General features: G+C 65.9%; 94 protein-coding genes, 1 tRNA gene and 2 pseudogenes (2 of these 97 running past the window's edge). 60 read left to right on the forward strand and 37 right to left on the reverse strand.

Annotation, left to right across the window (positions count from 1 at the left end; translation table 11 throughout):
* A protein-coding gene (locus P5W99_RS16750) for an ABC transporter ATP-binding protein (RefSeq protein WP_421026319.1) crosses the window boundary here: on the forward strand, positions 1-1,265 show its 3' portion. 70 nt of this gene lie to the left of the window's left edge; only the last 1,265 of its 1,335 coding nucleotides appear in the window; its start codon lies beyond the left edge, outside the window; its stop codon occupies positions 1,263-1,265.
* Between the two features lie 37 nt (positions 1,266-1,302).
* Here P5W99_RS16750 and P5W99_RS16755 read toward each other — a convergent pair whose 3' ends face one another.
* The 3 genes from P5W99_RS16755 to P5W99_RS16765 form a co-directional block, all read right to left on the reverse strand.
* Positions 1,303-1,716 carry a hypothetical protein gene (locus P5W99_RS16755; protein ID WP_421026320.1) on the reverse strand — a complete coding sequence of 138 codons (414 nt, stop codon included), beginning with the start codon at positions 1,714-1,716 and terminating at the stop codon, positions 1,303-1,305.
* Between the two features lie 8 nt (positions 1,717-1,724).
* Positions 1,725-2,123: a VOC family protein gene (locus tag P5W99_RS16760; protein WP_421026321.1), complete on the reverse strand. Its 399-nt coding sequence runs from the start codon at positions 2,121-2,123 to the stop codon at positions 1,725-1,727.
* 523 nt (positions 2,124-2,646) lie between these two features.
* Positions 2,647-5,382, reverse strand: coding sequence for a mechanosensitive ion channel family protein (locus tag P5W99_RS16765; protein WP_434663921.1), 2,736 nt, complete (start codon positions 5,380-5,382; stop codon positions 2,647-2,649).
* Between the two features lie 446 nt (positions 5,383-5,828).
* Between P5W99_RS16765 and P5W99_RS16770 the strand changes: the two genes are divergently transcribed.
* The gene (locus P5W99_RS16770; protein WP_421026323.1) at positions 5,829-7,121 is read left to right on the forward strand and encodes an MFS transporter; all 1,293 of its coding nucleotides are present in this window, start codon (positions 5,829-5,831) and stop codon (positions 7,119-7,121) included.
* Positions 7,122-7,131: 10 nt separating this feature from the next.
* Here the strand turns inward: P5W99_RS16770 and P5W99_RS16775 are convergent, their stop codons facing one another.
* The 8 genes from P5W99_RS16775 to P5W99_RS16810 are packed head-to-tail and all read right to left on the reverse strand — an operon-like array spanning position 7,132 to position 14,124.
* Positions 7,132-8,148: a 2-dehydropantoate 2-reductase gene (locus P5W99_RS16775; protein ID WP_421026324.1), complete on the reverse strand. Its 1,017-nt coding sequence runs from the start codon at positions 8,146-8,148 to the stop codon at positions 7,132-7,134.
* A gap of 3 nt (positions 8,149-8,151) precedes the next feature.
* On the reverse strand, positions 8,152-8,925 hold the full coding sequence (locus tag P5W99_RS16780; protein WP_421026325.1) for a class II aldolase/adducin family protein: 774 nt from the start codon (positions 8,923-8,925) through the stop codon (positions 8,152-8,154).
* A 39-nt stretch (positions 8,926-8,964) separates the two neighbouring features.
* Positions 8,965-9,768, reverse strand: a complete 804-nt coding sequence (hpaH, locus tag P5W99_RS16785; protein WP_421026326.1) for a 2-oxo-hept-4-ene-1,7-dioate hydratase — start codon at positions 9,766-9,768, stop codon at positions 8,965-8,967.
* Positions 9,769-9,798: 30 nt separating this feature from the next.
* Complete coding sequence (locus P5W99_RS16790; RefSeq protein ID WP_421026327.1) at positions 9,799-10,200, reverse strand: 5-carboxymethyl-2-hydroxymuconate Delta-isomerase; 402 nt, start codon at positions 10,198-10,200, stop codon at positions 9,799-9,801.
* A gap of 18 nt (positions 10,201-10,218) precedes the next feature.
* Positions 10,219-11,082: a 3,4-dihydroxyphenylacetate 2,3-dioxygenase gene (hpaD, locus tag P5W99_RS16795; protein ID WP_421026328.1), complete on the reverse strand. Its 864-nt coding sequence runs from the start codon at positions 11,080-11,082 to the stop codon at positions 10,219-10,221.
* 14 nt (positions 11,083-11,096) lie between these two features.
* Positions 11,097-12,554 carry a 5-carboxymethyl-2-hydroxymuconate semialdehyde dehydrogenase gene (gene hpaE, locus P5W99_RS16800; RefSeq protein WP_421026329.1) on the reverse strand — a complete coding sequence of 486 codons (1,458 nt, stop codon included), beginning with the start codon at positions 12,552-12,554 and terminating at the stop codon, positions 11,097-11,099.
* Positions 12,555-12,565: 11 nt separating this feature from the next.
* A complete protein-coding gene (locus P5W99_RS16805) occupies positions 12,566-13,345 on the reverse strand; it encodes a fumarylacetoacetate hydrolase family protein (RefSeq protein ID WP_421026330.1) in 780 nt (259 codons plus the stop codon).
* Positions 13,342-14,124, reverse strand: a complete 783-nt coding sequence (locus tag P5W99_RS16810; RefSeq protein WP_434663926.1) for a fumarylacetoacetate hydrolase family protein — start codon at positions 14,122-14,124, stop codon at positions 13,342-13,344. Before P5W99_RS16810 ends, P5W99_RS16805 begins: the two co-directional genes overlap by 4 nt.
* A 172-nt stretch (positions 14,125-14,296) precedes the next feature.
* On the opposite strand from P5W99_RS16810, the gene hpaR reads away from it, so the two are divergent.
* Positions 14,297-14,692, forward strand: a complete 396-nt coding sequence (hpaR, locus tag P5W99_RS16815) for a homoprotocatechuate degradation operon regulator HpaR (RefSeq protein WP_421027049.1) — start codon at positions 14,297-14,299, stop codon at positions 14,690-14,692.
* A gap of 54 nt (positions 14,693-14,746) precedes the next feature.
* Here hpaR and P5W99_RS16820 read toward each other — a convergent pair whose 3' ends face one another.
* Both P5W99_RS16820 and P5W99_RS16825 read right to left on the reverse strand, forming a co-directional pair.
* Positions 14,747-15,058 carry a thioredoxin family protein gene (locus P5W99_RS16820; protein ID WP_421026332.1) on the reverse strand — a complete coding sequence of 104 codons (312 nt, stop codon included), beginning with the start codon at positions 15,056-15,058 and terminating at the stop codon, positions 14,747-14,749.
* Between the two features lie 82 nt (positions 15,059-15,140).
* Positions 15,141-15,941 carry a class I SAM-dependent methyltransferase gene (locus P5W99_RS16825; RefSeq protein ID WP_421026333.1) on the reverse strand — a complete coding sequence of 267 codons (801 nt, stop codon included), beginning with the start codon at positions 15,939-15,941 and terminating at the stop codon, positions 15,141-15,143.
* A 610-nt stretch (positions 15,942-16,551) separates the two neighbouring features.
* On the opposite strand from P5W99_RS16825, the gene P5W99_RS16830 reads away from it, so the two are divergent.
* Complete coding sequence (locus tag P5W99_RS16830; protein ID WP_421026334.1) at positions 16,552-16,827, forward strand: hypothetical protein; 276 nt, start codon at positions 16,552-16,554, stop codon at positions 16,825-16,827.
* A gap of 82 nt (positions 16,828-16,909) precedes the next feature.
* Here the strand turns inward: P5W99_RS16830 and P5W99_RS16835 are convergent, their stop codons facing one another.
* The 4 genes from P5W99_RS16835 to P5W99_RS16850 all read right to left on the reverse strand — a co-directional run bounded on the left by P5W99_RS16835 (position 16,910) and on the right by P5W99_RS16850 (position 21,569).
* Positions 16,910-18,184 carry a winged helix-turn-helix domain-containing protein gene (locus P5W99_RS16835; RefSeq protein WP_421026335.1) on the reverse strand — a complete coding sequence of 425 codons (1,275 nt, stop codon included), beginning with the start codon at positions 18,182-18,184 and terminating at the stop codon, positions 16,910-16,912.
* Positions 18,177-19,928 carry an FAD-dependent oxidoreductase gene (locus P5W99_RS16840; protein WP_434664492.1) on the reverse strand — a complete coding sequence of 584 codons (1,752 nt, stop codon included), beginning with the start codon at positions 19,926-19,928 and terminating at the stop codon, positions 18,177-18,179. The genes P5W99_RS16835 and P5W99_RS16840 overlap by 8 nt, the downstream gene beginning before the upstream one ends.
* An 87-nt stretch (positions 19,929-20,015) precedes the next feature.
* Positions 20,016-21,005, reverse strand: coding sequence for a DedA family protein/thiosulfate sulfurtransferase GlpE (locus tag P5W99_RS16845; protein ID WP_421026336.1), 990 nt, complete (start codon positions 21,003-21,005; stop codon positions 20,016-20,018).
* Positions 21,006-21,323: 318 nt separating this feature from the next.
* Positions 21,324-21,569, reverse strand: coding sequence for a hypothetical protein (locus tag P5W99_RS16850; RefSeq protein ID WP_421026337.1), 246 nt, complete (start codon positions 21,567-21,569; stop codon positions 21,324-21,326).
* 604 nt (positions 21,570-22,173) lie between these two features.
* On the opposite strand from P5W99_RS16850, the gene P5W99_RS16855 reads away from it, so the two are divergent.
* Positions 22,174-23,715 carry a transglycosylase SLT domain-containing protein gene (locus tag P5W99_RS16855; protein WP_434664494.1) on the forward strand — a complete coding sequence of 514 codons (1,542 nt, stop codon included), beginning with the start codon at positions 22,174-22,176 and terminating at the stop codon, positions 23,713-23,715.
* Positions 23,716-23,730: 15 nt separating this feature from the next.
* Here the strand turns inward: P5W99_RS16855 and P5W99_RS16860 are convergent, their stop codons facing one another.
* The 3 genes from P5W99_RS16860 to P5W99_RS16870 form a co-directional block, all read right to left on the reverse strand.
* On the reverse strand, positions 23,731-25,296 hold the full coding sequence (locus tag P5W99_RS16860; protein WP_421026339.1) for a methyl-accepting chemotaxis protein: 1,566 nt from the start codon (positions 25,294-25,296) through the stop codon (positions 23,731-23,733).
* A 297-nt stretch (positions 25,297-25,593) separates the two neighbouring features.
* Complete coding sequence (locus tag P5W99_RS16865; protein ID WP_421026340.1) at positions 25,594-27,384, reverse strand: hypothetical protein; 1,791 nt, start codon at positions 27,382-27,384, stop codon at positions 25,594-25,596.
* Positions 27,381-27,662: a hypothetical protein gene (locus P5W99_RS16870; protein WP_421026341.1), complete on the reverse strand. Its 282-nt coding sequence runs from the start codon at positions 27,660-27,662 to the stop codon at positions 27,381-27,383. The genes P5W99_RS16865 and P5W99_RS16870 overlap by 4 nt, the downstream gene beginning before the upstream one ends.
* A 428-nt stretch (positions 27,663-28,090) precedes the next feature.
* Between P5W99_RS16870 and P5W99_RS16875 the strand changes: the two genes are divergently transcribed.
* Complete coding sequence (locus P5W99_RS16875) at positions 28,091-28,678, forward strand: LysE family translocator (RefSeq protein WP_421026342.1); 588 nt, start codon at positions 28,091-28,093, stop codon at positions 28,676-28,678.
* A gap of 12 nt (positions 28,679-28,690) precedes the next feature.
* On the opposite strand, the gene P5W99_RS16880 is transcribed toward P5W99_RS16875, so the two are convergent.
* Positions 28,691-29,518, reverse strand: a complete 828-nt coding sequence (locus P5W99_RS16880; protein WP_434663930.1) for a helix-turn-helix domain-containing protein — start codon at positions 29,516-29,518, stop codon at positions 28,691-28,693.
* A gap of 204 nt (positions 29,519-29,722) precedes the next feature.
* On the opposite strand from P5W99_RS16880, the gene P5W99_RS16885 reads away from it, so the two are divergent.
* From P5W99_RS16885 to P5W99_RS16900, 4 genes are read left to right on the forward strand one after another with little or no spacing between them, the layout of a single operon-like run.
* Positions 29,723-32,083, forward strand: a complete 2,361-nt coding sequence (locus tag P5W99_RS16885; protein ID WP_421042713.1) for a HAMP domain-containing protein — start codon at positions 29,723-29,725, stop codon at positions 32,081-32,083.
* Between the two features lie 11 nt (positions 32,084-32,094).
* A complete protein-coding gene (locus P5W99_RS16890; RefSeq protein WP_421026345.1) occupies positions 32,095-32,841 on the forward strand; it encodes a methyl-accepting chemotaxis protein in 747 nt (248 codons plus the stop codon).
* Positions 32,838-33,374 (forward strand): hypothetical protein, encoded by a 537-nt coding sequence (locus tag P5W99_RS16895; RefSeq protein ID WP_421026346.1) that lies wholly within the window; start codon positions 32,838-32,840, stop codon positions 33,372-33,374. The genes P5W99_RS16890 and P5W99_RS16895 overlap by 4 nt, the downstream gene beginning before the upstream one ends.
* Positions 33,375-33,427: 53 nt before the next feature.
* Positions 33,428-33,793 (forward strand): response regulator, encoded by a 366-nt coding sequence (locus P5W99_RS16900; RefSeq protein ID WP_035530102.1) that lies wholly within the window; start codon positions 33,428-33,430, stop codon positions 33,791-33,793.
* Between the two features lie 22 nt (positions 33,794-33,815).
* Here P5W99_RS16900 and P5W99_RS16905 read toward each other — a convergent pair whose 3' ends face one another.
* On the reverse strand, positions 33,816-36,131 hold the full coding sequence (locus tag P5W99_RS16905; RefSeq protein ID WP_434663934.1) for an FdhF/YdeP family oxidoreductase: 2,316 nt from the start codon (positions 36,129-36,131) through the stop codon (positions 33,816-33,818).
* 173 nt (positions 36,132-36,304) lie between these two features.
* Here P5W99_RS16905 and P5W99_RS16910 point away from each other — a divergent pair, with 173 nt between their 5' ends.
* The 9 genes and pseudogenes from P5W99_RS16910 to P5W99_RS16950 all read left to right on the forward strand — a co-directional run bounded on the left by P5W99_RS16910 (position 36,305) and on the right by P5W99_RS16950 (position 46,410).
* The gene (locus P5W99_RS16910; RefSeq protein ID WP_421026348.1) at positions 36,305-37,858 is read left to right on the forward strand and encodes a PLP-dependent aminotransferase family protein; all 1,554 of its coding nucleotides are present in this window, start codon (positions 36,305-36,307) and stop codon (positions 37,856-37,858) included.
* Between the two features lie 9 nt (positions 37,859-37,867).
* Entirely contained in the window at positions 37,868-38,176 is a 309-nt protein-coding gene (locus tag P5W99_RS16915) for a helix-turn-helix domain-containing protein (RefSeq protein ID WP_421026349.1), read from the forward strand.
* Between the two features lie 66 nt (positions 38,177-38,242).
* The gene (locus P5W99_RS16920; RefSeq protein WP_421026350.1) at positions 38,243-39,145 is read left to right on the forward strand and encodes a LysR family transcriptional regulator; all 903 of its coding nucleotides are present in this window, start codon (positions 38,243-38,245) and stop codon (positions 39,143-39,145) included.
* Positions 39,146-39,320: 175 nt separating this feature from the next.
* Positions 39,321-40,679, forward strand: a complete 1,359-nt coding sequence (locus tag P5W99_RS16925) for a TAXI family TRAP transporter solute-binding subunit (RefSeq protein WP_421026351.1) — start codon at positions 39,321-39,323, stop codon at positions 40,677-40,679.
* A 307-nt stretch (positions 40,680-40,986) separates the two neighbouring features.
* Entirely contained in the window at positions 40,987-42,372 is a 1,386-nt protein-coding gene (locus P5W99_RS16930; RefSeq protein WP_421027051.1) for a DUF3300 domain-containing protein, read from the forward strand.
* A 20-nt stretch (positions 42,373-42,392) separates the two neighbouring features.
* Positions 42,393-43,364, forward strand: a complete 972-nt coding sequence (locus tag P5W99_RS16935; RefSeq protein WP_421026352.1) for a DUF2950 domain-containing protein — start codon at positions 42,393-42,395, stop codon at positions 43,362-43,364.
* A 130-nt stretch (positions 43,365-43,494) separates the two neighbouring features.
* Positions 43,495-44,076, forward strand: a complete 582-nt coding sequence (locus tag P5W99_RS16940; protein WP_421026353.1) for a BPSL1445 family SYLF domain-containing lipoprotein — start codon at positions 43,495-43,497, stop codon at positions 44,074-44,076.
* 87 nt (positions 44,077-44,163) lie between these two features.
* Positions 44,164-45,423: pseudogene (locus P5W99_RS16945) on the forward strand (D-amino acid dehydrogenase); the annotation flags it as partial.
* An 87-nt stretch (positions 45,424-45,510) separates the two neighbouring features.
* The gene (locus P5W99_RS16950; protein WP_434663937.1) at positions 45,511-46,410 is read left to right on the forward strand and encodes a glutamate/aspartate ABC transporter substrate-binding protein; all 900 of its coding nucleotides are present in this window, start codon (positions 45,511-45,513) and stop codon (positions 46,408-46,410) included.
* A 119-nt stretch (positions 46,411-46,529) separates the two neighbouring features.
* On the opposite strand, the gene P5W99_RS16955 is transcribed toward P5W99_RS16950, so the two are convergent.
* Positions 46,530-46,606 (reverse strand) — tRNA-Val (locus P5W99_RS16955).
* A 232-nt stretch (positions 46,607-46,838) separates the two neighbouring features.
* On the opposite strand from P5W99_RS16955, the gene P5W99_RS16960 reads away from it, so the two are divergent.
* Complete coding sequence (locus P5W99_RS16960) at positions 46,839-48,554, forward strand: dihydroxyacetone kinase family protein (protein ID WP_421026355.1); 1,716 nt, start codon at positions 46,839-46,841, stop codon at positions 48,552-48,554.
* A 198-nt stretch (positions 48,555-48,752) separates the two neighbouring features.
* A complete protein-coding gene (locus P5W99_RS16965) occupies positions 48,753-50,309 on the forward strand; it encodes an amino acid permease (RefSeq protein WP_434663940.1) in 1,557 nt (518 codons plus the stop codon).
* Between the two features lie 123 nt (positions 50,310-50,432).
* Here the strand turns inward: P5W99_RS16965 and P5W99_RS16970 are convergent, their stop codons facing one another.
* Positions 50,433-51,674, reverse strand: a complete 1,242-nt coding sequence (locus tag P5W99_RS16970; RefSeq protein ID WP_421026357.1) for a cystathionine gamma-synthase family protein — start codon at positions 51,672-51,674, stop codon at positions 50,433-50,435.
* Between the two features lie 207 nt (positions 51,675-51,881).
* Between P5W99_RS16970 and P5W99_RS16975 the strand changes: the two genes are divergently transcribed.
* Positions 51,882-52,037, forward strand: a complete 156-nt coding sequence (locus tag P5W99_RS16975) for a hypothetical protein (protein WP_421026358.1) — start codon at positions 51,882-51,884, stop codon at positions 52,035-52,037.
* Between the two features lie 63 nt (positions 52,038-52,100).
* On the opposite strand, the gene P5W99_RS16980 is transcribed toward P5W99_RS16975, so the two are convergent.
* Positions 52,101-52,313 carry a hypothetical protein gene (locus P5W99_RS16980; protein WP_421027052.1) on the reverse strand — a complete coding sequence of 71 codons (213 nt, stop codon included), beginning with the start codon at positions 52,311-52,313 and terminating at the stop codon, positions 52,101-52,103.
* Positions 52,314-52,578: 265 nt separating this feature from the next.
* Here P5W99_RS16980 and P5W99_RS16985 point away from each other — a divergent pair, with 265 nt between their 5' ends.
* Both P5W99_RS16985 and P5W99_RS16990 read left to right on the forward strand, forming a co-directional pair.
* Complete coding sequence (locus tag P5W99_RS16985) at positions 52,579-53,448, forward strand: spermidine synthase (RefSeq protein ID WP_434663944.1); 870 nt, start codon at positions 52,579-52,581, stop codon at positions 53,446-53,448.
* A gap of 45 nt (positions 53,449-53,493) precedes the next feature.
* Positions 53,494-54,261 carry a YoaK family protein gene (locus tag P5W99_RS16990; RefSeq protein ID WP_421026360.1) on the forward strand — a complete coding sequence of 256 codons (768 nt, stop codon included), beginning with the start codon at positions 53,494-53,496 and terminating at the stop codon, positions 54,259-54,261.
* A 13-nt stretch (positions 54,262-54,274) separates the two neighbouring features.
* On the opposite strand, the gene P5W99_RS16995 is transcribed toward P5W99_RS16990, so the two are convergent.
* Positions 54,275-55,675 carry a GntP family permease gene (locus tag P5W99_RS16995; RefSeq protein WP_421026361.1) on the reverse strand — a complete coding sequence of 467 codons (1,401 nt, stop codon included), beginning with the start codon at positions 55,673-55,675 and terminating at the stop codon, positions 54,275-54,277.
* Between the two features lie 190 nt (positions 55,676-55,865).
* Here P5W99_RS16995 and P5W99_RS17000 point away from each other — a divergent pair, with 190 nt between their 5' ends.
* Both P5W99_RS17000 and P5W99_RS17005 read left to right on the forward strand, forming a co-directional pair.
* The gene (locus tag P5W99_RS17000; RefSeq protein WP_421026362.1) at positions 55,866-56,474 is read left to right on the forward strand and encodes a BON domain-containing protein; all 609 of its coding nucleotides are present in this window, start codon (positions 55,866-55,868) and stop codon (positions 56,472-56,474) included.
* A 97-nt stretch (positions 56,475-56,571) separates the two neighbouring features.
* Positions 56,572-56,850, forward strand: a complete 279-nt coding sequence (locus P5W99_RS17005; protein ID WP_421026363.1) for a hypothetical protein — start codon at positions 56,572-56,574, stop codon at positions 56,848-56,850.
* Between the two features lie 60 nt (positions 56,851-56,910).
* Here P5W99_RS17005 and P5W99_RS17010 read toward each other — a convergent pair whose 3' ends face one another.
* Complete coding sequence (locus P5W99_RS17010; RefSeq protein ID WP_434663947.1) at positions 56,911-58,098, reverse strand: helix-turn-helix transcriptional regulator; 1,188 nt, start codon at positions 58,096-58,098, stop codon at positions 56,911-56,913.
* Between the two features lie 439 nt (positions 58,099-58,537).
* Here P5W99_RS17010 and P5W99_RS17015 point away from each other — a divergent pair, with 439 nt between their 5' ends.
* The 3 genes from P5W99_RS17015 (at position 58,538) to P5W99_RS17025 (ending at position 61,169) form a co-directional block, all read left to right on the forward strand.
* Complete coding sequence (locus tag P5W99_RS17015) at positions 58,538-58,765, forward strand: hypothetical protein (protein ID WP_421026365.1); 228 nt, start codon at positions 58,538-58,540, stop codon at positions 58,763-58,765.
* A gap of 144 nt (positions 58,766-58,909) precedes the next feature.
* Entirely contained in the window at positions 58,910-59,206 is a 297-nt protein-coding gene (locus tag P5W99_RS17020; protein WP_421026366.1) for an H-NS family nucleoid-associated regulatory protein, read from the forward strand.
* Positions 59,207-59,567: 361 nt separating this feature from the next.
* Complete coding sequence (locus P5W99_RS17025) at positions 59,568-61,169, forward strand: peptide chain release factor 3 (RefSeq protein WP_421026367.1); 1,602 nt, start codon at positions 59,568-59,570, stop codon at positions 61,167-61,169.
* Between the two features lie 81 nt (positions 61,170-61,250).
* Here P5W99_RS17025 and P5W99_RS17030 read toward each other — a convergent pair whose 3' ends face one another.
* A complete protein-coding gene (locus P5W99_RS17030) occupies positions 61,251-62,474 on the reverse strand; it encodes a GGDEF domain-containing protein (protein ID WP_421026368.1) in 1,224 nt (407 codons plus the stop codon).
* A gap of 199 nt (positions 62,475-62,673) precedes the next feature.
* Here P5W99_RS17030 and P5W99_RS17035 point away from each other — a divergent pair, with 199 nt between their 5' ends.
* A complete protein-coding gene (locus P5W99_RS17035) occupies positions 62,674-65,052 on the forward strand; it encodes a GNAT family N-acetyltransferase (RefSeq protein WP_421026369.1) in 2,379 nt (792 codons plus the stop codon).
* A 95-nt stretch (positions 65,053-65,147) separates the two neighbouring features.
* On the opposite strand, the gene P5W99_RS17040 is transcribed toward P5W99_RS17035, so the two are convergent.
* Positions 65,148-65,693 carry a hypothetical protein gene (locus tag P5W99_RS17040; protein ID WP_421026370.1) on the reverse strand — a complete coding sequence of 182 codons (546 nt, stop codon included), beginning with the start codon at positions 65,691-65,693 and terminating at the stop codon, positions 65,148-65,150.
* A 161-nt stretch (positions 65,694-65,854) separates the two neighbouring features.
* Here P5W99_RS17040 and P5W99_RS17045 point away from each other — a divergent pair, with 161 nt between their 5' ends.
* On the forward strand, positions 65,855-67,912 hold the full coding sequence (locus tag P5W99_RS17045; RefSeq protein ID WP_434663952.1) for a tetratricopeptide repeat protein: 2,058 nt from the start codon (positions 65,855-65,857) through the stop codon (positions 67,910-67,912).
* A 6-nt stretch (positions 67,913-67,918) separates the two neighbouring features.
* On the opposite strand, the gene P5W99_RS17050 is transcribed toward P5W99_RS17045, so the two are convergent.
* Positions 67,919-68,755, reverse strand: coding sequence for an IclR family transcriptional regulator (locus tag P5W99_RS17050; RefSeq protein ID WP_421026372.1), 837 nt, complete (start codon positions 68,753-68,755; stop codon positions 67,919-67,921).
* Positions 68,756-68,943: 188 nt separating this feature from the next.
* Here P5W99_RS17050 and P5W99_RS17055 point away from each other — a divergent pair, with 188 nt between their 5' ends.
* From P5W99_RS17055 to P5W99_RS17095, 9 genes are all read left to right on the forward strand, one after another.
* A complete protein-coding gene (locus tag P5W99_RS17055; RefSeq protein ID WP_421026373.1) occupies positions 68,944-70,020 on the forward strand; it encodes a sugar ABC transporter substrate-binding protein in 1,077 nt (358 codons plus the stop codon).
* A gap of 95 nt (positions 70,021-70,115) precedes the next feature.
* The gene (locus P5W99_RS17060; protein WP_421027053.1) at positions 70,116-71,642 is read left to right on the forward strand and encodes a sugar ABC transporter ATP-binding protein; all 1,527 of its coding nucleotides are present in this window, start codon (positions 70,116-70,118) and stop codon (positions 71,640-71,642) included.
* Complete coding sequence (locus P5W99_RS17065; protein ID WP_421026374.1) at positions 71,632-72,720, forward strand: ABC transporter permease; 1,089 nt, start codon at positions 71,632-71,634, stop codon at positions 72,718-72,720. The genes P5W99_RS17060 and P5W99_RS17065 overlap by 11 nt, the downstream gene beginning before the upstream one ends.
* Positions 72,721-72,736: 16 nt before the next feature.
* Entirely contained in the window at positions 72,737-73,075 is a 339-nt protein-coding gene (locus tag P5W99_RS17070; protein WP_421026375.1) for a UxaA family hydrolase, read from the forward strand.
* A 77-nt stretch (positions 73,076-73,152) separates the two neighbouring features.
* Positions 73,153-74,430: a UxaA family hydrolase gene (locus P5W99_RS17075; protein WP_434663955.1), complete on the forward strand. Its 1,278-nt coding sequence runs from the start codon at positions 73,153-73,155 to the stop codon at positions 74,428-74,430.
* A 47-nt stretch (positions 74,431-74,477) separates the two neighbouring features.
* The gene (locus P5W99_RS17080) at positions 74,478-75,554 is read left to right on the forward strand and encodes an aldo/keto reductase (protein ID WP_434663958.1); all 1,077 of its coding nucleotides are present in this window, start codon (positions 74,478-74,480) and stop codon (positions 75,552-75,554) included.
* Between the two features lie 13 nt (positions 75,555-75,567).
* Entirely contained in the window at positions 75,568-76,428 is an 861-nt protein-coding gene (locus tag P5W99_RS17085; RefSeq protein ID WP_421026378.1) for an amidohydrolase family protein, read from the forward strand.
* Positions 76,429-76,496: 68 nt separating this feature from the next.
* Entirely contained in the window at positions 76,497-77,240 is a 744-nt protein-coding gene (locus P5W99_RS17090; RefSeq protein ID WP_421027054.1) for an SDR family oxidoreductase, read from the forward strand.
* Between the two features lie 107 nt (positions 77,241-77,347).
* Positions 77,348-78,196 (forward strand): ureidoglycolate lyase, encoded by an 849-nt coding sequence (locus P5W99_RS17095; RefSeq protein WP_421026379.1) that lies wholly within the window; start codon positions 77,348-77,350, stop codon positions 78,194-78,196.
* Positions 78,197-78,271: 75 nt separating this feature from the next.
* Here the strand turns inward: P5W99_RS17095 and P5W99_RS17100 are convergent, their stop codons facing one another.
* Positions 78,272-78,709 carry a PaaI family thioesterase gene (locus P5W99_RS17100; protein ID WP_421026380.1) on the reverse strand — a complete coding sequence of 146 codons (438 nt, stop codon included), beginning with the start codon at positions 78,707-78,709 and terminating at the stop codon, positions 78,272-78,274.
* A gap of 159 nt (positions 78,710-78,868) precedes the next feature.
* Positions 78,869-79,963 carry an AGE family epimerase/isomerase gene (locus P5W99_RS17105; RefSeq protein ID WP_421026381.1) on the reverse strand — a complete coding sequence of 365 codons (1,095 nt, stop codon included), beginning with the start codon at positions 79,961-79,963 and terminating at the stop codon, positions 78,869-78,871.
* A 221-nt stretch (positions 79,964-80,184) separates the two neighbouring features.
* Between P5W99_RS17105 and P5W99_RS17110 the strand changes: the two genes are divergently transcribed.
* From P5W99_RS17110 to P5W99_RS17150, 9 genes and pseudogenes are all read left to right on the forward strand, one after another.
* Complete coding sequence (locus P5W99_RS17110; RefSeq protein WP_421026382.1) at positions 80,185-80,871, forward strand: MgtC/SapB family protein; 687 nt, start codon at positions 80,185-80,187, stop codon at positions 80,869-80,871.
* Between the two features lie 190 nt (positions 80,872-81,061).
* Positions 81,062-82,225, forward strand: coding sequence for a hypothetical protein (locus P5W99_RS17115; RefSeq protein WP_421026383.1), 1,164 nt, complete (start codon positions 81,062-81,064; stop codon positions 82,223-82,225).
* A gap of 206 nt (positions 82,226-82,431) precedes the next feature.
* Positions 82,432-82,587, forward strand: a complete 156-nt coding sequence (locus P5W99_RS17120) for a hypothetical protein (RefSeq protein WP_167556505.1) — start codon at positions 82,432-82,434, stop codon at positions 82,585-82,587.
* Between the two features lie 553 nt (positions 82,588-83,140).
* Positions 83,141-84,866 (forward strand): annotated as a pseudogene (locus P5W99_RS17125) (type I secretion system permease/ATPase); the annotation flags it as partial.
* Complete coding sequence (locus P5W99_RS17130) at positions 84,811-85,212, forward strand: TolC family protein (RefSeq protein WP_421026392.1); 402 nt, start codon at positions 84,811-84,813, stop codon at positions 85,210-85,212. The pseudogene P5W99_RS17125 and the gene P5W99_RS17130, both read left to right, overlap by 56 nt.
* A gap of 147 nt (positions 85,213-85,359) precedes the next feature.
* Positions 85,360-86,367 (forward strand): hypothetical protein, encoded by a 1,008-nt coding sequence (locus P5W99_RS17135; RefSeq protein WP_421026393.1) that lies wholly within the window; start codon positions 85,360-85,362, stop codon positions 86,365-86,367.
* A gap of 130 nt (positions 86,368-86,497) precedes the next feature.
* A complete protein-coding gene (locus P5W99_RS17140; protein WP_421026394.1) occupies positions 86,498-87,754 on the forward strand; it encodes a hypothetical protein in 1,257 nt (418 codons plus the stop codon).
* Positions 87,755-87,898: 144 nt separating this feature from the next.
* Positions 87,899-88,513 (forward strand): flavin reductase family protein, encoded by a 615-nt coding sequence (locus P5W99_RS17145; RefSeq protein ID WP_421026395.1) that lies wholly within the window; start codon positions 87,899-87,901, stop codon positions 88,511-88,513.
* A gap of 147 nt (positions 88,514-88,660) precedes the next feature.
* Entirely contained in the window at positions 88,661-88,960 is a 300-nt protein-coding gene (locus P5W99_RS17150; protein ID WP_421026396.1) for a hypothetical protein, read from the forward strand.
* A 12-nt stretch (positions 88,961-88,972) separates the two neighbouring features.
* Here the strand turns inward: P5W99_RS17150 and P5W99_RS17155 are convergent, their stop codons facing one another.
* Positions 88,973-90,133, reverse strand: coding sequence for a porin (locus P5W99_RS17155; protein WP_421027056.1), 1,161 nt, complete (start codon positions 90,131-90,133; stop codon positions 88,973-88,975).
* A gap of 316 nt (positions 90,134-90,449) precedes the next feature.
* On the opposite strand from P5W99_RS17155, the gene P5W99_RS17160 reads away from it, so the two are divergent.
* Positions 90,450-93,071 (forward strand): penicillin-binding protein 1A, encoded by a 2,622-nt coding sequence (locus P5W99_RS17160; protein WP_421026397.1) that lies wholly within the window; start codon positions 90,450-90,452, stop codon positions 93,069-93,071.
* 15 nt (positions 93,072-93,086) lie between these two features.
* On the opposite strand, the gene P5W99_RS17165 is transcribed toward P5W99_RS17160, so the two are convergent.
* Positions 93,087-93,488, reverse strand: a complete 402-nt coding sequence (locus P5W99_RS17165) for a HypC/HybG/HupF family hydrogenase formation chaperone (RefSeq protein ID WP_421026398.1) — start codon at positions 93,486-93,488, stop codon at positions 93,087-93,089.
* 414 nt (positions 93,489-93,902) lie between these two features.
* Between P5W99_RS17165 and P5W99_RS17170 the strand changes: the two genes are divergently transcribed.
* The 5 genes from P5W99_RS17170 to P5W99_RS17190 all read left to right on the forward strand — a co-directional run bounded on the left by P5W99_RS17170 (position 93,903) and on the right by P5W99_RS17190 (position 99,611).
* Positions 93,903-94,874 (forward strand): peptidylprolyl isomerase, encoded by a 972-nt coding sequence (locus P5W99_RS17170; protein WP_434663965.1) that lies wholly within the window; start codon positions 93,903-93,905, stop codon positions 94,872-94,874.
* 217 nt (positions 94,875-95,091) lie between these two features.
* Complete coding sequence (locus P5W99_RS17175) at positions 95,092-95,772, forward strand: hypothetical protein (protein WP_421073343.1); 681 nt, start codon at positions 95,092-95,094, stop codon at positions 95,770-95,772.
* A gap of 59 nt (positions 95,773-95,831) precedes the next feature.
* Entirely contained in the window at positions 95,832-97,496 is a 1,665-nt protein-coding gene (locus tag P5W99_RS17180; RefSeq protein ID WP_434663968.1) for a Na+/H+ antiporter, read from the forward strand.
* A gap of 96 nt (positions 97,497-97,592) precedes the next feature.
* Positions 97,593-98,915, forward strand: coding sequence for a DUF2254 domain-containing protein (locus tag P5W99_RS17185; protein ID WP_421026402.1), 1,323 nt, complete (start codon positions 97,593-97,595; stop codon positions 98,913-98,915).
* A gap of 18 nt (positions 98,916-98,933) precedes the next feature.
* On the forward strand, positions 98,934-99,611 hold the full coding sequence (locus P5W99_RS17190) for a carbonic anhydrase (RefSeq protein WP_421045526.1): 678 nt from the start codon (positions 98,934-98,936) through the stop codon (positions 99,609-99,611).
* A gap of 47 nt (positions 99,612-99,658) precedes the next feature.
* Here P5W99_RS17190 and P5W99_RS17195 read toward each other — a convergent pair whose 3' ends face one another.
* Positions 99,659-100,570, reverse strand: a complete 912-nt coding sequence (locus P5W99_RS17195) for a LysR family transcriptional regulator (RefSeq protein WP_421026403.1) — start codon at positions 100,568-100,570, stop codon at positions 99,659-99,661.
* A gap of 138 nt (positions 100,571-100,708) precedes the next feature.
* Between P5W99_RS17195 and metE the strand changes: the two genes are divergently transcribed.
* Positions 100,709-103,003, forward strand: coding sequence for a 5-methyltetrahydropteroyltriglutamate--homocysteine S-methyltransferase (gene metE, locus P5W99_RS17200; protein WP_421026404.1), 2,295 nt, complete (start codon positions 100,709-100,711; stop codon positions 103,001-103,003).
* Between the two features lie 27 nt (positions 103,004-103,030).
* Here metE and P5W99_RS17205 read toward each other — a convergent pair whose 3' ends face one another.
* Positions 103,031-105,715: a heavy metal translocating P-type ATPase gene (locus P5W99_RS17205; RefSeq protein WP_421026405.1), complete on the reverse strand. Its 2,685-nt coding sequence runs from the start codon at positions 105,713-105,715 to the stop codon at positions 103,031-103,033.
* A gap of 263 nt (positions 105,716-105,978) precedes the next feature.
* Between P5W99_RS17205 and P5W99_RS17210 the strand changes: the two genes are divergently transcribed.
* Together P5W99_RS17210 and P5W99_RS17215 are read left to right on the forward strand one after the other, a co-directional pair.
* Entirely contained in the window at positions 105,979-107,412 is a 1,434-nt protein-coding gene (locus P5W99_RS17210) for a DUF1254 domain-containing protein (protein ID WP_421026406.1), read from the forward strand.
* A 253-nt stretch (positions 107,413-107,665) separates the two neighbouring features.
* Complete coding sequence (locus tag P5W99_RS17215) at positions 107,666-111,526, forward strand: DUF748 domain-containing protein (RefSeq protein WP_421026407.1); 3,861 nt, start codon at positions 107,666-107,668, stop codon at positions 111,524-111,526.
* 44 nt (positions 111,527-111,570) lie between these two features.
* Here P5W99_RS17215 and P5W99_RS17220 read toward each other — a convergent pair whose 3' ends face one another.
* Positions 111,571-113,100, reverse strand: coding sequence for a PLP-dependent aminotransferase family protein (locus P5W99_RS17220; RefSeq protein WP_421026408.1), 1,530 nt, complete (start codon positions 113,098-113,100; stop codon positions 111,571-111,573).
* A 168-nt stretch (positions 113,101-113,268) separates the two neighbouring features.
* Between P5W99_RS17220 and P5W99_RS17225 the strand changes: the two genes are divergently transcribed.
* Together P5W99_RS17225 and P5W99_RS17230 are read left to right on the forward strand one after the other, a co-directional pair.
* On the forward strand, positions 113,269-114,360 hold the full coding sequence (locus P5W99_RS17225; protein ID WP_421026409.1) for an ABC transporter ATP-binding protein: 1,092 nt from the start codon (positions 113,269-113,271) through the stop codon (positions 114,358-114,360).
* Between the two features lie 73 nt (positions 114,361-114,433).
* Positions 114,434-115,343, forward strand: the 5' portion of a protein-coding gene (locus tag P5W99_RS17230) for an ABC transporter substrate-binding protein (protein ID WP_421026410.1). Its footprint extends 134 nt past the window's final position; the window shows 910 of its 1,044 coding nt (coding positions 1-910); the start codon lies at positions 114,434-114,436; its stop codon lies beyond the right edge, outside the window.

Genomic DNA, 115,343 nt, shown 5'->3' on the forward strand with positions numbered 1-115,343 from the left:
CCGTGAAGCACGTATCGCGCGGCTTCGCGAAGAAGGACGACGAGCGCCTCGTGCTCGACGACGTCAATCTCACGCTGCGCGAAGGCGAAATCGTCGGGCTGCTCGGCCGCTCGGGCTCGGGCAAGTCCACGCTTTTGCGCATCATTTCCGGCCTGATCGAGGCCACATCGGGCGAAGTGAACTGGCTCGGCAAGCCGCTCGAAGGGCCGGCCGAAGGCGTCTCGATGGTGTTCCAGACCTTCGCGCTGTTTCCGTGGCTCACGGTGCTGCAGAACGTGGAAGCGGGCCTCGAAGCGCAGGGCGTGGGCGCGCGCGAGCGCCGCGAGCGGGCGCTGGCCGCCATCGACCTGATTGGTCTGGACGGCTTCGAAAATGCCTACCCGCGCGAGCTTTCGGGCGGCATGCGCCAGCGCGTGGGCTTCGCGCGCGCGCTCGTGGTGGACCCGATGCTCATGCTGATGGACGAGCCGTTCTCGGCGCTCGACGTGCTGACCGCCGAAACGCTGCGCACCGATTTGCTCGACCTGTGGACGCAAGGCCGCATGCCGATCAAGTCGATGCTGATCGTCACGCACAACATCGAGGAAGCGGTGTTCATGTGCGACCGCATTCTGGTGTTGTCGTCGAATCCGGGGCGCGTGGTGGCCGAGATCAAGGTGCCGTTCAAGCACCCGCGCAACCGCCTGGACCCGGCGTTCCGCAAGCTCGTCGACGAGATCTACGCGAAGATGACCGCGCGCGAAGCCGCCGAGGCCTCGCAGCGGCGCCTCGAAGTGGGCAGCCGTTTGCCGGACGTTTCCACGAACCTGATGGCGGGCTTGATCGAGACGCTGGCGGCGGCGCCTTATCACGGCCGCGCCGACATGCCGGAAATCGCGCGCTCGCTGCATCTCGAAGTGGACGACCTGTTCCCGATCGCGGAGGTGCTGCAACAGCTGGGTTTCGCCGACGTGCGCGACGGCGATCTGCTGCTCACGCCGCCCGCGCGCGTGTTCGCGGAGATGGGCACGCAGGCGCGCAAGCTGATGTTCGCCGACCATCTGCTGCGCAATGTGCCGCTCGCGGCGCGTATCAAGAAGGTGCTCAACGAGCGTCCGGGGCATCGTGCCCCGCGCGTGCGCTTCGAGCAGGAGCTCGAAGACTTTCTCTCCGACGTGGCGGCGGAAGAGACGCTCGATACGGTGATCGACTGGGGTCGTTACGGCGAGATCTTTTCGTATAACGATCAGTCGGAGATTTTCAGTCTCGAGGATGTCGAGGCTTGATCATCGCTGGTCATGCCGGCTGAGCGAACCGCGCCGCTCAGCCGGTCGAAGCGCCAAAGCAGCGGCCGCACGAGCGCGCCTGACCCAGGCGCAGGCGCCCGGCGCTCACTCTCACTTCACCCCCGCATTCGCACCGGCAAAGCCACAGGCCGTCGCCGAGATAGCGATCCGTCGTCAACTGGCCGAATACCTCACCGCCCCGCAGCGCCCGCGAGCCCGGCCGGGATCGCCACACGCGGCGCTGCTCGCGGCAGCCGCAATCCCGCGTCTGGCCGCGCTCCACCGCATCCAGCGCAGCGCTCACGTAGTCGCCGCAACGGCACTTCCAGAGCCATGCACCGGCGCCGAGATATCGAAGCGCGACCAGATCGCCGAAGGTCCGGCCAGTGACATCGCGACTCGGCGGGAAGGGCCATTCGGGCGGCAAAGGGGGAGGGATGCGCGGGTTCACAAAAAAATCTACTGGGCTACGGGATCGTGGCAACACACGCAGATCTTGTTGCCTTCCGGATCCCGAAAGTATGCACCGTAATAATTGGGGTGGTAGTGAACCCGCAAGCCGGGAGCGCCTTCGCTGGCACCCCCGTGAGTCATCGCGCTGGCGTATGCGTTGTCGACCGAGCGGCGATCCGGTGCAAGCAACGCGACCATCTGGCCGTTGCCGCATTCGGCGGGGTTGCCGTCGTAGGGGCTGCCGATAAGAAAGAGGGGGCGCGGCGTGCCCTCGGCCATCCAGCCTGCCCACGGTTTATCGGCCTCGCAAAACTTCAGCTTGTGTCCCAGCTCGCGCATGACGAGTGAGTAGAACTGGAAGGCGCGTTCAAAGTCGTTAACGCCTACGTAGACATGCGAAATCATATTGTCGATTCCTGTTCGGGAGTCCTGCCGCGATCCAGTCTTTGCATGTGCGGTTACAGCGTTTATTGGCGCAACGCTGATTCGGCTCGTCGCGATGAGGTGTGCTGCGGTAACAGCACGCAAGCCTCGCCGGCACCTATGGTTTCAAGCAGGATGGGAAAGCGGTTTCTATTCTCACGGTCGACGAAAATTGCGGCAAGTGCAGCTTCTACCACTACGACGGCCATAGTTGGGCTCACGTTCCGAAGGGACGGACGGGGCCGCCGATTCATGTTCGGTGCGAACGAGCCGCGAAGCTCTCCCGACCGTGTTCATGTAAAGGTGAGCTTCTTCGGGAGCGGTGACGAAGCGACTGCCTGGCCGCTTCACGCCACACGTAGGTCATTGATTGGACTGAAAACTCCGCCGCGAGCGGGACGCGCGGCAACGGCCCGGCGCCGCTAGAGGTGAGCATTTTCGGGAACGCCTGCGAAGCACTACGAAGGTGAGACCGGCTCACGCGAGCCGCGCACCGACCCCGGCTTCAATTCGGCTTGCCACGCGCTTCATTGCGCGGGCGGCACGCCGTGCCGCCATCGTCATCTTCATCCCCCGATGCACGCCGGTCATCGCCGTACATGCGCCCTTCCACATCGCTTCCACTCGCGCGCCCAATCAAAAAACTGCGCTGCGGATTCGCCAGCTCGATGCCACGCTCCGTGAAGCGCGCCAGCACGCGCCGGTTGAACTCGCGCTGCACGCCCCATCTCGCCGAGTCCTTGCACTGCATCTGCCCCACCAGCGTCACGCTCGCGCCATCCACCTGATCCACGCCCCAATACGCGAAGTCGCCGAGGATGCCCTTCTTGTACGCCTCGTCGTTGCGGATCTCCGCGCCGATTTCCTTGAGCGTATCGATGGCGCGCTGCAGGTCCGCGCCATGCGCGATCAACACCTTCACCGCCGCATTGCCGATGCCGCGGTTCGTGTTGTTCACCGTCGTCACCGAGCTGAACGGCACGGTGTAGAGCGAGCCGTCGCCGCCGCGCAGGCGCACCGTGCGGATCGAGAGAAATTCGACGGTGCCCGAAACGCCCGCGACCGTGACCCAGTCGCCCACCTGCATGGCGTTCTCGGTGAGCAGGAAGATGCCCGTGATGAAGTCCTGCACGAGCTTTTGCGAGCCGAAGCCGAGCGCCACGCCGAAGATGCTTGCGCCCGCAATCAATGGCGCGGTGTTCACGCCGAGCTGCGAGAGCGCCGTGAGTCCGACCACCACGAGGATCGCGACGAACAGCGTGGTGCGGAACATCGGCAGCAGCGTGCGCAGGCGCGCGGCGCGCACGAAGTCGCCGGCATCGGTCCACGCGTTCAGGCGCCGCTCGGCTGCGCCGTTCGCGGCTTCCCAGATCACGATGGCCACGGCGACGGCGATGGCGATCGTCAGCAACGCGGAGCCGATCAGGTGCCCGATGGACGCGTTCGCGATGAGGCGGCCCGGATGCAGGCCCCATACGCGCATCAGGATGTCGAGCGTGACGATCCATAGCACGGTGACCACGATGCGCCGCAGCGCCGGGTAGTAGCGATACGCGCGGCGCTGCGCGATCGTCATGTTCTTGCCGTTGCCGCTCGGGTCGAACATGCGGCCGAGCGCGCCGAGCGTGACGATGGCCACCATGCGCGCGGCGAGCAGCACGGCGAGCGAGATGCCGCCGGCGCGCACGAGCTCGCGGTAGCCGCCGCGCAGGTCGAGCGCCCAGACGAACCACAGCGCCATGACGACGAAGACGGCCGCAGCGGCCCAGATGTCGGCGAACCAGTGCACCAGATACGCGAACGAGCTGCGTTCGGCGGCCGACTTGCGGATGGCCGCGGCCACCGGCTGGCGGCATTGCAGAATGGCCACGGCGAGCGCGACGTGCGCGAACAGGATGATGAGCTTGAGCAGGGCGAGATGCGTGTCCTCGGTCATGCCGAGCGGCACCGCGCCCCCGAGCGCGCCGCCCACGCCGCCGATCACGACGATGCGCTCGACCCAGCGCTGCGCGAATGCGGCCCAGGTGCCGGAGAGCGGCATGAGCCGCAGGGCGTCGGCGTCGGGCGCAAAGAGCATGTTGCCGATGGCGACGATGATACGGCAGACCACCCACGTGTCGACGACCTGGCCGACGGCGGCGGCGGGCGCGGCGTCCGCGGGGCTCAGCAGCGAGAGCACGCCGGCGGCGCACAGCCCGAATGCGATTACGGGCACGAGTTCGAGCAGGGCAACGAGCAGCGTCCAGGGCAGGCGCTTGAGCAGGCGCCAGTGCTGCGCGCCGCGGATGCGGTGACGCGCTTCGCGCGCGAGCGAGGCGATGCGCTGCCCGGAGGCGTTGTCGGCCTCGGCGGTGAGGGCGCTGGCTCTTGCGCTGGCGTGCTCGTCGAGGCTGGTGTCAGTGTGAGGGGGCGTGGCGGCGGGCGCCATGCCGGCAGCGGCACGCAGGGTGGCCTGATCGGTTTTTGCCGGCCCCACGCCGGCTGCTTCAGACGCTGAAGATGAGGAATCCTTTGTATCGGGCGCATCTGCGGCATTCGACTCCACCGCTGGGCTGCCGTCCGTGCCTCGAGCCTCGTCCGCATCCTGCGTGACCGCCGCATGCTCGACGATTGCACGGCGCGGCTTGCCAATCACGCGGCGCAGGAACGCCTCGATCGCGAGCGCCGGCACGAGCGTGAGCAGCAGCACGCGCAACAGCGAGAGCAGCATCGCGTGGCCTTGCGGCGTGCCGATGCGGGCGCTCCACCAATCGCGTGCGGACGCAACGTCGAAGAGCGCCGCGCGCGTGCGCAGCAGTCGCTGGCCGACGGCCTGCACGCCGCGCGCGGCACCGTCGGCGATTTGCAGCACGAGGCCATTCGAGCGCAACGCGTTCGCGAGCGGCGCGGACGCCGCGGTGCTGCTGGCCGCCGATGCCGCTGCGGCGGCGTTGGCGCTCGCTGTAGCCGCCGTGGCGGCCGAGGCTGGCGTGGCGAGCGCGCCCGCGGCGGCGATCGCGCGCAGCGTGTCCGTCACGTGCGCACGCTGGACCGGATCGTCGAGCACTCGCAAGGCCGCGTTCGCCTGCGCGGGCGTCAGCACGACGGGCGCGGCGGGGTTCGCTGGCGAGGCGGTGGCGGGCGCCGCCTCGCTGCACGGCGCGGCGCCGGGCAGGACAAGCAGCAACATGCAGGCGAAGGCGGCAATCAGCGTGTTGCGGCATTGCGCGGCACGCGACTGTAAGCGGGAAGAAAGAGACATCCTGGGCATGGGAGGAAAGCGATATCGAATCGTAATCGCCGTGCGTGCGCAAGTCTTGTGCCCCGATTTCGCGGAGCAGGTCATGGACGCGACGGCACGCGCGGCGTGAGGGCCCAGAGTATGCGCCGTGCGGCGGCGTTTCAGGCGCGCGGAGCGCACCCGTTGTGCCGGGATCAATCAACGCTGATTTAGGACACGGGCGTCGACGCGCGCCAAGGCTTGCGCTTTTCCTGCTTCGCGCGCCAGCCGAAGGGGCCGCGCCTGCACGATACGGATTGCTGATGATGTTCTGCTGATTCATAATATTGCAACTAACAGCCAATCCAGCGAGCCGACTGCGAACTGGGCGGCGGCATGGGTTTTGATCAGTGGCGCGGGATATGCCACCAGTGCTACCGTTGCACGACACTTCAACCAGGCCGCGCAGCGGCCAACGGAGACAGCCGATGAACAGCGCCAGCATGAGCAGCGCAGCGAGCAAGGGCAAGCTGAGCCGCAAACAATTGATATTCGCGGCCACCATCGGCAATGCGCTCGAGTTCTTCGACTTCACGGTCTACAGCTTCTTCGCGCTCACGATCGGCAAGCTGTTCTTTCCCACCATGTCGAGCTACGGGCAACTGCTCGCCTCGGTGGCGACCTTCGGCGTGGGCTTCGTGATGCGCCCGCTCGGCGGCGTGGTGATCGGCGCGTATGCGGACCGCGCCGGACGCAAGCCCGCCATGACGCTCACCATCTTCATGATGGCGCTGGGTTGCGCGCTGATCGGCCTTGCGCCCACCTATGCGCAAATCGGCGTGGCGGCGCCCATCATCATCGTGTTCGCGCGGCTGCTGCAGGGCTTTTCCGCGGGCGGGGAGGTGGGCGCTTCCACCACGCTCCTGATCGAGGCGGGCACGCCGGCCAATCGCGGGCTGCTTGGCAGCTACCAGTTCGCGAGCCAGGGCCTTGGCGTGTCGTTCGGCGCGCTGATGGCGGGACTCCTGACGATGTTCCTGCATCCCGACACCCTGCTCGCATGGGGCTGGCGCGTGCCGTTCCTGATGGGCGTGGCGATTGCGCCGCTCGGCATGTGGATCCGCCGCCGTCTGGAGGAGCAGGGGAGCCCAGCCGCGTGCGCCGTGCGCATGCCAGTGATCACGGTGCTGCGCGACCACTGGCGCCGCGCGCTGCTGGGCACGCTGCTCACGATGGGGTCGACGGTGATTGCCTATGTCGTTACGTTCTACATGCCCACCTACGCGATTCACGAGCTGAAGGTGCCCGCGACCACGGCGCTGCTGGCGGGCCTCGTGTCCGGCGTGGTGACCTTCGTGGTCGGGCCGCTCGCGGGGCTGCTCTCCGACCGCATCAGCCGGCGCGCGCTGGTGTTCTGGCCGCGCCTCGCCGTGGTGGTGTTGATCTGGCCGGCGTTCCAGTGGCTTTCTACCGGCCCGGACGCGGCGCGCCTGCTCATCACCGTGGGCGGCCTGAGCGTGCTGCTCGCGTTGCAGGCCGCGCCCGCCATCACGATGCTGCCCGAGATGTTCCCGCGTGCGGTGCGCGCGACGGGCATGGCCATCGTCTATAGCGTGGGCGTGGCGATCTTCGGCGGCTTCGCGCAGGCCATTGCCACCTGGCTCATCAAGCTCACGGGCGACCTGCACGCGCCCGCCTGGTACGTGATGGTGTGCGTGGCGCTTTCGTGCCTCACGCTGCCATTCATTCGCGACCTCACCGGCAAGCCGCTGGAGGATTGAGGGCGGCGTTCTAAGCGGCCCGGCGCGCCGCCTCCAGATTTGCATCGAGCTGGCGCGCGAGGCCGTAAAGCATGCCGAGCGCCGGCGCGGCCACCCCCGCGCGCTGCGCGAGTTCATAGGGCGCGCCCAGCAGCGCCTCCACTTCGAGCGTGCGGCCGGCTTCCACGTCTTGCAGCATGGAAGTCTTGAACGCGCCCAGCTTGCGCGTGATGGCATTGCGCTCGTCGATGCTCATGGCAAGGCCGATGCCGAACGCCTCGCCTATCGCGCGGGCTTCGGCCATGACTGCTTTCACGAGGCTCACGGTCAGCGGGTCGTCGAGGATCACGTCGGCGCTCGAACGCGTGAGCGCGCTGATGGGGTTCATCGTCATGTTGCCCCAGAGCTTGGCCCAGATTTCATGCTGGATCTGCCCGGTGGCCTGGACTTCGAAGCCCGCTTGCACGAGCAGCGCGCACGCTTCGTTGGCGTGCGCCGGCGTGCGCTGCGAAGCGCCGCCCACGATCAGCAGATTGCCACGGCCCTTGCGGATCACGCCGGGTCCCGCAATCGACGACGAGAGATGCACGACGCAGCCCGATGCTTGCGCGGGCGGCAGCGCCGCCGACACTGCGCCGCCCGGATCGACGGATTCGAGGTGACGGTCGCGGCCCGCGCCGTGGGCGCCGCCGAACTCGGCGAGGAACCACCACGGCACGCCGTTCATCGCGGAGACGATATGCGTGTGCGGTCCAACGAGCGGCACCAGCGAGGCGGCGGCCTGCACCAGCGCCTGGCCCTTGAGGCAGACGAACACGATGTCCTGCGCGCCGAGCGCGGCGGCGTTGTCGGTGGCGTTCACGCGGGCCGTGTAGCGCGAATCTTCCTCGAGTATCGTGAGGCCGTCGCGGCGGATGGCTTCGAGATGCGCGCCGCGCGCGAGCACGTTGATCTGTGCGCGGTTATCCGCGCGCGCGAGCCGTGCCGCAATGAGGCCGCCGATCGCGCCGGCGCCAACTACCGTGATGGTGCGTTGTGGGGCATTCACGGCTTACTCCTTGTATGAAGGGTCGATGCGCTCCACGCGCCGGATCAGCGCCGCGAGCACGTTCTCGCCTGCGCCATGCGCGGGCGAGAACTGCAGCGCGTCGCGCGTGGAGCGCGCGGTGATGGCCGGGTCGATGGGAATGGTCTGGCCGCGCATCGAGTCGGTGACGCACTGGATCTCGCACGCGCGGTTGAGCGTCCAGAGCAGCACGAACGCGTGCGCGAGGCTCGTGCCATGCGCGAGCAGGCCGTGATTGCGCAGGATCAGCAGGCGGCGGTCGCCCATCGATTTCAACAGCCGCGGCTTTTCTTCGTCGTGCACGGTGATGCCTTCGAAGTCGTGATAAGCCACCATGCCGTGCAACTGCGCCGAATAGAAGTTCGTGTATGCGAGGCCGCTTTCCATGCACGCGACGGCGAGGCCGGCCGTGGTGTGCGTGTGCATCACGCAATGCGCGTCGTCCACATGGGCGTGAATCGCGCTGTGGATCACGAAGCCGGCCGGGTTGATCGGATACTCGCCGGTGCTCAGGATCTGGCCGTCCAGATCGACCTTCACGAGGTTCGACGCCTTGATCTCGTCATACGCGAGGCCGAACGGATTGATCAGGAAATGCTTCGCAGGACCAGGCACGCGCAGCGTGATGTGATTGAAGACCAGCTCGGTCCAGCCCAGCAGGTGGAATACGCGGTAGGTGGCCGCGAGCTTCACGCGTGCGGCCCATTCCTGCGGCTCGCACCAGTCGGGGCGAGCGGCTTCGTCGGGGGTTGCGCTCATGGGGCGTCTCCGTTTTGAGTTGGCGCGACGGCAACGATATCAGACGAAATGGAAGCCGATGCCGCCAAGCGGCCCGTAGTCGGCATGGAAGGTGTCGCCCGCGCGCGCGGTAATGGGCGCGGTGAACGAGCCGCTCAGGATTACGTCGCCGGCTTCGAGGCGCTCGTCGTGGCGCGCGATCCGGTTCGCGAGCCAGGCCACGCCGGTGGCCGGATGATTGAGCACGGCGGCGGCCAGTCCGCTCTCCTCGACTGCGCCGTTCTTGTAGAGCAGCGCGCCCACCCAGCGCAGGTCGACGTCGAGCGGCTTCACCGGGCGGCCGCCCAGCACCACGCCCGCGTTCGCGGCGAAGTCCGAGATCGTGTCGAACACCTTGCGCGGCGCCTTCGTTTCGCGGTCGAACTGCTCGATGCGCGCGTCGATGATCTCGATCGCGGGCGTGACATAAGCGGTGGCATCGAGCACGTCGAATAACGTGACGTGCGGCCCTTGCAGCGCACGGCCCAGCACGAACGCGAGCTCCACTTCCACGCGCGGCACGATGAAGCGCGCAGCAGGAATGTCGCTGCCGGTCTCGATGAACATGCTGTCGAGCAGCGGCGCATAATCGGGCTCGTCGATTTGTGAGGCGCGCTGCATCGCGCGCGACGTGAGGCCGATTTTGCGGCCCTTGATCATGTGGCCCGCCGCGAGCTTGAGCTTGACCCATTCGCGCTGGATCGCGTAGCCGTCGTCGATCGTCATCGACGGATGGGCGCGTGAGAAGTGGCGCAACTGCGTGCGCGTGCGTTCGGCTTCGTCGAGCTGCGCGGCCAGCTCGCGAATGCGTTGCGGATCCAGCATATCTATTCCCGATGGTTGCGATGCAAGCGCTCAGGTCTTGAGCCGGGCATGCAGGTTGTTGTGCTTCCATGCGCCTTCTTCGCCGAACTCGACGATTTCCAGCGAAAGCGCGAGCCCGTGCGCGGCGAACGCTACGGCAAAGTGCTGCTTGATGGCTTCGAAGAGCGCATCGCCGGTGGCGCGGCGTACCTCGGGCGCGCGGCCCGCGCCGATCTTCAGGCAGCCGTGCAGGAAGGCGTTGTGCGGATCACCATCGGCGACGAAGTACTGCTCGCAGCGCAGTGCGCGCGTGCGGATGCCGCCACGCGGGTACACGCGTGCGCCGCTCGCGTCGCGTTGCGAGTCGAGCACGTGTGCGAGCGTGGCGCACAGTTCGCCGATGTTTGCTTCATCGGCGAGATTGGCGCTGTATTCAAGGGTGAGATGCGGCACGAGATGCTCCTTCGAAATTCAGGCGGGCAGCGGCGTGACCGGAAAAACCGCGTTGATCTGCCCGGTGCCGGAACTGCCGAAATACGGCGTGACGACTTCGGCGCGGCCTGCGTAGCGGTCCCAGCCGAGCGCACCCAGCAGCATTGCGGTGTCGTGCATGCCGCCTTCGCCCCAGCATTTTTCGGCGTAGAGCGGCAGCATTCCGCAAAAGGTGGTCCAGTCGCCGCGTTCCCAGAGCGAGACCACATGGCGGTCCGTGGCTTCGAGGAACGGGTCCCAGACCTTGTGCATGAACTGCTCGGCCGTGCCGTTGTTCGCGAAATGGTGGCTCAGCGATCCGCTCGCGAGAATCGCGACGGTGCCGTCGTAGCGTTCCTCGATGGCCCGGCGCACCGCGAGGCCGAAGCGCGCGCTCGTGGCGAGGTCGTGCCACATGCACCAGCCCGCGACGGACACCGTTTTGAAGTGCTGGTCGGCGTTCATGTAGCGCATCGGCACGAGCGTGCCGTATTCGAGGTCCAGCGTGGTCTCGCTGTGCGCGCGGCTCTTTACGCCCAATTCATTGGCGACATCGGCAAGCAGGTGGCCGAGCGCGGGATTGCCCGGGTACGCGTATGGCATGTTCTTGATGAAATGCGGCAGCTCGTTGCTCGTGTAATTGCCTTCGAAACGCGGCGCGCAGTTGATGTGATATTCGCTGTTCACGAGCCAGTGCACGTCGAAAACGACGACCGTGTCAACGCCGAGCTCGCGGCAGCGCCGGCCGATTTCGCGGTGGCCGTCGATGGCCGCCTGGCGGCAGCCCTTGTGCGGCCCGTCGAGCTCGGAGAGGTACATCGACGGCACGTGGGTGATCTTGGCGGCCAGCGCGAGTTTGCCCATTGCGGCTTCCCTATTTAAACGCCCCAGCGCGGAATGGGATGCGAGCCCATCGACACGCACACATTTTTCGGTTCGAGAAACACTTCGTAGCTCCAGGTGCCGCCCTCGCGGCCCACGCCGGAAGCCTTCGAGCCGCCGAACGGCTGGCGCAGATCGCGCACGTTCTGGCTGTTCACGAAGCACATGCCAGCTTCGACAGCGGCGGCCACGCGCAGCGCGCGCCCCGTGTTCTCGGTCCACACGTAGCTCGACAGGCCATAGGCGATGTCGTTCGAGAGGCGAATGGCATCGGCTTCGTCGTCGAACGGAATCAGGCATGCAACCGGCCCGAAGATCTCTTCCTGCGCGATGCGCATGCGGTTATCGACATCGACGAACACCGTGGGCTGCACGAAATTGCCCTGTTTCAGGGCATCGGGCAGTGCGAGCGCATCGAGCCCGCCGCACGCGAGCGTTGCGCCTTCCTTCGGCCCGAGCTCGATATAGCTGCGCACCTTGGCGAGATGGCCCTGGCTGATCATCGGGCCGACCACGGTATTTTCGTCGAGCGGATCGCCCACCGCGATGCGCTTCGCGCGCTCGACGAAGCGCGCGGCGAACTGCGCGTAGATCGAGCGCTGCACGAGAATGCGCGAGCCCGCCGTGCAGCGTTCGCCGTTGTTCGAGAAGATCATGAACACGGCGGCGTCGAGCGCGCGCTCGAAATCGGCGTCATCGAAGATCACGAACGGCGACTTGCCGCCCAGCTCCATCGAAAACTTCTTGAGGCCCGCGGTCTGCACGATACGGTTGCCGGTAGCCGTCGATCCCGTGAACGAAACGGCGCGCACGCCGGGGTGCGCGACGAGCGGCTCGCCCGTTTCCTTGCCGAAGCCGTGCACGACGTTAAGCACGCCTGATGGAATGCCAGATTCGAGCGCAAGCTGGCCGAGCATGGCGGCTGTGAGCGGCGAAAGCTCGCTCATCTTGAGCACGGCGGTGTTGCCGAACGCGAGGCAGGGCGCGACCTTCCACGTGGCCGTCATGAACGGCACGTTCCAGGGCGAGATGAGCGCGCATACGCCCACGGGATGAAACAGCGTGTAGTTCAGGTGCGTGCTGGTGGGGTAGGTATGGCCGTCCACCGCCGTGCACATTTCGGCGAAGTAGGTGAAGTTGTCGGCGGCGCGCGGCACGAGCTGCTTGCCCGTTTGCGAAATAGTCTGTCCGGTGTCCTGCGTTTCCGTTTGCGCGATCTCGGGCACGTTCTTCGCAATCAGCTCACCCAGTTTGCGCACGCATTTCGCGCGCTCCGCCGCCGGCTTTGCGGCCCACGCAGGAAAGGCATTTTTTGCGGCGCGCACGGCAAGGTCGATTTCCTCCGCGCCGCCGCGCGCGACTTCCGCGAGCACCTGCTGGTTCGCGGGATTCACGGTCTCGAAATAGTCGCGCCCCGCATGGGCGCGGCCGTCGATCAGGTGTTCGATGCGCATGGGGTTCTCGCTTACTGCGTGGAAGCGCGGCCGAACTCGGCGTCGGACGCGATCGTATTGACAAGACGGCCGAGGCCGTCGATTTCGCAAATCACTTCGTCGCCGGCATTCACGTTGACGACGCCTTCGGGCGTGCCCGTGAGAATCACGTCGCCGGGCGCGAGCGTCATGAAGCCGCTCAAATACTCAATCAGCTCGGCGATGCCGGTGACGAGGTCGCGCGTGTTGCCGCGCTGCTTCAATTCGCCGTTCACGTACGTGCGCAGTTCGAGCGCGTTGATGTCGGCGATATCGGCGGCATCGACGAACCATGGCCCGAGCACGGTGCCGCCGTCGCGATTTTTCACGCGCAGGTTCGGGCGATAGTAGTTCTCCAGATAATCGCGGATCGCGTAATCGTTGGCGATGGTGTAGCCGGCGACGTGCTGCATCGCGTCTTCGCACTTCACGTCCTGCGCCGTGCGGCCGATCACCACTGCGAGCTCGCATTCGTAGTGCATGAAGGCGACATCGGCGGGGCGGCGCGTGACGCCGCGATGCCCGATCACGCTGCCCGGCCCCTTGAGGAACACGAGCGGCTCGTCCTGCTTCGTGAATTGCAGCTCTTTGGCGTGCTCGGCGTAGTTCAGGCCCAGCGCGAAGATCGTGCCTGGCTCGAACGGCGCGAGCCAGACCACTTCATGCTCATCACGCACGCGGCCATCGGCCAGGCGCACGCGCGCATTTTCCAGCGGACCTTCGGGTCTCGCTTCGTGGATGGCGCCTGCGTAGGCAACGCGTCCTCGCATCATGCTGCGGCTCCTTGCGCCGAAGTTGGCGCCGCAGTTGGCACAATGAATTCGATGGCAAGGGCGGGCCAGTCCGCAATGGAAATGGTTGCGCGCGCACCGGAATACACGACGGGCGCGCCGTGCGGCACGCCGAGCGTGAGCACGTCGCCAGGCGAGAGCGTCATGAAATCGGTGACGTCCGCGAGCAATCGCGCGACGCCGCGCACGCAGGTGGACGTATTTGCGCTGAAGCGCGGCGTGCCCTCGACGTCGACGTGGATCGCGAGCCGGTCCGGATCGGCGACATGCCTGCGCGCCTGCACCGTCGGGCCGATCACGCAGAAGCCGTCGCGAGCGCGAAAGCGCACGGACGGGCGATAGACGCTCTCGTGCGGCACACTGAGGTCGGCGACCAGCGCATAGCCCGCGATGTAATCGAGCGCTTCGCCCGGCGCGACGCGCGTGGCGGTCCGGCCGATCACGATGCCCAGCGACGCGCCAACCTGCACGCCTTGCGCGTCCGGCACGCTCACGCGCGCGCCATGGCCGGCGAGGGTATTGCGCGGCTTGAGATAGAGGATGGGCGCGCGAGGCGGCGCCTTGTAGGGCGCGGCGTTCATGGCGTCGCCCAGGGCTTCCAGCGCGGCGCTGTCGTTGAGCAGCGTGCCGTACACGGCGCCGGGAATGGGGGCGCGGCAGCGGGCGCCACCGGCCAGCAGCGCGCGCGCCGCACTTGTGCTCACGTCGCGCGGCAGCGCCTCGCCTTCGAGATGCAGCAGGTGGTCGGCCAGTGAAAACATGTCGTGACTCGTGTTCCCGGAAATACTAATATGTAAGTAAGTCTGCGCTTGCTATGATCGAGCGTCAACCATCGACGAAGATTTCGCGGGTTTCCCCTGGAATGAAGTGAACCAAGCCACCATGTCCGATTCCTCCCGCATGTCCACGCGCGTCGCGCACCGCAATCTGCCCATGCTGCTGCTGCGCGCGCGCGAAAAGATGATGGAGCGCTTTCGTCCGTTGATCACGGCGCATGGGCTCACGGAGCAGCAGTGGCGCGTGATTCGCGCGCTCAACGAGAGCGGGCCGCTGGAGCCGCGTCAGATCTCCGATTTGTGCACGATTTCGAGCCCGAGCATGGCGGGCGTGCTTGCGCGCATGGAGGCGCTGGGCCTCGTGACGAAGGAGCGCTTTGCCGACGACCAGCGGCGCGTGCTCGTGAAGCTCACGAAGAAGAGCCACCAGCTCGTGAAGGCGATTTCGAAGGATCTGGAGGCGCGCTACAAGACGCTGGAAGCGGAGGTGGGGACGGAGGTCGTGGGGCGTGTATATCGGGCCATCGACGATTTGCTGGCCGGGCTCGAGTGAATGCGCGCGCGGCGCCTGACAATGCTCTAGCGCCGGCTCTGAAAAGGTGTGCGCTCAGCCGAGCGCCGCGAACGCCGCATCGAGTTCGGCCGCTGCGCCAGGGCGCACCACGCGCGCGACTTCTGCGCCGTCGCGCAGGAAGATCAGCGTGGGCCACAGCTTCACGCGAAACGATCGGCCGAGTGGGCGGCCCGGACCGTCTTCCACCTTGATGCGACGCACGCCCGGGTGCTTCGCGAACGCATCGCCAATCACGGGCTGCGCGCCCTGGCAATACCCGCACCAGTCGGTGCCGAATTCGAGCACGGCGAGACCGCTCAGCGCATCGATTTCCTGGCGGGCCGGGGCTTTGGTGGCGTAGCTCATTGGATCTCCTTTCAAGTCGACGTCATACGATACCGCAGGCGGCCACCGCGCGCTGGCGGCGCCGCATGGCGCCGTGCGCCGCTCAGGCGAGCGCGCGCGTGGCAATCGTCGCGGTCGACTCGATGCGCTCGATGAGCCAGCCATCGTCGCCATGCGCGGCGGCGATGGCGTCGATTTCGGCGAGCAGCGTGTCGAGCTGATCGCCGAGGCGCTCGCGCGCGAGGCTCGACATCGAGAGCGGGCGCGCCTTCAACTGCTCCGCGCTCACGCGCCGGTACTCGATCACCGAAATGCGCTCGATGGCGGCGAACGCCGAGCGCGCGAGCACGTCGGTGTGACTCTCCCAGTTCGGCGAGCGGCGCATTTCGCGCGCGGGATCGGTATTGGCGTAACGGTCGAGCAGGTCACGATAGTGCGCGGCCCAGGGGCGCTGCGGGTCGTCGAGATGCGTGGTGTTGAAGAGCGTGACGGCGCCCCGCTCGCCGAGGATCGCGTCGAGCCGCGCGAGCGTGTCCACGCGATCCATCCAGTGAAACGCGCGCCCGATCACCGCCAGATCGAAGGTGCCGAGTGCGGGCGAGAGCTCAAACGAACTGCCGCGGCGGTACTCGATGTTCGGCGCAATGCCCGCGCCGAGTTGCGCCGCGACTTCGAGCATGGCGGGCTCGGGGTCAATCGCCACGGCGCTGCTCACCCAGCTTGCGAAGGCGAGCGAGAGCTGGCCGGGGCCGCAGCCGAGGTCGAGCAGGCGCTGCGTGCCGTCCAGGCCGGCGCGCTGCGCGACGCGGCGAATCAGTGCCGGCGAGTACGCTGGGCGGCCGCTCAGGTAATGCGGCGCGGCGTTGTGAAAGCGTTCGGGAATGAAGGGCGTGACCGGGTTCATGGGCTCTTGGATGATCGGGTTCGCGGCGGACTCGCTCAGTCTGGGGATGTGCGAGGGGCGCGTCAAGGCGAACGAGCATGCGTTTGCCGCAAAGGTGAGTGTTTTCAGGAGTGAGCGAAACGCTGCGCGCGAGCGCACCGTCCAGGTTCCGTGCGCGTCGTGTTTCCATCATGTCCCCACAGAGAAAGTGCCATGAAACAAGGGGGAATGTGCAACGAAGCGCCGGATACGCGGGTGTGTCGCCTGGCGTTGCCGAGCGCTGAAACCCGCGCTCGAATGCGTCTCCATTGCACAAGGGTGAGCGTTTCCGGGATGTTCCGGAAGCCGGCTCGCACGCAACCGGCTTGCCAGGAAACTTGCCGGGAAGCGATCGAACCGGCGCTTGTTTTCAGGGCTTTTCTTGACGCTCGCCATGAGCCTTGGCAAGCGTGAGCGGCGCACGCACCGGCAGGATGGGCACAAAGGTGAGAAGATTCGGGACCCGCCCGCGGCGCTGCCAGGCCGCCAGGCAACCCCGGCGGCGGCCAATGGACGACTGCTTGCGATGGGTATATAACAGCAGTGCGGGATTTTTTTTCCACGAAGTACCAGCAAGGGGAAACGGTTCATCATGACGAGCGACGACACGCAAAAGGATGACGCTCAAGCGGCAGGCGGCGACGCGCAGAAGCACGATCTGGAGAATCTCAACGCGGCGTTGTCGCACGTCGACGAAGGGGTGAAGAGCGGCAGCATCGCGAGGGGCGCGGCCAAGGGCCTCCTCTTCAGCCTGATCGAGACGCTGGGCGCGCTGGTGGGCGACCCTGACCTGCCCGAACATGCACGCTCGGGCTATGAAGGCTTGCTTGAAGCGGCGCGCGAGCTGCGCGTGAAGCTGGAGCGCTGAGTAACCCAGGCGCTACGCAAAACCGCGCGGGCGGCGTGTGCAACGTACACGCCGCCCGCGCTTCGCTTTGAGGTTTCAAGATTCAAGGTTCGGCGAGCAACGCGGCGGCCAGCCCGTGCGGCGCCTCGCCGATCCGCAATGCCGGCGTGCCGTGCCAGTCCGCGCAACGTTGCAGCGCGCGCCGCAGATCGCTCACGAGACGGCCGCTCACGCGCACGCCCGGCTCCAGATGCAGCGACTTCAACTCGAATACCGCCTGGGCGCGATGCGCCTTCGCATCGGCGCGGCCGATCAGTTTACCGCGGCTCAAGATAGGCAGTACGAAGTAACCGTATTTGCGCTTGTGCGCGGGCAGATAGCATTCGATTGCGTAATCGAAGCCGAATAACGCCGTCGCGCGCTTGCGCTCCCATACGACCGGATCGAAAGGTGAGAGCAGCGTGGTGGCCGTCGAGGCCAGCGCGCCGCTCGCGGCGTCGTCGATGAGCGGCGCGAAATCGCGATGCACGAACGCATCGTGCTTCCAGTCTTCCACGCGCACGGGCACGAGTTCGCCCGCGTCGGCGAGCGCGTGCAGCGCCTCGGCATACGGGCGGCGGGGCAGGCGGTAGTAGTCGGCGGCCCAGTCGGTGCGGATCACGCCCAGCGCCTGGCAGGTGCGCAGCAGCAGCGTGCGCTCGGCGTCGGCGCGCGCGGGCAGATCGCGCGCGTCGCTCCAGTCGGGCAGCACGCGCTCGGTCACGTCGTAGACGCGCTGAAAATTACGGCGCTTGGCCACCATCAGCGCGCCGGTCGCGAACAGCACCTCCAGATGGCGCTTCTCGGGCTTCCAGTCCCACCAGCCGCTGCCTTTTTCTCCTTTTTCTCTCGCGAAGTCGGCAGAGCGCACGGGACCGTTCGCGCGGATGCGTTCGAGCAGCGCATCGATCTCGCGGCGATGCTTCGCATGCCATTCGGCCGGATATTTCCAGCCCATGCCCGACGGGTCGAGCATGCGATGGCGCAGCAGGCCGTAGTCCTCGATCGGCACGAAGCAGGCCTCGTGGGACCAGTATTCGAAGAGCCGGCCTTCGGCGAGATGCGCGTCGAGCCAGCGCGTGTCGTAAGGGCCGATGCGGCTGAACAGCACGAAATACGGACTGCGCGCGACCACGTGAATCGTGTCGATTTGCAGTTGCGCCATGCGGCGGATGGCGGCGAGCACGTCGTCCGCGGTGGCCTTGCGGCGCGGCGGCGCGAGCAGCCCTTGGGCCGCGAGATGGAGCGTGCGCGCCGCGGCGAGCGGCAGCGTCACGGTGGTGCGAGATGGTTGCGCGCTGGCCTCGGCTGCGATGTCGAGCGCCGCCTCGTCACGCATGCAGGCCCGCCATCGCGGCCATGGCCGCGGGCGTCACGGTCGCGCGCGGCACGCTGGCTTCGCTCAGCCACTGGTGAATCTGCGCGACCACGGCGGCGCCTTCGCCCACCGCCGCCGCAACGCGCTTGGTCGAGCCGGCGCGCGCATCGCCGATCGCGTAGATGCCGTCGACCGAGGTGGCGAGGCTGCACGAGGTGTCGTTGGCGCCGGTGAGCACGAAACCGTTCATGTCGAGCGCCACGCCGCATGCGTGCAGCCAGCCGGTGTTGGGGTCCGCGCCCGTGAAGAGGAACAGATGGCGTGCGTCGATGCGCTCCGCGCCCGACACAGGGCACGGCGCTTTCAGGCGGATGGCCGCGAGCCCCGCCTCGTCGTCCTCCAGCGCGCCGACCTCGCACGATGGATGCACGGTGACGTTGGGCAGCGAGGCGATGCGGTCGATCAGATAGCGCGACATCGTCGATTCGAAGCCGGACTTGCGGATCAGCACGTCGATATGGCGCGCGTGCGAGGACAGATAGACGATCGCCTGGCCCGCCGAGTTGCCGCCGCCCACCAGCACGACGTTCTCGTGCTTGCAGAGCTTCGCCTCGACCGGCGAGGCCCAGTAATAGACGCCGCGCCCCGTGTAGCGGTCGAGCCCGTCGATCGCGGGCTGCCGGTACTTCGCGCCGCTCGCGATCACGACGGTGCGCGCACGCACGTTGCCGCTGCAGGTTTCGAGGCGGCGCGGCGCTTCGTTGCAATAGAGCTTGCGCACCATGACCGGGATGGCCACATGGGCGCCGAACTTCTGCGCCTGCACGAACGCGCGGCCCGCGAGCGCCTGGCCCGAGATGCCGGTGGGAAAGCCGAGGTAGTTCTCGATGCGCGAGCTGGCGCCCGCCTGGCCGCCGGGCGCGCGCGCGTCGAGCACGATCACCGAAAGGCCTTCGGAGGCCGCGTACACCGCGGTCGCGAGGCCTGCCGGGCCGGCGCCCACCACGGCCACGTCGTAGACGCGCTCGCCGTCGAGGTCGGGCAGCAGGCCGAGGCAGGTGGCGAGCTCGGGCGAGGCGGGATGGCGCAGCACCGTGCCGTCCGGGCAGATCACGAGCGGCAGGTCCTCGGCGCGCGCCGCGAAGCGCTCGATCACGCAGAGCATGCTGCTTTCGTCGCGCTCGTCGAACACCGAGTACGGATGGCCGTTGCGCGAGAGAAAGCCCTGAAGCGAGAGCATGCTGGGGTCGTCGTGCTTGCCGACCAGAATCGGGCCGCCCGCGCCTTTCTCGATCAGCGCGACGCGCCGCAGGATTAGCGCCCGCACGATGCGCTCGCCGAGCTCGGCTTCGGCGACGATGGCCGCGCGCAAGCGCTCGGGAGCAATCAGCAGCGCCTCGACAGGCTCGAGCGCCAGGCCGTCCACCAGCGACGGACCGCCGGAGAGCTGGCCCACTTCGGCGAGGAAGCTGCCGGCCCCATGCTCGTTGATGATCCGCTCGCGTCCAAGCCCATCGCGCTGCAACACCTTCACGTGGCCGGACAGCAGCACGAACATGCCTGGGCCAGTCGTGCCGGTCTGGAACAGCAACTCGCCCGGCGCCCAGTGACGCCGCTCGCCGAAGCGCGAGAGCCGCGCGATCTCCTCGTCGGAGAGGATGGGGAACATCTGGTGGCGCCGCGTGGAGAGCGTCGAGAAGGGCGCCTCGGCGGGTTGCGGCCGCGTGTCGGAAAACGTGGAGTTCGAGGCCTCGCGCAGAGGCATCGCGGATGCGTCGGTTGCAATAGCGCCCATCAGGCGGTTCTCCTCATGCGCGCGGCGGCGCGAGGACGCCGCGTGGATCTGCGCGGCTCAAACAGGTTTCGGCGTGATGTTGACCGGCACCTCGGGATGTTCCATGACCTGCAGCGGTTCGAGCGTGCGGCCCGCATCGCGCCAGGCGTCGAGGCCGCCGAGCAGCGGCAGCACGTCGACGAAACCAGCCTCGGCAAGCTGCTTGGCCATCCATGCCGCCGAGATCTCGTTGGGGCACGAGCAGTAAATCACGAGCTTCTGCTCGCGCGGATACTTCTGGATGATCTCCTTGAGCTGGCGTTCGTCGGCGAACAGCGAGCCCGGGATGATGAACGGATCGAGCTTGCGCTTTTCCGCCGAGCGGATGTCGAAGATCACGGGCGGCGGCTGGTTGGTCATCGCGCGATAGAGGTCGTCCACGGTGATGCGCGCGTTCGCGAGCTTCTTGATGAGCTGGCGGCGGCGCTGCCACCGATACGCCGCGTACAGCAGCAACAGGACGAGGATCACGACCGCGGTGAGACGGCCGAGGCGGCTCGCGCCCGCGAACAGCATGTCGATTTGCGGGGCGAACAGCACGCCGATCAGGAGACCGGTGCCCGACCAGAGCGCCGCGCCAATGCCGTCGAAGCCCACGAACTGGCGGTAGGGCGTGCCCATTGCGCCGGCCATCGGCACGGAGACGATCGACAGGCCCGGCACGAACTTGGCGATGGCGAGCACGCGCACGCCCCAGCGGCCGAAGAAGCGCTCGGTCTTCTTCACGCAGGTGTCGCGCGAGAGCGAGAGCTTGCAGAGCGTCTTGAGCGTGTTGCCGCCGTAGAGCCGGCCGGCGAGAAACCAGACACTGTCGCCGATGAGCGTGGCGACGATGGACAGCCCGAGCACCGGCGCAACCTGCTGGCCGATCGACCCGGGATGCATGGCGGCCATGGCGCCGAACAGCACGAGCGCTGGCATCGCGGGCACGGGCAGGCCGAGCGATCCGGCCAGCACGTTCAGGAACACGAGCGCAGGCCCGTACTGCGCGATGAGGTCATGTAGCATCGGCTGGCTTCCTTGTCCCGGGAGCGCCGCACGGAGGGGCGCGAACTGGAAGAATAACGTTTCGATTATGGACGCATTTCGACAGCGTGCAAGCAAGGTCCAAAGCATACGCCCAATGCGAATTTGTTGCCCGTGGATATGGGCGCGGCGGGGATTGCGGAAGGGCGGCTTGCCGCGCGGGCGGCGAAGCGAATGAAGCGCATAGTGAAGATGCGCGGCGCAAGACGCGCAGCGCGAACGCGCGTGCGCCAGCGAAGGCGCCGCGATGGCGTCTTCGCTCAATGGCTGCCGGCATGGAGGCCGGCTAGCGGCCGTGAATTACCGGCTGTGTGATTCCCCTGGAAGCTCGGCGCCCTGCGCGCGGATGGCCGCGATCAGTTCCGCAGGCGTGATTTCATAACGCACTTCGCGATGGACGCCCGGCTTGCGTTCGTCGACTTCGATCAGCAAAAGGCTCTTGCCGTCGGGCGCCGATTCGAGACGCAACGAGCGCGTCTCGCGCCCGGTCGAGTCGTCATGCTCGGTGAGCAGGGTCATGTTTCCGGAAGACCCAGTCATGCGCATTGATGTTGTCCTCGTGTGTGGTCGAGCCATTGTACGGGGTCGGTTGCGTGGCGTCTCATCGTAGTGAGCGCGGGCGCACACAGCAGGCCGCCGTACCCCCCGGCCAGTGAGTGTAACGCGAGTCCAGGCCCGCACGCGTGCCCGCATGCGGATTTTTGCGCGCTGTGCAACGGTGCATGCGCCGTGTGTTGCCGCATGATCCGTTGTCATGGGCATGAAGCAAACCGGCTTTACGGGCTTTCCGGCTGATGATCGTTCCCGCAACCATTCGGGCAAGAAAAAACGGCTCACCTGGTAGAGGCCAGGTGAGCCGTTGAAACGCCGTTGTTACTCGGATCAGTACCCAGGTCCTGGGCGCTGACGGGGTCTATAGTGCGGCTTCGCGCGGGTGCCGTCGAGATGGGATTTATGCCGATCTATCAGCTTAATCACAGCAAGCAATGAGATTACGAAACGCTTGCGTCGATGGCTCCAGACAAGCAGTCCATGCTCGGGTTTAGACATAAACTATTATGGGTGCCATACACCAGCGGTGTAACGCACCGTCCGTCACGGGGCAGCGCGAGGCGTGCCGCCGTGTAGCCATGGGGAGGCTGCCGTGAAGATCTTCAAGCGCGCTCTGATCGCTTCGACGTTCGTATGGCTCGTGTGTGCGCTGCCGGGTGGCGCGTTGGCCGCCCCGCCCGCCGCCGCCGCGCCGGCATCGGTGCCGGCGCCCGCGTCCCCCGCAGCGGCATCGGCGGCTTCGGCAGCATCGGCGCCGGCGGGCGATCTGCGCAAGCTCAGTCTCGCCAACAAGCCCTGGACCGGCGACTTCGACGAGATGCTGAACCGGCGGATGATCCGCTTCCTCGTGCCGTACAGCCGCACGCTCTATTTCGTCGACAAGGGCCACGAGCGCGGGCTCGCGGCCGAGCTCGCACGCGACTTCGAACGCTATATCAACCGCCAGTACGCGGCCCAGCTCGCGAAACGGCCGCTGACCGTGTACCTGATCCCGACCACGCGCGACCGGTTGCTCACGAACCTGAACGCCGGTCTCGGCGATATTTCGGCGGGCAATCTGACCGCCACGGACGAACGCCTCAAGAGCGTCGATTTCGTCGCTCCCCGCGACCGCAAGCCGATGCGTGAACTCGTCGTGACGGGACCCAGGGCGCCGGCGCTGGCGTCAGTGGACGACCTCTCCGGCAAGCAGGTCTATGTGCGCAAGTCGTCGAGCTACTTCGGCAGCCTGACCCAATTGAGCGAGCGCTTGCGCAAGGCGGGCAAGCCGCCGATCCGCATTATGCCGCTGCCCGACGCGCTCGAAGACGAAGACGCCATGGAAATGGTGAACGCGGGCTTGCTGTCCATCATCGTGGTCGACGACTGGAAGGCGCGTATGTGGGCTCAGGTGCTACCGCAGATCAAGGTGCGCGACGACCTCGCCGTGAGCGGAGAGGGCTACACGGGCTGGGCGATCCGCAAGAACAGCCCGCAATTGCAGGCGGTGCTGAACGACTTCTATGTGGGCTACGTGAAGAAGCAAAGCGTGGTCGAATACCGCCTCGCGCAGTATATGAAACGCATCAAGCAGATCCGCAACAACGGCGGCGACGCCGAGCAGCAACGATTCAAGCAGACGCTCGCGCTGTTCAAGAAGTACGGTGCGCAATACGAATTCGATCCGCTGATGCTCGCGGCGCAAGGGTTCCAGGAATCGCAATTGAATCAGAAGGCGCGCAGCCATGTGGGCGCGATCGGCATCATGCAGTTGATGCCGGCGACCGGAAAGCAGATGGGCGTAGGCAGCATCTCGGTTGCCGACGCGAATATTCATGCCGGCGCGAAATACATGAATGAGCTGATGGCGAAGTATTTCCCGGACGCGCATTTCAGCGGCAGCGACCGCACGCTGTTCGCGTTCGCGAGCTACAACGCGGGACCGGGGAACATTGCGAAGATGCGCACGCTCGCCGTGCAGCGCGGCCTCGACCCGAACAAGTGGTTCAACAACGTGGAGATCGTCGTGGCGGACAAGATCGGGATCGAAACGACGACTTACGTGCGCAACATCTACAAGTACTACGCCGCGTACAAGCTGATCACCGATGCCCAGCAGGCCCGCAACAAGGCCGTCGAGAGCATGCAGAAAGGATCCTGACGAGCTGCGGTTTTCTCATCGCGTCCCCGCGACCGTAAACAGACGCACGGCTTCGTCGAGCACGTCGGCTTGCTCGGCGAGCCGCTGCGCCGTGGCAGCCGCCTGCTCGACGAGCGCGGCGTTCTGCTGGGTGGCGCTGTCCAGATGCGCGACTGCCTGGTTAACCTGATGAATGCCCTCGGCCTGCTCGCCGCTCGCGTTGGCGACCTCGACGATGATGGCCGAGACACGGCTCACGGCCTCGTCGATGGCGCGCATCTGCGCGGTCGTGTGGCCGACCAGCTCCGTGCCCTGGGCAATCTCGCTCACGCTCGCGTCCACGACCTGCTTGATTTCCTTCGCGGAGGCCGCGCAGCGCTGCGCGAGCATGCGCACCTCGCCCGCGACCACAGCGAACGAGCGGCCCGCCTCGCCCGCGCGCGCGGCCTCCACGGCGGCATTGAGCGCGAGGATGTTGGTTTGGAACGCGATGCCGTCGATCACGCCGGTGATGTCGGCGATGCGCTGCGAGGCATCGGTGATGCCGGCCATCGTGTGCTCCATGCGGCTCGCGATCGAGCCGCCCTGGGCCGCGGCCGACTGCGCCTCGCGCACAAGATCGAGTGCGCGTGCGCTTGCCTCGGCGTTGGCCTGCACGGTGGTGGTGAGCTGGTCCATGGTCGCGGCGGTTTCTTCGACCGAGGCGGCCTGCAGCTCGGTGCGGCGCGAGAGGTCGAGGTTGCCGGAGGAGATTTCGTGCGCGGCGTCGAGCATGCCGGCAATCTGCGCGCGCACGTCGAACACGATGGCGGTGAGATTGGCCTGCAGTTGATTGAGCGCCTGAAGCACGCTGCCGAGATCGTCCTTCGACGCAATCGCGAGCGTGGCGGTGAGGTCGCCCGCCGCCATGCGCGTGGACGCCATCGACATCTGCGCGAGCGGGCCACCGAGCTGGCGCGTGGCGAGCCGCCAGGCCGCGAGGCTGCATACCGCCGCCGTGCCGAACGCGCACCAGAACGGCGTGGGCGGCAGCCCTCGCCAGGCGCTGAAGCCCGCAGCGGCGAGTGCGGTGGGCACGAGCGCATAGCCGGCGGCGACGCGCGTGGCCACGGGCAGGCGCATGATCGATTGCGCCGCGCCGAGGACGCCAGTGCGCACGAGCGCGCCGCGACGCAGGCGCACGCCACGCAAACGTCCTTCGCGCATTTTTGCGTAGAGTGCTTCGGCGTCGCGGATCTCGTCGCGGCTGGGCTTCACGCGCACGCTCAGATAACCCACCACCGCGCCCTGCTCGGAGACCGGCGTCACGTTCGCGCGCACCCAGTAGTGGTCGCCGTTCCTGCGGCGGTTCTTCACGAGCGCGGTCCAGGGATGGCCGGAGCGGATGGTCTGCCACATGTCCGCGAACGCTTCGGGCGGCATGTCGGGATGGCGGATGACGTTGTGCGCCTTGCCGATCAATTCTTCCTTCGCGAACCCGGAAACCGAGACGAACGCGGGATTGCAATACTGAATGCGGCCCTTGAGATCGGTGGCCGAGACGAGCATCTGCGAAGCGGGATAGTCGAATTCCTGCTGCGTGATGGGCTGGTTGTTGCGCATGGGGTTCCTTGCGTTTCTTGCGGTCCTTGCAATAGGGCCACTCATGGCCCGACAACATGCAAGGATTAACGGCATTTCCCCTACGATCTTTAGGGGATTGGGCTTGCTTGATCGGCCTTCAATCCCGAAGCTGGCCCTGCGACAGTGTCTTCAATGTTTCATCCGGCCGTTCTCCAGCCATCCCCAGCCGTTCTTCCGCTGCCGCCGCACAGCCCCGGATCGCCGTCATCGATCAGCGCCCCGATCAATTGGCCGGCTCATGCCGGCGCGCCCTGGATCCCCGCACAGGCTCGCCGGTCATGCCGCGAGCTTCATGGGCCGCTGGACCGGCGCTGCCGTCTTGTCTGATTTGGCGCGGCGTACCGCCTGCGATTTCCTCTTGATGCCTTTGGCCTTTGCCGAAGGTATTCCAAGCCTGCGCCGCAGGTTATTGACCGATTTGATACAGACGCCGACGAGCCTGGCGACGCTCGCGTCGGACATGGTGCCAAGCAGGAGGAGTTCATCGTCAGTCCATGCGTGGTGCGCGCGTGCAATGCCGAGTTGATTGCGCTTCTTGTGTACGGCGGTATTCGACAGACCAAGACGCTTCGCGATTTCAGCATCAGGCATCGTGCCGAGCAGGGCGATCTGTTCATCGGTCCACACATGCTGCGGGCGCGTCGAAGCGATGCCCAGCACGTGACGCTTGCGGGTGACCACATGCGGCTTTACACCAAGCTGCTGTGCTATGTCGGCATCGGGCATCGTGCCAAGCAGCGCGATATCTTCGTTGCGCCAACTATCGCGAGGCCTTGCGGCCGGGATACGCAGACTGCGCCGCTTCTGGCGGACGGTGTAGGTGCTCAAACCGACCAATGCGCCAACCTCGCGGTCAGGCAGCGTGCCCAGCATCGCGAGATGTTCACGCGTCCACATGTGCGCGCCGACGTGGCCCTGCTCGCGCGCCGAAGGGACACCGAGCTTGTTGCGCATGTGGTTGACGGCCCGGGTCGAACGGCCCACGAGCTTCGCCAGTTCAGCATCCGAGAGCACGCCGAGCCCGGCGATCTGCCCCGGCGTCCACGGACGATGCGCGGGCGTGGCGGGGGGAATGCCCAAGGACTGCCGCTTCTTTTGTACGGTGCCCGGGGAAATGCCGCCGATTCGCCTCGCGGCCTGAGCGTCAGTCATGGTCCCGAGCAGCGCAATTTCGTCCTGTGTCCATTGACGATCCCTGCTCGTCTCCCGAACGCCCGGTCCATATCGCCGGCCGCCCGGGGCGTGGGAAACATCAACTGCGACGCTCGCTTGATCGGAGAGTTGCGCAACGAGTTGATTGAACGGTTTCGCTTGCGTCCTTCGCCCTGCCTGACCGGCTCCCTTCTGCCTTTTCCACGATGGAATACCCAGCTCGCGCCGCCACGACCACACCGTCGAATGCGTGACGCCCAGCAACTGCGCAACGCTCGCATCGGGCATCGTCCCGAGCAGCCTGCGCTGCGCGTCCGTGCAGCCGAGCCCTCCACGTTGCCTGAGCGCCGCCGGAATGCCGCGCTTCTTTCGCGCGTTGAACACGGTAAGCAGGCAGACGCCCAGGCGGCTTGCCAGTTCGGCGTCCGGCATCGTGCCAAGCAGGGCGACCTGTTCCGGCGTCCACTCGAGGCGGTGATGAGTCTCGCCGCGAATGGACTGGATCTGGAGCGTGCGCCGCTTCGCTCTGACAACCGATGGTGTCACGCCAATACGCCTTCCCACTTCGCTGTCGCAAAGCTTGCCGAGCAGCGCGATCTCTGCGGCGCTCCATTCGTGCGACGAACGATCCCGTACCGATGGAATGCCGAGTGCCAGCCTCTTCCGGTTCACCGTCGACGCATTGGTTCCGATGCGTGCGGCGATCTCCGCATCGGGTATCGTTCCCAGCAACGCAATCTCTTCGCGGGCCCATGTGCGGGGCTGGCCTCTGCGGTGATGCCCGCTACTGCCAGTGGTACCGCGCAGCTTGCCCGCACCTGAGCCCGTGCGCGAGACGCGAGGAATTGACTGGTCCTGAGGGGCTGACGAGGCCCGGTCGAGCTGCGCGACGGTGTGTTCGAACCGGTTCGTCATTTCGATGCTCCCGGATTTCCATACGGATCGCGCGCGCGTTGCTCGGGCGTGAGAATTTCGTAGGCGTGTTTGATGTTGGCGTGTGGAAGCTTCTGGAGCGCCTCAGGATGGCTGCTATCGGGTTCTACGTAGTCCAGACCGTAAGCAGTCTGGTCGCCGATGAAGGCCAAGCACACGTCGCTGTGCGCGAAGTTCGTTGCAGACACAATTACTTTGCCGCCGTGGTCTGTGGTGTCGCCAAGGCGCGCGACGCCGCGCCCGGTTACTGCGTCTTTCATTTGTCAGCGCCTCTCAGGATGGAACGGCGCTGCGATGAGAACTACGACTGGCGCCGCCGTGATTGCCTATCCTGGGAGGGCTGCTTTTCGCTCGATACACGAAAATTCTTAAAATTGATTAATCGTTCAATTCATGGCGCATAAGATGCCGGGATATTCGCGATCAATTGATTTCCGACAAAGGCATTACCGATACAGCGATTAAACCGGACGTTGGATTTTGCTGCGAAAGCATGAGGGGCTTCCACGATATCTATCCGCCGCGCCTGCTGCGTGAGCGCATTGCCGCGCGCGCCCGGGAGACGGGGCCGCCATGACCACCTGAAGTCACCCCTCCCGCAATTGAGGCAATTTTCTTCAATACAGGCGCGTGCGCGCCTCGTACGCTCGACGGTGAATCATCGCCGCTGGGCGTAACGAGGAGAAACGTGAGCACTGCACTTTCCATGGCCGCTTTCGCGCTGGCTACGTCGATCACCCCTGGGCCCGTCAATGTCGTCGCGCTGGGCGCGGGCGCGCGCTACGGACTGCGCGCGAGCTTGCGCCACGTGACCGGCGCGACGGTGGGCTTTGCGCTGCTGTTGTTGCTGATCGGACTCGGCCTGCGCGAGTTGCTTGCGCAGTGGCCATTCCTCGCGCGCGCGATCGAATGGGCGGGCGTGGCGTTTCTGCTGTACGTCGCGTACAAACTCGCCATCGACGATGGGCGCATCGACGCGCCGGGCGCCGCGCGCGGCCCGTCGCTCATGACCGGCGCGGCGATGCAGTGGCTCAACCCGAAGGCGTGGCTCGCCTGCGTTGCCGGCATGGGCGCATTTGCGGCCTCGGGCGGGAACGCTATCGTGTGGCAGTTCGCAGCGATCTACTTCGTGGTGTGCTATGCGTCGATTGCGTGCTGGGCGTGGGCTGGCGCGTCGCTGCGCCAGGCGCTGCGCGAACCGGCGCGCGTGCGCTTCGTGAACCGCACGATGGCGCTGTTGCTCGCGGCGAGCGCGCTGTGGCTGCTGCTCGAATGAACGGCCCGGATATCAGCCGCGATATTGCCCCGGCGTGGCCGCCACGAACTGGCGGAAGGCGCGCTGAAGATGGGCTTGATCGGCGAAGCCGGCGGCGGCGGCGACGTCGGCGATGGCATGGCCGCGCCGCAATTGCGCGCGGCAGAACTCGATGCGCCGGTTCACCACGTACGCGTGCGGTGTCATGCCGTATTGCTCGCGAAACGCGCGGATCAAATACGAAGGCGACAAGTTCGCCGCCGTGCAGATGTCTTCGAGCTTGAGCGTGCGCGTGTAGTTGCCGTCGATGAACTCGGCGGCACGCGCGAGGCGCGGGTTGGGCTCGCGCGGCGTTCTTTCGGGCGGCGCGGGATTGAGCGCCTGCTGGAGCGCGGTGAAGTACTGCGTGACGGCGCATTCCTTGCGCAGCGCGTCTTCGTGCGGATTCACGAGCACGCCGTAGAGCGCATCGAGCCCTGCGAACAGATCGGCGCGCCACGTAAGCGTCTGCGCGAACGGAACGAATTGCGCCTGCGTGCCGAAGCCCTGCGCATGCTGGAGCTTCGCGAGCCAGCCCACGTCGAGATGGAACATGCGATAGGACCATGCTTCGTCGGCGGCAGGATTGCATGCGTGCACAACGTTCGGGTTGACGATGACCACGGCGCCCGCATGCACGCGCTCGAGCGTGTTGCCATTCAGATAGGTGCTGCGCCCGCCGGTTACCGCGCCGATCGAGAACGTGTCGTGCGCATGGCGGCCGTAGCGCAGCTTGCGGCCGTCGGCAATGGCGCGGACTTCGATGAACGGAAGGGCCGGGTCGCGCCAGAAGATGGGCGTGGAGTCGGTCGGTTGTGGCACGGTGGGCCTCGGAGGCGATGCGGCGCGAGTCGATTCCGCATCTTAACGCAGCCGCGCGGGCGCGCGAGTCGCCGGGCGGCAAGTCCATTCATCATTTCGTCATATATAAGCGTCGATAATGCCCTCCGAATAAATTGGCCTCACGTGCCACGAGTCGCGCAGTCATAGCGCGTCCGGCACGGCGCAAGGCCCGGGGGTTTCGACATGACCATTCGCCACCGCATCACGCTACTCATCGTGCTGATGTTCGTCGCGTTGTCCGCCATTGGCGGCTACGCGGTCTATCAGACGCGCCGCAGCGCCACCGACGTCCATCAGGTCACACAGGGCGTCGTACCCAGCGCGCTGGCTTGCGCCGATCTCGTTTCGCTCGTGAAAGACGTGCAGCTCGCGACGATGACGCTCGTCTACGCGCCCGACGCGACCACTGCCCAACTGGCGCAGGACGAACTCGGGAAAAAGAAGGCCGCGCTGGGCGCCGCGCTCGACGTGCAGCGCCAGGCCGCCGCAAGCCATGCGCAGGAGGGGCTCGTCGCGCAGGCGCGCGAAAGCCTCGCGAACTACTTCAACGCCATCGAAGAAACGGCGAATATGAAGGCCGCGGGCAAGGGCGAGCTCGCGCAGGCATATCTCTTCGCCAACGTCGCGCAGTATCGCGACGAGCTCGAAGGCATCGTCACCACGCTGCGCGTGGAGAAAAACCGGCAGAAGGACGCGGCCATCCAGGCGCTCAACGGCATGCTCGACACCACCACGAGCGCCATTGCGGGTGTCACGGGCGGCGCGGTGCTGCTGCTCACGCTGATTGGCGCGCTGTTGTATCGGCAGATCACGCGGCCGCTTTCGCGCATGCAGGAAATGATGAGCGAGATTGCATCGAGCCAGGATTTCACGCGCCGCGTGCCCGTGGGACGCATGGACGAGATCGGCCGCTCGATCGCCGCGTTCAACGGCATGATCGAGAAGATTCAGCACAACGCCGCGCAGCTCGAGCGCAAGACCGCCGACATTCAGGCGATGTTGCAGAACATGCAGCAGGGCATTCTTACGGTAGTGGAAGGCGCCAGCGTGCACGACGAGTACTCGGCCTACCTCGAAGCGATTTTCGAAACCCGCGAGATCGCGGGGCGCGCGCTCATGGAACTCGTGTTCTCGCACACGGATCTCGACGCCGACACGCTTGCTCAGATCGACGCCGCCGTGCATGCGTGCCTTGGCGAGGACGACGTGAATTTCGCGTTCAACCAGCATCTGCTCGTGAACGAAATCACGCGCACCATGCCCGATGGCCGCAAGAAGGTGCTCGACCTGAGCTGGTCCGCGATCACCGACGAACGCGACGTGGTCGTGCGCCTCATGCTGTGCGTGCGCGACGTAACCGAGTTGCGCGAACTGGCGGCGCAAGCCGGCGAGCAGAAGCGCCGCTTGCAGATGATCGGCGAAATTCTTTCGGTTAGCGAAGAGAAGTTTCATCGCTTCGTGGAGAGCTCGAAGGGTTTTATCCACGAGAACGAGCGCATCATTCGCCAGCACGATTGCGCCAACATGGATGCGGTGGCCGCGCTGTTTCGCAACATGCACACGGTGAAGGGCAACGCGCGCACGTACAGCCTCCAGCATCTCACGGGCGTCGTGCATGAAGTGGAGCAGCGTTACGACGCGCTGCGCCGCGACGATGCGAGTCACGCCTGGGACCAGCAGGCGCTCATCGACGACCTGCAGCGTGTGCGCGAGGCCGTCGACCATTACGCGACGCTCAACGAAGTGAGCCTCGGGCGCGGTGTGGGCGCGCGCGGCGGAAAGGGCGCTGTGAGCGGCTTCGGGCGCGAGCAGATCGATGCGAGCTTGCGCCTGCTGGACAGCGCGAACGAACACGACCTCGATTCGCTGCGTGCCATGCGCACGGCGTTGCGCTGCGTGCTGGGCCGCATCGGCACGCAGAGCGTGGAGCAAGCGCTCGCCGGCGTACTCGAATCGCTGCCTTCGCTGGCGCAGGAACTGGGCAAGGTTGCGCCGCATGTCTGCATCGACGATGGCGGCTACAGGCTGCATAACGATGCGGTCGGCACCGTGAGCGACGTCTTCACGCATTTGCTGCGCAATTCGCTCGATCACGGTATCGAGATGCCGGCGCAGCGCCGCGCGCAGGGCAAGGACGAGGCGGGGCGCATCGACGTCGCGTTGAGCGTCGCGGACGGTGTGCTGCGCATTGTGCTCGCCGACGATGGCCGGGGTCTTGCGCTCGCGCGTGTTCGTGCCGTCGCCGTGGAGCGCGGCTGGCTCGACGCCGACGAGCCAGTCAGCGACGAGACCGTGGCGGCGTTCATCTTCCGTGCGGGCTTTTCCACGGCGCATCGCGTGACCGAGGTGTCGGGGCGCGGCGTGGGCATGGATGCGGTCCGCAATTTTCTGGAGCGCGAGGGCGGACGCATCGAGCTGCGCTTCACCGACAACCGGCAAGGCGCCGATTATCGGCATTTCGAAACGCTGGTGTATTTGCCGCGAGCATGCGCCGTCGTGTGCGCGGGCGAGCCGGCCGCATCGCACGAAGCCTTGCCGGCGTAACTGGAGGCACCGTGCTTTTACCGTATCTGATGGGCGGGGCCGCGGGCCTCGCGTTGGCGGCGCTGTGCGCGGCGGGACTTCATTGGCGCGCGCGCGCGCAGTGGCGCGACGCCGAAAGACTGCAGCTCACCCGGCATGAAGACGCGCTTGCGCAGGCCGAGGCGCGCGTGCGAGCGGCACGGGAAAGCGCCGCGCAGGAGCATGAGGCGCTGGCCGCGCAGGTCGAGTCGCTGCGTGCGGACCTCGCGCAACGCAAGTGGGTGAGCGAAGCGATGGAGTCGGCGCTCGGGAGCGAACGCGCGCGCAGCGCCGAAGCGCGGCAGCGCATCGAACGCATCACCGCGGAGACCGTCCGCCTGAAGCAGATGTCGACGGTCTTCGAGCGCTGGCACGAGCAAATGATCTCGCTGATGGCGCAGAACCGCGACATGCACGAGAAGAATCAGGTGCTCTCGTCGATCGTGAGCCATGTGCTGATCGTCTCGCTGAACGCATCCATCGAGGCGGCGCGCGCGGGCGCGGCAGGGCGGGGCTTTTCGATCGTCGCGGGCGAGGTGCGCGCGCTTGCCACGCGTTCGCAGGAGCTTTCCAGGAACTACCGCGAGAGCCTGCACCGCAACGACCTTGTCACGACCGCGACGTTCCAGGACATTCAGGCGGGCGGCAAGATGATCGCGGCCTCGCTTGCGAGCGTGGAGTCGCTTGCGCAACAGTTGCACGCCGAGCTCCAGGAAGCGCCCGATGAGGTGCCCGCATGATCGGCCCGCAGGCACAGGAAAGCTTCGAGCAGATTTTCTTCGCGGCGGCGCGCACGCGCCTCGTGGCGGATCCCCTGCATGCGTGCGAGATCGCCATGGCGCCGGACGAGCATGCGCGGGGCGAGCATGCGGTGCTGCTCACGATTGCGTCGATGCAGTTTCGCCTGCTGCTGCTTCTGCATATCAAGGATGACGAAGCAACGCGCGCGTATTATCTGGGCGGCGCGCAAGGCGCGCTGGTGGACGCGTTCATGGAGTTCGGCAATCTGTGCTGCGGGGCGATGAATCAGCATCTGCTCGAGCATTTCCCGGACCTCGGCATGTCCACGCCGTACGCGCTCGATAGTCAGTGCATGCAGCATCTGCGCGAGCTGAAGCCCGATTACGTGAAGTCCTATGCGCTTACGATCGATGGCGCCGTGCAGTTGGGGGCGACGCTGTGCGTCTGCGCCCATTCGCCTCTCGATTTCGTGGCCGCCCAGGACCAGTTGAGCGCGGCGCACGAGAACGCCGGCGAACTCGAACTGTTTTGACGAAAGAACCCTCATGCATAGCGCGCCGCTCGGGCGCAAAGGAACACAACAAGATGGCGAAGATTCTGGTGGTGGACGATTCGGGCACGGTGCGCGACGAAGTCGCGGGCTTCCTGCGCAAGAACGGCCTCGACGTGGATACGGCCGTGGACGGCAAGGACGGCCTCGCCAAGCTGCGCGCGAATCCGGCCGTGAAGCTCGTGGTGAGCGACGTGAACATGCCGAACATGGACGGCCTGACGATGGTCGAGAAGATCCGCGGCGAACTGGGCAACGCCGCGGTCAATGTCGTCATGCTGACGACCGAAAGCAGCCCGGCCATGAAGGAGCGTGGCAAGGCGGCGGGCGTGCGCGGCTGGATCGTGAAGCCGTTCAAGGGCGATGCGGTGCTGGAGACGTTCCGCAAGCTGGCGGGCTGAAGTCGCGCGAGGCAAGCGGCAATTACGCCGCGAGTGCGCTCGCCTTTGCAGGGCTCAGCAACACCGGAATCGACTTCGAAGTCGGCGTGCCCGCGCCATCGGCAACCGACGCAAGCGGCACGAGCGGGTTCGTTTCCGGATAGTACGCGCCCAGGCAGCCGCGCGGAATGTCGTACTCCACGAGCAGGAAGTCTTCGACGCGGCGTTGCACGCCGTCGTCCCACACGCTCGTGATGTCCACGCGCTGACCCGGCGCGAAGCCGAGCATCGTCAGGTCCTCGCGGTTTGCGAACAGCACGCGGCGCTGTCCGTAGACGCCGCGATAGCGGTCGTCGAGACCATAGATCGTGGTGTTGTACTGGTCGTGCGAGCGCGTGGTCATCAGCGTCATCAACTGCTGGCCGTGCGCGGCGCGGGCGCGATGGATGGGCGTGTCGAGCGCAATCGCGTGCACCACGAACTGCGCCTTGCCGCTTTCGGTCATCCAGACGCGGTCGCGCGAGGCCACGCCCAGATGGAAGCCGCCGGGCTGCTTCAGGCGCTCGTTGTAGTTCTCGAAGCCGTCCAGGACTTTTTCGATGCCGTCGCGGATCTTCGAGTAATCGGCGGCCAGGCCGAGCCAGTCCACTTTCTCGCTGCCGAGCGTGGCGTGCGCCATGCGCGCGACGATGGCGATTTCCGAGAGGAGATTCTGCGAAGCGGGCCGGTTCATGCCGTACGAGATGTGCACCATGCTCATCGAATCTTCCACGCTCACGCCTTGCGGCACGCCGTTTTGCATGTCGATCTCGGTGCGGCCGAGCGTGGGCAGAATCAGCGCGTCCTTGCCGTGCACGAGGTGGCTGCGGTTGAGCTTGGTGGTCACGTGCACCGTGAGCGCGCACGAACGCATCGCGTCCCACGTGCGCGGCGTATCGGGCGTGGCGATCGAGAAGTTGCCGCCCAAGCCGATGAACACTTTCACGCGGCCTTCGAGCATCGCCTGGATCGTTTCCACCACGTCGAAGCCGTGCTCGCGCGGCGGCTCGAAATCGTAGGCCGCGCCGAGGCGGTCGAGAAACGCCTGGGTGGGTTTTTCCTCGATGCCCACCGTGCGGTCGCCCTGCACGTTCGAATGGCCGCGCACGGGGCACAGGCCCGCGCCGCGCCGCCCGATGTTCCCGCGCATCATCATGAGGTTCGAGAGCAGCTGCACGGTCGAGAGCGAGTTCTTGTGCTGCGTGATGCCCATACCCCAGGTCGCGATGGTGGCGCGGCCTTTCGCGTAGATGTCCGCGAGCTTGAACACCTCGTCGAGCGGCACGCCCGATTCGGCGACGATGGCGTCCCACGACTCGGCCCGCAAGTCGGCTGCGAAGGCTTCGAAGCCCACGGTATGTTCGGCCAGGAAATCCACGTCGAGCACGCGCGCCGTGCCGGTTGCGCACGCGGCGTCGTCGAGTTCGAGCGTGCGCTTGGCCACGCCCTTGATGAGCGCGAAGTCGCCGCCCAAGCGTGGGCGGATGAACACCGAGCTGATCTGCACGCCCGATGGCGAGAGCATGTCGAGCGTGTGCTGCGGGCTCGCGAAGCGCTCGAGGCCGCGCTCCTTGAGCGGGTTGATCGAGACGATGGTGGCGCCGCGCTTCGCGCAGTCGCGCAGCTCGCCCAGCATGCGTGGGTGATTCGTGGCCGGATTCTGGCCGAAGATCAGCAGCGTGTCGGCGTGCTCGAAGTCGTCGAGCGTGACCGTGCCCTTGCCGATGCCCACCGTGCCCGGCAGGCCGCGGCTGGTGGCTTCGTGGCACATGTTCGAGCAGTCGGGGAAGTTGTTGGTGCCGTACATGCGCACGAACAGCTGATAGAGGAACGCGGCTTCGTTGCTCGCGCGGCCCGAGGTGTAGAAGGCGGCGCGGTTCGGGTCGTCGAGCGCGTGGAGGTGCTTCGCGACGAACCGGAATGCATCGTCCCAGGCGATCGGCACATAGCGGTCCGTATTGGCGTCGTAGACGAGCGGATCGGTCAGGCGGCCATGCTGTTCGAGTTCGTAGTCGGACTGCGCCATCAGCTCGGTCACGGTGTGCTCCGCGAACAGTTGCGGCGTCGCGCGCTTGCTGGTGGCTTCGGCGGCCACGGCTTTCACGCCGTTCTCGCAGAATTCGAAAGTGGAGGCGTGCTCGCGGTCGGGCCACGCGCAGCCCGGGCAGTCGAAGCCGTTGGGCTGGTTCTGCTTGAGCAGGGTCCGGTAGTTGCCGCCCGTCACCTTCTCCTTGATGAGGTTGATGGCGACTTGCTTGAGCGCACCCCAGCCGGCGGCGGGATGGTGGTAGGGCTCGATGCGGGCTTGCGGCTTTTTCATGGTGCGTCTGGATCGGATCTGGCCGGGGCGGTGCGGGTGCACAGCCCGATGTGCGAAGCGTACTGTGTTCCTGTGTGCGCGGTGATCACAGAAAAACGAAAAGGCAAGGGGTACAGTTGCGGCGATTTGTCATAGACTCTCCGAATCGCCCACCTTTGCGCCAACTGCCGCCCGTGACTGCCACGCCCGCCCCGGCCGCCGTTCCCCGCTATGAACAGCTCGCCGACGATATCGAAGCCGGCGTGCGCCGTGGCGTGTTCGCCGCGGGCGAGCGCATTCCTTCGGTGCGGCGCGCGAGTGTTCAACACGGCGTGAGCATCAAGACCGTGGTGCACGCCTATGCGTTGCTGGAGAGCCGGGGCGTGATCGAATCGCGGCCGCAGTCGGGGTTCTTCGTGAAGGCGCGGCCTGTGGCGCGCGATGGGTCACCTGCGCGCGCAGGCGAGGGGGCCGCTCATGGGACCGCTCAGGGGACCGCGCGAGAGACTGTTCAGGGATCGTCTCCGGGCGCGAAGCTGCGCCGCGCGGGCGCGAAGAAGGTGCCGATGGAGCCCGCGCCCAACGCCGCGCCCGCGCCGGTCGACGTGAGCCGCCTCGTGCTCGCCACGCTGCGCAGCATCGTCGCGCAGGACGCGGTGCCGCTCGGCTCGCCGTATCCGGACCCGGCGCTGTTTCCGTGGCGGCGCATCAACCAGTACGCGAATGCGATCGCGCGGCGCCACGCGAGCTGGAACCTGATCGACGACCTGCCGCCCGGCAATCCCGAACTGATCCGCCAGATCGCGCGCCGCTACGCGGAAAACGGCGCGGACGTGGATCCCGACGAAATCGTCGTCACGGTGGGCGCGACCGAGGCCATCAACCTGAGCTTGCAGGCGGTGGCGAAGCCGGGCGACACGGTGGCGGTCGAGTCGCCCACGTACTACGCGATGCTGCACGCGATCGAGCGCCTTGGCATGCGCGCGATCGAAGTGAGCACGCATCCCGACACCGGCATCGACCTCGATGCGCTCGAGCGCGTGCTCGCGCGCAAGAAGGTGGCCGCGTGCATGGTGATGCCGAATTTCCAGAATCCGCTGGGCTTTCGCATGCCCGAGGCGAACCTGCGGCGGCTCGTGGCGCTGGCCGAGGCGCACGACCTGCCCGTGATCGAGAACGACGTGTATCAGGAGCTGTATTTCGGGCCGACGCGGCCATTGTCGCTCAAGCAGTTCGACTCGCGCGGGCTGGTGCTGCATTGCGCGTCGTTTTCAAAAAGCCTTTCGGCATCCTACCGGATCGGCTGGGCGCTGCCGGGGCGCTATCGTGCCCAGGTGGAAAAGCTCAAATTCCTCAATACGCTCACGACGCCCTCGGTGCCGCAGGTCGCGCTCGCCGACTATCTGCGCCACGACGGCTACGACCGCCATCTGCGCCGGCTGCGCCGCTTCTATCGCGAGCAGGCGCGGCTCATGCGTGCGATGATCGAGCGGTTCTTTCCCGCCGGCACGCGCACCACCGACCCGCAGGGCGGCTACGTGCTGTGGGTCGAGCTGCCGCCGCGCGTGGATTCGATGCGGCTGTATCGCGCCGCGCTCGCGCAGGGCATCACGATCGGGCCGGGTTACATGTTCTCGATGCGCAATGACTTTCACCATTACATTCGGCTGAACTACAGCTATCCGTGGACCGCGCAGACCGAGGCGGCACTGAAGACGCTCGGCGAGCTGGTCGCGCGAATGGCATGAGGAGACACGATGAACGACGCAAGCGGCGAGCGTGAACAAGGCAATAATGACAGCGGCGACGAGATCGATCCGGCGCTGGTGGCCATCCTCGAGCAACTGTGGCGCGCGCAATGCGAAACGCCCGGGCGCGCGTGGTCGCTCGCGAAGCTTTCGAAGCAGGCCGGCGTGCCGATGAGCGGTTTGCGCCGCCATCTCACCGGCCTCGTGGACGGCGGCCTGGCCGTGACGACGCTCGCCGAGGACGGCACCGGCAGCGCGAGCCTTTCCGAAGACGGCCGCGCGTTCTGCGCGCAAGTCTTCGGCGCAGCCGCGCCGTGACGCGCGGCTTCACGCCGCCGCGCCGGATCTTTCTTTATCCTGTTCGCCATCATTGGCGCTAACGCCATGGACTATATCGACACTCTGCGAATCTTTCGTTCCGTGGTGGAGGCGCGCAACTTCACGCGCGCCGCGGACATGCACGGGATCGCCACCCCCGCTGTCTCACGCGCGATCGCGCGGCTGGAAAAGCGTCTGGGCAGCCGGCTCTTTCATCGCACCACGCGCGCAGTCTCGCTTACCGAAGCCGCCGAGCGCTTCTACGACGGCTGCTGCCGCGTGCTCGACGACCTCGACGCGCTGGAGGCCGGCGCGACCGAGCAGACGCGCGAGGCCAACGGCGTGCTGCGCCTCGTCGCGCACACCTCGGCCATGGTGCACCGGCTCGTGCCGCTCATTTCCAGCTTCAAGCGCGCGCATCCCAACGTGACGCTCGACGTGATGCTGACCGAGCGCCCCGTCGATCTGGTCGCGGACGGCTACGATCTCGGGCTCGTGCTGCCGTTCATGCTCAACAGCGAAGGCACGGTGACGAAGCTGCTCGAGCGCATTCCGCTCGCGCTCGTCGCCACGCCCGGGTACCTCGCGGCACACTCGACGCCGCGCCTTCCCTCGGACCTCGAAGCGCACACGTTCGTGCCGATGCCGCCTTCGCTGCGCAAGCCGTCGCTGACGTTCCGCGATGGCGAAAAGGAGGTGACCGTGCGCATGAAGTACGAAGTCGCCTCGAACAATCCCGACTTCAATCTCGCGATGGTGCTGGAGGGGTTCGGCATCGGCACGCTGCCGCGCGGGCTCGTGCAGAGCGAAGTGGCGACGGGGCGGCTCGTCACGCTGCTCGACGACTTTCCCGTCGTCGACGCGCAGATCGAACTGCGCCTCGCCTATGCGTCGCGCACGCTGCTGCCCGCGAAAGTGCGCGCGTTCATCGACCACGCCACCGAGTTCTTCCGCCACACGGCGCAGTAGCGCGATGAGCGTGCGGTGGCGCTTACGTTGCTTTCAATGGACCTGCGCCGCTTCATGGGTTCTCATCTGCACGTCGATCTGCACCTCGGCAGATTCTCGCAAATACCAGCGTTGCGCTCCGGCGCGAGATGGCATGATGAAGCTTGCTCAATTCGACGCATAGCCGCCGGTTTCCATGAAACGACATCGACCGCCTTTGCCGCATTTCATGCGCGACCCGTCGCATCCGGCGTGGCGCGATCTCGCGCTCACGTCACTGCCGATCGCGTTGTTTTGCGCCGCGGTGGTCGCGGTGTTCGTGTGGCTCGTCGATCCCTCGCCGCCGCGCACCATCACCATCAGCGCGGGTCCGCGCGACAGCTCGTTCATGCAGACGGCGCAGGCGTACCGCAAGATCCTCGCGCGCAACGGCGTCACGCTCGAGGTGGTGGAGTCGGACGGCTCGGTGCAGAACCTGCAGCGCCTGCTCGATCCCAAGTCGAAGGTCGACCTCGCGTTCGTGCAGGGCGGTGTGGCCGATGGGCTCGACACGCGCTCGCTCGTGTCGCTCGGCAGCGTCGCGTATCTGCCCATCGTGGTGTTTTATCGTGGCTCGGGGCTCACGCAGCTTTCCCAGCTCGACGGCAAGCGCATCGCCATCGGCCGCGTGGGCAGCGGCACGCGCGAGCTCTCGCTGAAGCTGCTGGCCGCGAACGGCATGGAGCCGGGCGGCGACTCCACCTTCCTGCCGCTCGACGGCATGGACGCCGCCACCGCGCTGGTCTCGAACCGTGTGGAGGCCGCCATGCTGAGCGGCGACTCCACCACGCGCGAACTCATGCGGCGCCTGCTCGGCATACCCGGCATTTCGGTGATGAGCTTCGACGAATCGGCGGCCTATACGCGGCTCTTTCCGTATCTCGACAGCATCGACTTGCCGCCCGGCGTGCTCGACCTGCGCCGCCGCATGCCGCCGCAAACCGTTCATCTGATCGGGCCGACAGTGGAGATCGTTGCGCGCAACACTTTGCATCCGGCCATCTCGGACCTCATCGTCGAAGCCGCGGGCGAGGTCAACGGCGTGCCCGGGCTGCTGCAGCGCGCGGGCGAATTTCCGAGCCCCGTCGCGCACGATTTCCGCATTAGCGAAGACGCCGCGCGCTATTACAAATCGGGCAAGAGCTTTCTTTATCGCACGCTGCCGTTCTGGCTCGCCAGCGTGGCCGACCGTTTGCTCGTGCTGCTGCTGCCGCTTGCCGTGCTGGTGTTTCCAGCGCTGCGGGCGATCCCCGCGCTGTATCGCTGGCGCGTGCGCTCGCGCATTTACCGCTACTACGGCGCGCTCATCGCGATCGAGCGCGATGCGCTCAAGCATTCGAGCGACGAAGAGCGGCGCGCGCTCATTGCGGAGCTCGACGAAATCGAGCGCGCGCTCAATACATTGCGCATGCCGCTCGCCTATGCCGATGCTTTCTACGTTCTGCGCGAGCACGTTGGCTTCGTGCGCATGCATCTGGCACCCGGAGCCCGGCAGGATGAAGGTGCAAGACATTGAATGAAGGAGGAATTCCGGGCTGCGTAATTGTTCCTGAATTCATGTCATTCAATGTAATTGATGCAATTCCGGAAACGAATCGTTCGCCGACGAACTCGTGGTTGACACAATTAGTCATACCCCTATATTTTTGATTGCCACTGCGCCGCAAGACGTCGCGTCAAAAATCAAGATCGCGGTGCCTCGATTAAAATTTTGATCCGCACCGCAGGCAGGTTCTCCATTTCGGGCACCTGAAAGAGTTATCCGCAACGAGGAGGAACGATTCGTGAAATCGTCCGGTGTACGCCAGCGCGCTGTCTGGCTCATGTGCGCCGCGCTCGCGGCCGCACCGTTTTTCGTCGGCCCGACTGGGCCGACTGCCGCCATCGCGCAACAAAGCGCGGCGCAACATTTGTCGAACCAGCAACTCGACTCGCTCACGGCGCCCGTCGCGCTTTATCCCGACGCGCTGCTCGCGCAGGTGCTCATGGCTGCCACCTTTCCGGCAGACGTGCAGGCTGCCGCCGCGTGGTCCAAAGCCAATCCGAACCTGAAGGGCGACGACGCCGTGAAGGCCGTCTCCTCGCAGCCCTGGGACCCGAGCGTGCAGTCGCTCGTGGCCTTCCCGCAGGTGCTCGCCACCATGGATTCCAAGCCTGACTGGGTCGAGCAGATCGGCAGCGCGTTCCTTGCGCAGCCGGGCGACGTGATGGACTCCGTACAGCGCCTGCGCTTGCAGGCGCAACAAGCGGGCAACCTCAAGACCACCGAGCAGCAGAAGGTGATCGTGCAGCCGGCCTCGGGCACGTCGACCACGCAAACCATCGTGATCGAGCCTGCCAATCCGGAAGTGGTGTACGTGCCCACGTATAACCCGACCGTGGTGTACGGCACGTGGCCGTATCCCGCCTATCCGCCCGTGTACATGCCGCCGCCCCCGGGCTATGCGATCGCCACGGGCTTCATGACGGGGCTGGCGTTCGGCGCGGGCATCGCGGTGGCGAACTCGCTGTGGGGCGGCTTCGGCTGGGGCTCGCACGATGTCAACATCAACGTGAACCGCTACAACAACATCAACGTCAACAACCGCATCGACTCGAATCGCAGCACGGCCAACTGGAACCGCAACAACAACGTCGAGCGCCGCAACCAGAGCTTCAACGGCCAGCGCAACAACTTCAACGGCGGCCAGCGCAACAACCAGTTCCGCGGTTATGACCAGTCGCGTTCGCAGGCCATGCAAACCCTGCAAAACCGAACCGGGCAGAACATGAGCGGCAGTGCGAGCCAGCGTCTGCAAGGCATTCAGCAAGGCGGCCGGCCCAATGGCAACGGCAATCACGGCAACCTCTCGGGCGCCACGCGCAACGGCAACGGCAACCTTTCTGGCGCGACGCGCAACGGCAGCCACGGCAATCTCTCGGGCGCCACGCAGAACGCCAATCGCGCCGATCTCGCCAATCGCTCGGAAAACGCCAATCGCAGCAACGCCCTGCGTGGCGCCGGCGACGGCAATGCGGCTCGCGCCGACATGCAGCGCGGCCAGCAAAGCCGGGCGTCGTACCAGAACCGGGGCGGCAGTGGCGGCGGCTTCAATGGCGGCGGCGGTGCTCACAACTTTGGCGGCGGCGGTGGCGCACACAACTTTGGCGGCGGAGGCGGCGGTGGCCGGCTTGGCGGTGGCGGTGGTGGCGGGCACTTCCGCCGTTGAATCTCTATAGGAGTCTTGCGATGATCCGCAAACACGCACGTCTTGCGTCGCAACATGCATCGCGCGACGCAAGGCCTGCCGGGCTCGCCCGGCTCACCGCGGCGGTGGCGTTCGCGCTGTTCGCCGCGCCCGCTTTGCTGGCCCTGCCCGGCGCCGGTGTAGCTTCGGCGCAGGCCGTCTACGCCACGCCCGACGCGGCGGCGGAGGCATTCAGCAACGCGCTGGCCAGCAATGATCAGGACGCGATGAAGCACGTGCTCGGCAACAATTTCGAGCAGTTCATCCCCACCAAGGAAATCGGCGAGGAAGACATCTACGACTTCCTCGGCGCGTGGTCGAAGGGCCATCAGATCGTGCCCGATGCCACCCCCGTGGCGGGCAAGGCAAGCGCTCACCTGGCGGTGGGCGCCAGCGGCTGGACGCTGCCCATCCCGATCGTGCAGAACGCCAGCGGCTGGCGCTTCGACCCGCGCGAGGGCGCGAGCGAAATGCTCACGCGGCGCATCGGCCGCAACGAGCGCGCGGCCATGCTCAGCTCGCTCGCTTATGTCGACGCGCAGAAGGACTACCGCAAGCTCACACAGCACTATGCGCAGCGCCTCGTGAGCACGCCCGGCACGCATGACGGCCTTTACTGGCCCGTCGAGCAGGGCGAGGAAGAAAGCCCGCTCGGCCCGCTGGCCGAAGTCATGACGCGCGACTCGAAAATCACGCCGCAGGAGGGCTATCACGGCTACCACTTCCGCATTCTCACGGCGCAGGGCGCCCATGCGGAGGGCGGGGCGCGCCGCTACATGGCGAACGGCCAGCTGGCCAACGGCTTCGCGCTCGTGGCGTGGCCGGCGCAATACGGCAAGACGGGCGTGATGAGCTTTATCGTCAATCAGGACGGCAAGCTTTATCAAAAGGACCTGGGGCCCAACGGCGCGCGCACCGCCGCCGCCCTCAAGAGCTTCGATCCCGATTCGTCCTGGCAGTCCACCACGCCTTGACCGGGCGTTGCCTGGCACTGGCACGCGCTGCCGGGCCAGTTGTACGAGCAGCTGCCGCGTGCCCGCTCCGGAGCAGGCACGCGGCATGCTGCAGACCTCGACACGCTCTCATTCGTGTAGGGGAAACGATATGCAACGACGCACATTCATGCTTTCAACCGCCGCCGCGCTCGGCGGTTTCGCGCTTGCGGGCTGTACCACCACGCCGGGTGGCACCTCGAACGCCGCGACCAATATGTCCAAGCGCCAGTCGATCGACGCGGGCGTCGACAACACCTTGACGAAGCTCTATTCCACCGTGAAAGGATCGCATGAACTCGTTGCGAAGTCGCGTGGCGTGCTCGTGTTCCCGTCGGTGCTGCAGGCCGGTTTCATCGTCGGTGCGCAGTACGGCGAGGGCGCGCTGCGCGTGGGCGGCGCCACGACGGGCTACTACAACACGGTGTCCGGATCGCTGGGCTTCCAGGCCGGCGCGCAGTCGAAGGCCATCATTTTCTGCTTCATGACCGAGGACGCGCTTGCCAAATTCCGCGCCACGGACGGCTGGGCGGCGGGCGCCGATGCCTCGGTTGCGCTCGTCACGGTGGGGGCGAACGGCGTGGTCGACACCAACACGGCTACGCACCCGGTCGAAGTGTTCGTCTTGACGAACGCGGGCCTGATGGCCGACGTCTCGCTCGCAGGCACCAAGGTCACGCGCCTGAACATCTAACCGACTGACCCGGGTCACGCCGCTCGCGCAATTCGCCATTGAGTTCCTGTTTTTGGCTGGAGAAACTGCCGGAACGAGAACGAACGAGAACTTCGGGACATGCGAATCTGTGTGCTGGGCGGCGGCGTGATCGGCGTGACGACGGCCTACTTTCTCGCCCGTGACGGACATCGGGTGACGCTGGTGGAGCGTCACACGGACGTGGCGCGGGAGACCAGCCACGCCAATGGCGGCCAACTGAGCTACAGCTATGTGGCGCCGCTCGCGGACCCTTCGGTGCTGCCGAAGCTGCCGCAATGGCTGCTTTCGCGCGAGGCCGCGCTGCGTTTCGTGCCGCGCCTGGACCCGCGCCAATGGCGCTGGTGCCTAGCGTTCCTGCGAGCCTGCACGCGCGCGCGCAGTCGTGCCACCACGGCGGAGCTGCTCGGTCTCGGCTTTTTGAGCCAGCGGCTCATGCACGAGATCGTCGCGCGCGAGGCGCTCGCGTTCGACTACGTGCGCAACGGCAAGCTCGTGGTGTATCGCGACCGCGACGCCTTCGAGGGGGCGCGCGGCCAGGCCCGCTATCAGGCGCAACTCGGCTGCGAGCAGCATGCGCTCGACGGCGCGGCGTGCGTCGCGCTCGAGCCTGCCCTCGCGCACATCGGCGGCGAGATTGCGGGCGGCATTCACACGCCGGGCGAGGAAGCCGGCGATTGCGACAGCTTCACGCGCGGTCTTGCGCGCGCTGCCCAGCGCCACGGGGTGGATTTTCGTCTCGCGACCGAATTCTCCGGACTCCGTACCAAAGGCCTGCGCGTGCAGGTGGCGGTGACCTCGGCGGGAGACATCGAAGCGGATGCGTTCGTGGTGTGCCTCGGCTTCCAGAGCCAGCCGATGCTGGCCTCGCTCGGCGTGAGCGTGCCTGTGTATCCGCTCAAGGGTTACAGCCTCACGCTGCCCAATGCGAGCGCGCGGGGCGCGCCGCGCGTCTCGGTCACGGATGCGCATCACAAGGTGGTGTACGCGCCGCTGGGCGAACGCTTGCGCATCGCGGGAATGGTCGATCTCACGGGCATGAGCGCGCACGCGGACCACGAGCGCATCGCGCTGCTCGCGCACCAGGCGCGCGAAACCTTTCCCGAGGCCGGCGACTACAGCGCGATCCAGACGTGGACCGGCATGCGTCCCGCCACGCCTGACAGCAAGCCGCTGATTGGCGCCACGCATTTCCGCAATCTATGGATGAACACCGGACATGGCGCGCTGGGCTTCACGCTCGCGTGCGGGAGCGCGCAATTGATGGCCGACTTGCTCGCGCAGCGCGAACTGGCGCTCGACGGCGACGCATTCGCGCCGGGCCGCTGAGCCACCACGGATCACATCGGAGCACCACGAACCGCGCATTCACTGCGAGGCCACATCTTCACTTTGACGAGTTGGGAGACGAGCACGATGAACAAAATCAAACTGATCGCATCGATGACGCTGGCATTCACGACGCTCGCGGGCGTGGCCCACGCCGATGAACTCGCGGGCACGCTCAAGAAGGTGCGCGACAGCGGCGTGATCACGCTCGGCACGCGTGAGTCGTCGATTCCGTTCTCGTACTATGACCAGAACCAGAACGTGATTGGCTATTCGCAGGAAATCGCGCTGAAGATCGTCGATGCGATCAAGCAAAAGATCAATATGCCGAACCTGCGAGTGAAGACGATTCCGATCACCTCGCAAAACCGCATCCCGCTCGTGCAGAACGGCACCATCGACATCGAATGCGGCTCGACTACGAATACGTTCGAGCGCCAGAATCAGGCCGCGTTTTCCAACAGCATTTTTCTTTACGGCATTCGCTTCATCACGCGCAAGGATTCGGGCGTGAAGGACTTCCCCGATCTGGCGGGCAAGACGGTAGCGACCACGGCGGGCACCTCTGACGAGCGCCTGCTGCGCAAGATGAACGAAGAAAAGCACATGAACATGACGATCATCAGCGCGAAGGACCACGCCGAATCGTTCCTCAACGTGACGACGGGGCGCGCGGTGGCGTTCGTGATGGACGAGCCGCTGCTCTATGGCGAGCGCGCGAAGGCGAAGAACCCGGGCGATTACGTGGTTGTGGGCACGCCGCCCGTTTCGGAGAACTATGCGTGCATGTTCCGCCGCGACGATCCGCAATTCAAGGCGCTGGTGGACGACACGGTCGCGAAAATGCAGACCTCGGGAGACATGGCGAAGCTCTACGCGAAGTGGTTCACGCAGCCGGTTCCGCCCAACGGCATGAACCTCGAGTATCCGCTTTCGCAGCAGATGAAGGATCTGTTCGCGCATCCGAACGACAAGGCGCTCGATTGATGCGCAAATAAAAACCACAAAAGAAAATGACGCAGTCCCGCGAAGGAGTGCGTCATTGTCATTGCATGCGGCCAAACCGAAGGCGCTGCATTACTTCACATCATGTACTGCATATTCGTTGGTAGGCTCGATTGGATTCGAACCAACGACCCCCACCATGTCAAGGTGGTGCTCTAACCAACTGAGCTACGAGCCTGTTGAGAGCGCGAATTATAGAGACACTCCCGCAGGCTTGCAAGCGCTTTTCGCAAATTGTTGAAAACGGCTTGCGGACACCGTAATGACGAGCGGCGTACACTGAACAGCGCCAAGGTGGGCTCGCCAGCGGGAATGCCACAGGCGCCTGCCGCAGGAATGCCTGGCACAGGAGCGCCTGGCACAGGAGCGCCTGCCGACCGGAATGTTCAACCGCATTCATCAGGGGCGTCATGAAGAAACTCGTCAATCACCCTTCCGACGTCGTGCGCGAAATGCTCGAAGGCATCGCGCTGCAGGCACCGAATGTCGTTATCCTCGGCGAGGAGAACGTGCTCATTCGCCGCGACATTCCCGAATCCCATGCACGCCCGGTCGCGCTGATCTCGGGCGGCGGCAGCGGCCACGAGCCCGCGCACGGCGGCTATGTGGGCGCGGGTATGCTGAGCGCGGCCGTATGCGGCGAAGTGTTCACCTCGCCGCCCACCGACGCAGTGCTCGCGGCGATCCGCGCGACGGCGGGCGCGCGGGGGGCGCTGCTCATCGTCAAGAACTACACCGGCGACCGGCTCAATTTCGGTCTTGCCGCCGAGCTCGCGCGCGCCGAGGGCATCCCCGTGGAAGTGGTGACGGTCGCCGACGACGTCGCGCTGCGCGGCCACGCCGAGCGTCATCAGCGACGCGGCATTGCCGGCACCGTACTGATCCACAAGATCGCGGGCGCGGCGGCCGCGCGTGGCGCGCCGCTCGAAGTGGTGGCGGCGATCGCGCGCGACGCGGCCGCCAATCTGGGCACCATGGGCGTAGCGTTGGACGGCTGCACGCTGCCGGGCGCGGAGGCGTCCAGCTTCAGCCTCGGCGACGACGAAATCGAAATCGGTTTGGGCATTCATGGCGAAAAAGGCGTGGAGCGCAGCGTGCCGCTGCCGGCCGACGCCCTCACCGAGGCGCTGCTCGTCAATATTCTCGACGATCTCGCCATCACGCGCGGCGAACGCGTGGTGCTGCTCGTCAACGGCCTGGGGGCCACGCCGCGGATGGAACTCGACATCGTGCTGCGCGCGGCCGTGGCGGACCTGCGCTGCCGCGAAGTGCGCGTGGAGCGCGCGTGGGCCGGCACCTTTCTCTCGGCCCTGAACATGCCGGGCTGCTCGATCTCGCTGCTGCGCGTGGACGACAGCAGGCTCGCCTTGCTCGATGCGCACACCGATGCGCATGCCTGGCCCGGCAAGGGCTGTGTGAACCCGACCATCCGCCTCGACACCTCGGGCGTCAACCATGAGGAATCCATAGCACTGCCGCTCGACGCTTCGCGCGCGGCGTGGGCGGCGCGGCTCAAGGCGGCGCTCGACGCGGTCGCGCTGGCGCTGACCGAGAACGAGGCGCGCCTGACCGAGCTCGACGCGCTCGCGGGCGACGGCGATCTGGGCGCGAGCATGCGGCGCGCCGCCGACGCGGTGGCCGCCACGCCGGCCCACGCGCTCGGCACCGCGCCGCAGGCGCTGGCGTCGCTTGGCGCGAGCATGCGCCGGGCGATTGCGGGCAGTTCGGGGCCGTTCTACTCGACGGCGCTGCTGCGCGCGTCGCGTCATCTCGCCGATACGCCGGAGCCCACGCCGCACGAGTGGGCGCAGGCGTTTCGCGGCGCGATCGCGGCAATCAGCGAACTAGGCGGCGCGAAGGCCGGCGACCGTACGATGCTCGACGCGCTGATTCCGGCCCTGGAGGCGTTCGAAGAGGCGCTTAAGCAGGGTCAGACGTCGCAGCGCGCCTGGGCGGCCGCGGTGGCTGCCGCCGAGCACGGCGCGCAGGCCACGGCGCATATGCACCCGCGCGTGGGCCGCGCGAGCTATCTGGGCGAGCGGGCGATCGGCTCGCCCGATGCCGGCGCGGTGGCGGTGGTGTGCTGGCTGGCGGCGTTGCGCCCGCACATAGGCGGGAAAGCGTGAAGGTTTGAGGGGCTTGCACGGATCGCGTTGAAGCCTTTGGGGCAGGGCCGAATATTTCGCGCGCCTCTCCCCGGGAAATGGCTCGCGAAAATGCCATGCAGATTCGGTGTCCGGAGTGTTTGCGCCGCTCCGGGCGGCGACTGCTATAGAATCGCGGTCAAATTACCCAACCGTCGTTAAGAAGAAGTCAGAATTTTTATGGATTCGGATCTGCATCGCGCTTCAGAGCGTCTTTCCAGCTCTGGGGACTCCACCCCCTCCCTGCACCGCAGTCTCAAAGCCCGCCACCTGACCATGATCGCGATCGGTGGATCGATCGGCACCGGTCTGTTCGTCGCTTCAGGCGCCTCCATTTCCCAGGCCGGACCCGGCGGCGCCATGGCCGCGTATCTGGTGATCGGCCTGATGGTCTATTTCCTGATGACGAGCCTCGGCGAAATGGCCGCGTTCATGCCGGTCTCGGGTTCGTTCGCGACCTACGGCGCGAAGTTCGTCGACGAGGGTTTCGGCTTCGCACTGGGCTGGAACTATTGGTACAACTGGGCCGTGACCATTGCCGTCGAACTGGTTGCGTCGCAACTGGTGATGGGCTACTGGTTTCCCCACGTGCCAGGCGTCTGGTGGAGCGCCGCGTTCCTCTGCGTGATGTTCCTGCTCAACGCGCTTTCGGTGCGGGGCTTCGGCGAGGCCGAATACTGGTTCTCGCTGATCAAGGTGATCACGGTGATCGCCTTCATCGGCATTGGACTGCTGATGATCATCGGCATCCTGAAGGGCGGCGCGGACCATGTCTGGTGGGGCAACTTCACGCTCGATGGCGGACCGTTCACGGGCGGCCTGCCGGCCTTGCTGGGCGTCACCATGATCGCGGGCTTCTCCTTTCAGGGCACCGAATTGATTGGCGTGGCGGCGGGCGAATCGGAGAACCCGGGCAAGAATATCCCGCGCGCGGTGCGCCAGGTGTTCTGGCGCATTCTGTTGTTTTACGTGCTCGCCATTTTCGTGATCGGCTTGCTGATTCCGCATACTGACCCGAATCTCCTGAAATCCGATGTGACCGATATTGGCGTGAGCCCGTTCACGCTCGTGTTTCGCCGCGCGGGCCTCGCGGTTTCGGCGGGCGTCATGAATGCGGTCATCCTGACCGCCGTGCTGTCGGCGGGCAATTCGGGCATGTATGCGTCCACGCGCATGCTCTATAACCTCGCTGTCGAAGGCCGCGCGCCCGGGCTGTTCGCGAAGCTTTCAGCGAGCGGCGTGCCGAGGAATGCGCTATATGCCACCACGGCCGTGGGGGCGCTGTGCTTTCTTTCATCGATGTACGGCGACAAAACGGTCTACATGTGGCTGCTCAACACCTCGGGCATGACGGGCTTCATCGCATGGCTGGGCATTGCCATCAGCCATTATCGATTCCGCAAGGGGTTCGTCGCGCAAGGCTTTTCGCTCGATCAACTGCCGTACCGGTCGAAGTGGTTTCCCATCGGGCCGATATTCGCATTCGCGGTTTGTCTGGTCGTCATGCTAGGGCAGGACTACCAGGCGTTCATGGCCAATAAAATCGATTGGGTGAGCGTGCTGGCCACGTATATCGGGATTCCGCTGTTTGGGTTGATGTGGCTTGGTTATCGGATCGTGAAGAAGAGCCATTTCATTGGCTATGACAACATGGATATCGAGCCTTATGTCGGGCAAGCGCGTGCGCTTGCGCAGGCGAGCGATGAAGACGTGGTCAGAGCGGGCCATGAAGCTTAAAAAAAACGGAGGGGAAACCCTCCGTTTTTTTGCCTGCGCATACGCTCTGGTTGCGCCATTCCGGCATATCGATAGATTCAATCCGCCGGGTAATCTGACCTTGCTTTGACAGACACGCCGGCGTTACGCCGCGAGCTTCAACGCCTGCTCAAAGTCCGCGATCAGATCATCGATGTCCTCGATGCCGGCCGAAAGCCGCAGCATGCCGTCGGAAATGCCCATTGCCTTGCGTGTTTCCGCACCCGCTTCGAAGAAGATCGTCGGCGCAACGGGAATGATCAGCGTGCGCGTGTCGGCGAGTCCGGTTGCCTTGATCGGCAACTGGAGCGCATTGACCACGTCGATCATGCGCTCCGCGTTCAGCAATTCGAACGACAGCAGCCACGACGCGCCCTTGAACAGCTTTTGCGCGATCTCGTATTGCGGGTGGCTCTTCAGGCCCGGATAAAACACCTTGCCGATGGCCTTGTGCCCTTCCAGGAACTGCGCGAGCGCGAGCGCGTTGTCGCTGCTCTGTTTCACGCGCAGCGCGAGCGTTTCCGCGCCCATCGCGATCGAATGCGCCTGCTCGGACGACAACGCCGCGCCCATGTCGCGCAGGCCCTTCTTGCGAATCTGCAACAGCCCCTGCTCCTTCGCGGGCGAACGCCGATAATCGTCGGCGATGTTCGGATACGCGCTCCAGTCGAACAGGCCCGTGTCGGTCACCGCACCGCCGAGCGCCGCGCCGTGGCCCGCGATCGTCTTCGTCAGCGAATTGATGACGAGGCTCGCGCCCACCGCTTTCGGCTTGAACAGGGCCGGCGAGGTGATCGTGTTGTCGACGACATATGCGAGGCCGTGTTCGCGGCACGCATCGCCGATGCCCTCGAGGTCGGGAATCTGCGTGCCCGGATTTGCGATGGTTTCGACGAACACCATGCGCGTATTGGGGCGGATCGCGTCGCGGACGTTTTGCGCGTCGCAGGCGTCGACGGTCGTGACTTCGACGCCGAGCGTGCGCAAGGTGCCGAACAGGCTGTTGGTGTTGCCGAACACGTAACGGCTGGAGATCAGATGATCGCCCGCGCGCAGGAGCGTGAGAAACGTGGCCGTGATCGCCGCCATGCCGGTGCTGAAGCAGATCGTGCCCGCGCCTTCTTCCAGATTCGTGATCTTGCGTTCGAGCGCTGCCGTCGTGGGGGTGCCCTGGCGCGCGTAGTTGAAGCCGCCCTTTTTCGTGCCCTGGAACACGCCGATCAGGTCCTCGACGCGCTCGAAACCGTATTGCACGGACGTATGAATCGGCTGCCGCACGCCGCCATGCTCGGTGCCGCCGATTCTGTCGCCGTGAACGATGCCCGTGGTGAAGCCTTGCTTGCTCATGCCTTGTCCGCCTTTCGAGTCGATTACTTCCGATGGATTATTTCAGGTCGCCCATGGCGCGCGACATCGCCGGCAGCGCGATCGATCTGAAAAATGATTGATTCTCTCACGACGGCGGCTTCGTCAAGCGGTGTGCTCCGCAGGCGGCCGGAATAAGGTAAAGCCTTTGTCGAAGCCGAATTACGGCACCTGGAGGCGGTGCTCCGCTTGCAGCCGGTAACGCGGGCATTGCCGCTCGAATGGTGGCTCGGGCGAATCCGGCAAGTGAGCGCATCCGCCTGCATCGACGACCGCCTGCGCCGTGTAAAACGTCTCGAAGACGCGCTGCGCGTGATTGAGCGGGAAGAGGCGCTCGCGCGCTGATTCAGGACGTCAAGCCCGGATCTTTCCGCTATCCCCTCCGCGCCCTGAAAACGGCATCAGGAATCATTTCTGACTTTTCAGGTAAGCCCGGCCTGCCGCTGTAATCGAAACACCGGAGCGCCCACCCGACGGGAAGGTGATGAAGCCGGCGCTGATCAGTTCCCGCGAGACCGACCAGCCGAGCGCTGGCGCGTCTCTTCCATAGCGAACTTCAGAGAGTCGCTCCAGCGCCCATGCCGCGGACGCGGATACGCAAACGGGCTGGGAATCGGGCATATCGCAGTCGCTCATTGTTTTTCCAAAGGTCGGAGAGTGCCGGGGCAGCAGCGCAAGCGATGTCGCCTTCGAAGCGTCGTGCCATGTCGAATCGCGGATGGTGCCGGATCAACCCGCTCGGGGCTCGATGAAAGGCGGCAGCCATGCGATTATAATCCACGGATAATGAAATGTGCGTTACATTATAATGAGACGAGCGCCACCGGGCACCCGGACGGATGCCGGCAGTTTCATGCGCATGTTTGACTACCAGGGTAGATCGAGAATGGACGGCGACCAGACATCAAGTGATGCATTCCTCGAATTCCGTTCGACGCCGTTGAGCGACAGGCGGCCGTTTGTGCTGGAAACGCAGCACGCGATATCGTTGCACTTCGATTACCTTGCCACCCAGAGTTGCATGTCGCTTCGTGCGCCGGACCGGCTCGCGCTCGGCTATACGCGCACGATGATGGGATTCCTGCTGCTAAAGCCCGACCCTCAGCGCATCTGCATGATCGGGCTGGGTGGGGGATCGTTGGCGAAGTATTGCTATCGGCACTTGCCTGCCGTCGATATCACCGTGGTCGAGATCAACCCCGAAGTCATATCGCTGCGCGACGTCTTCAGGATTCCGGCGGACGATGCGCGCTTCAGGGTGGTTTGCGCCGATGGTGCGGACTACGTCAGGAATGGGGGCGTTGCGAAGGACGTCATTCTGGTTGACGCCTACGTGGCGGGGGGCATTTCGAGCCAGTGCGCGGATATCGCGTTCTTCTGCGCGTGTCGCGGACGGCTGGCGGATACGGGTGTCCTCGTCGTCAACTTTACCGATGACGAGCCGGCGCTGGCCATCTGCGTCGATCTGATGAAGGCCGTGTTCGGTTCCTCGTATGCGGTGGTCCGATGCGCGGACGACAGCAATTTTGTTGTTTTTGCGTGGAAGAGCCGATATCGCTTACCGTCCGCGCGCGTCCTGCTGGATCGCGCCATCTCGTACGCGTGGGCGGATGACCTGAAACTGTCCTCAGTTGCCCGGCGCCTGAAAGGCGGGGAAGACCTGGATTCCGGGCAATTGATCTGGCAACCGCAGGGTCACGCGCGTTGGGAATTCGACCACAGTCCTGGCGTCTCGCGATCGGTGTTCGAAGGCTGATGAACCTGTTCCTGCCGCCGTTCCCAATGATTGAGTGAAGATTCGATGCCTGCGCAGTACTTTCGAAGCCTGACGGGAAAACACCGCAGTGCGGACGCGAACCGGCAACTCGGTTTTTCGCTGGCTTTTGTTGCCGGCGCAACCAACGCCGGCGGGTTCCTCGCGGTCAAGCAATACACGTCGCACATGAGCGGCATCGTATCGGCAATCGCGGACCAGGCGGCGCTCGGAGACATCCGGCTCGTGCTCGCCGGTATCGGCTCACTGGCGTCGTTTCTTCTCGGGGCAGCGTGTTCGGCGGTGCTCGTCAACTGGGGGCGGCGGCGCAGTCTGCAAAGCCAGTATGTCCTTCCGCTACTGGTCGAAGCCGCGCTGCTCCTCCTGTTCGGCTTGCTCGGCAGTCACCTCGCGCTATGGGAAGCTTTTTTTGTTCCTGTCACGGTCATTCTGCTGTGCTTCATCATGGGGCTGCAGAATGCGATGATCACGAAGTTGTCGGGCGCCGAGATTCGCACGACGCACATGACCGGCATCGTGACCGACCTGGGCATCGAACTGGGCAAGCTCTTTTACTGGAACCGGTCGACGGCCGCTGCGGATGCCCATGCGGTCATCGCCAATCGCACGAAGCTGCGGATTCACGGCACGATGCTCGCGTCGTTCTTCGTGGGCGGCCTGACCGGCGCCATCGGCTTCAAGCATGTGGGCTACGTATCGACCGTTCCGCTCGCCGGCGCGCTCGTCGCACTCACGGTCGTGCCCCTTGTCGACGATGTGCTGACCTGGTTCTATCGGCTCGATCGGAGGCAGTAGCCTGGCATCGCTATCAGACCAGCCCCGTCGCGTAATAAACCGCGATCACGAAAAACACGGCCATTGTCTTGATGACCGTGACCGCGAAAATGTCGCGATACGATTCGCGGTGCGTGAGCCCCGTCACCGCGAGCAGCGTGATGACCGCGCCATTGTGCGGCAGCGTATCCATGCCGCCGCTGGCCATCGCCACCACGCGATGCAGCACGTCGAGCGGAATATTCGCGGCCTGCGCGCCCTTGATGAAGAGATCGGACATCGCGGCGAGCGCGATGCTCATGCCGCCCGAAGCCGAGCCGGTAATGCCGGCCAGCGAGCTTACCGAGACGGCCGCGTTCACGAGCGGATTCGGAATGCTCTTGAGCGCGTCGCTCACCACGAGGAAGCCGGGCAGCGCCGCGATCACGCCGCCGAAGCCGTACTCCGAAGCCGTATTGAGCGAGGCGAGCAGCGCGCCCGCGACCGCGGCCTTCGTGCCGGTAGCGAAACGTTCCTTCACGCGCGAGAACGCTGTGACGACAACGAACGCAATGCCGAGCAGCAGCGCGCCCTCGACCGACCAGATGCCGACCAGTTGCTTGACCGTCGTGGTCACGGGCGCGTGAATGCCGGGCAGCATGTCGGACGTGATCGTGTAGGTGTCGCCGTACCAGCCCGGAATCCAGCGCGTCAGGAAGAAGTTCGACACGCCCACGAGCACGAGCGGCGTGATGGCGAGCAGCGGGTTGGGCAGATGATCGGTTTGCACGCGGTCGGGCTCGTTCACGAGCGACGTGCCGTAGCCTTCGCCCTTTGCCACCGCGCTGCGGCGGCGCCACTCGAGATACGCGAGGCCGACCACGATGATGAACAGCGAGCCGATGATGCCGAGCGCCGGCGCGGCCCACGCCGTGGTCTTGAAGAACGTGGTGGGGATGATGTTCTGGATCTGCGGCGTGCCGGGCAGCGAGTCCATCGTGAACGAGAACGCACCCAGCGCGATGGCGCCTGGCATGAGGCGCTTGGGAATGTCGCTTTGGCGATAGAGCTCGGCGGCGAACGGGTAGACCGCGAACACCACCACGAAGAGCGACACGCCGCCGTAGGTGAGCAGCGCGCACACGGCCACGATCACGGCGTTCGCGCGCGAGCGGCCGATGTAGCGAATGGCTGCGTGAACGATCGCCTCGGAGTAGCCTGAAAGCTCGATCACCTTGCCGAACACCGCGCCCAGCAGGAATACGGGGAAGTAGAGCTTCACGAAGCCCACCATCTTCTCCATGAAGATGCCCGAGAACACGGGGGCGACGGCGGCGGGATCGGTGAGCAAAACGGCGCCGAGGGCGGCCACCGGTGCGAAGAGGATGACGCTGTAGCCACGGTAGGCGGCGAGCATGAGAAAGGCGAGGGCGGCTAGAACGATAACGAACGACATGACGTCTCCTGTGATCCATGCTTCGCGGTCGATCGCAGTCCGTGTTTTACTGCGTTTTTATTGCGTGGGCGGGTGCATGGTGCGGCGCAGCGATTGTACCGAAACACCCCGTTATGGCTTGGCAGACTGCGCGCTCCAGGTTTGACGCGAGCGGGGGTTCATCGCGCGCGAGGCCCGGAAGGAGGTGAAGATGCGGGAAATCGAGGCAAGCCTGGAAGGGTGGCCACGCCGTCACGCGCAACGGAGCGCATGGGCGGCCGCGTTCGCCGTGGTTATCGCGCAGATCGTTGCGCCGGCAGTTGCGGCGCCCGGCGCGGCATCGGGCGGGGCACCGGCAAGCGGAGCGAGCGCGTTGACCGTCGATCCCGGCGAAATCCGGAACTGGTACAACGATCCGTTCTTCGCGCTCTCAAGTGCGCCGGGCGCGTGCCCGCAGCCGCTCGGCCCGCGCATGACGAAGGCCGAAGCCGACGACGACGCTCACTACCGCGTGGAGCGCGGCACCACCTGCTGGCTCGCGCACAAGTGCACGAAGCCGAACGCCTATCTCTACGATGCCGATATCGCCACGGCGATTCGCGAGAAGTTCGGGGACGCCGCGTCGCTCAATGGCACGAGCGTGTGGATCACGGTACAGCGGCGCTTCGTCTACGCCGAGGGCTGCGCTCCGGCGGCCTTCGATCGGGCGGCGCTGGAGCGCGGCCTCGCGGCGATTCCCGACGTCGAACAGGTGTTCGTGCGCCTGCGCGCCGATCCGCATGCGCGGCTGCCCTACAAGACCTTGCCGCCGGCCCGTTGACCGTGCGACCGGCCGGCACGCGGTTCACGCCGCTCACGCGCCGTCCGGCATGGCACAATCGCAACGTCGAAAAACTAGAAGGCCTTCGGGGTACCCCATGATTCGTTCCGGTTCGTTGTTGTCCCGCTTTTGCAGGCTGTCGTCCACGGCGGGTGTCTGTGCGTTGCTCGCGGCGCTGTCGGCTTGCAGCAGCGGTCCGCCGCTGTTCCTTTCGGATGGCCGCCCGACGATTCCGGTGCAGTGCGCCGCCGCTGGCGACCACGATTCGTGCAGCCAGCAGGCGCGCCAGCGCTGCGGGGGCGCCAGCTACGACACTGTCGACACGTCCAGAAGCGGCGACACGTACACCCTCGTATTCGCTTGCCAGGCGAAGTAACGGACACTCGCCCGCCTTGTGCGCCGTTTTTGCGGCGGTTTCAAGAATCCTCGGCAGCCCTCAAGCGCTGCCGGCCGCGCCTGTGCTGCGGCTGCGCGCGGGCAGGTTCATCAGCAGGCGCAGCAGGTCGGGCTGGCGCCGCGTGGCGGTCTTCAGGAAGATCGACTGTAGTTGCTTGCGCACCGTGTCGTATTGAACGCTCACCTGGGCGGCAATTTCCTTCGGCGTGAGCCCGTCCACCAGCAGATGCACGATCCGGCACTCGGCGGGCGAGAGCTCGAAGGCCGAGGCCAGCACCTGCTCGTCCACCGCCGGCGCCGAGCGCGGATGGTAGAACGTGAGGGCCGCCATCGCGCGTATCCCGGGCATCTCGCCCGCCGTGACCACGTTGTAGAACGCATAGAGCACTTCCGGGCCGCCCGGCAGCGGCGCGGCGCGGCTGCGCTCGCCGTCAGCGGCTTCGGCCGCGCCTACGATGCGCAACGTGCGAAAGCGGGCCGCGGCGGCCCGCGCGCCGCTCACGCGGCTTTTCAGCCGCGCCTCGCTGATCGCCATATCCTCCAGAAAGCGCGCCTGATACGGCGCGGCGAACACCAGCCGCTTGCCACGTATGCGCACGAGCGAGGTGGCGCGCAGCAGCCGTTGCGCCGCTTCGTTGCTGTGCAGGATTTCGCCGTTCGCATTCACGAGCATCGCGGGCGGCCGTACGTGACCGGTGAGCGCGTCGGCGTCGGGCGGCAGGCGGCGCACGCCCAGGCGCAGCGCGCGTACCAGATGGGGCGCCAGCCGCTCGAGCGGCGCGCGCACGTGCGCCGGCAGCGCGACGTCCTGTCCGCTCCGGCAAGCGATCATGGCCGTGAGCGTGCCGTTGTCGATCAGTTTGCAAATGGACACGAAGCCTCCGCCGACTGCGCACAGGTCCGGCTCGAAAACCGGGTGGCCGTCGCCGCTGTTTGAATCCGCACCGTAGTGCAGCCATTTTCCAGGAGGGAACGCGCGCAGCCATTCGAGTCGGGCATCGTCGCGATAAAGCGGGCGGATGAGTTCCAGCGGCTCCGTTTCCTGCACGCTGAAACCGTCGGCCCATGAAAAGAATTCGCGCTGACGATCGAATACGCAAAGATGAACCGAGGCCACGCCAATCGATTTCCTGAATTGCGCGCAAAAATCCTGCCATTCAGAAGGGTGCTCGATTGTTGCGTAAATCGCGTGCAGCAGGCTGTCGTGCTGAAAATCGCTCGGATTCACACCGTTCTCGTTATCAAAAATCCGGGACGGCTCGTTGCCGCGAAAAATGCGGCGCGCATAGTTCCTGCACAGATGTGGAATATACAGGCGCAATTGCCGCCGTTAATCTTCGGTTCGTTCGATGTTTCGTTCGATGGCTAATAGTCGTCAATGTGGACGAGGCGAGCGTTGTTTTCCGTGCGCTAGCCAACCGATGGGCCGTCCTGCCGATCTTATCCTCTGATGGCAAGTCGCGCTGAAATCTCCACGCCGTGAAAAAGCGGCGACAGAAATGCGACAGCAAAAAGGAGTAATAAAGGCAGCAAAGTGAATGGGACGACTGGCGAATAACCCGGCGGTATTGATGTAATGCAGCGGATCATGTGCCTTTCGTTATGGACATTGTGTATGCAGACGCCATGGCAAGTGTCTGCCAGAAGACAGTATTCCGGGGGGAACAATGAATCATCATCAACTTGAAAGGGACATCGAGCATCTCGAGCAGGTCATTGCTCGGCTTTCAGGCCACGATCGTATTCCGCTTTCCTATTGGCGCAACCGCATCGAATCGGTGTCGAACGCGGCGCTGGTGCCGTCGCAGATGCAGCGTGTGAAGCGCCTCGCGCAGGCGCTGGGCGAGTTGGAGATGCGCGTAAAAGAGAGTTCGTCACACGAAACGGTTCGTTAGGCCGATACGTCGCCGGAGTGCGGAGCGTGTGTAAAGAATCGCAATAAATTGGCTCGCGCCGACGAAAAAAGCCCGTAATTCGGCACTCTTTGACGTCGGAACGGTCACAATACGCTTGTGTGACTGAACTGGAGATCAATGTTCATGGCGAGCTACAAGCAACTGACTGCCCAACTCGAAAAGCTGCACAAGGAAGTCGCGGCGGCGCGCGAAAAGGAAGTTGAGCAAGCGATTGCCGAAATCAAGGCAAAGATCGCGGAGTACGACATTACAGCGGAAGAACTCGGTTTCTCCAGCTCGCGTCCCGCGAGCGCGCGCAAGAAGCCGCTGCCCGCGCGCTACAAGAACCCGAAAACCGGCGAGACCTGGAGCGGCCGTGGCCGCGCGCCCGGCTGGCTGGCGGGCGTGAAGAATCGCGACCGCTTTCTGATCAGCGAGTAAACAGGGTTCGAGCGGCGTTCAAGGGGGCTGCGGGCGGGCTTCGAGCCTGCTCCCGTAAAACCTCACCTTTGCGCGGCGCATGGCCGATCTACCGTGCGCTCGCGCGGCGCCATCCCCCAAGGCACATCCCGCCACCCCCGTAAAATCTCACCTCAGGCGCGCCGCTGGCCGCGCTCCGGCGGGCGTTTCCCGTTCGCGCGCGTGGCGATCTCGCCGCGTGCCGCCGTTAACCTTAGTCGTGCGCGGTAATGCCGTGTATCATTCGTCCCCGGCGCCTTCCGCCGCGCACACCGGTTGGCCACATACGCAACTCCCGCCGCGCGGCTGGTTGCCCGATTTCATCAGCGATACCCCTCCATCCATGTCAGTAGCCGAACTCAGACGCCGCCGCACGTTCGCGGTCATTTCTCACCCGGACGCGGGCAAGACCACGCTCACCGAAAAGCTGCTGCTATTTTCGGGCGCGATCCAGATTGCCGGTACCGTGAAGGGCAAGAAGAGCGGCCGGTTCGCGACGTCCGACTGGATGGAGATCGAAAAGCAGCGCGGCATTTCGGTCGCGAGCTCGGTCATGCAGTTCGAGTACGGCGACGCCGTCATCAACCTGCTCGACACGCCGGGCCACGAGGACTTCTCGGAAGACACCTACCGCGTGCTCACGGCGGTGGACGCGGCCGTGATGGTGATCGACGGCGCGAACGGCGTGGAAGCGCAAACGCTCAAGCTGCTCGAAGTCTGCCGCAGCCGCAAGACGCCGATTCTCACGTTCATCAACAAGCTCGACCGCGAAGTGCGCGAGCCGCTCGACCTGCTCGACGAAATCGAGCAGCACCTCGGCGTGGCCGCGGTGCCGTTCACCTGGCCCATCGGCATGGGCAAGGAATTTCAGGGCGTCTACGACATTCAGCGCGACCAGGTGCGCGTGTTCCGCGCCGGCGAGCAATCGCTGGGCGGCGCGGTGGAGACGCTGCAGCACATCAGCGACGAAGAAGGCGAAGCGCGCTTCGGCTACCACTGGAAGCGCACCAAGGAAGAAGTCGAGCTGATCACGGGCGCGACGCCCACGTTCGATCGCGACGCCTTCCTCGCGGGCGAGCAGTCGCCGGTGCTGTTCGGTTCGGCGATCAACAACTTCGGCGTGAAGGAAATTCTCGACGCGCTCGTCGACCTCGCGCCGCCGCCCTCGCCGCGCATGGCCGTGCAGCGTCCGGTCTCGCCCGAGGAGCCCAAGTTCACGGGCGTGGTGTTCAAGGTGCAGGCCAACATGGACCTCGCGCACCGCGACCGCGTGGCGTTCATCCGCGTGTGCTCGGGCCGTTTCGAGCGCGGCATGCAGCTGAAGGTCACGCGCAACAACAAGACCTTTCGCGCGAACAACGTGGTGAGCTTTCTCTCGCAGCGCCGGGAGACCGTGGCCGAGGCGTACCCTGGCGACATCATCGGCATTCCTAATCACGGCACGCTGAGCCTCGGCGACACGCTCACCGAAGGCGAAGACCTGCAGTTCACGGGGCTGCCGTTCTTCGCGCCGGAAATCTTCCAGACCATCGAAGTGGTCGACCCGATGCGCGCGAAGCAACTGGGCGAAGCGCTCAAGCAGCTCGGCGAAGAGGGCGCGATCCAGGTGTTCCGTCCGCTGCACGGCGGCGCGACGATCCTGGGCGCGGTGGGCCAGTTGCAGTTCGAAGTGGTCTCGCATCGCCTGTCGGCGGAATACAAGGTGGACGTGCGCATCATGCCCGCGCGCTATCGCCTCTCGCGCTGGGTCACCTGCGACGACGCCAACGAGCTGCGCCGCTTCACCGATTCGTACGAGGCGCGCATGGCCTACGACGCATCGAACGCGCCCACGTATCTCGCCTCGCACGTCTCCGAAATCGAAGTCGCGCAAAAGGCGTGGCCGAAGATCGTGTTCAACGAGTTGCGCGAGCATTCGGGCGCGCCGTTCCGCAAGAACATGTAAGTCTTGCCGTGGCCTTCCGCGGCCATGGATGCATCCCGAGCGGGCCGCTTCGTGCGGCCCGAATTTTTTGCGGGCCGCACTTCAAGCGTTGTAGGAACGCTCGGCGCGCTGCGCCATCTCCAGCCGGTTGCCGCCGAGCGCCTTCGCGCCATAGAGCGCCGCGTCGGCGGCCGATAGCAGGCTGGCGAGCGCGGCCGGCGCGTTGTGCGCTTGCATGCCCGCTTGCGTGTCCGATCGCATGCCTTGTTGCGCGTCGCTCAGCGCGAGCCCGATGCTGACCGTCGCGCGCACGCTTCTGCCGTCATCGGCGTGCGCAGCCGTTTGCGCGAAACGCTGCGCGATGCGCTCGCCGATCATCCCGGCCCGCTCGCTGTCGCGGCCCGCGAGCAAGGCCGCGAACTCCTCGCCGCCGATGCGCGCGAGCACCGCGTCCGGCCCTATCTCGGCGCGCGCGACGTCGGCGAAGGTCTTCAGCACGGCGTCGCCGGCCTGGTGGCCGTAGCGGTCGTTGATCGCCTTGAAGCGGTCGAGGTCGAATGCCAGCAGCGCCACGCGTTCGCGCGTCCCCGCGCGGCTCAGCACGCGCGTGCCTTCCTCGAAGAACCAGCGGCGGTTGCCGAGCCGGGTCAGATAGTCCGTCCGGGATTCCTGCACGAGCCGGCTGTGTGTTTCGTCGCGCACGAGGCGCAGCAGCGTCATCGGCAGCACGACCGAGTACAGCACACCTTCGTACATCGTGATCTTGCTGAAGAGCGGCAGCAGGTCTTGCCCGTAGCGCGCCGCGAGCCACGGCAGCACGCACGCGCGAAACGCGTAGAGCACCGCGTGAACGCCCGTCACGATCACGGCGATGCGGCGCGCCTGCGCCCATTCGAGGCCGTCGTTGCGCAGCAGTTCGCGCGTCGCCATGGCGCAGGCCAGGGAAATCGGAATCGCGCTGTAGTAGAGCCACATGGCGTCCTGGCCGCGTGCGCCCGCAATGGTCCACGCGAGCGCGAGCAGGGCGAGGATGACTGCGGAGGCCGTGCGGTATTGCCGCCCGCTCATGACGGCGAGCCCATGCGCGATCTGCAGATAGCCGGTCACGATGACCAGATTGCTGATGGCGCCGCCCCACGCGCCAGGCAAGGCGTGCCGCCAGATGGCGAGCGCGACGCCGACGCCGAGCGTGGCATAGCCGCCGGCAAGGATTTTCAGTTCCCTGCTGCGCTCCGGATGCGCGCGGTGCTCCCAGAGCGTCATGCCGGCGCTGGCGAAAAGCGTTCCGATTGCGAGGGAATAAAGGGTGAGAAGATCGACTTGCATCGCGGGCGTTAGAGCTTGTTGTTGGCGCGAACGGGCCCTCGGGTGCTGCGCCGGAAAATTGCGGCGGCGTCGCGCATTCTACGCTGAAAGCGTCTCGCGAAGGCGTGCTTTGGCGGCCCGTTCAGGTGGCGAAATGCGCGCAGCGCGGGAGCAGTTCGCCTATCCTGAGCGGATAGCGAGCGCACAGCGAGGAGGAGCAGTGACCGTACGCAATCTCGATGCGATATTCCAGCCGAAATCGGTAGCGGTGATCGGCGCTTCGCAGCGACCGGGCAGCATCGGCCAGATGGTGTGGCAGCGTCTCATCGAAGGCGGCTTCGCCGGCCCGCTGTGGCCCGTCAATCCGCGCCACGCGGGCGAGCTGGCCAGCTTCGACGGCAAGCCCGTGCTGGCCGATGCCGGCGACTTGCCCGAAGCGCCCACCGTCGCGCTCATCTGCACGCGGCCCGCCACGTGGCCGGCGCTCGTGCATCGCCTCGGCGGCATGGGCACGCGCGCGGCCATCATCGTGGGCGAAGTGCGCACCGAGGAAGACCGCGCCGACCTGCGCCACGCGCTCGCGGCGGCGCGCCCGCATCTGCTGCGCATTCTCGGGCCCGGCACGCTCGGCGCGCTCACGCCGGCGCTCAATGCGCAGCTCGGCGCGGCCGCCACGGTTGCGCGCACCGGCGGCGTGGCATGGGTCTCGCAGTCCAACGCGCTCACCAATGCCGTGCTGCGCTGGGCCGGCCCGCGCGGGCTCGGCTTCTCGCACGTAGTGGCGCTCGGCGACGAAGCCGATGTCGATGTCGGCGACGTGCTCGACTATCTCGCGAGCGATCCGTCCACGCGCGCAATCCTGCTCGAAGTGGACAGCATCGGCGCGGCGCGCAAGTTCATGTCGGCGGCCCGCGCGGCGGCGCGCAACAAGCCGGTGCTCGCGCTGCGCAGCGGCCGCGACGATCCCGGCGACGCGCTCTACACGGCGGCGTTCCGGCGCGCGGGCATCGTGCGCGTGGATACGCTCGACGACCTGCTCGACGAAATCGAAACCCTGGGCGTGGGCCGCGTGGCCGCGAGCGACACGGCCACGCTCATCACGAGCGATCGCGGCGTGGCCACGCTCGCGCGCGACGCGTTCATGAAGGCCGGCGACACGCTCGCGCGCTGGAACGACGAAGCGCGCGCCGCGCTCGAGACGGCGCTGGAAGCGGCGCTGCCGCGCACCCAGGCCGGCAATCCGCTCGTGCTCGGCGACACGGCCAAACCGGAGCACTTCGGCCTCGCGCTGCAAGCGCTCGCTTCGCAGCGCTCGACCGGTACCGCGTTCGTCGTGCATGCGCCCACGCACAGCGCGCCCGTGGCCGAGGTCGCGCGCACGCTCATCGAAAACCAGCGCTTTGCATATCGCGGCATGCTCGCGTGCTTCTTCGGCGGCGTGGACGACACAACGCGCGACGCGCTGCATGCGCACGGCATTCCCGTGCATACCACGCCGCGCCGGTTGGCGCGGGCGTTCGCGCGTCTCGTCGATTACCGGCTCGGGCGCGAGCTCCTGATGCAGACGCCCGAGAGCATGCCCGCGCAAGGCGCGGCGGCCATCGAGGCCGCGCAGGGCGTGGCGCGCGCGGCGCTGGCGGCGGGGCGCACCACGCTCGAAGGCGCGCAGGCGGCGCAGTTGCTGGGTGCGTTCGGGCTGCGGACGCTGGACAGCGCGGAGCAGTCGTCGGCCGAGGCTGTCGTCGACGTGAGCGTGGAGTTTCGCGACGACGAGAACTTCGGCCCGGTGTTCCATTTCGAGGCGCCGTCGCCCGACGGCTTCTCGCCGCCGCTGCGCGTCTACAGCCTGCCGCCGCTGAATCCCGTGCTTTCGCGCGACATCGTCGAGCAGTCGCCCTATGCGCGCCGTGCCGCGCCCGAGCCGACGCTCGAAGCGCTGACCGGGCTTTCGCAGGTGGTGTGCGAGGTGCGTGAGATCGTTGCGATGCAGTTGACGCTGCGCGTGCTGCCGCATGCGGTGATGCTGGTCGCGCCGCGGCTCACACTCGCGGAAAAGCGCAGCCGCTTCGCGATCATGCCGTATCCGCGCCGGCTCGAAGAGACGCTCGACTGGCACGGCGAGCGCCTGACGATCCGGCCGATCCGGCCCGAGGACGAGGAGATGCATCGCGCCTTCATCGACACAATGACGCCCGACGACTTGCGCCTGCGCTTTTTTTCGGCGGTGCGCAGCTTCGATCACACGCAGCTCGCGCGCATGACGCAGATTGACTACGACCGCGAGATGGCGCTGATCGCGACCGTCGAGGGCGAGGACGGCAAGCCGCGCACGCTCGGCGTGGCGCGGGCGGTGGCCGACCCCGACAACGAGACCGCCGAGTTTGCCGTGGCCGTCCAGTCCAATCTGAAGCGGGGCGGCCTGGGCCGCCTGCTACTCACGCGCATGATCGCCTACGTGCGCTCGCGCGGCACGCACTGGCTGCTGGGCGAGGCGCTGCGCGAGAATGCGCCGATGATCGGGCTCGCGCGCGCGTGCGGCTTTACGGTGACGCCCACGGAGGACCCGGGGGTAGTGGGGTTCAGGATGCCGCTGGATTGATGTGGTGCGCCCTGGCGGCGTGCCCCGGCGATGAGGGACTGCGCGGCGTGAGCAGGCCGCGCAGCCGCCGGGCCGCCGTCAGGTTGCGGCCAAACTCAGGCGGCGATTTTCGCGAGTGCGTCGTCCACTTGCGCGCGCGTGACCGAGAGCTCTTCGAGCCAGCCCGCCGCGTATTGCGCGCCGGTTTCCTTTTCCAGACGCGCAATGGTCGCGGCACAGCGCGCGGCGTCCTTCGGAGTGGCGATGAAGGCCTTGACCGACTGGCCGCCCTGGAACGCCTCGAACAGCGGCGTGCGGATTTCCTCGGGCAGCGCGCGCGTGGTCCACTGATGCGTCTTGCCGTTGAAGGTCAGCGCGGGCGGCAGCACGCGCTCCTTGCGCGTGGCCGGGATCAGACCGAAGTTGCGTGCGGCTTCGGCGATCTGCTCGGCCGAGAACAGCTCGTCGGGCGTGATCTCGAACTGCGCGATCGCGGTTTCGACGGTCTTCATCGCGTTCGCGCGGTCGTCGCGCTTTTGCTGTGCGCGCGCGACGATATCGCGCAATTCGTCGGCTTCGTCGCTCGAAATCGTGAAGCTGGCCTGTTTCTGCTGAAGCTCGGAAAAACGCTGGAATTCTTGATCGGTCAGAAGTTTCGCCATGAGGTGTGCATGCGCGTCCGGCGCACGTGGCGCACACCGGACGGGTTTTTTGAGAGGGCCGCCATTCTAACCGTTTTGCGCGCCGGGCTTCCACTTGCGAACCAGGATTCAGCGCGTGCGCAAGACGCCGCCGTGCGCCACGGCAAACCAGGAACGCTCTGATGTTCCCACCCCATCACGCTTCCTACGATGGCGTGATGAAAATCTCCACACCGACTCCGTCGCCGCGTTCGGCCGCCTTGCTCAAGCGCGGCATCGACCGTCTGAACGCCGAACAGCACTCGCTCGCCGAGACCCTTTTTCGCGAAATCCTGGCGCAGGATCCGCAGCACGCCGACGCATGGCATCAGCTTGGCGTGGCGCTCGCTCGCCAGGCGCGCTATGCCGACGGCGAGCAGGCGATCCGCAAGGCGCTGGCGCTGCGCGAGAGCGGCGCGCTGCATCGCGACCTCGCATGGACGCTGCTCTGGCAAGGCCGTGACACCGAGGCCATCAACGCGTACTTCGCGGCCATCAATCTGGGCGTGCGCGAGGCGCGCATGTTCAACAACGTGGGCAACCTGCTCAAGAAGCACAACGACTTCGAGCATGCCGAAGCCGCGTATCGTGCGGCCATCGAGATCGATCCCGGTTATGCCTTCGCGCACGGCAACCTGGCGGTTCTGCAACAGGACGCCGGCCAATACGAGGCTGCCGAAGCGAGCTTCAGGCGCGCGCTCGAACTCGATCCGAAGTCGATGCACTTCTGGCAATGCTATGGCGGCTTGCTGGAGCGTCTCGACCGCCTGGAATTGGCCGATGAAGCCTATTGCCGGGGCGGGCGATGGGAGTCGGCGCAATACGTGCGGCGACGCGTGGCGCACTGGCGCGACCTGGACAAGATCGACCGGGCCGCCCTGGAGATGGTTGCCGCGGGCGCGGTGGAGAATCTCACGCCGTGGGGACTGCTGGGCATCCCGGCGCTCACGCCGGCGCTGCACCGCGAGGCCGGGCGGGCCTTCGCGCAGTCGCGCTGGCGCGGCGAACTGGCCGCGTCGCCGCTCGTCGAGCGTGGCGCGGGGCTGGCCGACGCGCTGGCGGCCTTCGAGGCGGGCGCGCGCCTGCGCATCGGCTATCTTTCCGCCGATTTCCACGATCACGCCACGCTGCGCCTGCTCGCGGGCGTGCTCGAATTGCACGACGCTACGCGCTTCGACATTCATCTGTATTCGTATGGCGACGCCGCGCCCGATGCCGCGTGGCGCGAGCGGCTCGCGGCGCTGCCCGCCACGCTGCACGAAATCGGCGCGCTCACCGATGCGCGGGCGGCCGCGAAGATCGCGACCGACGGCATTCATGTGCTCGTCGACCTGAAGGGCTATACGACCGGCACGCGGCTCGGCATCACGGCGCTGCGGCCCGCGCCCACCGTCGTGAGCTGGCTCGGCTATCCGGGCTCGCTCGGCGCGCCGCGCCTGGCCGACTACGTGATCGGCGACGCGGTGGTGACGCCGCCCGCCGCCGCATCGTTCTATAGCGAGACGCTCGCGCTGATGCCGCATTGCTATCAGCCCAACGATCACCGGCGCCAGTGCGCGCCGCGGCCCACGCGCGCCGCGGCGGGCTTGCCCGAGCGCGGCTTCGTGTTCTGCACCTTCAATCAGACCTTCAAGCTCAATGCGTGGGTGGCGTCGGTCTGGTGCCGCCTGCTCGCGGCAACGCCCGGCAGCGTGCTATGGCTGCTCGACCCCGGCAGCGAGATGGCGCGCACGAATCTGCATGCGTTCTTCGAAGAGAAAGGCGTGGAGCGCGCGCGCGTGATCTTCGCCAAGCGCGTGCCGCAAGAGGCGCATCTCGCGCGGCTGCAACTCGCGGACCTCGCGCTCGACACCCTGCCGACCGGCTCGCACACGACCGGCAGCGACGCGCTGTGGGCGGGCGTGCCGATGGTGTCGGCGCTGGGCTCGCTGTTCGCGGGGCGCGTGGGCGCGAGCTTGCTGCATGCGGTCGGGCTCGACGAACTGGTCGCGCGCGACCTCGACGGGTATTTCCAGATCGCGCTCGCGCTCGCGAGCGATCCGGCCTGGCATGCGCAGATCCGCAAGCGGCTCGCGGCGGCGAAGACCGATGCGCCGCTCTTCGATACGGCGCGGTTCACGCGCGATCTGGAGCGGCTGTTCGCGGCAATCGTCGAGCGCGAGGCGAACGGCGGGGACGGGGCGGTGGTTGTGGGAGCGTGAACGCCCTTACCCCTCTCCCTCCCGAAACATCGACAGCGTCTGCACCGTCTCGCCCAGCATCCGGGTGGCCTCGTCGAGCGAGGGCGCGACGTATTCGTCGATGCGCTTGAGGAACGGGCAGGTAAGCGCCGCGATGGCCTGCCCCGACGGCCCGAGCACCGGAAACGTCACGTCCGTCACGCCAAAAATCTGCTGGCTGTCCTTGCGCGAGAAGCCCGCGCCGCGGATCTGCTCGCAGACCGCTTCAAGCGCGGCATGGTCGATGGGGACTTCGCCCTTCACCTTCGTATGCTCAGCGAGCATGTGTGCGCGCTGCTCCGCGCTTTGGTACGCGAGGATCGTGCGTCCCGAATTCGTGTCGACGAGACCCACGCGCGCGCCCAGCCGCACCGCGATGCCCCACGTGCCCGGGCCGTCCACCTGCGCGATCACGAGCAGGTTGCCGCGGTCGTACACCGCGAGGTGGCACGACTGCTCCGCCGCGTTGGCGAAGCGCTGCATGAGCGGCAGTGCCTCGGCGATCAGCCGCTCCATCGGCGGATGCCGGTGCGCTAGCGCAAACAGCTTGAGGCTCAGCGCGTAGCGGTCGCCGGCCTCCGAGCGCATCACGTACTGGCGCGCTACCAGCCGCTCCAGCATCCGGTAAATCTCGCTCGCGTTACGTCCCAGCGCCTTCGTGATCTCCGCGCGAGTCAAGCCGCCGCGCTGCTCGGCGAGCAGTTCGAGAATGTCGAGCCCTTTGTCCAGCGCGGGCGCGCGATAGCGGTCGCCGTCGTCTTTCTCGTCCAGCTCCGGCTCGCCCGGCAGCGCATCGGTTCGCGGTTTGCGTGCGTTCGTATTCATTTTTTTTCCTTGCTTTTTTATCTCGTCCCAAATCCTGAGCAGCCCAGGGAAATTCCGGACCTTTGCTGCATTGCACATTCCTTGACCTTGGATCGTGCGTATATGAATAATAGGTTCACTGGTGAACATATGCCAGCGGCGTGCTCTTGGATTAGGTCTACAACGACAGAATGGACAAGGAGACAGACATGGCGTTCGCATCCGGGCTATTCGAGGCCCGCTGCTTCACTGAAACCCGCAAGGCACGCGCTTTCTCGCGCGCAGCGAAGACGTTGTGCGCCGTGGCGGCCTGCGCTGCCGCGCTAGGCGCGCCCGCCTCGGCGCAGGCCGTCGAAGCCGGCAAGGTGGGCCTCGGCCTGCCGCTGCTGACCTCGCCGTTCTGGCAGTCGTACAACAACTATCTAGGCACGTACGCGAAGCAGATGGGCGTCGATGTTCTCGCGCCCGTCAACTCGAACAACGACCCCGCGCAGCAGATCACCGACATGAACAACATGATCAATCTGGGCGCGAAGGGCATCGTGGTGGGGCCGATCGATTCGGCGGCCATCAGCCGCGCGCTGGCGAGCGCCGCGCAGAAGAACGTGAAAGTGGTGGCCGTGGATGTCGCGCCCACGCAAGGCGCCGTCGCCATGGTCGTGCGCGCCGACAATCGCGCCTATGGCGAGAAAGCGTGCAAGTACATCGGCGAACACGTGAAGTCGGGCAAGGTCGTGCAGATCATGGGCGATCTCGCTTCCGTGAACGGGCGCGACCGCTCGGAGGCGTTCCGCGCGTGCCTGAAGAACTATCCGAATCTGTCGCTGCTGGAGATTCCGGCGGGCTGGAAGGGCGACGTGGCAGCCAGCGCGCTCGACAGCCTGCTCACCGCGAATCCCGACGTGAAGGGCATCTACATGCAGGCGGGCGGCGTTTATCTCTCGCCCACGCTGCAGACGCTGCGCCGCAAGCAGCTGCTGTTTCCCGCTGGCGATCCGAAGCATATCGTGATCGTCTCCAATGACGGCATTCCGCAGGAATACGAAGCAATCCGCAAGGGCGAGATCGATGCCACCGTTTCGCAGCCCGCCGATCTCTATGCGAAGTACGGCCTCTACTACATCAAGGCGGCGCTGGAGGGCAAGACCTTCAAGCCGGGCAAGACCGATCACGACAGCACGATCATCCAGTTGCAGCCCGGCATTCTCGAAGACCAGTTGCCGGCGCCGCTGGTGACGAAGCAGAACGTCGACGATAAGAATCTGTGGGGCAATACGATCAAATGAGCGATCAAACGAGCGACCGGATGAGCAGCGGCTCGAGCTTGGAGCAAGCGGGTGCGCTGCCGCGAGGCGGCGCACTGCATCCAGCGGCCTTTGCGATGCAGCCCGCGGCGGCCGCCGGGCTGCCGCCGGTGGTGGAGGCGAGCGGCGTGACCAGGCGCTTCGGCTCCACGGCAGCGCTCGCGAACGTGAGCCTGCGCGTGATGGCAGGCGAGTCGCACGCGCTCGTGGGCCGCAACGGCGCGGGCAAGTCGACGCTCGTTTCGATCCTCACGGGTCTGCGCAAGCCCGACGAGGGCGCCGTGCGCTTCAACGGCGAACCCGCGCCGCCCATCGCCGACCGCGATGCGTGGCGCGAGCGCGTCGCGTGCGTGTATCAGCACTCGACGATCATCCGCGATCTCACCGTTGCGGAGAATCTGTTCATCAATCGCCAGCCGCTCAGGCGCGGCGTGATCGACTGGACCACCATGCGCCGCGACGCACGCGCGCTGCTCGATCACTGGCGCATCGACGTGCGCGAGGACGCGCGCGCGGGCGATCTCACGGTGGAAGCGCGCCAGCTTGTCGAGATCGCGCGGGCTCTCTCGTATGGCGCGCGCTTCATCATTCTCGACGAACCTACGGCGCAGCTCGACGGCGACGAGATCAAGCGGCTCTTTCGCCGCATCGACGAATTGCAGCGCGAGGGCGTGACGTTTCTCTTCATCTCGCACCATCTGCAGGAGGTGTATGAAATCTGCCAGGCGGTGACGGTGCTGCGCGACGCGCGCCATATCGTCAGCGCGCCGGTGGCCGAGTTGCCGCGCGAGCGCCTGATCGAGGCGATGACGGGCGAGCACGGCGGCCTGAACGTGGCCGATGCGGCCGCGCGCGCGGCTTTGCCCGCCGACGCGAAGATCGCGCTCGACGTGCGCGGCATTTCGGGCGGCGATTACCGCGACGTTTCTTTCCAGGTGAAGCGCGGCGAAGTCGTGGGCATCACGGGCGCGACCAGCAGCGGGCGCACGAGCGTGGGAGAAGCCGTTGCGGGGCTGGCCGGCCAGCAGGCGGGCGAGATTCGCGTGAACGGCGCGCCTCTGAAGCCCGGCGACGTGCCCGCCGCGCTCGCGCAAGGCGTGGGCTGCGTGCCGAAGGACCGCCATCACGAAGGGCTCGTGCTCACGCAATCGGTGGCCGAGAACGTGTCGATGACGATTGCGGGCCTGCTCGGGCGCCTCGGCTTCGCCTCGCCGGCGAAGAAGAACCAGGTGGGCCAGCGCATGATCGAGGCGCTCGGCATTGTCGCGCAGGGGCCCGGCCACGTGGTCTCGGGGCTCTCGGGCGGCAATCAGCAGAAGGTAGTGATGGCGCGCGCGCTCGCGAGCACGCCGCAAGTGCTGGTGCTGATCGACCCCACAGCGGGCGTGGACGTGAAATCGAAGGAGGCGCTGCTCTCCGTCGTGGACCGCGTGCGCGACGAAGGCAAGGCCGTGCTCGTGGTGTCGAGCGAACTCGACGATCTGCGCACCTGCGACCGCGTGGTCGTGATGTTTCGCGGCAGCGTGGTAGCGGAATTCGCCGCGGGCTGGCAGGACCACGAACTGATTGCATCGATTGAAGGAGTCGATCTTCATGAAGCATAGCGTTAATGGTGGTGCAACTGCGGGTGGTCTACCGGCGGGTGGGGTATCCGCGCCGGCGTATGCGGCAGTGCAGCCCGATGCGGCCCAGGGCGCCTCGGCGGGACGCGGCGCGCGCAGGCGCATCGAATTCGCGCGCCTGCGCGAACTCGCGCTGGTGCCCGCGCTGTTGCTGCTCATCGTGATCGGCGGCTTCGTGAGCCCGAGCTTTCTCACCAGGGCGAATCTCATCAGCGTGCTGGGGGCTTCGGCGGCGCTCGCGCTCGTCGTGCTCGCCGAATCGCTGATCGTGCTCACGGGCAAGTTCGATCTCTCGCTCGAATCGACGGTGGGCATCGCGCCCGCCGTGGGGGCGATGCTCGTGATGCCGGCGGCATCGGCGGGCTTCGGCACACAATGGCCCGCCTTTGCAGGACTCCTTGCGATCGTGGTCGTGGGTGCGCTGGTCGGCTTCGTCAATGGCTTTCTGGTCGTGCGGTTGCGCCTGAATGCGTTCATCGTCACGCTGGCCATGCTCATCGTGCTGCGCGGCATGCTGGTGGGCGCGACCAAGGGCGGTACCCTGTTCGACATGCCCAACTCGTTCTTCGCGCTCGCCACCACCATCGTGCTCGGCTTGCCTCTCTCGGTCTGGCTCGCGGCCGCCGCCTTCGCGTTTGCCGCGTTCATGCTGCGCTACCACCGCGTGGGCCGCGCGCTCTATGCGATCGGCGGCAATCCTGACGCCGCGCGCGCCGCGGGCATCCGGGTGGAGCGCATCACGTGGGGCGTGTTCGTGCTCGGCAGCATTCTGGCGGCGCTGGGCGGGCTGATCGTGACCGGCTACGTGGGCGCGATCAACGCGAATCAGGGCAACGGCATGATCTTCACGGTGTTCGCGGCGGCCGTGATCGGGGGCATTTCGCTCGATGGCGGCAAAGGCACCATGTTCGGTGCGCTCTCGGGCGTGCTGCTGCTCGGCGTGGTGCAGAACCTGCTCACGCTTGCCCAGGTGCCGTCGTTCTGGATCCAGGCGATTTACGGCGCGATCATTCTCGGCTCGCTGATGGTGGCGCGGCTAGCGGGCGGCGACCAGAACTGAACGGCGGAGGCGAGACTTGAGTTCTATCGTGAACAGCGGTGCACCGCATACCGATGCGCGTCTGATCCTGCTCGCACCGGAAGACAACTGCCTGATCGCGGCGGCGCGCCTGCCAGCGGGCGAAACGCTGGAGATCGAAGGCGAGCGCGTGACGCTCGCAAAGACGATCGACCTCGGGCACAAGGTGGCGCGCCACGCGCTGGCGAAGGACCAGAAAGTGCTGCGCTATGGCGCGCCGATCGGCCATGTGACGGCAAACGTGGCGCGCGGCGAGCATCTGCACACGCACAACCTCGAAAGCGACTATCTGCCGACTTACACGCACGACACGGGCCACGAGTTCGTATCGCACTGATTGCACCGATCGCACCGATCGCACTGATGCCGATGAATGCCATGACCGAAGCCCAACTCAACGCCAAAGCAGGACCTATGGCCGAACCCGTACTCGAAGGGTGGCCGCGCAGCGACGGACGCAAGGGTATCCGCAATGTGGTTGCGGTGGCGTATCTGGTCGAGTGTGCGCATCACGTGGCGCGCGAAATCGTCGCGCAGTTTCGCGAGCCACTCGATGGATTCGACGATCCGGGCGCGCACACCGAGCCGCCGGTGCATCTGATCGGCTTTCCGGGCTGCTTTCCGAACAGTTACGCCGAAAAGATGATGACGCGGCTCACCACGCATCCGAACGTGGGCGCGGTGCTGTTCGTCTCCCTCGGTTGCGAGAGCATGAACAAGCACTACCTCGTGGATCAGGTGCACGCGAGCGGACGTCCCGTAGAAGTGCTCACGATTCAGGACAAGGGGGGCACGCGCAGCACGATTCAATACGGCGTGGACTGGGTGCGCGGGGCGCGCGCCCAGCTCGCGCAGCAGCACAAGGTGCCGATGCGGCTCGACGAGCTCGTGGTGGGCACGATCTGCGGCGGCTCGGACAGCACGAGCGGCATTACCGCGAATCCGGCGGTGGGGCGCGCGTTCGATCATCTGGTCGCGGCGGGCGCGGCGTGCGTGTTCGAAGAAACCGGCGAGCTGGTGGGCTGCGAGTATCACATGAAGAATCGGGCGGCGCGCCCCGAACTGGGCGACGCGATCGTCGCCTCGGTGGCGAAGGCCGCGCGCTATTACTCGATTCTCGGCCACGGCTCGTTTGCCGTGGGCAACGCGGATGGCGGGCTGACCACCCAGGAGGAAAAGTCGCTGGGCGCGTATGCGAAGAGCGGCGCGTCGCCCATCGTCGGCATTGTGAAGCCGGGCGATGTGCCGCCCACTGGCGGGCTCTATCTGCTCGACGTCGTGCCCGATGGAGAGCCACGATTCGGATTCCCGAATATCAGCGATAACGCGGAGATCGCGGAGCTGATCGCGTGCGGCGCGCATATCATCCTGTTTACGACGGGGCGCGGTTCCGTGGTGGGGTCGGCGCTATCGCCCGTCGTCAAGGTCTGTGCGAATCCGCAGACTTATCGCAATCTCTCGGGCGACATGGACGTCGACGCGGGCCGGATACTCGAAGGCCGCGGCACGCTCGACGAAGTGGGCCGCGAAGTGTTCGATGTCACGCTCGCGGTATCGCGCGGGGTGCGCTCGAAATCGGAGATGCTCGGCCATCAGGAGTTCATTCTCACGTACAAGACCTTCGAGCCGACCGGTCCCGCGTGCCTGCCCGCGAGTGCGCGCGTGGCGGTGCCGGTAGTCGCTTCGCACTGACGCCCACGCTTCATCGCACCCTTCACCGCAACGAGGAGATACTCCGCATGGCGCAGGAGCCGCACCCGCATCATCAGCACGATCGGCACGATCAGCACCGCCCGCAGGTCGCGCAGCGCCGCCGCATCGGGCGCACCGCGCTCGAAGTGAGTGCGCTGAGTCTGGGCACCGCGCCGCTCGGCGGCCTGTACCGCGATCTCACCGATGCACAGGCGCAGGCCACTGTCGATGCCGCCTGGGATGCCGGCATGCGTTTCTTCGACACCGCGCCGCACTATGGCCACACGAAGGCCGAGCATCGGCTCGGCGATGCGTTGCGGCGCTATCCGCGCGGTGAATACGTGCTGTCGACCAAGGTGGGCCGCCGCTTCGTGCCGCGCACGCATCGTTACGACGGCAGCGAAGGCTGGCAGAATCCGCTGCCGTTCGAGGCCATTTACGATTACACGCGCGAAGGCATCCTGCGCTCGTTCGAAGATAGCCAGCAGCGCCTGGGCATCGTCGATATCGACATCCTGCTCGTGCACGACATCGGCCGCCTCACGCACGGCGAGCGCAACGCGCACTACTGGCGGCAACTCACCGAAGGGGGCGGCTTTCGCGCGTTGGACGAACTGCGCGCGGCGGGTGCGGTGAAGGCCATCGGCATCGGCGTGAACGAGCGCGAAGCGGTGCTCGATGCGATCCGCGAGTTCCAGATCGATTGCGCACTGCTGGCGGGCCGCTACACGCTGCTCGAACAGGGGCCGCTCGATGATCTGCTGCCCGCTTGCGCCGAGCGCGGCGTGAGCATCCTGCTGGGCGGCGCGTTCAATTCGGGCATTCTCGCGCGCGGCCTCGCGGGCGAGCGCAAGTTCAATTACGGCGATGCGCCGCCCGAGGTGATCGAGCGCGTCGCGCGTCTCGAAGCGGTCTGCCGCGCGCATGACGTGTCGCTCGCGGCGGCGGCGCTGCAATTTCCATACGCGCATCCGGCTGTGGCGACGGTGCTCACCGGCGCGCGCAGCGCGGCGGAATTGCGCGAGAACGTGGTGTCGTTCGCAACGAAGCTGCCGCCCGGGCTCTGGCGCGCGTTGCGCGACGAGGGACTCGTCGATGGGCGCGCGCCGCTGCCCTTGCCCTGAAAGCGCCCATCCCATGACCAGCTCAACCGCAATCGCGCGGATCGACGCGCATCAGCACTACTGGGACCCCGCGCGCGGCGACTACGGCTGGCTCACGCCCGCGCTGGCCGAGCTCTATCGCCCATTCGGCCCCGCCGACCTCGCGCCGCTGCGCGCGCGCTGCGGCGTCGCGCGCACGGTGCTCGTGCAGGCCGCAGCCACCGTCGACGAAACCTGGTATCTGCTCGATCTGGCGCGCCACGACGATTCGATCGCTGCCGTGGTGGGCTGGGTGCCGCTCGACGACCCGCTGGCTCCGGAGCTGATTGCCGAGCTCGCGCGCGAGCCGAAGCTGCGCGCCGTGCGCCCGATGCTGCAGGACCTGCCCGACGACGATTGGATCGCGGCAGCCGACACGGTGCGCGCTGTCGAGGCCCTGATCGCCCACGACCTCGCATTCGATGCGCTGATCTTCACGCGCCACGCACGCGCGCTCGAAACGTTCCTCGCGCGTCATCGCGCGCTGCGCGTGGTGATCGATCATGGCGCGAAGCCGCCCATCCGCGAGGGTGCGGAGGGCGCCCCGGGTTTCGATGCGTGGTCGCACGCCATCGCGCGGCTCGCGCGCTTTCCGCAGGTTTATTGCAAGGTGTCGGGGCTCGCGACCGAGGCCGCGCCCGACTGGAGCGACGCCACGCTGAGCCCGTGGATCGAGCATCTGCTTGCGAGCTTCGGCGCGCAGCGGCTCATGTGGGGCAGCGACTGGCCCGTGCTCAATCTCAACGGCGACTACGAACGCTGGCACGCGAGTGCCCAGCGCCTGTTCGCGCACCTGGGCGAACGCGAGCGCGCCGCCGTGTTCGGCGGCAATGCGGCGGCGTTTTACCGGTTCTAAACACGGGTCTGAACGCGGTTCCAGACACGTCAAGCCAATTCGAATCAACAGGAGTGGCGATGGTACAAGTGGCACAAAGACTGGCCGGCAAGACGGCCTTGATCACCGCGGCTGGCCAGGGCATCGGCTACGCTGCCGCGGAACGGTTCGCGCGCGAGGGCGCGCGCGTGATCGCGACCGACATTCGCATCGACGCGCTCGCGTCCCTGCCGGTCGAGGCGCGCAAGCTCGATGTGCGTGACGGCGCGGCCATCGCGGTGCTCGCGCGCGAGCTCGGCGCAATCGACGTGCTGTTCAACTGCGCGGGCTTCGTGCACGCTGGCTCGATTCTCGAAGCGAGCGAGGAAGACTGGGACTTCGCGTTCGACCTCAACGTCAAGGCGATGTACCGGACCATCCGCGCCTTCCTGCCCGCGATGCTGAAGGCGGGCGGCGGCTCGATCATCAATATGTCGTCGGCGGCGTCGAGCGTAAAGGGCGTGCCCAACCGTTTCGTGTACGGCGCGTCCAAGGCGGCTGTGATAGGGTTGACCAAGGCCGTGGCCGCCGACTTCGTGACGCGCGGCATCCGCTGCAACGCGATCTGCCCCGGCACCGTGGCCTCGCCCTCGCTCGAAGAGCGCATTGCCGCGCAAGCGGTGGCGCAGCACACGAGCGTGGACGCCGCGCGCGCGGCCTTCGTCGCGCGGCAGCCGATGGGGCGCGTGGGCACCGCCGACGAGATCGCGGCGCTCGCGCTTTATCTCGCGTCGGACGAGTCGGCGTTCACAACCGGACAGACGCATGTGATCGATGGCGGGTGGTCTAACTAGTCAGGGCCTGTTGCTAGTGGGAACAGGCCCTTGTCCATGCGATGATTGCCGACGGACGTACTGCACGTGCCGTACGTATTGCACAAGACAGACAAGGAATAGAGACAATGAAATTGCTTCGCTATGGCCCCAAGGGTCACGAAAAGCCGGGCCTCCTCGATGCCGAGGGCCGTATCCGCGCGCTCTCGGGCGCCGTTGCCGACATCGCAGGCGATGTGCTTTCCGACGCGGGCCTCGCGCAACTGCGCACGATCGACCCGGAAACGCTGCCGCTCGTGGAGGGCAACCCGCGCCTCGGGCCCTGCGTGGGCCATATCGGCAAGATGGTGGCCATCGGCCTGAATTACGCCGATCACGCCGCCGAATCGGGCATGCCGGTGCCGGGCGAGCCGGTGGTGTTCAACAAGTGGACGAGCTGCATCGTCGGACCGAACGACGACATCGAAATCCCGCGCGGCTCGAAGAAAACCGATTGGGAGGTCGAGCTGGGCGTGGTGATCGGCAAGCCTGCCAAGAACGTGAGCGAGGCCGATGCGCTGAACTACGTGGCAGGCTACTGCGTGATCAACGACGTGTCCGAGCGCGAATGGCAGATCGAACGCGGCGGCCAGTGGGACAAGGGCAAGGGCTTCGACACCTTCGGCCCGATCGGCCCGTGGCTCGTCACGCGCGACGAGGTGGCCGATCCGCAGAATCTCTCGATGTGGCTCGAAGTGGACGGCCACCGCTACCAGAACGGCAGCACCCGCACGATGGTCTTCACGGTTGCGAAGCTGGTGTCGTATCTCTCGCAGTGCATGAGCTTGCAGCCGGGCGATGTGATTTCCACGGGCACGCCGCCGGGCGTGGGCATGGGTGTGAAGCCCGAGCCGGTGTACCTGAAACCGGGCCAGACCGTGCGCCTGGGCGTCGAAGGGCTCGGCGTGCAGACGCAGAAGACGCGCGCGGCGGACTGAGCGCGGTCTTTCGACCCTTGCCGCATAAGTAAAACGGCCGCGCATTCATCGCGCGGCCGTTTTTTATCCAATATGTCACGCTTGCGCGTCGGGCGTGCCCCCTGCCTCGCCCATCCGGCTGACCGTGCCCTGCGCGAGCGCCACGAGCCGCTCGTCGCCGTTTTCCATCACGAACACGCTGCACTGGCAGGTGGCCTGCTGGCGCCCCGCGTGGACCACGCGCGCCCGCGCGATCAGCGTGCCGGACATCGCGGGCCGCAGGTAATTGATCTTGTACTCGCCCGTCACCACGCGCGGGCCCAGCGCCAGCGCGCCCGCGAAGGTGAGGGCGTTGTCGGCGAGATAGCTGATCACCCCGCCGTGCACGAAACCGTGCTGCTGCTTGAGCTCGTCGCGCACGGGCAGCCGCAGCGTCAACTCGTTGGTCCCGACGTTCATGAGCTCGGTGCCAAGCAGCATGCTGAACGGTTGCGCATGAAGCGCGCCGCGCGCGCGATCCACCAGATCGGTCATCTTCGGATTCCCCAGGGGCCAACGCCCACGTAGTTTCCTAACCACTGTAGGAAGTGCCGTGCGGCGGTTCAAGGTGAATCGTCGGCCGCTGCGCCTGGATTGTTGTGAAAAATGACCGGAATCTCGCCCGGCCCGACGAGGACTGGCGGATTCCCAGCGTCAGGGCAGCGCGCGATACGCCGTCAACAGGTGATACGGCGTGGTTGAGGGCATGTCCGCGCGAGCGACTTCCCCGGCCGCGCTTCGGCACTCCACCCAGCCTTGCGGCGTGAGAAAGCGCTGCGCGAACTTGCCGGTCTGCGCGTCCAAAGTTGCGCGCACAACGGTATCGCCATGTGTGGCGAGCGCGCGCAGATATTCGGTCTGCGCCCAGATGCGCTGCGTGGCGTCGATCACGCGACCCCGTTCGTCGAGGGATGCGGCCACAGCGCCCGTCGCCGGGTCCACGCCGTGCTTTACGGCGAACGCGAACGCGCGCGCGAGCGCCTCCTGAAGCCCCGACGCGCCGAGCCGCTGCGCGCCCGCCTGCCGCACGAGCCAGAACCACTCGAATTGATGCCCGGGTTCGAGCCGATTGTCCTGCGCACCGAGCGGCAATTCGGCGATGCAGCCGGTGGGCGCGTGGAGGAAATTGCGCGCCACAGCTTCGGCGAGGGTGGTGATGGCCGCGTCGAAAGCGGCATCGCCGGTTGCCTCGCGGGCCGCGAGCCACGCTTCGGTCAGATGCATCAGAGGATTTTGCAGCGGCCCGCCCGTGACGCTCGCAAACGACGCATCGAGCGTGGCGTTGAGCAAGCCGTCGCCCGCCTTGAAGCGATCGACGATCAGCGCCGATGTTTCGCGCGCCGTGTCGAGCGCTTCCGGCACGCCAAGACGCTGGCCATATGCCGCGCACGCGAACACCACGAACGCGTGCGTGTAGAGATCCTTCGTGGTGTCGAGCGGCGCGCCCTGGGCATCGACGCTGTAGAACCATCCGCCGTGCGTGCGATCGGCGAAGGTACGGCACAGCGACGCGTAGAGCGTGTGCGCATGCGCGGCCTCGCCGGCCTGCGAGAACACGAAAAGCTGGCGGGCGCAGGCCATCGCGCGATAGCGCACGTCGGGCAGCGGCGTCGTGCCCGACGCGTCGAGCGCCTCGTGCGCCAGGCGCAGCGCCGCGTTGAAGCCGGGGCCGCGCCACAACGCCAGGATCGTGCGGTCGAAATGATCGCGCAGGCTCGCTGCGCCGGTGAGAGCGTTCATGAGTGACATGGGCGCATGGGCGCCGGCACGAGGAAAACAGGGTGCCTGCGATTGTACGCTGGGGCCAATCCATCTCTGTCATGGGGCGTACGATGCAAGCATGCGGCGGCGCGTTGCGCTTGACGCAGGGCATGGCGGAGTGGCGTCGGCGCGTCTGGCCGCGGCAATTCCAGCCACCGGGTGGCCTGCGCAAGCGGCGCACATCCACGAAAGCAAGGAGAGCGAGAACGATGCTCGGCAACTGGGAACTCATTTCGCGGCTGGTGCTGGCCGCCGCGCTTGGCAGCGTGATTGGCTTCGAGCGCGAACGTCTGTCGTGGGCGGCGGGGTTGCGCACGCACATGCTCGTATGCGTGGGATCGTCGCTCATCATGATCGTCTCCGCGTTCGGCTTTGCCGATGCGCTCGGCGGCGAGCATGTCGTGCTCGATCCGTCGCGGATGGCCGCCCAGGTGGTCTCCGGCATCGGCTTTCTGGGCGCCGGCTCGATCCTGCTGCGCGGCGAGATCGTGCGTGGCCTGACGACGGCCGCGAGCCTGTGGTCGGTGGCGGCCATCGGCCTTGCCGTGGGCGGCGGTCTCTATACGGCGGCGATCGCGGCCACCATCATCATTCTCATCATTCTCGCGGGCATCAAACCGCTCGAGCGGCGCTTCATCACGTTTCGGCAGCGCCGGCGCATCTCGCTGCTCGTCGATCGCGGCGCGCTCACGTTCCATTCGCTGCACGACGCGCTGGGCACGTCCAGCCCACGCGTGAAGCAGTTCGTGGTGCAGCAGAGCGACGACTCGCCCGAGCTCGACGAGGTGATGATCGTGCTGAGCCGCGTCTCGTCGATGGAGTACGAGGCGATCTGCACAGCATTGCGGCGTCTGTCCGTCGTCAAGGAGTTTCGCGAGGATGACGGACAAGGTTGATGCGTCATCCATGGTTCGCATTCGAGGGGGCTCTCAGGTTTAACGTTTGCGGCTAAGATGCGTGACCAGTGGCGCGCGGTTTTGGGGTTTCAGGGGCGCGCCCAAGGAGCGAAACGCGGCGGTCACGCTGCGGCCAGGCGTGACCGACGTGCGACGCGAGTTCACCTGAAGCGAGTCTCATCGTCGATCCATGGCCGAACACGTAGAACACGCATCCTCGAATACCGGACGCGCCGCACGCAGCGCGCCATCGCGGCGTCGCTCGCCGACGCCTTCCACCGACACCGACGCCGACGCCGCGCAGCCGGCGCACGCCCCAGCAGGCGCGCCGATGCTCGATCTTTTCGATAAGGACCCTGAGCCGGCGACCGAACTCCAGGCGGCCGGCGCGGCGCAGGACAGTGAAGCTGCGCTGGCGCGGCGCGCGGCACCTGCGGCGGCCGAGCCGTCGGCGGATGCAGCGAGCGCCGAAGGCAACCCTGACGATTCTGGCGACGCCGTAACGGTCCGCGCGCAGGACGAGGCGCTGGAGCCCGCTGTCGCTGCCGGGATTGATGCACCGGAGCCACATGAGCCAGCAGGCACGCAAGCCTCGGCGGCTCCGGCATCCGGCCTGCCGGAGCGGCAGGAGCGGGGTGAGGCGATTGCGGCCATCGTCGCTTTGGCGGCTGCCCAGGCTGGCACGCCGCCGCAGTCCGCAGCGACGGCTGCGCCGAAGCAGCCCGAGCCATCGCCCGACCTCCTGGCCGGCGTGTTCGCAAGCGGCCACTCCTACGCGCCGACCAGCGCCGTGGGCAACACGGCGCGCATGATTGCGGCGGTGCATGCTGCGGACGTTGGCGTGGCGGTCCATAGCCAGGCACCCGAGCACGCCACGGCGGCGCTGCCCGCCGGGATCGTCGCGGCGGTGACGGCGCAAACCGCGCAAGCGGCGGCCCAGACGCGCAGAACAAAATGGATGTTGACGGCCGCCGTTGCCGCGCTCGTGGTGACGACCGGCGTTGCGATCGCCCAGACGTTGCTGCTCGCCAGCCTCTCGGCCGACGCGACCGCGCAGCAACAGCGTCTGGACCTGCTTATGCAGAACCAGCAGGCCGCGCTCGACAACATGGCGTCGCACCTCGCTGCATTGACCGCCGCCGCGCCGGCTGTGGCCGTTGCGGCGGCAACGGCGCCGGCGACTGCCGCGACGGGCGCAGCCCGGGAGCCGCAAAGCCCGACGCCGCCGCGCCGTACCGCGCGCTCCGCCAAAACGCCGAAATCGGCGGAAAAGCCCGCCACGCATACGACGGGCAGCAAATCGTCCAGGACGCACTCGCAGCCGTCCACCCGGCAGACGGCGGCAAAAAGCTGACCGTCACGCCCTTCCACCTCGCTTTGACCCCGGAATGGCAGGCTATTCATGTGTTGTGTTGATGCAACGCAGGATAGCCTGCTGCCAGGCCGCGACCCGACGCCGCAGATTTCTTGTTGCACTGCGCTGGCGTTTGGCTAGGGAAAACCCTATAATCATTCCATTCCTAGGGAAAACCCTAGATTCATGTCTAACCGGGAGTCGCCATGAGCTTTATCCTTGCAATTCTTCAAAAGGTGAACGATCTCTTCGCGTCGCCGTACCTGCCGATGGATGCCGAATACTCGTATGCAGCGCGTCATCGCGAAGCAGAACGCATCCGTCGCTCGCACTACAAGCCTTTCCACCTGCCGCGCGACTAAACTCGCTGCGCTCGGAGCGAGCAGGACGAGCGCCGCAGTGCGCGCCGTTCTGAATACATCGCTCCTGCCATGGCTGGATCGAACGAAGCCGGTTCTCGCGAGAGAGCCGGCTTTGTTGCGTTTGGGCCTGAGCGCGTGGCACACAAGCGGTGCACGGCGCGGGCGAATAATGTTTCGTCGCCGTTGCCCGAGTGGCCGGATGTGCCGAGGGAGCCGTGCGACCTGCCTTGCGGCGACGCGCACCACAGGTTTTTCCTTTTGAGGCAGGCACTTGGGTGGATCGCCCAGAGCTTGTCCACAGGGCTTTCAACAAAAACTGTGGACAAATCTTGCGTGCGCCGGCACTTGAGCACGCGGGAGACCCGGTACCAGATGGCATTCAGGGAACAGGCGACGCGCTGGCCGGTATTGCACTTATCGTGCCGCCGCGCACGAGGGATACACCAGGGATGGGACTCACCTTGAGCGCACTCAAGAAAATATCCTGATCGAGATAATATTATCCCGATGTCTGGCGCTTTCCCTGACATTTGAATAATCAGGATTAGAAGCAGTGGCCTTCACCGATTCCGGGCTATCCGCCCTCGTAACTATTGCCCGCTTTCACAACATCGCAGCTGATCCGGCCAGGCTCAAACATGCCGCCGCGATTACGACGAAGCAATTCAGCGAGAAGGACCTCGTGCTCGCCGCCCGGAGTCTCGGCCTGAAGGCGCGCATCGTCGCGCTGGATCGCGCCAGGCTGGAAGCCACTCCGCTACCCGCGCTCGTGCTCGATAGAGAGGGTCATCATTTCATCCTCGCGAAGACCGACGGGAAGACCGCACTCGTGCTCGAGTCGGATGGCGTCGCGCCCGTCATCAAACCGCTCGACGAAATCGTCGCGCGCAGTACCGGCCAGATGGTGCTTTGCGCCACTATGTTTTTGCGCATACCACCAACCGCATCGATGTCGAGTTGGGCGCGCGCCTGTTCCGCCATCTCGTTGCGCTGCCGTTGGGCTATTTCGGGGCGCGCCGTGTGGGAGACACGGTGGCGCGCGTGCGCGAACTCGAGAACATCCGCAACTTCCTTACCGGCCAGGCGCTCACGGTCATCATCGACATTGCCTTTTCGTTCGTCTTCATCGGTGTGATGTGCATTTACAGCGGCTGGTTCACGCTGCTCGTTGTGGCATCGCTGCCGGTATACGGCATCGTTTCCGCACTACTGGTGCCCGCCTTCCGCGTGCGCCTGAATGAGAAGTTCGCACGCGGCGCAGACAGCCAATCCTTTCTCGTCGAGTCAGTCTTGGGTATGGAGACGGTGAAGGCCATGGCCGTCGAGCCACAGTTCGTCCGTCGATGGGAATCGCGGCTCGCGGCGTACGTGAGTGCCGGTTTCCGCGTGAATCAACTCAGCAATGTTGGCCAGCAGCTCATCCAGCTCGTCGGCAAGCTCGTCACGCTGTTTATCGGCGCGCGGCTCGTGATCGACGGACGGCTCTCCGTGGGAGAACTCGTCGCCTTCAATATGATGTCGCAGCGAGTGAGTGCCCCCGTACTGCGACTGGCGCAACTGTGGCAGGATTTTCAGCAAATCGGCATTTCGATGATGCGGCTCGGCGACATTCTCAATACACGCACCGAGGTTGCGCAGACACGCCAGGCGCTGCCGGCCATTCGCGGCGATGTACAGTTCGACAACATCCGTTTCCGCTATCGTCCGGACGGCCCCGTCGTGCTCGATGGCGTGTCGTTCAGCATTAGCGCGGGACAGGTGATCGGCATCGTGGGACGTTCGGGGTCGGGAAAGAGCACGCTCACCAAGCTGCTGCAGAGACTCCACATTCCAGAGCAGGGTGTCGTACGTATCGACGGGCAGGATCTTGCGCTTGCCGATCCTGGATGATTGCGTCGGCAAATTGGCGTCGTGCTTCAGGAGAACCTGCTCTTTAACCGGTCGGTGCGCGAGAACATTGCGCTGAGCGATCCTGGCGTGCCACTCGAAGCGGTGATTCATGCGGCGGAGCTCGCGGGCGCACATGGCTTCATCTGCGAACTACCTGAAGGTTATGACACGGTGGTGGGTGAGCACGGCAGCAATCTTTCGGGGGGCAACGCCAGCGCATCGCGATCGCGCGAGCTTTGCTGACCAATCCGCGGATTCTTATCTTTGATGAGGCCACGAGCGCCCTCGATTTCGAAACGGAGCGCGTTATCCGCGAGAACATGAAGACGATCTGTGCGGGACGCACGGTCGTCATTATCGCGCCCGCTGTGCGAAGGGTTCGGGCGGCATTACCAGGTCGATCAGGCAAAGGCGCAGGCCGACCGGCAACGGGATATGGTAGACGAAGCGAAGCGTCAGGTCGCGCTCGATGTATGGAGCAGTTACCAGACGCTCATGGGCGCGACGCAGAATGCGCAGAACAGTGCGAACTTGCTGGCGATTGCTGAGCGTTCATGGGAGGCCGCAAAGCATCGCTATGACGCAGGCGTTGGGAACATTCTCGAATTGATGAATACGCAGGCGGCGCTGGCGAATGCGAAACAGCAACGTGTGCAGGCGCTTGCTGACTGGGACCACGCCAGAGTGGATCTGGCAGCGAAGCTGGGAACACTGGGTCGAGGAGATCTCCAATAGGGATCGTCTTGTGGATGGATTTAAAGTGGCAGTGCGAATCAATTACTTGAATTTGAGGAGCAGAACCCTGTATGGCAATGCTTTCATTTAGCCTGGTCCGAGGTGACTCGGTCCGGAAATTTTAAGCTCGCATAACAGGAGATGCTAATGAGCTCGTCTTATATTTCTGTAACTGGAAACGCCGAATCGTACACACTCGACAATACGACTTTTGATGTCCAAAGCGGTGCAGGTATGAACCTCTATGGCTCATCGGATCTGGTGTTCCTGGAGAGCGGTGCCGGTGTGCCGTACGGTACTCAGGGCTTCATTCGTATCGTGGGAGATGGAAACACGGTACTCGGATCTTCAGCCAATGGCGCCGAAATTGTCATCACGGGATCGAATAACGTCATTTCTGCCGGGGCCAATAGTCTTGTCATCGATGGAGATGGCGGCGGCGGTCATACTCTCTCAGGCAACGGGCATAACGACACAATAACCGTTGGAATCAATTCGCATGTGACCGCAGGGGTAAATTCAAAAATCAACATGAATGGCGGCTACGCTTTTGTGGCCACGAATGCTACCGCAAGCGTTTCCGGAAGCAATAATTCAGTCGAAGCGCACAACTCCGTCTCGGTTTCCGGGAGTAACAGCTCGGTCTACGATCGCGGGATCGGGATGGGAACGGTCGCGGTATCGGGCTCCGGGAATACGGTTTCAATGGGATCGAAATGGACAATCGATGACTCAAAGGGGGCTGGCAATACAATAAACGTAGGTGATGGAAATCAGATCGTCCTTGGATCTGGGGACGCAGTCAACATCAGTGGCAGCAACAACAGCGTATCGTTTAACTCTGCAAATGGTGCGGAGACAATACAGGCCGCCGGCGGATTCTTCGTAAAGGAGGATGCAAGCGGAAGTATTTCCATGAACGCGTCGTCATTCTCGGTCCAGAATGGCAATGCCGTAATCGGGCTTGGGAACGGGAACGTCGTTACTATCGCCAATGTTAAAGCCGGTCTTGGCGGAGAATTGACATCGAGCAATCAGGCGAATCAGATCGTGTCGGCAATGGCCGCCTACTCGGTCAACAGCGCAGGCCTCACATCAACGGCGACAATCCAGACGCCGGTTGAAACGACTGTGTTTGCTTCCTCACATCATTAAGTATGACTCGGTTAATTTGAGAGGTAGCATGTTTTTGGGGGGATTTCACGCCCCCCGAAAATGGCATGCAGACCAATCGCACGCAGGCGACTTTAAGGTCTTCGCGTTATAGAGGAGAGACGCCGCATGTATGACGCTGCATTCGCCGCATGGAGTGCGGGTTTCGTTTGCGATGCGCAAAGGCATTGCCATCCTCAATCCGGAAATTGCCAATGCTCACGCCGTTCTTGGGAATGTATTTCTTGCGATGGGGGCCGCAGAGGAATCGGTAGCGGCTTTGCGCCGCTCGCTGGAGTGTGACCCGGACAATATTGTCGCGCACGCAAACCTGATTTTCGCGCTCCCTTTTTTGAGCGATTTCCCGGAGGTGCTGATGCGCGAGTGCTCCCGGTTTGCCGCGCAGCGTGAGGCGCCGGTCTTCGTGTGCGAGCGGGAGCGCTTGAACAACCCGGCGCCCAATCGGCGATTGCGTGTTGGCTATGTTTATGGCAATTTTGATTCGCATTACCAATCGCTTTTCACGATTCCGCTATTGTCCAATCACAATCACGCGGATTTTGAAATCTTTTGCTACTCGAGTGTCGCGGAGCCCGATCATGTGACTGCATCAATTCGTGGTCTTGCAGACGTCTGGCGCGATGTGCGCGCATTAGACGACGCAACACTCGCACAGCAAATTCGCGCCGACCGTGTCGACATCCTCGTTGATTTGACTATGCACATGGAGGGTAGCCGGCGTCTTTTGTTTGCGCGGCGTCCGGCTCCGGTTCAGGTTGCGTGGCTTGCTTATCCGGGGACAACAGGTAGTCCCGCGATGGACTATCGTTTATCGGACTGTTGGCTCGATCCTGTCGGCGAGCCTGGCCGAGACGCTTTGTATTCCGAACGAACGATTCGCCTGCCGCAAGCGTTCTGGTGCTATGACCCTCTGACGGGGGGCTTGGCTGTCAACAACCTGCCTGCCGCGAACGGCGAGCCGTTCACGTTCGGCTGCCTGAACAATCCAGCCAAGGTGAGCGATCATGCTCTGGGTCTATGGGCGGGTGCACTTGCCGCTGTGCCCGAATCCCGATTGCTCGTCCTGGAGCCCCGCGGCGTGCCGCGGTCTCATTTGACGGCAAGATATGTTGCACACGGCATTGATCCTTCACGCGTGTATTTCGTCGCTCGACAGCCTCGCCGGAAATCTTGGGCTGCCCGAACTCGTTGCCTATACCGACGACGAATTTGTGCGCGCGGCGCACGCATTCGCACGCGATCTGCCTCGACTCGCGGCCCTGCGCGGGACGTTGCGAACCCGTATGGAGGCATCGGCGCTCATGGACGCGCCACGATTCGCTGCCGGTATCGAACGCGCATATCGGGAAATGTGGCGCGAATACTGTGACAGTCAATGCGGCCGGCGTGCTGTCGGGGGACAAGTTATCCCCACGGTTTTCCACGGAAATTGTGGATAACTCGCTCATTTCGCGTCAGCGCTTTTTATCGTCCCGTGCGATAGTGTGAGCCGCAAGAACCACCATCGCTCACCATGTCCGACACTTACTTCTACGATCCCGCCACCGGCCACGGCCTGCCGCACGATCCATTCAAGGCGATCGTCGCGCCGCGCCTGATCGGCTGGATCTCGAGCCGTTCCGCGGAGGGCGTGCTGAACCTCGCGCCGTATAGCTTCTTCGGCGCGTTCGCCACGTCGCCGGCGGTGATCGGCTTTTGCAGCGAAGGCCGCAAGGACAGCATCGTCAATATCGAGGCGACAGGCGAGTTCGTCTGGAATCTTGCGTCGCGCCCGCTGGCCGCGCAGATGAACCGGAGTTCCGCCCCCGTCGCCGCCGATGTCGACGAGTTCGCGCTGGCAGGTCTCACGCCCGCTCCGGGCCGCAACGTGGCGGTGCCGCACGTGGCCGAGGCGCCGGCCGCGCTCGAATGCAAGCTGCTGCAGATCGTGCGGCTCAATGCGCTCGACGGGTCGCCCATGAACAACTGGCTCGCGCTCGGCCAGGTCGTGGGCGTGCATATCCAGCAGCAGTACCTGAAGGACGGGCTGTTCGACACCCATGCCGCGCAGCCCATCATGCGCGCGGGCTATCGCGCGGACTACGCGCAGATCGGCGAGATGTTCCAGATGGTGCGGCCCACGGCCTGATTGCATGACGCTCGCGGCCGCGTTGCCGCTGCCGGCTTGCGCGCCGATAGTGGCCCGCAAGTCGCCTGCGAATGATCTGCACAGCGACCCGCACGGCGACCCGCACGGCGACCCACATGGCGCGCGACGCGCGAGAGGAGACAGTCCATGCAATCTCCGACCGGATCGGTCGTGGCGCTCAGTTCGGCCGCATCGACGATGTTTTCCATCGGCATGATCTTTCTTGGCTACTGGGGTCTGCATGAGCCCGTGCCGTGGCGCTTCGGCGAGCGCGTGATCGTCGTGCTCGCGCTGGCGGGCTTCGCCTGTCTCGGCAGCGTGCCCTGGCTCGCCACCTCACCCGCGAAGCCCGGCGACGAGTCGCGCTTTCTGCTCGCGCGCCGCTGCTTCCTGACGGGCGCGTGCGCCGTCTGGATCTCGATCGCGCTGTCGCTCGTCCTCGGTTAGCGCCGCGCGTCGTCAGAAGCGCGCGCGCAGCCCCACGGTGCCCACCACCTGGTTCGCCGTCGACGAAGCACCGCCCGCCGTATTGATGAACGCCACGTAGTTGTGGCCCGTGGCGTGCTGGTACATCGCTTCGCCGTAGAGGTCGGTGCGCTTCGAGAGGCGATACACCACCTGCGCATTCACCTGTTGCCACTTCGGATCGGCGCCCCAGCTCGTGCGGTCCACGTGGCCGTCCGTGTAGGTATAGGCGAGGCCGAGGCTCCAGGCCGGATTCAGCTGATACTTGCCGTTCACTTCATAGTTGTTGAAGCTCATGTCGCCGCCGTGCGAGCCGAACGCGTTCGTGCCCGCATATTCGCTGCGCGTGAACACGAAACCCGCCGTGGCCGGACCGAAGCTGTAATTCAGGCCGCCGCCGAAGGAGCGCAGCCGCTGAGCGCCGAGCGAGAAGCCGCCCTTGCCGTTGGCCGCCGACTCGGCGAGGTCCACCGCGCCCGGGCTGCTCGCGTTCGCGCCTTGCGTGCCGTTCAACTGCAGATAGCCGGCGGCCAAGGCGAGCGGGCCGTTGTTATAGCTCGCACCGAAGCTGTAGGCGCGATTGGCCGCGAAGTCGGGCTGGTTCGAGAACGCGTACAGCGCGCCGAACTTGAAGCCGCCATAGCTGTTGCTCGTGTACTTGACGGCGTTGTTGATGCGCAGCGAGTGGTTGAGGTTGTCGTTGTCGAACGGATGCGCGAAGCCCGTGTCGCCGAAGGTGCCCGCCGTGGCCGAGAGCGGCGCGACGAAGTCGACGAGCTCGTCATATTGGCGGCCCAGCGTGAGCGTGCCGAACCGGTCGCTCGCCAGTCCCACCCAGGCCTGGCGGCCGAACATGCGGTTGTCCTGGCCGAGCTTGCCGTTCTGCACGTTGAATCCGTTTTCGAGCAAGAACACGGTGCGCAGGCCGCCGCCGAGGTCCTCGCTGCCGCGCAGGCCGAAGCGGCTGCCGTTGACGTTGCCGCTCGTCGCCTGCCAGAGCGCGCTGCCGGCCTTGCCGCCCGAGCTGGCCACGTTGTTGGTGTACATGATGCCGGCGTCGATCAGGCCGTAGAGCGTGACCGAGCTTTGCGCTTGCGCGACGCCAGGGGCGAGCGCGCCGGCGACTACGACGGCGGTGGCAACGGCGGTGGTCAATGCGGGGGCGAGCGGGAGGGCGTTCTTTTTCACGTGTGATGCTCCTGATGCGGTGTTCTCGTAGCGTTTGGAAAAGGCCTGCTGCGGGCGAAGGCCGGCAAGCAGCGTCAGGAGTGTAGGGATCGGCGGCCGCCGGAAAATCGGCTGTGACTGGAGAAGATTCTTCCACGCGCTGGAAGGAATATTTCATCGCCGTGTCATGAATTGCGTCTTGACTTGCGGCAGGGCGTGGTTCGGGCGGCCATCGGCGCGATAGAAGCCATGCCCGGCGGTTTTGGTACGATGCACGCTTTGCCAGCCGATCCTGAAGCCCCGCGTGAAGCGTTCCGTGTCGTTCATCCGCGCTCAAGCCGAGCAATGGTCCTCCCGCCTGAAGCCCCTCGCGTCGCGCCTGTGCGCGCTCGCGCGCCCGTGGCTCGGCAGGGGGCTACATCATCTGCGCCATCCCACCCGGCGCGGCATCCTCATCGCTATCGGCGCGCTGCCCGCGGCGCTCATGCTCTACGTGCTGGTGCTGATTCCGTTCACGCCCGGCATCGGCGACATCCGCAAGGCGCGGGTGGACCAGCCCGCGCGGATTCTTTCCGCCGACGGCAAGCTGCTCGCCGAATTCAAGCCCTCGAACCGGGAATGGGTACCGCTTTCGCAGATCTCGCCGCATATGGTCGATGCGCTGATCTCGACCGAGGACCACCGCTTCTACGAGCACCACGGCATCGACTTCAAGCGCACGGCGGGCGCGGCGCTGCATACGTTCTCGGGGGATCGCCAGGGCGGTTCGACCATCACGCAGCAGCTTGCGCGCAATCTCTATCCCGACGAGATCGGCCGCGCGCCCACGCTCACGCGCAAGATCAAGGAGGCGATCACCGCGTTCAAGATCGAGGCCGTCTATAGCAAGCCGCAGATTCTCGAAACCTATCTGAACACGGTGCCGTTCCTCTACAACGCGTTCGGCATCGAGATGGCGGCGCGCACCTACTTCGGCGTTTCCGCCGATCAGCTGACCGTGCTGCAGGCCGCGACGCTCACCGGCATGCTCAAGGGCAACGCCTACTACAACCCGGTGATCAATCCCGAGCGCGCGCTCGCGCGGCGCAACACCGTGCTCGGCCAGATGGTGAAGTACGGCAAGCTCACCGACGCGCAGTACGCGACGCTCTCGAAGAAGCCGCTGCGTCTGGACTTCGAGCGGCAAACCGAGCCGCCCGGCCCCGCGCCGCATTTCGCGCAGCAACTGCGCAAATGGCTGATCGCGTGGGCCGACCGCAACGACTACAACATCTATTCCGATGGTCTGGTTGTGCGCACAACCATCGATTCGCGTCTGCAGGCGATGGCCACCGCCGCGCTCAAGCAGCACGCCAATCAGTTGCAGGGCAGCGCGAACGTCGCATGGAGCGGGCGCGACGGCTGCACCACGGGCAACGACGTGTTCAAGACCTTCATGCGCGAGACGCCGGACTACAAGAGCGCGCGTGACGGCGGAGCAAGCGACGAAGACGCGCTCAAGAAGCTCGCCACCGACCGCACCTTCATGCGCGGGCTGTGCAAGGACAAGACCACGGTGCAGGCGGGCTTTCTCGCGATCGACCCGCGCAACGGGCAGATCAAGGCGTGGGTGGGCAGCCGCGATTTCGCCGGCGAGCCGTTCGATCACGTGCAGCAGGCGCGCCGGCAGCCGGGCTCGACGTTCAAGGCGTTCGTCTATGGCGCGGCATTCGCGGACGGCGCCAAGCCCACCGACACGATCGTCGACCAGGCCGTGGAAATGCCGCTCGAAGGCGGCGAGATCTGGCGTCCGAACGACGACGTGCCGCCCAGCAACAAACCGATGACGCTGCGCGACGCGCTCGCGTTCTCGCGCAACCGCATCACGGCGCAGGTGATGCAGGCGGTGGGCCCGGACAAAGTCGCGCGCCTCGCGCGCGCGATGGGCGTGCGCGACAGCGAGCTGAAGCCGGTGCCGTCGCTCGCGCTCGGCACGAGCCCAGTCACCTTGAAGGAGATGGTGTCGGCGTACAGCACCATCGCCAACGATGGCGAGTACCTCGAGCCCCGCATGGTCACGCGCATCGAGGACAGCAAGGGCGAAGTGCTCGCCGAATTCGCGAGCGCCTCGCCCGAGCGCGCGCTGTCGCCCTCGGCGGACCGCACGCTGCTCGACACGATGCGCGACGTCGTGAATCGCGGCACGGGCGCGAGCATCCGCACGCGCTTTGGCATTCGCGCCGACGTAGCGGGCAAGACCGGCACGACCCAGGACAACGCAGACGGCTGGTTCATCCTGATGGACCCGCAGCTCGTGGCGGGCGCATGGGTGGGCTTCGACGACGGGCGCGTCACGCTTCAGGCCGAGGGCGCGCGCAGCGCGCTGCCGATCGTCGGCGACTTCTTCCAGCGCGCGCTGCGGGCGCGCATCGTCGATCCGCGCGCGCGCTTCGACACCGAAGTCCAGCCCGGCGCGTTCGAGACTTTCCGCGACCGGCTCAAGACGTGGATGGACGTCCTGTTCGCTTCGAAGACGCCCGCCGTTGCACCGCGCGCGCCGGCCCATGCACCGGCGTCGCGAGCGGGCGGGCCGGTTGTCGCGCCGACGCCGGCGCCCGCCGAACCGACCGAAGTGCCGCCTTCGAGCGGCGTCGCGCCGGCGGGCGCGGCAGCGGCGTCGGGGGCGACGGCCGCGGCATCGGGCGCGTCGGCGGCTGCCGTGCCGCCGGATATCGCGCGCATGTTCGGCCAGCCGCCGGTGCTGGGGGCTTCCGGTAGCGGTGGCGCTTCGGTGGCGCAGCCCGCGCATCAGGAGCAGACGCCCCAGCAGGCGCCGTATCCGCCGCAAGAGCCGATGCTCGCGCCGACGCCCACGCCCGACGATTCCGCGGCCGGCAACAGCGCGGGCGCGCAATACACCCCGCCGACGCCGCAGCAGGGCAACTGATCCGGCGCGCGGCGCTTACCGTTCCCGACCGCGCTTCTGAACGGAACGGTTAGCTCCGCCGTCCCGATTCACGGCCGTGAAGTAATGCACGAGCCCCAGCGGCGCATGCACGTCGTCGAGCTCGCCGCTGGCGATGGCTTCGAGCGCATCGAGCGCCACGTCGATGTCGCGGGCGCGTTCGGCGTCGATGACCGCGCGCGCCACGCCGCGAAACGCGAGCACCCAGGCGCCGGCCGGCAGCGAGCCGGTGCGCGCTAGATCGATGGCGCAGGCGCCGTGACGCGTCACGGCCTGGGCGGCCAGGCCCTCCGCGCAGACGATGCGGGCGGGCAGGCCGATCGGCATCGGCCGTTCGGCCTGCGATGGTTGCCGCGTGCGCGTGGCAGCGAACGCGTGCGGACGAGTGAATCGGGTCATGGCAATCCTGAATACGGCGAATCTGCGGCTTGTCGGCCAGCAGCGACGGCGCACGGTAGCAGCGTCTCATTGTCCCCGCCGCCGTGCAGCAACTCAGCGATGGACCCCGCACAAGCTAGCTTGGGCGCGGACGGTTATCCCCAGATTTCGTGGAAAGGGCTGTGGACAACCTGTCCGCATGCGCGCCAAGGCATTGATCTTGAAACGAATTGTCGTAGCGGCCACGAAGCAGGCCGATTTTTGTGCTGAGTTGCGTCAAAGCCGGGTTTGTCTAACCGCGATTTTGACAAGAATTGACGGTCTCCTGTCGAAACATCCGCTAGATTGCGGCGTTTCGGCTTTTTGGCTCAAGCAGGCGATAATGCGCGGCGGGCCAGTCGGCCTGCCCCATTGGAGTGAATCGAGATGTCCCGCATGTCCCCCCTGATCCGCACGCTGCGCAAGAGCGCTTTCGTCCTGGCCGCGCTGGGCGCGGCGCTGCCCCGCCTCGTGCAGGCCCAGCCGCTTCCTTCCGACGTCGTCACGACACCCGCGCCGCCGCCGGCGCTCTCGCTCGCGCCGGCATCCGTGCCCGCGTCCGCGCCGGCGCCTGCACCAGCGGCTGCATCGACCTCCACGGGCGTGCCTGCCGGAGCGATCGCCGTGGTCAACGGCGTGGCGATTCCGCAGTCCGCGCTGGACAGCGCGGTGAGCACGGCGGTGAGCCGCGGCAACGACGTCGACACGCCCCAGTTGCGCGCGGCGCTCAAGCAGCAGTTGATCATCCGCGAAGTGGTGCGCCAGCAGGCGGCGCGCGCCCACTACGACCAGCGCCCCGAGGTGCAGCAGGCGAGCGACGCCCAGAAGGTGGACGTCGAGATCCAGTCCTGGCTGCAGGACAACGTGCATGTGAAAGAGCCGACCGAGCGCGAGATCCGGGCGCGCTACACCAGCGTGAACGCCGAGCTCGGCAAGTACGAGTACAAGCCGCAATACATCGTGCTGGCCGACCGGGCCGTGGCCAAGGGCGTGATTGCGCAGGCGAAGGCCGGCAAGCCGTTCGATGCGCTCGCGCGCCAGTTCAGCATCGTCCCCTCGAAGGAAAACGGCGGCGAAATGCCGTGGGTGAGCTTCAAGACGCCGGTGCTCGAGGGCAAGACGCGCGGCGTGCCGGTGGAAGTGGCGCGCGCGCTCGCGAAGTTGCCGGTGGGCGGGGTGGTGCAGCAGCCGCTGCAATCGGGCCAGGCGTGGGTGGTCGTCAGGCTCGAAGACAAGCGCGCCATGAGCGTGCCGTCGTTCGACACCGTGAAGGATCAGATCCGCCGCCAGATGATCGCGGAATCGATGGATGCGGGCGCCGCAAAGCTCGTGAAGTCGCTGGTGCAGGGCGCGACCATCGTGCAGTAACGCCCCGCGCGGGCCGATCAGCAAAAAGCCGGACGGCGCATGACGCGCCGTTCGGCTTTTTTGCATGGTTGCTTGCGAACATCAGCGCTGCTCGGGCGCGCACCAACCGACAAAATAAGGGAACCAGGCTGTCAGCTCTTTTCATATACTGCTCGTACCAGCAGCCCCAGTTGATAGTGATCGCGACGTCTCGTTCCTTACCTTGAGCCGAGGCCCTATGAGCACGATTATGCCGGCCGGACACGCTGAACCTGAACGGCGCCAACCGATTCTCAACACGGTCGACCGGGTCTGCGAAATATGCTTTGGTCTGTTCATGGCGCTGACGTTCGTTGGTGCCGTCAAGGCGGTGACCGCGGGCGTGGACGAAGGGCACAAGATGTTCTTCGCTGCGCTCGGATGCAATCTGGCGTGGGGTCTCGCCGATGCCGTGATGTACCTCGTGCGCACGCTCGTCGATCGAGGGCAGCGCCTGAAACTGGCGCAGACCGTCAAGCGCGAGCAAGACCCGGCAGTCGCGGTACGGGCGTTGCGCGATGCATTGCCCGGGAAGCTCGGGCAATTCGTCGACGATGCCGATCTCGAGCACCTCCGCGCGCGCTTCGCCGCTGCCCCGACGCTGCCGTCCCGGGCCAATTTCGTCCTGGATGATTTCATCGGCGCGCTGGGCATCTTTGTTCTCGTTGTTCTCGGAACGTTTCCGGTCGCGGTGCCATTTCTCGTCGTCAAGGACGTGACGACGGCGCTCATCGCCTCGCGTGTGCTCACGCTCGCGATGCTTTTCTTCGCCGGCGTGGCACTGGGGCGCTCGGCCGGCGCAGGGGCGATGAAAGCCGGCTTCGCCATGATCGCGCTTGGCATTGTGCTGACGATCGCTATCATCAAGCTGGGCGGTTGACCCTTCCTGCGCCGACCCGACCGTTCAAGCACGTTCAAACTCTCAAGCTGACGACGCCGATGGACATCGTTTTCACGGTTTTGATCCTGCTCTTCGCGGTCGCCGTCTCGGGCGTCGTCGTGCGGCTTCTACACGGCGTGGTGCCGTTGCCGCTCGTCCAGATCGCCATCGGCGCCTTCCTGGCCTGGCCGGTGTTCGGTCTGTCCGTCACCTTCGATCCTCAACTGTTCCTGCTGCTCTTCATTCCGCCGCTGCTCTTTGCGGACGGCTGGCGCACGCCGAAACGCGAGTTTTTCATGCGGCGCCGTTCGATCCTGGCGCTGGCATTCGGTCTGGTGTTCATGACGGTGCTCGTGGTCGGCTACTTTGTGCATGCGATCGTGCCGGCCGTTTCGCTCCCTGTTGCGTTTGCGCTCGCCGCGGTGCTGTCGCCGACCGACGCCGTCGCGCTGGCGGGCATTGCCGGCAAGAACCGCATTCCGGCGCAGCTGATGCATATTCTCGAGGGCGAAGCGCTGATGAATGACGCCTCCGGCCTCGTCGCACTGAAGTTCGCGATCGCGGCCGCGTTGACCGGCGTGTTCTCGCTGCGCGAAGCGTCGATCAGCTTCCTGATCATTGCCGCTGGCGGCCTCGCGCTAGGCGCTGCGGTGAGCTGGTCGTTCGCCATCGTGATACGGCGCCTGCGCAACGTGACGCGCGGGGGCGACCCGGCGTCCGGCGTGGTGCTGACGTTGCTGATCCCGTTCGCCGCCTATCTGTTTGCCGAACATTTTCATTGCTCCGGCATTCTCGCGGCGGTGGCCGCCGGGATGATGATGAACTACGTGACCCTCACCAGCGCCAGCTCGGTATCGGCACGCGTGAGCGCGAACAACACCTGGGCCATGGTCGAATTCGTTTTCAACGGCATGGTGTTCATCCTGCTGGGGCTGCAGTTTCCACACATCATCGGCGGGGCGCTGCTCGATGCTCACGAGACCGGCAATGGCGCCGTGTGGCGGCTGATCGGTTATGTCCTGGCCGTCACGCTCGCGCTCTATGCCATGCGCTTCGCGTGGGTCTGGCTGCTGCAATGGTTCGCCAGCCGTGGTGCCGCGAGGCACGGCGTGATCAACGCGGCGCCGGGGCTGCGCACCGTCACGATCATGACGGTCGCCGGGGTGCGCGGCGCGCTGACGCTCGCCGGGGTGCTGTCGATTCCGGTCGCGTTGTCCAGCGGGGAGCCGTTGCCGGGACGCGACCTGGTCATCGTTATCGCCTCCGGTGTGATCCTGACGTCGCTGCTGGTCGCGGTGTTCGCGTTGCCGAAGTTGTTGCACGGCGCGGGCCACGGACACGATGCGCATGCGCACGAAGAGCAGCACGCGCGCAAAGTCGCCGCGCAAGCGGCAATGCGCGCCATCGACGATCTTCATCGAAGCGTCACCGCGGACACGGGCGAGTCGTCGACGGCTTTCGCCGCCGATGCGACTGCACGCGTGATGGGCCTGTATCGCCGGAGGCTTGCCACGCTCACCCGGGAAGGCAATTCCGCTGACGAAATGCGCCGCGTGGAAGCGCTGGAAATGCAAATCAGCCTGGCGGCAATACGTGCCGAGCGCACTGCGCTGCTGGAATTGCGCAACGCCCACGAGATCAATGACGAGATGTTGAGCAAGCTGATGCGGGAAGTGGATTTTTCGGAAACCGCGCTGACCGCACGCGAGCCTGCGGGGACGTGACCCCACGGCGCCGTCGTGGTCCGCGACCGGTTTTCACGCCGACCGCGATACTCGACCGATGTGCGCTGCAACGTGAATGCTCAGGGGAGAGCAGGCATGGGCTGGAATCGCCGATACAGCTTGAAGAGCTACGTCAGGTCCTCGCTGTGGACCGTGCCGCTTATCGCCGTGGCGATCTATGCCGTGGTGAAGCCGCTGACCGAAATGCTCGGACGATGGATGATCCGGCAAGGGATTCTCGATCCGGAAACGGGCTTTTTCGGGCTGTCCATGACGGGAGCCCGGTCCTTGCTCGGCGACATCGTTTCCGCGGACCTGGCGTTTCTGGTGTTTACGTTCGGTTCGCTGCTCGTCGCCATCCAGGTAGCCGGCGGGCAATACACGCCGCGCATCATCGCCACGACGCTGCTGCGCGATAACATCATCCGCGGCATTTCGGGGCTGTTCGTTTTCACCTTGCTGTTCGCCAACAGAACGGCGGGCTGGATGGGCGAGGAGGAAGTGCATCAGTTCCAGGTGTTCATCGCCGCGCTATTCGGCTTTGCTTCCGTGGTCGCGTTTCTTTTCCTGATCGACTACGCCGCGAAATTCCTGCGTCCGGTCAGTCTCGTGGCTCGCGTTGGCGAGCAAGGGCTCGCGGTTGTCGACGGCGTCTATCCCGCACCGTCCAGCGGCCTCGTGGCCGCGCCCGAGCGCGATGCCGTGCGAGCCGACCCTGATCGCGTCGTGCGTTGGCAGGGCAAGTCCGGCATCGTTCTGGCCGTGAACCTGAAAATGCTCGTGGCCGAGGCGCGCCGCACCAACACGGTTATTGAAGTGGCGCCTCAGGTCGGCGATTTCGTCGCGGTCGAAGAGCCGCTGTTTTATGTGTACGGGAATGCGGGCGCAATCGATGACAACAGGTTGCGCACTCTGGTCGCCTTCGGGACGGAGCGCACGATGGAGCAGGATCCCATGTTCGCCTTTCGTATCCTGGTCGATATTGCGCTGAAGGCGCTGTCGGCGGCGATCAACGATCCAACCACGGCGGTCCTGGCGATCGACCAGCTGCACCGGCTATTGCGGCTGGTCGGAAAACGGTCGCTGCGCATCGAAGAAATCGTGGACCGGTCGGGGCAGGTGCGCGTGATCTTGCGCACGCCTAACTGGGAAGATTTCGTGCATATCAGTTTTCGCGAGATACGGCAGTGCGGCGCGGGCAGCATTCAGATTGCGCGGCGTCTGCGCGCGGCGATCGAAAACCTCATCCAGAGTTTGCCGGAGCATCGTCATGACGCGTTGTATGTCGAACTGGCATTGCTCGATCGCGCGATCTTGTCGAAGCAGGAGTTTCCCGAGGACGTGGCGCTGGCGCGCATTCCCGACTCGCAAGGCCTCGGTGGCTCGGCAGCCTCGATAGCTTCGATAGCAGGTCGCTAGCGCGTCTGGAGACAAGCCATGCGCAAACTCATTCTGGGTATTGTCGAATTCCGCGAGAAAATGCTGCCCCATTACGCGGAGCAGTTCAACAAACTGGCGCTCGCGCAGACTCCCGATGCGCTCTTTGTCACGTGTTCCGACAGCCGGGTCGTGCCGGACCTGCTTGCTTCGACGCATCCGGGCGATTTGTTTACGATGCGCAACGTCGGCAACCTGATACCGCCGGCGACTGCGGATGGAGTCTCGACCGGCGACCTTTCCGAGGCGAGCGCGATCGAGTACGCCGTGCTGGTGCTGAAAGTCGCGAATATCGTCGTCTGCGGGCATTCCGAGTGCGGCGCGATGAAATCCGTGTATTCGCGCAACGCCAAGGTGAAATCGCCGAACCTCGATAAATGGCTGTGCCACGCCAACAATGCCGCGTTTCGCCTCGAGCAGGAGGGGCCGCTCGATGGCAGGCTGAAACCACACGATCAGTTATCCCAACTGAACGTGCTCGTGCAGCTCGAGCATCTGATGACCTATCCGATTGTGCGCCAGCAGGTCACGGCCGGGGCGCTCGTGTTGAGCGGCTGGTGGTTCGACATCGCGACGGGCAACATGTATGCCTATGAGCGCTCGAGCCGGTCATTCGAAGTCATTGACCGCGCCATGGCGGAGCGGATGATTGCGCGCCTTGCTGCTCGTGCGCGCTGAAGCCGCGCGAAGCGCTTTCGCATGAGGCCGGCGCGCCTGACCCGCTGTCACTGGCCCCGCACGCGCGGCGCCTGCCAGTTCGACTCGCGCGCGAATTCGACGAATGAGCTCAGGTAGTCGACCACGGCATCGCCTTCGCGCGTGCCGAGGAAAATTTGCTTGGCGATGCCCTGCTTGCCGAGCTTCACGATCGCGAGCGGCATGCGGTCCGCGTACTCCTCGGCGAGCCATCTCGGCAGCGCCGCCACGCCGCGCTGGCTCGCGACCATCTGCAGCATGATGTCGGTGGTCTCGATCGTCTTGTGCCGGCGCGGCACGATGCCCGCGGGGCGCAGGAACTGGTTGTAGATGTCGAGGCGATCGGTCTCCACGGGATAAGTGATGAGCGTCTCGTCAACCAGCTGTTCGGGCTTCACATGGCGCTCGCGCGCCAGCCGATGATTTTCCGCGACCACCAGCACCTGCTCGTAGTCGAACACCGGCTCGAAACGCAGCCCGGGACGGTTGAGCGGGTCGGGCGTGACCAGCACGTCGATGTCATAGCCGATCAGCGCGCCGATGCCGCCAAACTGAAACCGCTGCTTCACATCCACGTCCACATCGGGCCAGCGCGCCAGATACGGCGATACGACCTTGAGCAGCCACTGGTAGCACGGCGCGCATTCCATGCCGATACGCAGCGTGCCGCGCTCGCCCGCCGCATATTGCTTCATGCGTTCTTCGGCAAGCTCGAATTGCGGCAGCAGCCGCTCAGCGAGCGACAGCAGATAGCGCCCGGCCTGGGTCAGCCGCAGACTGCGGCCTTCGCGGTCCCAGATCGGCGTGCCGAGCCGCTGCTCGATTTTCTTGACCGTATGGCTCAACGCCGACTGCGTGAGGAAAAGCGACTCCGCGGCTGCGGTGAGCGAGCCCTGGCGGGCGACTTCGCGGACGATGACGAGATGGACGCGCTCGAGCATGGAAAACGATGATAGGGCTTCAGATGAAAAAAATTAATGGATGAATGAAATGATGCCATTTTTCTTCATCGTCGGTAAGCCCTATCATCGCTGCCACTTCTGCAATTTCTCTGCACTTTTCATCGGATGGCAGCGCAAATGGTCACGACACATAACCTCGGCTTTCCGCGCATCGGCGCAAAACGCGAGCTGAAATTCGGCCTCGAAAAATACTGGAAGGGCGAGTCCTCGCGCGATGAGCTGAAGGCGCTGGGCGCCGAATTGCGCGCGCGCCACTGGGCCAGCCAGCAGGCGCTCGACCTCGTGCCGGTTGGCGACTTCGCCTTCTACGACCAGGTGCTCGACATGAGCTTCATGCTCGGTAACCTGCCGGAGCGCGTGCAGGGCTTTCACGGCGACAAGCTCGACAACTATTTCCGCGTCGCGCGCGGCCGCTCGGCAGCCGGCGCGCAAGAGCACGCGGGATGCTGCGGCGGCGTGGCCGCTGGCGAAATGACGAAGTGGTTCGACACCAACTACCACTACATCGTCCCCGAGTTCACGGCCGACACGCAGTTCAATCTCGACTTTTCGCGCCTCTCCGGGCAACTGCGCGAAGCGCAGGCGCAGGGCGTGAAGGCCAAGCCGGTCATCATCGGCCCGCTGACCTACCTGTGGCTGGGCAAGGCGAAGGACGACTCGGACAAGCTCGCGCTGCTGCCGCGCATCATGCCCGTCTACCGCGCGCTGCTCGACTACTTCAAGGTGATGGAGGTCGAGTGGGTGCAGATCGACGAGCCGGTGCTCGTGACCGAACTCGAGCCGGCGTGGCGCGAGGCGTTCGTGACGGCCTACGAGGGCTTCGAAGAGCGCAGCGTCAAGCTGCTGCTCGCGACATATTTCGGTCAACTACAGGAGAACCTCGACCTCGTGTGCAAGCTCCCGGTGGACGGCCTGCACATCGACGCGATCAATGCCCGCGACGAAGTCGCGCTGGCCGCGCAGAAGCTGCCGGCGCAGAGCGTGCTGTCGGTGGGCGCGATCAACGGCCGCAACATCTGGAAGACCGACCTGAACACCGCGCTCGAATGGCTCGCGCCGCTCGCGCAGCAACTGGGCGAGCGGCTCTGGATCGCGCCGTCGTGCTCGCTGCTGCACGTGCCGGTCGATCTCGCGAGCGAGGACGAGCTCGACGCCGAGATCCGCTCGTGGCTCGCTTTCGCGCTGCAAAAGCTCGACGAAGTGAAGGTGCTGGCGACGGCGCTCAACGAAGGCCGCAGCGCCGTGGCCGCAGAACTTGCCGCCAACGCCGCCGCGATCGACGCTCGCCGCCGTTCGCCGCGTGTGAACAACCCGGCGGTGAAGGCGGCGATCGCGCGCATCGACGCCAATTTCGGCAATCGTCAGCACGTGTATGCCGAGCGCGCCGCGAAGCAGGCCGCGCTGCTCGAGCTGCCCGCGTTCCCGACCACGACGATCGGCTCGTTCCCGCAGACCGGAGAAATCCGCCAGGCGCGCAGCCAGTACAAGCGCGGCGCACTCGACGACGCAGGCTATCGCGCCGCGATGCGCAAGGAGATCGAGCGCAGCGTGCGCGAGCAGGAAGCGCTAGGGCTCGACGTGCTGGTGCATGGCGAAGCCGAGCGCAACGACATGGTCGAATACTTCGGCGAGCAGCTCGACGGCTACGCGTTCAGCCAGTTCGGCTGGGTGCAGTCGTACGGTTCGCGCTGCGTGAAGCCGCCCATCCTGTTCGGCGACATCAGCCGCCCCAGGGCAATGACGGTCGAGTGGATCGCCTACGCGCAATCGCTCACGAACAAGCCGATGAAGGGCATGCTCACGGGTCCGGTGACGATCCTGAACTGGTCGTTCGTGCGTGACGACCAGCCGCGTTCGGTGTCGTGCTACCAGCTCGCGCTGGCGATCCGCGCAGAAGTGCTCGACCTCGAAAAGGCCGGCGTGCGCGTGATCCAGATCGACGAAGCCGCCTTGCGCGAAGGTTTGCCGCTGCGCCGCGCGCAATGGGGCGAGTATCTGCGCTGGGCGGTGGAATCGTTCCGCATCGCCGCGAACGGCGTGGCCGACGAAACGCAGATCCACACGCATATGTGCTATTCGGAGTTCAACGACATCATCGCGTCGATCGCCGATATGGATGCCGACGTCATCACGATCGAGACCTCGCGCTCGGACATGGAGCTGCTCGACGCGTTCGACCACTTCAAGTATCCGAACGAAATCGGACCGGGCGTGTACGACATTCACTCGCCGAACATCCCGACGCAGGAGCACATCGTGAAGCTGATGCGCAAGGCGGCCGAACGCATTCCGGCGCAGCGGCTGTGGGTGAACCCCGATTGCGGCCTGAAGACGCGCCAGTGGGCCGAAGTGATTCCCGCGCTGACCAACATGGTGGCGGCCGCAAAGGCGCTGCGCAGCCAGGCGCACTGAGGCCCGCGCCCGGGTGCCGCGCAGCGTTTAGTCCGTCTCGCGGCGCTCGCGCCACGTGCGCAGCAGCAGCGCATTGGTCACGACGCTCACGCTCGAAAACGCCATGGCGGCGCCCGCGAGCATGGGGTTCAGAAGCCCGAGCGCCGCGAGCGGAATCCCGATCAGGTTGTAGAAGAACGCCCAGAACAGGTTCTGCTGGATCTTGCGCCAGGTACGCCGCGAGATGTCGATGGCGGCGGCCACGAGCGCAGGGTCGCCGCGCATGAGCGTGACGCCCGCCGCATGCATGGCGACGTCGGTGCCGGTGGCCATGGCGATGCCGATGTCGGCGGCGGCCAGCGCGGGCGCGTCGTTGATGCCGTCGCCCGCCATCGCGACCACCGCGCCCGTGCGGATCTTCAGGTCGCGAATCGTGCGCGCCTTGTCGTCGGGCAGCACCTGCGCGTGGATCTCGTCGATGCCGAGCTGCGCCGCCACCGCGCGCGCGCTGCCCGCGTTGTCGCCGGTCACGAGCACGCTGCGGATGCCCATCGATTTCAGGCGCGCCACGGCGGCGCGCGCCGTGGGCTTCACCGTATCGCCAAAGGCGAGCAGCGCGAGCACCACGCGGCTCGACGCGGGCGGCGCGCCGGCGCGGTCCGCTGAATGCTCGGGTTCGCCCAACAACCAGGACACCGTATTGCCTTCGGATTCGAGCGCCTGCGCGCGCGCCGCGAGCGCGTGCGGCACGGCGAGTTCGAGTTCCGCGAGCCAGCGCGCGCTGCCGATCGCCAGATAGCGGCCGTTCACTTCGGCTTCCACGCCGCGTCCCGGCACCGCGCGCGCATGCACGGCGGCGGGCAGGGGCGCACCTGAAGCTCCCCCAGCACCCGCGGATTCCGCGCTGAATGCCTTCACCACGGCCTTCGCGAGCGGATGATCGCTGTGCTGCTGCACGGCGGCGGCGAGCATGAGCGCCTCGGCGCGGGCGATTTCGCCGGCCGTTTCGAACGCGGTGAGCGAGGGCTGGCCGAGCGTGAGCGTGCCGGTCTTGTCGAAGGCCACGACGCTCACGTCGTGCGCCGTTTCCAGCGCTTCGGCGTCCTTGATCAGCACACCGTGGCGCGCCGCCACGCCGGTGCCGGCCATGATCGCGGCCGGAGTGGCGAGCCCGAGCGCGCAAGGGCAGGCGATCACGAGCACGGCCACCGCGTTGAGGATCGCGGTTTCGGCGCTCGCGCCCGCGAGCAGCCAGCCGCCCAGCGTGATCGCCGCAATCACGAGGATCGCGGGCACGAATACGGCGCTCACGCGGTCGACGAGACGCTGGATCGGCGCCTTCTCGGCCTGGGCGCTTTCCACGAGGCGGATGATGCGCGCGAGCGTGGTTTCCGCGCCGATGGCGGTGGTGCGTACGGCCATCAGCCCTTCGCCGTTGATCGAGCCGGCCGTGAGACGGTCCTCGGGGGCCTTCGGCACGGGCAGGCTTTCGCCAGTGATGAGCGATTCGTCGACATGGCTGCGGCCTTCGAGCACGACGCCGTCGGTCGGGACGCGCTCGCCTGGCCGCACCACGACCACGGCGCCCACGCGCACTTGCGCGAGGGGAACCTCGCGCTCCACGCCGTTTTCGCGAATGCGCGCGCGCTCGGGGCGCAGCGCGTTGAGCGCGCGGATGGCGTCGGTGGTCTGGCGCTTGGCGCGTGCTTCGAGCCACTTGCCGAAGCGCACCAGCGTGATGACGACCGCCGAGGCCTCGAAGTACAGATGCGCGGCGTCGCCGGGGTGCGCGAGCATCGCGTAGACGCTCACGCCCCACGCCGCGGTGGTGCCGAGCGCCACCAGCAGGTCCATGTTGCCGGCGCCCGCGCGCACGGCCTTCCAGGCGGCGCGGTAGAAGCGCGCGCCGAAGCCGAACTGGACGATTGAGGCGAGCACGAGCTGCGCGGCGGCCGGCAGCATCCAGTGCCAGCCGAGCCAGTGGCCGAACATCGGCACGACGAGCGGCGCGGTGAGCGCGGCGGCGATCAGCACCTCGCGCAGTTCGCGGCGCGCGGCGGCCTCGGCTGCGGCGGCGCGCGAGGAGCTGCTGGGCGAAGGGGCAGCGCCGGTTGCGCTCGGGCCTGTTGCGGCGTGGGTTGCGGCGTGGGTTGCGGCCTGGGTTGCGATGGAACCGGCGGTCGCGGCGGCGGGTGCGTCCTCGACGAGCGGCGTGGCCTCGTAGCCGGCGTTCTGCACAGCGGCGACGAGGCGCTCGCGCATGCCCCCGTCGAGCGGCGCGTCGAGCCGCACCGTGGCGTTCTCGGTCGCGAGGTTGACGGTCGCGCCGGCCACGCCGGGCACCTTCGCGAGCGCCTTTTCCACGCGGTTCGCGCAGGCCGCGCAGGTCATGCCGCCGATGGCGAAACTCGCGGTAGGTGCCGCGCTCGTCTCGGCGTACGCGGCTCCGGTGCTGGCGTCCACGACGGGCTCGGCTTCATAGCCAGCCTTTTCCACGGCCGCCACGAGTTGAGGCAAGAGCGCCTCAGGCGGGTGTCCACCCGCATCGGCACTGGCTTCGACGGTGGCCTTTTCGGTGGCGAGATTGACCGACGCGCGCATCACGCCCGGCACCTTCGCGAGCGCCTTCTCGACGCGCATGGCGCACGAGGCGCAAGTCATGCCGCGGATTTCGAGCTCGGCCACGCGGTGCCCGGCACGCTCGCCGGCTTCTGCAACGAGGGGATCGTTCATGGTGATGACGCGCAAACGCGATAAGTATTCGACCTTATGCAGTATCTACGTTCCCATGATGGGAAGGTCAAGGGCAATACTCGCGGCAAAGCAGAATTCCAACCGGCAGACTGTTCAGGGGCGGATGCGGGCGATACGATACGACTCGCCGGCATGGGCACCATGCTGCGCGCATCGGATTGCGGCCCGGGGGGGCCGGCGCGCAGCGTCGGACGCCGGTTGACGTCAATTCATGGACCGCCCGCTTCGCACATAATCAAGAAATGAAAAAAATATGCCGCACTCTTCCTTTGTTCCGCGCTTGTGCCGCGCTAGCCGGTGTCGCCTTCATTGCCGGGTGTGCGTCGGCGCCCCAGGGCGCCGGGCCGAAGGGCAATGGCTGGGTCAAGGACGAGGTGTCCGACTCCTATGTGTTCGGTTATCCGCTCGTGCTGATGGACATCTCGCGCGAGGCCGCCACCGGAAACGCGCCCGGCCAGGCCGCGCCGAATACGCTGCGCCACGCGCAATCGCTGCCGCCGGTTGGCGCCACGATACCGCCCGAACCCAATCTCGACACGCTGGCTTCGTCGGGCTGGCTCGACGTGAGCCGCGAGCCCGTGCTCGTCGCGCTGCCCGACACGCACGGCCGCTATGCAGATGCGCGCGCGCTCGACATGTGGAGCAACGTGCTCTGGTCGACGGCGGCGAAAGGCAATGAGCGCGTGAACGGTCTGAAGGCGCAAACGATTGCGTTCGTGCCGGCGGGCTGGAAGGGCGCGCTGCCCGCGCGTGCGAAACGCGTGGACGTGACCACGCGCTACGTCTGGTTCCTCGCGCGCATCGAGACGCGTGGCGGCGGCGATCTTGCAACCGCGCGCCGCGTGCAGCGCGGCATCCACGTGGCGCCGCTCTCCGCATGGAGCGGCAGCGGCAAGCGCGTCGCGCAGGCGGACGCGCAAACCGGCGCGGGCCTGGCCGGCGACCCGGTGGCGGCGGGCACGCCGGCCGCCCAGATCGGGGCGCTCGACGCCGCCGGCTTCTTCAGCCGCCTCGCGCTCGCGCTGCAAGACAACGCGCCGGCGCCCGAGGATCCGCACGCGCTCAAGATTCTCGGCGACATCGGCGTGCATCCCGGCGATCCGGTGCAGTTGCCGTCCGGCACGAAGGATGCCGCCGGCGTGAGCACCGGTTTCGCCGACGGCCGTGCGCGCGTCGCCACGCCGCCTTCGAATCTGCTCGCCGGCAACGGCTGGCTGTGGGTGGGCGACGATGCGGGCAACTACGGCACCGATTACGCGCTGCGCGCCTACGCGGCCTACGCGTCGCCGGGCCTGCCCACGAGCCGCGACGAAGTGCGCGCCCGCGTGGCCCAGGACAGCGACGGCCACACGCTGAACGGTGCGAACCGCTACGTGATCCATTTCAGCGCGAAGCAGTTGCCGCCGGTGCGCGCCTTCTGGTCGATCACGGCCTATACGCCCGAGGGCGCGCTCGACAGCGACGCGTCCGTGCGCGTCGCGTTTGGCGACCGCAACGGCGCGCGGCGCAACCGCGATGGCTCGCTCGACGTGCAGGTGAGTGCGGAGCGGCCGCGCGGCGGCGCCAACTGGGTGCCGGTGCCCAAGGGCGACTTCCGCCTCGTGCTGCGCATGTACGCGCCGAAGTCCCAGGCCACGGACGGCTCCTGGCAGCCGCCGGCAGTCGAGCGCCGGTAAGCGGCCAGGGCTGCAATAGCAGCAATAACGGCGGCAGCGCGCGCGCCAGCGCGGCGGACCGCCGTCCCTTCACTGAGCAGCCGCGCCGGCGCGCGCCGCGCGGCTGCCAGCTCCGCATCCTTCCGACGTTTTGTCGACGCGCGAAGCACCATCGGGCCTATACTTCCGGCTGTCGGACTCTCCGGCATTCCGTCCGGTTTCACTCTCTTCACTATCCGCGGCGGGCTCTTCGCCGCGCCATTGGCCAGCAAGCATGGCAAGCCTCAACAAAGCATCGCTGACGACTTCATTGCAATCGGTGCGCGCCGTGGCGCGCGCCCCGCGCACACGGCGCATCTTCACCGGCATCGCGATCTTTCTCGCGGTGTTCGGCCTGCTCGGTTTCTTCGCCGCGCCGCCGCTGATCCGGCACATTGCCGAACAACAGTTGAGCAAGCAGCTCGACCGGCCCGTCTCGATCGCGCGTATCGGACTCAATCCCTACACGCTGCGGCTCGAGGCGGACCGCGTGCACATCGGCGAGCGCGGCGGCCAGGGCAACTTCTTCGATGTCGAAAAGCTCGTCGTGCAGGCGTCGTGGTCGTCGATCTTCCGCGCGGCGCCCATCGTCGACGAAGTGCGGCTCGACTCGCCGCGCGCGACCATCGTGCGGCTCGACGCGCAGCGCTTCAACTTCTCCGACCTCATCGAGAAGTTCTCGAAGCCTGCCGAAAAGCCCAGCAGCAAGCCCGCGCAATTCGCGGTGTCGAACATCCACGTCGAGAACGGCCAGATCACTTTCGACGATCGCCTGCTCAATGAAAAGCACGTGATCGACCGCTGGTCGCTCGGCATTCCGTTCATCGCCACGCTGCCTTCGAAGACAGATATCTTCGTCCAGCCGATGCTGCGCGCGCGCATCGACGGCGACAGCACGCTCGCCATCGACGGCAAGACCAAGCCGTTCGCCGCGTCGCGCGAGTCCGAGGTCGAACTGCGTCTCGCCGATCTCGATCTGCCCAGGCTGCTCACTTATGCGCCCGCCAAACTGCCGGTGACGCTCAAGAGCGGCAAGCTCTCCACCAACCTCAAGCTCGATTTCGTGATGTCGGGCGAGAAGCCCACGCTGCGTGTTTCCGGGACCACCGATCTCGCCGACATCGACGCCACCGACAACGCCAACGCGCCGCTGTTCGGCGCGCGCAGCCTGCATGTGGCGGCAGCGTCGCTCGAGCCGTTCAGCAACGTCTATCGCTTCGACGCGATCCGCATCGACGCGCCCAAGGCCTGGATCGCGCGCGACAAGGCGGGCGTGCTCAGCGTCGAGAAGCTGGTGGGCGCACCAGCGGCGAAGGCCGCGGCTGCCAGGGACCAAGCCACGGCGCAGGCCGCCGCGAAGTCTCCTGTGCAGTCTCCTGCGCAGTCTCCTGAGAAGGGCGAGCAGAAAGGCGCCGCGAGCGCCGTCGCGGCGGTCCCGCCCGCGGCGTCGGGCGCACGGGCCGAGCCTGCGGCAGCGGCCAAGGCGCCGCCGCTCGATCTGTCGATCCGCCAGTTCGCGATCGTGGACGGCACGGTGCATGTGCACGATGAAGCAGCGTCGAAGCCGGTGGAACTCGATCTCGGCAACGTCGCCGCGACGCTCACGAACTTCTCGACCGTGGCGAAGACGCCCGCTGCTTACACGCTCGCGCTGCGCGCGGGGGACGGCGGCACGGCTCAGGCCTCGGGCAGCTTCGGCCTTGCCGCGAAGACCGCCGACGCGAAGATCGCCCTGCACGACGTGACGCTGCCGCAAGTGCAGCCCTATCTCGACGGCGTGAGTGCGGCGCAGATCCTCGACGGCAAGCTGAGCCTCGACTCGACCATCAAGGCCGACTGGGCGAAGGAGCCGGCCGCCGTGAAGGTGGAGGCGAGCACGCTGGGTCTGGAGGCGCTCAAGCTTGCTGCGCGCGGCTCGAAGGCGCCGATCGTGGCGCTCGCGAAGGGCACGGTGCAGGTGAGCGCGGTCGATCTCGCGGCGCGCACCGCGCAGATCGCATCGGTGGATACGAGCGGTCTCGCCGTCAACGTCGAGCGCAAGAAGGACGGCAAGATCGATCTGCTGGAGCTTGCGCAAGGACGCCAGGCCGCGCCCGAGCGCACGGCGATTCGCGCGGCGCAGAAGTCGGTGAAGGAAGGTCCGGCGTGGCGCTACAAGATCGACGCGCTGAACGTGAGCGGTGGCTCGATCAACTTCACGGACAGCACGACGCCGCGTCCGGTCACGCTCGCCGTCGCACCGCTCGACCTCAAGGTCCAGCAAATCAGCGACGACATGAAGCACGCGCTGCCCATCGACCTGAAGGCGACCGTCAACAAGAAGGGCACGCTCGCGCTCAACGGCGACCTGAACCCCACGCCGCTCACGGCGAAGTTCAAGATCGACGCGAACCGGCTCGATGCCGCCGCGTTCGAGCCGTACTTCAGCAGCCAGCTCAACGCGGTGATCGCGAGCGCGCTGCTCAACATGAAGGGGCAGCTTGCCGTGGAGCAGGGCAAGGCGCTCAAGGCGAACTATCGCGGCGACGCGGCGCTGGTGGACGTGCGCATGCTCGACAAGGCGACCTCCGACCCGTTCGCGGGCTGGCGCTCGCTCGCGCTTTCGAACCTGAAGGCGAGCTACGACGACGCGCGCGGCACCGACGTGGACGCGAGCCGCGTGACCTTCAGCGGCTTCTACGGGCGCGTGCTGCTCGACGCGCAAGGCAAGCTCAATCTCAACGACGTGGTGGCGCACGAGAGCGGCCAGGCGCAGTCGCTCACGCGCGACACGAGCGGCCACGAGCCAGTGCCGCTGTCGCCCGAGGCGGCCAGCGCGCCGGGTGCAGCCGCTTCGGCGCCCGCGTCGGCCTCCGCGCCGGTACCCGCATCCGCGACGGTCACCGCAGCGCAGCCGCCCAAGCATCCGGTGCGCCTGCATTTCGGCGAGCTCGTGCTGCAAAACGGCCGCGTGACCTATACCGACAACTTCATCAAGCCGAACTACAGCGCCAACCTCGTGCAGATCCAGGGCACGGTGGGCGCGTTCGGCACCGAGTCGACCACTTCCGCGCCCGTCGACGTGTCGGCCAAGCTCGCGGCGAACGGACCGATCGTCATCAAGGGCTCGGTGAATCCGCTCATCGCGAAGCCCGAGCTCGACATCACCGCGAGCGCCCACGACGTAGAGCTCACCAATCTCACGCCGTATTCGGCCAAGTACGCGGGCTATCCGATCACGAAGGGCAAGCTCAACGTCGACTTGCATTACCAGCTCTCGAACGACCAGCTCACGGCGAACAACCATCTGTTCATCGACCAGCTCACGTTCGGCGACCACGTCGAGAACGACACCGCCACCAAGCTGCCCGTGCGTCTGGCGATTTCGCTGCTCAAGAACCGGCGCGGCGAGATCGACGTGAACATTCCGGTGTCGGGCTCGCTCTCGAACCCCGAGTTCAGCCTCGGCGGCCTGATCTGGCGTGCGGTGCTCAACCTGATCGCGAAGGCCGTGACCGCGCCGTTCTCGCTGCTCGCCAACGCGTTCGGCGGCGGCGGAGAAGAGCTCGGCTATGTGGAATTCGAGCCGGGCTCGGCCAGGCTCTCCGACGCCGACAACAAGAAGCTCGACACGATCGCGAAGGCGCTCGACGACAAACCCTCGATCAAGATCGACCTGATCGGCCGCGTCGACCCGGCCGTGGACACGCCCGCGCTGCGCGAGAAGTATGTGGACCGCCTCGTGCGCAGGCAGAAGGTGAAGGACACCGTGGGCAACGGCGAGAGCGTGGATATCTCGCAGGTGCAGGTCGATCCGAAGGAGTACGAGAAATACCTCACCAAGGCCTATAAGGACGCCGACTTCAAGAAGCCGCGCAACATGGTGGGCTTCACGAAGACGCTGCCCGTCGACGACATGAAGCAGGCGCTCGCCGAGCACGCGCCGGTGGACGACGTCACGCTGCGCGACCTCGCGCAACGGCGCGCGCAGGCCGTGCAGCAGTACTTCGAAGGCAAGGTCGACTCGAGCCGCGTGTTCGTGGTGGCGCCCAAGCTTGACGCAAAGGGCATCAACGACAAGGGCGCGACCACGCGCGTGGACTTCGGGCTGAAATGAGGGCCCGCATGCGGGGCGTGTTTTCCATGCCCCGCAGGTGCTTGTCACGCCGCGCGCGTGCGCGCGCGCGGCGTGCTCTTCGCACCGAACGCATGTTCCTCGATCACGCGCGCGAGCGTGGCGAACGCCGGCGCAATATGCTCCTGCGCGACACACGCATAACCTGTTAGCAATCCTTTGCGTTGCTGCTTGCCGAGGTAATACGACGCCAGCGGCCGCACGATCACGCCTGCCTCATACGAAGCCGCGGTCACCACGCGGTCGTCGCAATGATCGGGCAGACCCAGCACGAAGTGCAGCCCTGCTTCGTCGCCCATGACGGGCAGCGCGTCGCCGAAGCGCTGCGTCACGGCGTCGATCAGCAGTTGCCGCCGCTCACCGTAGAGCGTGCGCATGCGGCGCACGTGCGAGGTGAGATAGCCGTCCATGATGAATTCGGCGAGCACGGCTTGCTGGATCAGCTGGCCTTCCCGATAGAGCTCGGACACCCCGGTGCGGAACACCTCCACGAGCCGCTCGGGCACGACCATATAGCCCACGCGCAAGCCCGGAAACAGCAGCTTGCCGAGGCTGCCCACATAGATCACCCGGTCCGATTCGTCGAGCCCCTGCAGCGAGGCAAGCGGCCGGCTGCCGTAGCGGAACTCGCTGTCGTAGTCGTCCTCGATGATCCACACCTTGTGCTGGCGCGCGTATTCGAGCAGCGTGCGGCGGCGCGCGAGGCTCATCACCATGCCGAGCGGGTACTGGTGCGATGGCGTGACGAGCGCGATGCGCGGCGGATGGCGCAGGTCCGATTCGCGCGGATTGAGTCCTTCGTTATCCACAGGAATCGGCGCGAGCTTGATGCCCGAGGCTTGCAGCACGCTGCGCGCGCCCCAGTAGCACGGCTCCTCCACCCAGGCGCGGTCGCCGATGTCGGCGAGCAGGCGCACCGCAAGATCAATCGACTGATGAATGCCGGTCGTGATGATGATCTGGTCGGGCGAGCAGCGCACCGAACGCGCCACGCGCAAGTAGTCGGAGAGTGCGCGGCGCAAGGGCCGATAGCCGCCACCCGGCGCATAGGTGAGCAGCTCCGGGTTCACCGATTTCCAGAGCCGCGATTGCAGGCGGCTCCAGGTGCGCGAGGGAAACTCGGCCACGTCCGGCACGCCGGGCATGAACGCGCCCCATTGCCGGGCCGAGACGCCGGCCTCGTCGATGAGACGCTTCCCGCGCATCGACATGTCGCCGCGCGGGCCGGGCTCCGGCGCGGCGCGGTCAACGCGCAGCGGGGTGCCAGGGCGCGCGCCCACGGCGGCCGTGTCGGGGCGCGTGTCCGCGACGTAGGTGCCGCTGCCGGTGCTCGAAAGCACGTAGCCTTCTGCGCTCAGTTGGTCGTAGACGTGCAGCACCGTGTTGCGCGCGATGCCGAGGTCGCCCGCGAGCAGGCGCGAGCTGGGCAGCTTCGTGCCGGGCGCCAGCCGGCCGGTCAGGATGGCCTGCTGCATCAGTTGCAGCAACTGGCGGTAGACCGGCTCCGCCGAGGCTTTGTCGAGTTGTGCTGCGAGCCAGTCGGACAGGATGACCATGGCAAAAGTGGTTCCATCGATAATAATGAAATGGCTCCATTCAATAGAGCCTTGAGCGTCTATAGTAATCCGACGTCAGATTCGGCTAATTTTTTTTCGTGTGAGAATAAATTGAGCCGCGCCGGGAGTGCTGAAGCATTCACTCCGGTCGACATAGGAGACAAGACGATGAAGACATCGGAGGCGATCGTCAGCTTTCGGGGCGTGCGCAAGACGTACGACGGCGAGACGCTGGTGGTCAAGCAACTCGATCTGGACATCTACCACGGCGAGTTTTTGACGCTGCTCGGGCCGTCCGGCTCCGGCAAGACCACCTGCCTGATGATGCTGGCGGGCTTCGAATTTCCCACTGGCGGCGAGATCCGCCTCGAAGGCAAGCTGCTCAACAACGTGCCGCCGCACAAGCGCGACATCGGCATGGTGTTTCAGAACTACGCGCTGTTTCCGCACATGACCGTCGAGCAGAACGTGGCGTATCCGCTCGGCGTGCGCAAGGTGCCCATGGCCGAGCGCGCCGCGCGCGTGAACGATGCGCTCAAGATGGTGCGCATGGAGGGCTTCGCCAAGCGCTATCCCGCCCAACTCTCGGGCGGCCAGCAGCAGCGCATCGCGCTGGCCCGCGCGCTCGTGTTCCAGCCGAAGCTCGTGCTCATGGACGAGCCGCTCGGCGCGCTCGACAAGCAGCTGCGCGAACATATGCAGTACGAACTGAAGTCGCTCCATGAAAAGCTCGGGGTCACGTTCGTCTACGTCACGCACGACCAGGGCGAGGCGCTCACGATGTCCGACCGCGTGGCGGTGTTCGACAAGGGCATCGTGCAGCAGCTCGATACCGTGGACCGCCTCTACGAATCGCCGTGCAACGAGTTCGTGGCGAACTTCATCGGCGACAGCAACCGGCTGCGCGGCAAGATCGCCGCGGTGGAAGGCGAATTCTGCGAAATCCATCTCGCCGACGGCACGCGCCTGAAAGGCCGCAACGTGGCGGGCGCGCAGGCGGGCGCGGATGCGGTCGCCTGCATCCGGCCCGAACGCATGAAGCTCTCGTCCCAAGCCGGCGGCAACGGCGCGAACGCGCTCGCGGGCGAGGCGCGCAGCCTCATCTATTTCGGCGACCACGTGCGCATGCGCTGCGGTCTGCCTCACCAGGACGAGTGCTTCGTGAAGGTGCCGCTCGGCACCGAGGCGCTCGAAGCCTTCGCGCCCGGCCAGCCGGTCGCGCTCGAGTTCGCGCCAGAGCATCTGCGCATCTTCGCGTGACGGCACGAAGCATCCACCGCAGGTAGCGCCGATGCGCGCGAAAACAAACCATCCAGGAGAAGGGGACTACACCATGAAGCAAATCGGCAATTTGCGCGTTGCAGCGGCGGCGGCCGCGTTCGCACTCTCGTGTGGCGTGGCGCACGCCGCGGAACTCACGGTCGTGAATTTCGGCGGCGCGAACGGCGACGCGCAGAAGGCGGCCTTCAACGAGCCGTTCCAGACGCAGACCGGCAACAAGGTCACGGTGGTCGAGTACAACGGCGAGCAGGCCAAGGTCAAGGCCATGGTCGAGGCGAAGCATGTGAACTGGGACGTGGTCGAAGTGGAGACCGGCGACATCGCGCGCGGCTGCGACGAAGGCCTCTACGAGAAGCTCGACTGGGCGAAGCTCGGCAATAAGGCCGATTACCTGAAGGCGGCGGTGCAGCCGTGCGGCGCGGGCTTTTTCGTGTGGTCCACGGCGCTCGCCTATAACGCCGACAAGCTGAAGACGGCGCCCGCAAGCTGGGCCGATTTCTGGGACGTGAAGAAATTCCCGGGCAAGCGCGGCATGCGCAAGGGCGCGCGCTACAACCTCGAATTCGCGCTGATGGCCGACGGCGTGGCGCCGCAGGACGTCTACAAGGTGCTCGCGACGAAGGCCGGCCAGGACCGCGCGTTCAAGAAGCTCGACGAACTCAAGCCCAACATTCAGTGGTGGGAAGCGGGCGCGCAGCCGCCGCAGTTCCTCGTGGCGGGCGACGTGGTGATGTCGACGGCCTATAACGGGCGCATCGATGCCGCGCAGCGCGAAGGCAAGAACCTCAAGGTCGTGTGGAACGGCAGCATTTACGACCTCGATTACTGGGCGATTCCGAAGGGCTCGCCGAACAAGGCGCAGGCCATGCAGTACATCGCGTACACGCTGTCGTCGAAGCCGCAGCAGGACTATGCGAAGCACATCGCTTACGGTCCGGTGAACGCAGCGGCGATCAAGGCGC

It is taken from the genome of Paraburkholderia sp. A3BS-1L (genome assembly GCF_051125215.1).
GTDB lineage: Bacteria > Pseudomonadota > Gammaproteobacteria > Burkholderiales > Burkholderiaceae > Paraburkholderia.

What these genes read in the sequence shown, in the direction of transcription:
- P5W99_RS16760 (WP_421026321.1), bottom strand. Translation starts at nt 2,123, where the DNA reads ATGATTTCGCATGTCTACGTAGGCGTTAACGACTTTGAACGCGCCTTC.
- P5W99_RS16765 (WP_434663921.1), bottom strand. Translation starts at nt 5,382, where the DNA reads ATGTCTCTTTCTTCCCGCTTACAGTCGCGTGCCGCGCAATGCCGCAAC.
- P5W99_RS16770 (WP_421026323.1), top strand. Translation starts at nt 5,829, where the DNA reads ATGAACAGCGCCAGCATGAGCAGCGCAGCGAGCAAGGGCAAGCTGAGC.
- P5W99_RS16780 (WP_421026325.1), bottom strand. Translation starts at nt 8,925, where the DNA reads ATGAGCGCAACCCCCGACGAAGCCGCTCGCCCCGACTGGTGCGAGCCG.
- hpaH (WP_421026326.1), bottom strand. Translation starts at nt 9,768, where the DNA reads ATGCTGGATCCGCAACGCATTCGCGAGCTGGCCGCGCAGCTCGACGAA.
- hpaD (WP_421026328.1), bottom strand. Translation starts at nt 11,082, where the DNA reads ATGGGCAAACTCGCGCTGGCCGCCAAGATCACCCACGTGCCGTCGATG.
- hpaE (WP_421026329.1), bottom strand. Translation starts at nt 12,554, where the DNA reads ATGCGCATCGAACACCTGATCGACGGCCGCGCCCATGCGGGGCGCGAC.
- P5W99_RS16805 (WP_421026330.1), bottom strand. Translation starts at nt 13,345, where the DNA reads ATGATGCGAGGACGCGTTGCCTACGCAGGCGCCATCCACGAAGCGAGA.
- P5W99_RS16810 (WP_434663926.1), bottom strand. Translation starts at nt 14,124, where the DNA reads ATGTTTTCACTGGCCGACCACCTGCTGCATCTCGAAGGCGAGGCGCTG.
- hpaR (WP_421027049.1), top strand. Translation starts at nt 14,297, where the DNA reads ATGCTGCTGCTGCGCGCGCGCGAAAAGATGATGGAGCGCTTTCGTCCG.
- P5W99_RS16820 (WP_421026332.1), bottom strand. Translation starts at nt 15,058, where the DNA reads ATGAGCTACGCCACCAAAGCCCCGGCCCGCCAGGAAATCGATGCGCTG.
- P5W99_RS16825 (WP_421026333.1), bottom strand. Translation starts at nt 15,941, where the DNA reads ATGAACCCGGTCACGCCCTTCATTCCCGAACGCTTTCACAACGCCGCG.
- P5W99_RS16830 (WP_421026334.1), top strand. Translation starts at nt 16,552, where the DNA reads ATGACGAGCGACGACACGCAAAAGGATGACGCTCAAGCGGCAGGCGGC.
- P5W99_RS16835 (WP_421026335.1), bottom strand. Translation starts at nt 18,184, where the DNA reads ATGCGTGACGAGGCGGCGCTCGACATCGCAGCCGAGGCCAGCGCGCAA.
- P5W99_RS16840 (WP_434664492.1), bottom strand. Translation starts at nt 19,928, where the DNA reads ATGCCTCTGCGCGAGGCCTCGAACTCCACGTTTTCCGACACGCGGCCG.
- P5W99_RS16845 (WP_421026336.1), bottom strand. Translation starts at nt 21,005, where the DNA reads ATGCTACATGACCTCATCGCGCAGTACGGGCCTGCGCTCGTGTTCCTG.
- P5W99_RS16850 (WP_421026337.1), bottom strand. Translation starts at nt 21,569, where the DNA reads ATGCGCATGACTGGGTCTTCCGGAAACATGACCCTGCTCACCGAGCAT.
- P5W99_RS16860 (WP_421026339.1), bottom strand. Translation starts at nt 25,296, where the DNA reads ATGCGCAACAACCAGCCCATCACGCAGCAGGAATTCGACTATCCCGCT.
- P5W99_RS16865 (WP_421026340.1), bottom strand. Translation starts at nt 27,384, where the DNA reads ATGACGAACCGGTTCGAACACACCGTCGCGCAGCTCGACCGGGCCTCG.
- P5W99_RS16870 (WP_421026341.1), bottom strand. Translation starts at nt 27,662, where the DNA reads ATGAAAGACGCAGTAACCGGGCGCGGCGTCGCGCGCCTTGGCGACACC.
- P5W99_RS16885 (WP_421042713.1), top strand. Translation starts at nt 29,723, where the DNA reads ATGACCATTCGCCACCGCATCACGCTACTCATCGTGCTGATGTTCGTC.
- P5W99_RS16895 (WP_421026346.1), top strand. Translation starts at nt 32,838, where the DNA reads ATGATCGGCCCGCAGGCACAGGAAAGCTTCGAGCAGATTTTCTTCGCG.
- P5W99_RS16900 (WP_035530102.1), top strand. Translation starts at nt 33,428, where the DNA reads ATGGCGAAGATTCTGGTGGTGGACGATTCGGGCACGGTGCGCGACGAA.
- P5W99_RS16905 (WP_434663934.1), bottom strand. Translation starts at nt 36,131, where the DNA reads ATGAAAAAGCCGCAAGCCCGCATCGAGCCCTACCACCATCCCGCCGCC.
- P5W99_RS16915 (WP_421026349.1), top strand. Translation starts at nt 37,868, where the DNA reads ATGAACGACGCAAGCGGCGAGCGTGAACAAGGCAATAATGACAGCGGC.
- P5W99_RS16920 (WP_421026350.1), top strand. Translation starts at nt 38,243, where the DNA reads ATGGACTATATCGACACTCTGCGAATCTTTCGTTCCGTGGTGGAGGCG.
- P5W99_RS16925 (WP_421026351.1), top strand. Translation starts at nt 39,321, where the DNA reads ATGAAACGACATCGACCGCCTTTGCCGCATTTCATGCGCGACCCGTCG.
- P5W99_RS16930 (WP_421027051.1), top strand. Translation starts at nt 40,987, where the DNA reads ATGTGCGCCGCGCTCGCGGCCGCACCGTTTTTCGTCGGCCCGACTGGG.
- P5W99_RS16935 (WP_421026352.1), top strand. Translation starts at nt 42,393, where the DNA reads ATGATCCGCAAACACGCACGTCTTGCGTCGCAACATGCATCGCGCGAC.
- P5W99_RS16940 (WP_421026353.1), top strand. Translation starts at nt 43,495, where the DNA reads ATGCAACGACGCACATTCATGCTTTCAACCGCCGCCGCGCTCGGCGGT.
- P5W99_RS16950 (WP_434663937.1), top strand. Translation starts at nt 45,511, where the DNA reads ATGAACAAAATCAAACTGATCGCATCGATGACGCTGGCATTCACGACG.
- P5W99_RS16960 (WP_421026355.1), top strand. Translation starts at nt 46,839, where the DNA reads ATGAAGAAACTCGTCAATCACCCTTCCGACGTCGTGCGCGAAATGCTC.
- P5W99_RS16965 (WP_434663940.1), top strand. Translation starts at nt 48,753, where the DNA reads ATGGATTCGGATCTGCATCGCGCTTCAGAGCGTCTTTCCAGCTCTGGG.
- P5W99_RS16970 (WP_421026357.1), bottom strand. Translation starts at nt 51,674, where the DNA reads ATGAGCAAGCAAGGCTTCACCACGGGCATCGTTCACGGCGACAGAATC.
- P5W99_RS16980 (WP_421027052.1), bottom strand. Translation starts at nt 52,313, where the DNA reads ATGCCCGATTCCCAGCCCGTTTGCGTATCCGCGTCCGCGGCATGGGCG.
- P5W99_RS16985 (WP_434663944.1), top strand. Translation starts at nt 52,579, where the DNA reads ATGGACGGCGACCAGACATCAAGTGATGCATTCCTCGAATTCCGTTCG.
- P5W99_RS16990 (WP_421026360.1), top strand. Translation starts at nt 53,494, where the DNA reads ATGCCTGCGCAGTACTTTCGAAGCCTGACGGGAAAACACCGCAGTGCG.
- P5W99_RS16995 (WP_421026361.1), bottom strand. Translation starts at nt 55,675, where the DNA reads ATGTCGTTCGTTATCGTTCTAGCCGCCCTCGCCTTTCTCATGCTCGCC.
- P5W99_RS17000 (WP_421026362.1), top strand. Translation starts at nt 55,866, where the DNA reads ATGCGGGAAATCGAGGCAAGCCTGGAAGGGTGGCCACGCCGTCACGCG.
- P5W99_RS17005 (WP_421026363.1), top strand. Translation starts at nt 56,572, where the DNA reads ATGATTCGTTCCGGTTCGTTGTTGTCCCGCTTTTGCAGGCTGTCGTCC.
- P5W99_RS17015 (WP_421026365.1), top strand. Translation starts at nt 58,538, where the DNA reads ATGAATCATCATCAACTTGAAAGGGACATCGAGCATCTCGAGCAGGTC.
- P5W99_RS17020 (WP_421026366.1), top strand. Translation starts at nt 58,910, where the DNA reads ATGGCGAGCTACAAGCAACTGACTGCCCAACTCGAAAAGCTGCACAAG.
- P5W99_RS17025 (WP_421026367.1), top strand. Translation starts at nt 59,568, where the DNA reads ATGTCAGTAGCCGAACTCAGACGCCGCCGCACGTTCGCGGTCATTTCT.
- P5W99_RS17030 (WP_421026368.1), bottom strand. Translation starts at nt 62,474, where the DNA reads ATGCAAGTCGATCTTCTCACCCTTTATTCCCTCGCAATCGGAACGCTT.
- P5W99_RS17040 (WP_421026370.1), bottom strand. Translation starts at nt 65,693, where the DNA reads ATGGCGAAACTTCTGACCGATCAAGAATTCCAGCGTTTTTCCGAGCTT.
- P5W99_RS17045 (WP_434663952.1), top strand. Translation starts at nt 65,855, where the DNA reads ATGTTCCCACCCCATCACGCTTCCTACGATGGCGTGATGAAAATCTCC.
- P5W99_RS17050 (WP_421026372.1), bottom strand. Translation starts at nt 68,755, where the DNA reads ATGAATACGAACGCACGCAAACCGCGAACCGATGCGCTGCCGGGCGAG.
- P5W99_RS17055 (WP_421026373.1), top strand. Translation starts at nt 68,944, where the DNA reads ATGGCGTTCGCATCCGGGCTATTCGAGGCCCGCTGCTTCACTGAAACC.
- P5W99_RS17060 (WP_421027053.1), top strand. Translation starts at nt 70,116, where the DNA reads ATGCAGCCCGCGGCGGCCGCCGGGCTGCCGCCGGTGGTGGAGGCGAGC.
- P5W99_RS17065 (WP_421026374.1), top strand. Translation starts at nt 71,632, where the DNA reads ATGAAGCATAGCGTTAATGGTGGTGCAACTGCGGGTGGTCTACCGGCG.
- P5W99_RS17075 (WP_434663955.1), top strand. Translation starts at nt 73,153, where the DNA reads ATGGCCGAACCCGTACTCGAAGGGTGGCCGCGCAGCGACGGACGCAAG.
- P5W99_RS17080 (WP_434663958.1), top strand. Translation starts at nt 74,478, where the DNA reads ATGGCGCAGGAGCCGCACCCGCATCATCAGCACGATCGGCACGATCAG.
- P5W99_RS17085 (WP_421026378.1), top strand. Translation starts at nt 75,568, where the DNA reads ATGACCAGCTCAACCGCAATCGCGCGGATCGACGCGCATCAGCACTAC.
- P5W99_RS17095 (WP_421026379.1), top strand. Translation starts at nt 77,348, where the DNA reads ATGAAATTGCTTCGCTATGGCCCCAAGGGTCACGAAAAGCCGGGCCTC.
- P5W99_RS17100 (WP_421026380.1), bottom strand. Translation starts at nt 78,709, where the DNA reads ATGACCGATCTGGTGGATCGCGCGCGCGGCGCGCTTCATGCGCAACCG.
- P5W99_RS17105 (WP_421026381.1), bottom strand. Translation starts at nt 79,963, where the DNA reads ATGTCACTCATGAACGCTCTCACCGGCGCAGCGAGCCTGCGCGATCAT.
- P5W99_RS17110 (WP_421026382.1), top strand. Translation starts at nt 80,185, where the DNA reads ATGCTCGGCAACTGGGAACTCATTTCGCGGCTGGTGCTGGCCGCCGCG.
- P5W99_RS17115 (WP_421026383.1), top strand. Translation starts at nt 81,062, where the DNA reads ATGGCCGAACACGTAGAACACGCATCCTCGAATACCGGACGCGCCGCA.
- P5W99_RS17120 (WP_167556505.1), top strand. Translation starts at nt 82,432, where the DNA reads ATGAGCTTTATCCTTGCAATTCTTCAAAAGGTGAACGATCTCTTCGCG.
- P5W99_RS17135 (WP_421026393.1), top strand. Translation starts at nt 85,360, where the DNA reads ATGAGCTCGTCTTATATTTCTGTAACTGGAAACGCCGAATCGTACACA.
- P5W99_RS17140 (WP_421026394.1), top strand. Translation starts at nt 86,498, where the DNA reads ATGACGCTGCATTCGCCGCATGGAGTGCGGGTTTCGTTTGCGATGCGC.
- P5W99_RS17145 (WP_421026395.1), top strand. Translation starts at nt 87,899, where the DNA reads ATGTCCGACACTTACTTCTACGATCCCGCCACCGGCCACGGCCTGCCG.
- P5W99_RS17150 (WP_421026396.1), top strand. Translation starts at nt 88,661, where the DNA reads ATGCAATCTCCGACCGGATCGGTCGTGGCGCTCAGTTCGGCCGCATCG.
- P5W99_RS17165 (WP_421026398.1), bottom strand. Translation starts at nt 93,488, where the DNA reads ATGACCCGATTCACTCGTCCGCACGCGTTCGCTGCCACGCGCACGCGG.
- P5W99_RS17170 (WP_434663965.1), top strand. Translation starts at nt 93,903, where the DNA reads ATGTCCCCCCTGATCCGCACGCTGCGCAAGAGCGCTTTCGTCCTGGCC.
- P5W99_RS17175 (WP_421073343.1), top strand. Translation starts at nt 95,092, where the DNA reads ATGAGCACGATTATGCCGGCCGGACACGCTGAACCTGAACGGCGCCAA.
- P5W99_RS17180 (WP_434663968.1), top strand. Translation starts at nt 95,832, where the DNA reads ATGGACATCGTTTTCACGGTTTTGATCCTGCTCTTCGCGGTCGCCGTC.
- P5W99_RS17185 (WP_421026402.1), top strand. Translation starts at nt 97,593, where the DNA reads ATGGGCTGGAATCGCCGATACAGCTTGAAGAGCTACGTCAGGTCCTCG.
- P5W99_RS17190 (WP_421045526.1), top strand. Translation starts at nt 98,934, where the DNA reads ATGCGCAAACTCATTCTGGGTATTGTCGAATTCCGCGAGAAAATGCTG.
- P5W99_RS17195 (WP_421026403.1), bottom strand. Translation starts at nt 100,570, where the DNA reads ATGCTCGAGCGCGTCCATCTCGTCATCGTCCGCGAAGTCGCCCGCCAG.
- metE (WP_421026404.1), top strand. Translation starts at nt 100,709, where the DNA reads ATGGTCACGACACATAACCTCGGCTTTCCGCGCATCGGCGCAAAACGC.
- P5W99_RS17205 (WP_421026405.1), bottom strand. Translation starts at nt 105,715, where the DNA reads ATGAACGATCCCCTCGTTGCAGAAGCCGGCGAGCGTGCCGGGCACCGC.
- P5W99_RS17210 (WP_421026406.1), top strand. Translation starts at nt 105,979, where the DNA reads ATGAAAAAAATATGCCGCACTCTTCCTTTGTTCCGCGCTTGTGCCGCG.
- P5W99_RS17215 (WP_421026407.1), top strand. Translation starts at nt 107,666, where the DNA reads ATGGCAAGCCTCAACAAAGCATCGCTGACGACTTCATTGCAATCGGTG.
- P5W99_RS17220 (WP_421026408.1), bottom strand. Translation starts at nt 113,100, where the DNA reads ATGGTCATCCTGTCCGACTGGCTCGCAGCACAACTCGACAAAGCCTCG.
- P5W99_RS17225 (WP_421026409.1), top strand. Translation starts at nt 113,269, where the DNA reads ATGAAGACATCGGAGGCGATCGTCAGCTTTCGGGGCGTGCGCAAGACG.